This is a genomic window from Pseudomonas sp. PDM13, assembly GCF_025685765.1.
Lineage (GTDB): Bacteria > Pseudomonadota > Gammaproteobacteria > Pseudomonadales > Pseudomonadaceae > Metapseudomonas > Metapseudomonas solani.
Genome location: NZ_JAOTQU010000004.1, coordinates 54,458 through 165,594, shown reverse-complemented (window position 1 = coordinate 165,594; position 111,137 = coordinate 54,458). Strand labels below are relative to the sequence as shown.

The window sequence follows — 111,137 nt, the reverse complement described above, 5'->3', positions numbered from 1 at the left end:
CTGCCGCAAGCTGGCGGAGCACTTCAACCAGATGGCAGACCGCATCGAAAGCCTGATCAGCAACCAGCGCGAGCTGACCAACGCCGTCTCCCATGAGCTGCGCACCCCGATCGCCCGCCTCAGTTTCGAACTGGAACAGATGGCGCGCCGCTCGGACCACCCGGATCACCAGGCCCTGGTGGACGACATGCGCGCCGACCTGGGCGAGCTGGAGGGCATGGTTTCCGAACTGCTCACCTATGCCCGCCTGGAACACAGCGCCGTCGGCTCGCACCGCGAGACCATCGACGCCGCCAGCTGGCTGGAAAGCGTGGTGGCCGACGTGGCGCTGGAGGCAGAAGCCGCCGGCGTGCGCTGCGAGATCCGCGCCTGCGAAGTGGACAGCCTGCGCATGGAGCCGCGCTTCATGGCCCGCGCGGTGATCAACCTGCTGCGCAACGCCATCCGCCATGCCGAGCGGCGGGTGGATATCGCCCTCCTCCAGGTCGGCGATAGCTACCAGATCCAGGTCGATGACGACGGCCCCGGCATCCCCGAGGAATCCCGCCAGCGGGTCTTCGAGCCCTTCTCGCGCCTGGATGAAAGCCGCGATCGCCGCACCGGCGGCTTCGGCCTGGGCCTGGCCATCGTCCACCGGGTCGCCCAATGGCACGGTGGCCGCGCCGAAGTGCTGGACGCCCCCCAGGGCGGCGCCTCCTTCCGCCTCAGCTGGGCCCGCCAGGGCTGAGGCGGCGCTTCACAATCTTTCACAGACTGCAGACAAAGCCGGGCGGATTACCCCGTCCCGCCGCCCTAGCATCGGCTCCCTGATCATCCAGGGAGAACCCCATGTTCCATGCGCTGCGCCTGCCCCTGCTTGGCTGCCTGCTGGGCGGCACCGGCTGCCAGGCCCTGCCGGTCACCCCCGCACCGGATATCCGCCAGGGTGACTACAGCGAGCTGATCGTCTACCTGCAGGAACACATCCGCCAGCAAATGCAGGTCCATGACATTCCCGGCCTGGCCCTGGCGCTGGTGGACGACCAGCAGGTGATCTGGGCACGCGGCTTTGGTTACGCCGACCGCGAACGGCGCATCGCCGCCAGCGAATACACCGCTTTCCGCATCGGCTCGCTGTCCAAGCCGATCACCGCCAGCCTGGTCATGCAACTGCGCGAACGCGGCGCCCTGGACCTGGACGCCCCGCTGCAATCGAGCCTGCGCGAGTTCTACGTACGCTCACGCTTTCACAGCGACCAGGCGGCGGCTGATCGTGCCATTACCCTGCGCCGCCTGCTCAGCCACCAGTCCGGCCTGCCGACCGACCGCCTCGAAGGCCAGGTCGCCAAACACCCGCGCGCCCTCGGTGAGCTGCCCGCGCTGGCCAGCGGCACCTGGCTGAGCCACATGCCCGGCACCCAGGCCGCCTATTCCAACCTCGGCTACGCCCTGGTCGGCGCCGCCATCGAACGCACCAGCGGTTGCGACTTCGAGGAGTGCGCCCAACGCTCGCTGCTGCGCCCACTGGGCATGCGCCACGCCAGCTTCCTGGGCAACAGCCGCCAGCAGCCCTACCGCGCTCGCGGCTATATAAAGGGCAGGCCCTCGGCGGACCTCAACATCCGGGACCTCTCCGCCGGCAGCCTGTGGGCCAGCTCGGTGGACCTCAGCCACTTCGTGCAGATGGTCTTCGCCGACGGCCGCTACCAGGGCCGGCAGGTGCTGCAACCGGCCTCGATCCAGGAAATGCTGCACCCGCAGAATGTCGGCAACGCCCTGGACCTGGACTGCTCGGTCGGCCTCGGCTGGTTCCTCGGCACCTGTGGCGACGAACTGGCGACGCCCGGCCTGCGCGTCGTCGAGCACAGCGGCTCCACCGGTGACTTCAACGCGCAAATGACCCTGTTGCCGGAGCAGCGCCTGGGTGTAGTCATCCTCACCAACTCCGACAGCGCCGCAGCCGTTACCAACCAGCTCGCCAACCTGTCGCTGCGTTTGCTGCTGCAAGCTCGCGACGGCAAGCCTGCCAGCCAGAACCGCCCCGTCGCACCACACTGCAACGGCCCAGCCCACAGGACCGCCAGCGCCTGAGCGGCCGCTACGCCACCGGCAGCGGCTTGATCCATATCCGCAGCCAGGGTGAGCGGCTGTATGCAGAGCTTTCCGGCCTCCGCGTCGAACTGCTGCGCGACGATGAAGGCTGGCTCAGGGCACGCAAGAAACTGCTCGGATTGTGGCCACTGGACCTGGGTGAGCTGGGGCGCCTGCAACTGGACACGGTGGAGCTGCAGGGCCGCCAGATGCTGGTCGGCCGCCAACATGGCCAGACGCTGTTCATCGGCGAGCGCGTGGACGCCATGGCCATTCCCCGGGAATGGGCCGCCATGGTCGGCGACTACCGCATCGCCGGAGGCAAGGACGACGCCCTGAGCCTGAACCTGCGCCTGGAAGACGGCTTCCTCCTGGCACGCGGCCGCTCCGCTGGCGAGCCTATCGGCGACTACATCCTCCATCCCCAGGACAGCGCCCACGCCACCCTTGCCGGTAGCGGGCGCAGCCTCGGCGACACCCTCAGCCTGCGCCCAGACGGCTTCGAAGCCCTTGGCTACCGCTTCGTGCGCACCGACAAAAAGCCCTGATCACCCTTAACAAGGACGATTTCCATGCTTCGCCTGCATCCCACCCTGCTCTGCAGCGGCCTGCTGCTGACTTCCGCCCCGCTTCACGCCGAGGACTGGCAGTACCAGCTCAGCGCCGGCCTGGCCAACCTGCCGCGCTACAGCGGCAGCGACGAACGGGTCACCACGCCCCTGCTCGACGCCCGCCTGGAGACTCCCCAAGGATTCTTCCTCGGTATAAAGGACGGCCTCGGCTGGCAATACGCACAAGATGACTTCAGCTTCAGCTTGCACCTCGGCAGCAGTGATCGACGCAAGGACAGCCGCTCCCGCTTCCACGGATCCGACCGACTGGAGGGCATGGGCTCGATCAAGCAGCGCGGCCAACTCGGCATCGCCGCCAGCTATGACATCGGCCCGGTCACCCTGGGTGCCAGCCTCGAACATGCCCTGAAGAAAGACAGCGACCGCGACACCGGCTCGGCCTACAACCTGCTGGAACTGAGCCTGGGCGGCACCCTCGCCGAAGGCGCTTACGGGCGGCTGGACGCCAGCCTCAGCAGCCGCTTTGGCGACGATGACTACCTGCGCACCTGGTATGGCGTCAGCCGCGCCCAAGCATCCCGCAGCCGCTTCGCTGCCCACGACACCGATGCCGGACTGATTTCCAGCGGTGCCGCCCTGAGCTGGACCTACCCCCTCAGTGCGAACACGGACCTGGTCACCGCGCTGGATGTGCAGCGCCTGATGGGCGACGCCGCCGACAGCCCCCTGACCGAACGCCGCACCCAGGCCGCCCTCGCCACACAGATCGACTACCGGTTCTGAGCCCACGCGCACGCCTCCCGGGCGCCAGCGCCAAGAACAGCCTCTATAGAAAAGAAATCCGAAATGAACAGACCGCCCTACCCGGCCAGCATCCCTGCCCGATGCCTGCGGCCGGGCGGGCGGCGAGATTCGAGTAGAGCACAGCCCTCGGAGAACGACACTGCGGCGGGTTGGCGCACAACAGGCGCCCTGAAACGAAAAAAGGCAGCCCTGAAGGAGCTGCCTTTGAGCCGCGCATCGACCGAGCGCTAACCCCCAAGGGCCTGGATAACGTGCACAGGGTCATTGTGAATGGCGCGCAGCAGCGCTTTGGCGGGACCGGTGGGCTCACGTCGCCCCTGCTCCCAATTGCGCAGGGTACCCAACTGAACATCGATCATCGCGGCGAACCTGGCCTGTGTCAGGCCCGTCGCCTTGCGGATCGCCTTCACCTGCAGCGCATCCACGGTGAACTCACGCGAAGGCTTGCGCTCGCCACGGCGTATCTCGTCCATCTGCTGGACGCTTTCCATCAGGTCGTCGAAGAATTGGCTCATGGTCACCTCCAGCGCTCGATGATCTGCCTGAGCGCCTTGCACTCATCCGCGGTCAGGTCATCCTTCTCGTTCTTGGGGTAGATCAGCAACAAGGCAATCTGCGAGGCGGACGAGCGCTTGCCATGACCGCCACTGGCCACCCGCACCTTGCGGATGCCACCCGTGCCCCCGATCACATCCCCCATTTCCGGCCGCTGGGCCAGCAACCGCTGGAAGGCCGCGTAACTGTCATCGTCGAGCAACTCGCGAAGACGCCGGGTGAAGAGGGGTGTCTCGATGAAGATCATTACGCAAAGGTACGCCAATGGCGTACATCACACAAACCCGTCCACTTCATGCCCGCAGAAACGAAAAAAGGCAGCCCCCGAAGGAGCTGCCTTTTCTTGGTCGCTTCCAGATTCCCGCGAGGCTTGCCCCGCGCCACCTGGCTGCGCGTATTACATGGTGCGGACGGAGAGACTCGAACTCTCACACCTTGCGGCGCCAGAACCTAAATCTGGTGTGTCTACCAATTCCACCACGTCCGCTTGCAACGCTTGAAACGAAAACGCCAGGCACTAGGCCTGGCGTTTTCTCGAATATGGGGTGGACGATGGGAATCGAACCCACGACACCAGGAGCCACAATCCTGTGCTCTACCAACTGAGCTACGCCCACCATATTACGTTTTGCTTGAGCCAAACTTGCCAAATTGGCACGCCCGGCAGGACTCGAACCTGCGACCATCCGCTTAGAAGGCGGATGCTCTATCCAGCTGAGCTACGGGCGCTTATTCATCTGCGGAACAGATTACTAAAAGCTTCGGCTTCAGCAGAAGCCTGTAGACTTCTACGTTTGCCGTCTTACCCAGCTAGTTGCTGTGCTCGACAAGCGGGGCGCATGTTATAGAGGCACCCCTACCTCGTCAACAGGATTTTTAAAAAAATTTAGAAAGATAAAGGGGTTACGGGAAAATGCTGACCAGCCGCCTTTGCCCAAAAGCCACGCCATGCGAGAATATGCGCCCTTTTTCGCCCCTTCCGATGGTTAATCACGCGACATGACCGCACAACTGATCGACGGCAAAACGATCGCCGCCCGCCTCCGCCAACAGATAGCCAAGCGCGTCGACGAGCGTCGCCAGCAAGGCCTGCGCATTCCCGGCCTGGCCGTCATCCTGGTTGGCAGCGATCCGGCCTCTCAGGTCTATGTCGCGCACAAGCGCAAGGACTGCGAGGAAGTCGGCTTCATCTCCGAGGCCCACGACCTGCCGGCCAGCACCAGCCAGGAAGACCTGCTGACGCTGATCGACCGCCTCAATGTCGACCCGACCATCGACGGCATCCTCGTACAGCTGCCGCTGCCGGCGCACCTGGACGCGTCCCTGCTGCTGGAGCGCATCAGCCCCGACAAGGACGTGGACGGCTTCCATCCCTACAACATCGGCCGCCTGGCCCAGCGCATGCCGCTGCTGCGCCCCTGCACGCCGAAAGGGATCATGACCCTACTGGAAAGCACCGGTGCCGATCTCTACGGCATGGACGCAGTCGTCGTCGGCGCCTCCAACATCGTCGGCCGCCCCATGGCCCTCGAGCTGCTGCTGGCCGGCTGCACCGTCACCGTCACCCACCGCTTCACCAAGGACCTCGCCGGCCACGTCGGCCGTGCCGACCTGGTGGTGGTCGCCGCCGGCAAGCCGGGCCTGGTCAAGGGTGAGTGGATCAAGGAAGGTGCCATCGTCATCGACGTCGGCATCAACCGCCAGGAAGACGGCAAGCTGGTGGGCGACGTGGAATACGAACCGGCCCTGCAACGCGCCAGCTGGATCACCCCGGTCCCGGGCGGCGTCGGCCCCATGACCCGTGCCTGCCTGCTGGAGAACACCCTCCACGCGGCGGAAACCCTGCACGACTGAGCAGCGGCGGCTCCATGAAAAACGGCACCCTCGGGTGCCGTTTTTCGTTTCAGCGAACAGGCCCCCGGGAGTCCGCGGGCCTACCGTCCAGCGTCATTTCTTCTGCCAGGACTTCACCAGCTCCTCGTAGTTCACGGTCTCGCCCTTCGGCTTCTCGTTGGCCAGCTTCGGCTTCGGCGCGCCCGGCTGGTCGAACCAGTACTGGGCGTCCCGCTCCTCGTTGAGCTTCGGCCCGCACTCGCCCTGCACACCGGAGCGCTCGATGCGCGCCATCATGGTGTCCTGCGCTTTGGCCAGGCCATCCAGGGCTTCCTGCGGGGTCTTCTCGCCGCTGGCGGCCTCGGCGATGAACTGCCACCACAGCTGCGCCAGGCGCGGATAGTCCGGGACGTTGGTGCCGGTGGGCGACCACTGCAGGCGCGCCGGGCTGCGGTAGAACTCAACCAGCCCGCCGAGTTTCGGTGCCGCCTCGGTCATCGCCTGGGAGTTGATGTCCGATTCGCGGATCGGCGTCAGCCCCACCAGGGTCTTCTTCAGCGAAACCGTCTTGGCGGTGACGAACTGCGCGTAGAGCCAGGCCGCCAGGCGCTGCTTCTCGGGGGTGGACTTGAGGAAGGTCCAGGAACCGGTGTCCTGGTAGCCCAGCTTCATGCCCTCTTCCCAGTACGGGCCCTTGGGCGACGGCGCCATGCGCCACTTCGGCGTGCCATCGGCGTTGACCACCGGCAGGCCGGGCTTGGTCATGTCGGCGGTGAAGGCGGTGTACCAGAAGATCTGCTGGGCGATATTGCCCTGCGCAGGCACCGGGCCGGCCTCGGAGAAAGTCATGCCCTGGGCTTCCGGCGGCGCGTACTGGTGCAGCCAGTCGACGTACTTCTGGGTCGCATAGACCGCTGCCGGGCCGTTGGTGTCGCCACCGCGAGTGACGCTGGAACCCACCGGGCGGCAGCCGTCGACGCGAATGCCCCACTCGTCCACCGGCAGGCCGTTGGGCAGGCCCTTGTCGCCGCCGCCGGCCATGGAGAACCAGGCGTCGGTGAAGCGCCAGCCGAGGGACGGGTCCTTCTTGCCGTAGTCCATGTGGCCATAGACGCGCTTGCCGTCGATTTCCTTCACGTGCTTGCTGAAGAACTCGGCGATGTCCTCGTAGGCGGACCAGTTCACCGGCACGCCCAGCTCATAGCCGTAGATTTCCTTGAACTTGGCCTTCAGCTCGGGCTTCTCGAACCAGTCGGCGCGGAACCAGTAGAGGTTGGCGAACTGCTGGTCGGGCAGCTGGTAGATCTTCTTGTCCGGGCCGGTGGTGAAGGAAATGCCAATGAAGTCGTTGAGGTCCAGGGTCGGCGAGGTCACGTCCTTGCCTTCGTTGGCCATCATGTCGGTGATCGACACCGCCTTGCCGTAGCGGAAGTGGGTACCGATCAGGTCCGAGTCGTTGACCCAGCCGTCATAGATGTTCTTGCCCGACTGCATCTGCGTCTGCAGTTTTTCCACCACGTCGCCTTCCTGCATCAGGTCGTGCTTGAGCTTGATGCCGGTGATCTCGCTGAAGGCCTTGGCCAGCACCTTCGCCTCGTACTCGTGGGTGGCGATGGTTTCCGAAGCGACGTTGATCTCCATGCCACGGAACGGCTCGGCGGCCTTGATGAACCACTTCAGCTCGGCCAGCTGCTGCTCCTTGCTCAGGGTCGAGGGCTGGAACTCCGCGTCGATCCACTTCTTCGCCGCATCCTCGTAGGCATCGGCCCAGGCCGCGCCACTCAATCCGGACAACGCCAGCAGGGCCGCTATCGCCATGCTATGTCGGGTCTTGTAATTGTTTTCGAACATAGACACCTCCTTGGGGATTTTGAACGGTCGCAATTAGCCGAAGCGCATCACGACCAACAACCACACGACGGATAGCGCCGAGGCTACCCACAGGTTCCAACTGGTCGCGCCTATCACCAGCAGGTGCAGGTAGGCGCTCCCGAGAAGCCCGATGAACAACCGGTCGCCACGGGTGGTGACGATCGGCAAGAAGCCCTTGCGCTCGACGCAGGGCGAACGCAGTTCCCAGATGCCCATCAGCAGCAGCACCAGGCCGATGCTGCCGAAGAACACCGCGGTGGGCAGGGTCCAGGCCATCCATTCCATAAGTCACCTCATACCCGGCCAAGGGCAAAGCCCTTGGCCACGTGGTTGCGCACGAACCAGATCACCAGCACGCCCGGCAGGATGGTCAGCACCCCCGCCGCCGCCAGCACGCCCCAGTCGATGCCCGAAGCGGACACGGTGCGGGTCATCACCGCCACGATCGGCTTGGCGTCCACCGAGGTCAGGGTGCGCGCCAGCAGCAGCTCGACCCAGGAGAACATGAAGCAGAAGAACGCCGTCACACCGATGCCCGAACCGATCAGCGGAATGAAGATCTTGGCGAAGAAGCGCGGGAAGCTGTAACCGTCGATATAGGCCGTCTCGTCGATCTCCTTCGGCACCCCCGACATGAAACCTTCGAGGATCCACACCGCCAGCGGCACGTTGAACAGGCAATGGGCCAGGGCCACGGCGATATGGGTATCGAACAGGCCGATGGACGAATACAGCTGGAAGAACGGCAGCAGGAACACCGCCGGCGGCGCCATGCGGTTGGTCAGCAGCCAGAAGAACAGGTGCTTGTCCCCCAGGAAGCGGTAGCGCGAGAAGGCGTAGGCCGCCGGCAGCGCCACCGCCAGGGAGATCACCGTGTTCAGGCACACGTAGTAGAGCGAGTTGAGGTAGCCCTCGTACCAGCTCGGGTCGGTGAAGATCACCTGGTAGTTGCGCAGGGTGAACTCGTGGGGCCAGAGCGTCAGGCCGCCGAGTATCTCGGTGTTGCTCTTGAACGACATGTTCAGCAGCCAGTAGATGGGCACCAGCAGGAACAGGATGTAGGCGAGCAGCACCAGGGTTTTGCGTGGTGTCATGGGCGGCCTCAGCTCTTCGAGTCGTTATGGGTCATGGCCGTGTAGAACAGCCAGGACACCAGCAGGATGATGAGGAAGTACACCAGCGAGAACGCCGCCGCCGGCCCCAGGTCGAACTGCCCCACCGCCATCTTGGTCAGCGTCTGGCTGAGGAAGGTGGTGGCGTTGCCCGGCCCGCCGCCGGTGAGCACGAAGGGCTCGGTGTAGATCATGAAGCTGTCCATGAAGCGCAGCATCACGGCGATCAGCAGCACGCTCTTCATCTTCGGCAACTGGATGTGGCGGAACACCGCCCAGCCCGAGGCGCGGTCGATGCGCGCCGCCTGGTAGTAGGCATTGGGGATGGCGCGCAGGCCCGAGTAGCACAGCAGCGCCACCAGCGAGGTCCAGTGCCACACGTCCATCACCAGCACCGTCACCCAGGCGTCCATGGTGTTGGAGGCGTAGTTGTAGCTGATGCCCAGCTTGCTCAGGGTCCAGCCCAGCAGGCCGATATCAGCGCGGCCGAAGATCTGCCAGATGGTGCCGATCACGTTCCACGGGATCAGCAGCGGAATGGCCATGACGATCAGGCTCGCCGAGGCCCAGCGCCCTTTGGTCGGCATGCACAGGGCGATGCCGATGCCCAGCGGGATCTCGATCAGCAGCACGCAGGCGGAGAAGATGAACTGGCGCAGCAGCGAGTCGTGCAGGCGCGGGTCCTGCAGCACCTGCTTGTACCAATCGACACCGACGAAGGTGCGGGTGGAGGCATCGAAGATGTCCTGCACCGAATAGTTCACCACCGTCATCATCGGCAGGATGGCGCTGAAGGCCACCAGCAGGAACACCGGCAGCACCAGCCACCAGGCCTTGTTGTTGATCACCTTGTCGGTCATGGCGCCACCTCCACCAGCAGGTCATCGGCGTAGAGCATCAACCACTGCGAGGGGAAGCCGATCCACGCGGTGCCCCGAGGCACCGTCTCGTCTTCCTGCAGGCGCGCCTTGAGGCGTTGCCCGTCCAGGTTCAGGGTGAGGATCTTGTAGGTGCCCAGGTCCTCGACATGGGTCACCTCGCCGGCCAGGGCATCGACGAAGGGCTCGTCGCTGACGTGCACGAACTCCGGGCGGATGCCCAGCTTCAGGCTGCTCCAGCCGCCCTTGGCCAGGTGCGCCGCCATGGCCGGCGCCAGGGGCACGCGGGTGTTGCCGAACAGCAGCGCATCCCCCTCCGGGCGCACCTCGACCAGGTTCATCCCCGGGCTGCCGATGAAGAAGCCGACGAAGGTGTGCAGCGGCCGCTCGAACAGCTCGCGCGGGGTGCCGAACTGGACGATGCGGCCTTCGTACATCACCGCGATCTTGTCGGCGAAGGTCGAGGCCTCCAGCTGGTCGTGGGTCACGTAGATCATGGTGATGTTGAACTGCTCGTGGATCTGCTTGAGCTTGCGCCGCAGCTTCCACTTCAGGTGCGGGTCGATCACCGTCAGCGGCTCGTCGAAGAGGATCGCCGACACGTCGTCGCGCACCAGCCCGCGGCCCATGGAGACCTTCTGCTTCTCGTCCGCCGTCAGGTTGCGCGCCTTGCGCTTGAGCAGGTGATGCAGGTCGAGCACCTCGGCGATCTCGCTGACCTTGCTCAGCACCCGCGACTCCGGCAGGCCCTGGTTGCGCAGGGGGAAGGCCAGATTATCGAACACCGTCATGGTGTCGTAGACCACCGGGAACTGGAAAACCTGGGCGATGTTGCGCTCCTCCGGCGGCAGCAGGTTGACCTCGCGGGTGTCGAACAGCACCTGCCCTTCGGACGGGCTGAGCAGCCCGGAAATGATGTTCAGCAGGGTCGACTTGCCACAGCCCGAAGGCCCCAGCAGCGCATAGGCGCCGCCCTGCTCCCAGACGTGATCCATCGCCAGGATGGCGTAGTCTTCCGGGCCCTTCGGCTGGCTGGCGTAGCTGTGGGCCAGGCTCTGCAGGCGTATCTCGGCCATGGGCGGCTCCTCAGGTACGACGGCTCGGCGCCAGGACCAGGCGGTCCTGGGCGTCGAAGACGAAGAGTTTGTGGGTGGGGATGTAGATGCGGATCGGCGCATCCACGTCGTACTCGTGCACGCCCTGCAGGTGCAGCACCAGGGCGAAATGCTCGCTGCGCACATGGAGGAAGGTCTCGGAGCCGCTGATCTCGGCCAGCTCCACCTTCACCGCCAGCTCCAGGTCGTCGTCGTTGGAGGGCACCAGGCCGATGTGGCCGGGGCGCACGCCGAAGCGGTAGGCGCCCTCGCCCAGTTCGCGCAGCTCGGTGGTCAGCGGGAAGTGGACGAAATCACGGAAGCTCACCTCACCTTCGCTGATGCGCCCGTCCACCAGGTTGATCGGCGGCTCGGAGAACAGCTCGGCGGCCAGCACCTGCTGCGGCCGCTGGTACACCTCGGTGGTCGGCCCGCTCTGGATCACCCGGCCCTCGTGGAGAATGGTCACCGTACCGCCCAGGGCCAGCGCCTCGTTGGGCTCGGTGGTGGCGTACACGGCGATGCTGCGGCGGGTGCGGAACAGCTCGCGCATCTCCTGGCGCAGCTCCTCGCGCAGCTTGTAGTCGAGGTTCACCAGGGGCTCGTCGAACAGCACCAGGTCGGCGTCCTTGACCATCGCCCGGGCCATGGCCGTGCGCTGCTGCTGGCCGCCGGAAAGCTCCAGCGGGTGGCGTTGCAGGAACTTCTCGATGCGCAGCATCTGCGCCGTCTCGCGCACCTTGCGCTCGATCTCCTCACGGCCGACGCCGTTCTGCCGCAGCGGCGAAGCGATGTTCTCGAACACCGTGAGGTTGGGGTAGTTGATGAACTGCTGGTAGACCATCGACACGTTGCGGCGGCGCACCGGCACCCCGGTCACGTCGACGCCGTTGAGCAGGATGCGTCCGCTGCTGGGCTTGTCCAGCCCGGCCATCAGGCGCATCAGTGACGTCTTGCCGGCCAGGGTCCGGCCGACCAGCACGTTGAAGGAACCCGGCTCGAAGCTCAGGCAGGCATCGTCTATGTAGACCTGATGGTCGACGACGCGGCAGACATGCTCCAGCGTTAACGACATGGCGTGTCCTTGTGGTTGTTCTCAGCCATTCGCGGCTCTGGGCCGCGCTACCACAAGGCGACTTCCGTGCCAGGAACGCCAAAAACCCTCTATCCCATTGATTAAGCTGGTTTTTAGTGAAATTCAGCGCCGCGCACGAATGTTCACTTGAACAGTATTGAACATTCGAATGTGAACAACTGAACACTTCGAACGTTGACTTTGAACAGCCATGAACAACACTGCTCGGATCGCCGCAGAGCGAATGCCCCATAACAACAAGAACGCTGCGAGGCTCATATGGCCACCCCTGCCCAGGCGCCCGTACCGGCGCCGAACCACGATGCGATCGTCCGCGACTCGTGGAACCGCTGCCGCGACTTCGGCCTCACCCACCAGAGCCGACCGAGCTTCGGCGACGCCGCTGCGGGCGACGTCTCGGCGCTGCTGGAGAGCCGGCACTTCCTCGTGCAGACCACCCACCAGGAAGTCCTGCCCTACTACGAGAACATCCTCGCCAACTCCAATTGCCTGATCATGCTCGCCGACAACCAGGGCCAGCTGCTGCAGTCCTGGGGCGACCGCCGATTCGTCGAGCCCTCCCAGGCCGCCGGCTTCGTCGCCGGCGCCCTGTGGCAGGAGCGCACCACCGGCACCAACGCCATCGGCACCGCGCTGGCCTGCGGCCAGGCCGTGCACATCCAGCGCGACGAGCACTTCCTCAAGGCCAACCGCTTCATGACCGGCTCCGCCTCGCCGATCTTCGACGCCACTCGACAGATGATCGGCGTGCTCGACGTCTCCAGCGACAGCTACCTGCCGCCCTCGCACACCCTGGGCATGGTCAAGATGATGAGCCAGTCGGTGGAGAACCGGCTGATCCTCGGGCGCTTCAAGGACGACTACTTCCAGCTCAGCTTCAATACCAGCCTGGACAACCTCGACAGCCAGTGGGCCGGGCTGCTGGTGTTCGACGAGGCCGGCCAGGTGGTCTCGGCCAACCGCCGCGCCGACTCGCTGCTGGGCATCGGCCTGTCGTGGATGAACATCGAAAGCCTGTTCGACCTGAGCCTGCCGCAGCTGCTGGCGCAGCCCGACAACCTGCCCTTCCCGCTGCGGGCCGCCGGCCGCTACCGCTTCCACGGCCGCCTGCTGCGCCCGCGCAAGCCGCGCATCGAGGCCCGTGATTTCCGCCCCGCCCCCGCGACCCCGAGCGAAGCACCGACCGGCGAGCTGACCCTCGGCACCATCAGCCTGGGCGATGCCCGTGTCGATCGCGTGGTGCAGCAGGCGCAACGGCTGCTGGAAAAGGACATTCCCATCCTCATCCAGGGCGAAACCGGCGTCGGCAAGGAGGTGTTCGTCAAGGCCCTGCACCAGGCCAGCTCCCGCGCCGGCAAGGCGCTGGTGGCGGTGAACTGCGCGGCCATTCCGGCCGAGCTGGTGGAGTCGGAGCTGTTCGGTTACGAAAAGGGCGCCTTCACCGGCGCCAACCAGAAGGGCAGCGTCGGCCTGATCCGCAAGGCCGACAAGGGCACCCTGTTCCTCGACGAGATCGGCGACATGCCCCTCAACGTCCAGGCCCGGCTGCTGCGGGTGCTGCAGGAGCGCAGCGTGCAGCCCCTCGGCGGCGGCGAGCCCTACCCGGTGGACATCCGCCTGGTCTCGGCCACCAACCGCCCGCTGCGCCAGGATGTGGACGCCGGGCTGTTCCGCCAGGACCTCTACTACCGCGTCAGCGGCCTCAACCTCGAACTGCCGCCCCTGCGCGAACGCAGCGACCGTGGCGAGCTCTTCCGCCGCCTCTGGGAGCAGCACCGCGAGCCGCGCCAATGGGCCGGCTTCAGCAACGATGTGCACGAGCTCTTCATGGCCCACCCCTGGCCCGGCAACCTGCGCCAGGCCGGCAGCGTGATCCAGATCGCCCTGGCCATGGCCGAGGAGCAGCCCATCCGCCGCGAGCACCTGCCGGACGACTTCTTCGCCGACCTGGAAGAAGCCCCGCCGCCCAGCCACAGCACCACGCCAACCCAGCCGACGGACGCCAGCCTCGCCGCCCAGCTGCAGGCCTGCGGCGGCAACATCTCCGACCTCGCGCGCCGCCTCAACCTCAGCCGCAATACGCTGTACAAGCGCCTGCGCGAGCAGGGCCTGTACCCCGGCGGCTAACGCAAGCCGCCCAGCCCTGCTGCCTCAGGCGAAGCGCAGGGTCACGCGGCGGTTGTGGCGGCTCTTCTTCTCGATCTTGTCGCATACCACCCGGCCGATCTCGCGGGTGTTGCGCACATGGGTGCCGCCACAGGGCTGGATGTCCACCCCGGGGATGTCCACCACCCGCACCAGGCCCTGCAACACTGGCGGCGCCACCGCCTGGGTGCGGGTCATCTCCAGCACCGTGTTGTATTCGCTGGCCGGCAGCATGTGGGTGCGCACGTCCAGCGCGCCCTCGATCAGCTCGTTCAGCGCGTGGGTCAGGTGTTCCTTGTCCAGGGTCGATTCCGGCAGGTCGAAGTCCAGGCGGCCCTTGTCGGCGGCGATGCTGCAACCGGTGACGGGGGCGTCGATGATCGAGCACAGCAGGTGCAGGCAGGTGTGCATCTTCATGTGCTGGAAGCGCCGCTCCCAATCCAGGCAGCCCTGCAGTTCGAGGCCGGCAGTGACGGGCACGGCGCCCTCCTCCAACTGGTGCCAGATCATCGAGCGCAGCAGCGGGTCGCGCTGGGTGCCGACCACCGCCACCACCGAACCATCCGGCAACAGCAGGTGGCCCTGGTCGCCCGGCTGGCCGCCGCCGGTGGGGTAGAACAGCGTCTGGTCCAGCGCCACGCCCTGGTCACTCACCGCGAGTACGCGGGCCGTGAAGGTGCGCTGGTAAGGGGCTTCGTCGAACAGGGCGCGGGTGTGCATGGCGAATACGGACATTTCAGCCTCCGATGCTCAGGAAATAGGGTTGCAGCTGCGAGCGCACGAGTGCGCTGAGGCCAGGTGGGTCGAGCAGGGTGATGTCGTGGTCGGGACCGATGATCCGCAGGTGCAGCGGGTAACGGGGCGCCGGCAGGGCCAGGCCGATGCTGCGCAGCCGGTACTGGCGGTGGTTGCGCTCGTGCACCGTGCATTCCAGGGCCATGCAGCCGAAGCGCCGGTGCTCGGCGTCCAGCACCAGCACCTCGCCGCTGTCGGGCAGCTCGCCCACCAGGTGCACCCGCTCATTGAGGGCGAAGGCCCCCAGGTAGCCGCAGTTGGACGACATCGACGCGCGCTGCATCTGCAGCTGGTTGACGATGCTGACCTTGGTGTTGGCCGGTACGTCGCGGGTGATCACGCAGGCCGGGCTGATGAATACGTTGTCGCCGATACTGATGGGCCCTAGGATGCGCGCCCCCGCGCCCACTTCCACCTGGTTGCCCAGGCGCGGGTGGCGCTTGCCGCCGGGGTTGTCGGCGATACCCGAGGCACCGAGGGTCACACCGCTGAGCAGGTAGCAGTCGTCGCCGATCTCGCAGGTCTCGCCGATCACGGTGCCGAAGCCATGGTCGAGCACGAAGCGCTTGCCGATGCGCGCCGCCGGGTGGATCTCGGCGCCGGACAGCAGCTTGCCGGTGCTGGCCAGCTTGTGCGCCATGGCCTCGCGCCCCTCCACCACACCATGGGTCCAGACCTGGTGCGCCAGGCGATGGAACAGCACCGCCTTGAAGGAGGCATAGGAGCCGAGCACCAGGTCGATGCGCCCAGCCGTGGCGGGGTCGCGATGGGCGTAGGCCTGAAGGTCTTCGGCCACCTGCTGCACGGCCACGTCCATGATGCCGTCCAGGTGCGGCATGAGCTGATCCAGCTCCGCCGACTTGAGTGCGTGCACCAGCTGATCGAGCAGCTCGTCATAGAGCCGCAACCTGTCGAGATATCTCCACATCCTGTCGCCCTCCACAGGCTTGGTCATTCGAAATGCGGCAGGTAGCCGTCCACACCGTCGTAGATCAGGGTCAGCACCCGGCTGCCGCGGGGCAGCTCCCCCGCCAGGTTGGCGATGGCCACCAGATTGGCCGCCGAGGACAGCCCCAGGCTGATGGCGTCGCTGCCCATGGTGCGGCGCACCCGCGCCAGGCATTCCGCCTTGCCCACCTTGAGCATGCCGTCGAGCACGCCGAGGTTGAGGATGCTCGGCACCAGGCCGATGGACAGGCCCTGGATCTCGTGGGGCGCGTGGCGGTCGGCGAGCAGGTCGCACTGCTCCGGTTCGACGCCGAACACCCGCAACGAAGGCCAGCGCGCCTTCAGCGTCTCGCCCAGGCCGGTGATATGGCCGCCGGTGCCGATGCCCGCCACCAGGCAATCGAGGGGGCGGTCGGAGAAGTCGCGGAGGATCTCCTGCGCGGTGCTGCGCCTGTGGGTCTCGGGGTTGGCGGCGTTGCGCTGCTGGTTGAGCATCACGTAGCCGGGGTTCTCCAGCTGCAGCTCCATGGCTTTCTCGCCGTGGGAGTTGTTGCCGCGACGGCTGTCGGAGAGCACCACCTCGGCGCCATAGAGGCGCAACACCTTCTGCTTTTCGGGGCTGTAGTTGTCGGGGATCACCAGCACCACGCGGTAGCCGAGGATGTTGCCGGCGATGGCCAGGCCGATGCCGGTGTTGCCGCCGCTGGGTTCGATGATGGTCTGCCCACTGCCGGGCACGAGGATGCCCCTGGCCTCGGCGTCGCGGACCATGCCCAGGGCGATGCGCGCCTTGTGGCTGCCACCGGGGTTGAGAGACTCCAGCTTGGCGTACACCTCCAGCCCGGTTTCGGCGCTGAAGGCGGCCAGACGCACCACGGGCGTCTCGCCGATGGCCTGGAGCAGGGATTCATGGATCATCGCGCGCCCCCTCAGTACAGCGGCATGTCGGTGTCGACATCCCGCGCCCAGGCCTTGATGCCGCCCTGCAGCACCTGGATCTGGGTGAAGCCCGCCGCCAGCAGCAACAGCGCCGCGCGTTCGGCACGGGTGCCGCCGTAGCAGACGATGCACAGCGGGCGCTGGCGATCCAGCTCGTCGAGGCGTTCGTCCAGCTCGCCCAACGGCAGGTTGAGGCTGCCGGGCAGGCGGCACACTTCCAGCTCGTTGGTCTCGCGCACGTCCAGCAGTTGCAGGTCGGCGCCACGGGCCAGGAGCTGCTGCAGCTCCAGCGCGGTGATGCGGAAGTCGGCCGGTAGCGTGCTGGCCGCCGGAATGCTGGAAGAGCAGGCCGAAACCGCCTCTTCCAGGGGCTGCATGCAGGTGCGGCCGGGCGAGCAGGACGGGCAGTTGGCGCGGCGCTTGAAGCGCACTTCGTTGAATTTCATCGCCAGGGCGTCGAAGCGCATCAGCCGGCCCACCAGGGGCTCACCGATACCGAGAACCAGCTTCACCGCCTCGGTGGCCTGGAGCAGCCCGACCACGCCGGGGAGCACACCGATCACCCCGCCGGCGCTGCAGTTGGGCGCCAGCTCCGCCGGCGGGCTCTTGGGGAACAGGCAGCGATAGCAGGGGCCGTCCTGGTGGTTGAACACGCTGATCTGCCCATCGAAGCGGTGCAGTGCGCCATACACCAGCGGCCGGCCCAGCAGCACGCAGGCGTCGTTGACCAGGTAACGGGTGGCGAAGTTGTCGGTGCCGTCCACCACCAGGTCGTAGTCGCCCACCAGCTTCAGGGCGTTGTCCGGGGTCAGGGCGCAGTCGTGGGCATCGATGTGGATATCCGGGTTGAGGTCCAGCAGGCGGCGCCGTGCCGACTCGACCTTGGGCAGGCCCAGGGTGCTGGTGCCGTGCACCACCTGGCGCTGCAGGTTGCTGGTCTCGACGCGGTCGAAATCCACCAGGCCCAGTGTGCCGATGCCGGCGGCGGCGAGGTACAGGCTCACGGGCGAACCCAGGCCACCGGTGCCGATGATCAGCACCCGCGCCTTCTTCAGGCGCAGCTGGCCCTGGCGGCCGACGTCCGGCAGGGTGATGTGGCGCACGTAGCGGCGCACCTCGTCGTTGCTCAGCTCATCGCTGTCCAGGCCGCCGGAGGTGGCCAGCATGATGTCCAGCTCGGCGCCCGCCTCCAGGCTGCTGTCGCCGTCCACCAACTCGCCGTTGGCGCTGAGCAGGAAGTGCTCCTTGAACTGGTCGTTTCCATAGAACAGGTGGTCACGCAGCCCCGCATGGCGGCTGCAGATATCCTCGACCAGCTCGCGTACCGTCGCGCCCTGCCCTTGCAGGCGGGTCTCCGGCAATTTGGCGACGCGTGCCAGTACATCCGGGAAGATCACCGTATTCATAGCCAACTCCTTTTATGCAGGTTCGTTATGGGGTGCCGGGGTATTCCCGGCTGCAGAAGAAGGATTCCCCGCTCCACTCGAACAGCTTCGCGCCGTGGGCCCGGCCGGCCCGCACATCCACCACCAGGTGGGCGACGGGGTGGATCGGCTCGCCCATGAACAGCGCCTTGTCCTCGTCTTCACGGCTGAAGTAGGCGCCGACGTCGGGGTGCGAGTGGTAGATCACCCGCACCGGGTTGTCGCCGCGCAGGCTGCGGTTGAGCAGCAGGGTGTCGGCCACCGCGAAGGTGAAGCCGGTGCTGGCGTCGCGGCGGAACACGTCCGGACTGCGCTGGTTGAGCAGGTTCTGGATGTTGCTGCCCAGGTGCACCTCGCCATCGGCGAAGACGAAGCCACAGCACTCCTCGGGGTAGGTTTCGCAGGCGTGGCGGTAGATGGGCTGCAGGGTGTCGCGATCGATCACGTCCATGTGGTCCTCGTTGTCAGGGCTTGCGCGTCAGGAGTTTTTCCACGGGCAGCTTGGTGATGGCGAAACCGGCGAGCAGGATCGCCGAGTACAGCGCCAGGTCGCGGGAGATGGCCTGCCCCTCGTACCAGGAGCCGATGACCACGGCGAACACCGGGAAGATGATGAAGACGAAGGAGAGGATCACCGGGCTCAGGCGCTTGAGCAGGAAGAAGTAGACGATGAAGCCGCCCACCGACGCGCACAGGCCCAGGTAGGTGAGCGCCAGCCAGGAGCGCGAGGTGACCTGGCTGAAGTCCGGCTGTTCCACCACCAGGCCGGCGAGGAACAGCATCGCCCCGGCCAGGCCGATGGGCAGCGTGTTGTAGGTGATGACGCTGATGCCCTCGCCCTTCTGCTTGGTGATCACGTAGCACAGCGCATGCATCACCGCGGCGGCGAGGATCGCCAGCACACCGAGGAATTCGGCGTGGTCCAGGCGCAGGCCCTGGCTGCGCAGGATCATGTACAGGCTGCCGAAACCGATGCCGATGCCCACCACCTGGGACAGGTAGATGCGCTCACGCAGGAACAGCGACGAGAAGATCAGGATGAACACCGGCATGCAGCTGAACAGCAGCGCGGTGAGCCCCGAGGAGACATGCATCTCGCCGTAATTGAGCAGGTAGTAGGGAATGCTGAAGTAGCTGAGGGTGACGAAGGCGAAGAAGCCCAGGCGCTCGCGGGGGAACAGGATCGAGTCGCCACGGACCAGGGCGAAGCAGATGAACAGCGGGAAGGCGATGAGGAAGCGCAGGCCCGAGGAGGTCAGGGGCGGCACGCTCTCCACGGCGATCTTGATGCCCAGCCAGGTGGTGCCCCAGCTCAGGCACACCACGAGGAACAGCAGGCTGGTGATGAATCCGGCCAACCAGTGCTTTTGCGATTTTCCGGTGTTTTCAATTACGGCGGACATTGGCATGATGGCAATTCATCCTTGCTGCTAAATTGACCTCTAAAACCTGGGTATCAATCACTGATTGACACAGCTCAATCAGGCTATTAGGACGAAAAATGGCTGTCAAACCAATTATTGACACGGTGTCAATTCTGAAATCAGCACTGGATTCCGGCCAGGGCGCGAAGTACAAGCGCCTCGCCGGAGCCATGGAAATCAGGATTCTCGAGGGCACCCTGGAAGGCGGCGCCAAGCTGCCGCCGCACCGCAACCTGGCCGACCGCCTGGGGGTGACCATCGGCACCGTCAGCCGCGCCTACGCCGAACTGGAACGCATGGGGCTGGTGATAGCCCGCGTCGGCGACGGCACCTTCGTCCGCCGCCGGGGGCTGGAGCGCAAGCGCGACGAGGGCTTCCGCAACTTCATCGAAGAGGCGCCGGAGCTCTACGACATGAGCCGCAACATGCACATCCCCGGGCATGAAACGGCCTTCCTGGCGCAGAGCCTGCTGGACCTGGCCAACGACCCGCAGACCCTGCAGGACCTGACCCGCTACACGCCGGACATCGGCTTGCCGCGCTACCGCCAGGTGGGCGCGAACTGGCTGGCCCACGGCGACTTCCAGCCCCAGGCGGACCAGGTGCTGTGCGTCAACGGCGGCCAGCACGGGCTGCTCTGCACCCTGATGGGCCTGCTACGGGCGGGGGATATCCTGGTCACCGAGCAGCTCACCTACCCGGGGCTGATCACCCTGGCACGGATGCTCGGCATCAAGCTGCTCGGCGCGGACATGGACGAGGAAGGGCTGGTCCCCGCCTCCCTCGACGAGATCTGCCGCAACAACCGGGTCACCGCGCTCTACTGCACGCCGACCATCCAGAACCCCACCACCGGCGTGCTCTCGCACCAGCGCCGCGACGCCATCGCGCGCCTGTGCCGCGAGCACAACCTGCTGATCATCGAAGACGAGGCCCACGCGGTGCTGGTGGAGGACCGCCCGCCGCCCCTGAGCCTCTACGCCCCGGAGCGCACCATCCTCATCAGCAGCCTGAGCAAGGCGGTGGCCGCCGGCCTGCGGGTGGGCTACCTGCATGCACCGACGGCACTGGTCAGCCGCATCGCCGCGGCCCTGCGCGCCACCTGCTGGATGGCCACGCCCCTGGCGCTGGAGCTGTCGACGCTATGGATCGAGAACGGTACGGCGGAGAAGTTGCTGAGCCAGCAGATCCACGAGATCGGCCGGCGCAAGTCGCTGGTGGAACGGCTGCTGGACGGGCTCAACTACCGCACCCATCCGCAGAGCCCGCATTTCTGGATCGAAGTACCGGAAGCCTGGCGCGCCTCGGATATCGAGGCCGACCTGAAGCTGAAAAACTACCTGATCACCGCCGCCGAAGCCTTCGCCGTGGGCCGCGCCACGGTGCCGCAGTTCGTCCGCGCCAGCGTCAGCAACGCCTCCAGCAACGACCAGCTGCTCTACGACGGCTTCCTCACCCTGGCCAGCACCCTGCGCGAGGAGGCCGACCGCTTCGGGCTATGAGCCGTTACCCCGTGGGGAGCCCGATGCAGGGCGGGTGAAACCCGCGATAGTTCGTGCAACGGCATCGTCGAGTTGCACCCGACCTACCCACCAACGGGCTCAGCGCCAATGGCGCTGCTGCACCCGCTTGCCGTTGCCGCCGGCGAGCAGGGCGAGGCCGAGGAACAGGCTTTCCACCACCCAGGCCAGCAGCAGCGCGCAGACGATGCCCCAGGCCATCGCCTCGGGCACCAGCAGCACCTGATAGCTGTAGGCGTTGGCGGTTTCCAGCAACAGGTCGTGGTCGGCGCCCGTGACCACGTGCCAGGTGCGCGCGTACCAGGCGCCCTGCATGGCCTCCCACTCGCGCTGCAGCAGGGCGTCGCGGTTGACCAGGGTGGCCACGCTGTCGGCGTCGCTGCGCATCACCGGGTCGTTGCTGGCGCGGTAGTGGGCCACCAGCGCGGCGAGGTCGCCCTCGAAGAAGCGCTGGGCGGTCTCGCGGAAGCCCTTGAGCCCGGTCTCCGCTTCCAGGCGATGGGCCTCGACGCGCTTGGCGTAGTCATCGACGAACCCGGGCACCTGCACGCCGATGAGCAGGCCCAGGGCGAACAGCGCCAGTCGCAGGTAGCTTCGCAGCATCGATATCCCCTCTCGTTGGTCAGGTCTGCCCGGAGGCCAGGCACTCGCCCCGCCGCCACAGGCTCCAGGCGCCGGGCTGGTAGAGCGTCCAGGTTTCGTTGTCGGTCAGCGGCTCGGTGGCGATCACCGTCACCACGTCATTGGGCGTAGTCTCGGCCTGGAAGTCCACGGTCAGGTCCGCGTCTTTCAGTCGCGCCGGGCCGAAGGGCGCACGCCGGGTGATCTGTGCCAGCTTGGTGGTGCAGAAGCAGAACAGCCAGTCGCCATCGCTGAGCAGGCAATTGAACACGCCCCGGCTGCGGTACTCGGAGCAGGCCTGCACCAGCACCGGCAGCAGCACCTCCACCGGCACCGGCTCGGGGAAGCCCAGGCGCACGCGGTTGAGCAGGTCGCAGAAGGCCGCCTCGCTGTCGGTGTCGCCCACCGCCCGGTAGAAGCTGGCGGCAGGATGGAAGTCGGCGAGCTGGCCGTTATGGGCGAAGCACCAGTTGCGACCCCACAGCTCGCGGACGAAGGGATGGGTGTTGGCCAGGCTGACCTTGCCGACGTTGGCCTGACGGATGTGGCCGATCACCGTTTCGCTCTTGATCGGGTAGCGCTGCACCAGGCGCGCCACCTCGGAATCGACGCTGGCCGAGGGGTCCTGGAACAGCCGCAGCCCACGACCCTCGTAGAAGCCGATGCCCCAGCCGTCACGGTGCGGGCCGGTGCCGCCGCCGCGCTGCATCAGGCCGGTGAAGCTGAAGACGATATCGGTGGGCACATTGGCGCTCATGCCGAGCAATTCGCACATGGTTCAGGGCTCTCGTTTCAATGCCTGTCGCAGTTGTTCGGCTTCCCGCTCCAGGCGCGCCTGGATGCGGGCACGGCCAAAGGGCAGGAAGCGGGTGAGGATACGCCACAGCAGCGCGGCCAGGTCGCCCCGTTGCCGGGGAATCAGGTGCAGGTGCAGATGGGGCACGTGCTGGTTGGAATCCGGGCCGTCGTTGATCAGCAGGTTGATGCCTTGGCGACCATAGCCCGCACCGCGCAAGGCCTCGCCCACGCGCAGGGCCTGTTCCACCAGGCGCTGGCGCGCCGGGGTGCCGAGGTCGGCGAGGAAGGGCGCGTGCTCGCGGGCCACCACCAGCACATGGGCCGGGCGCAGGGGGAAGATGTCCAGCAGCACCAGGAAGTGTTCATCCTCGTGCAGCAGATGGGCCGGCAACCTGCCGGCGGCGATGGCGCAGAACACACAATCCATGGGTATTCCTCGTAACCGGCGCGGCGCGCTGCCTGGTGTCAGAGACGCGGTTCGATGCGCAGGCGGCGGTCGCCACGGTCGTCGAGACGGGTGTCCACGCGGCCGGTGGATTCACGTTCCATCAGTTGGCGCAGGGTCGGTTCCTCTTCTTCCTCGTCCGCGACCGCCGGTTTCTCGCGCTCGGCGCGACGGGCACGGATGGCACGCTCGATGGGCCAGCGGATGGCGACGAAGATGAGGTAGAGCACCAGGCCGATCATGCCGTACATGGCCAGGTCGGAAACCGCCTTCCAGGCGTTGTTGCCCACCTTGAACACGATGTCCAGCGCGGTCACCGCCACGGCTGGCGCGTAGAGGTCGCGGCCGGGGTCCACCGGGGTCGGGGTCAGCAGCAGCACGGCGACTATCAGGCGCAGGGGTTCGCGCAGCCAGCGCCACATCCAGCCGGTGGCGCGGAAGCTCACCAGCAGGCAGCCCAAGGCCGCGACGCCATAGGCGCCCCAGGCGAGGAGATAGTCGTGTTCGTTCATGGGCTTCCATGGCAAGGCGGGCAAAGGGGCGCTTATGATAGCGACTTTTCCGAAGCCCGGCGTCCCCGCCGTCGCCCGGCCCGCAACGCCTAGCCGTGAGAACCGCCATGTCCGAAGCCCCCATCGCCCGCATCCAGGCCGGAGCCGATCCCTACCGCTGGCTGGAGGAGCGCGACGCACCCGAGGTGCTCGACTACCTCAAGGCGGAGAACGCCTGGCTCGACCAGCACCTGGCCGCCGAAGCACCGCTGCGCGAGGCGCTGTTCGAGGAAATCCGCGGGCGCATCCGCGAGACCGACCTGTCCCTCGCCACGCCCTGGGGGCCCTACCTCTATTACCAGCGCACCACCGCCGGCGACGAATACCCGCGCCATTACCGCTGCGCACGCCCAGCCGAAGGCTTCGAGGTGGACGAGGCGACCGAGCAGCTGCTGCTGGACCCGAACGCCCTGGCCGAGGGCGGCTTCCTCTCCCTCGGCGCCTTCAGCGTCAGCCCCGACCACCGCCTGCTGGCCTACAGCCTGGACACCAGCGGCGACGAGATCTACCGCCTCTACGTCAAGAACCTGGTCGACGGCGCCATCAGCGCCCTGCCCTTCGACGACTGCGACGGCAGCATGACCTGGGCCAACGACAGCCGCACCCTGTTCTTCGGCGAGCTGGACGACACCCATCGCCCACACCGCCTCTACCGCCACCGCCTGGGCGAAGCCGACGCCGAGCGGGTGTTCGAGGAGGCCGACGGCCGCTTCTTCCTCGGCTGCCACCGCGCCAGCTCCGAGCGCCAGCTGGTGCTGATGCTCGGCAGCAAGACCACCAGCGAAAGCTGGGTGCTGGACGCCGACACCCCCGACGGCGACTTCCGCTGCCTGGCCCCGCGCGAGGAAGGCCACGAGTACTACGCCGACCACGGCCAGGTGGACGGCCAGTGGTGCTGGCTGATCCGCAGCAACCAGACCGGTATCAACTTCGCCCTCTACCAGGCCCCCGAAGCAACGCCCGAGCGCGACCACTGGCACGAACTGATCGCCCACGACCCCGACTGCATGCTCGAAGGCGTGGGCATGAACGCCGAAGCCTTCACCCTCAGCCTGCGCGAGGGCGGCCTGCCGATCATCCAGGTGCACCCCCGTGGCGCCGAGCCCTACCGCGTGCAACTGCCGGACGCTGCCTACAGCCTCTATGTGCAGGACAGCATGGAGTTCGACAGCCCGACCATCCGCCTGCGCTACGAAGCCCTGTCCCGCCCGGCCCAGGTCCGCGAACTGCGCCTGGCCGACGGCGAGCAGCGGGTGCTCAAGCAAACCCCGGTGGAAGGCCCCTTCGACGCCGATGCCTATATCAGCCAGCGCCTCTGGGCCACCGCCGCCGACGGCACCCGCGTGCCCATCAGCCTGGTCGCCCGCCGCGACGTGCTGGGCCAGCCCGCGCCGCTCTACCTCTATGGCTATGGTGCCTACGGCGAAAGCCTCGACCCCTGGTTCTCCCACGCCCGCCTGAGCCTGCTGGAGCGCGGCTTCGTCTTCGCCATCGCCCATGTGCGCGGCGGCGGCGAGCTGGGCGAGGCCTGGTACCGCGCCGGCAAGCTGGAGCACAAGGCCAACAGCTTCAGCGACTTCATCGCCTGCGCCGAACACCTGATCGGCGAAGGCCTGACGAGCCGCGAGCAACTGGTGATCAGCGGTGGCAGCGCCGGTGGCCTGCTCATGGGCGCCGTGCTCAACCAGCGCCCCGACCTGTTCGCCGCCGCCATCGCCGAAGTGCCCTTCGTCGACGTGCTCAACACCATGCAGAACCCCGACCTGCCGCTGACCGTCACCGAGTACGACGAGTGGGGCGACCCGAACGAGCCCGAGGTGTTCGAGCGCATCCGCAGCTACGCGCCCTACGAAAACGTGCGCGCCCAGGCCTATCCGGCGCTGCTGGTGGTGGCCGGCTACAACGACTCGCGGGTGCAGTACTGGGAGGCCGCCAAGTGGGTGGCCAAGCTGCGCGCCACCCGCACCGACGACAACCTGCTGCTGCTCAAGACCGACCTCGGCGCCGGCCACGGCGGCATGAGCGGGCGTTACCAGGCGCTGCGCGACGTCGCCCTGGAGTACGCCTTCCTGCTCAAGGTGCTGGGGCTCACCGGCTGATGAAGGTGCAGCGCCTGCTGTTCATCTGTGGGCAGAACCGCCTGCGCAGCCCCACTGCCGAGCAGCTGTTCGCCAGCTGGCCGGGGATCGAAACCGACTCGGCCGGCCTCAAGGCCGAGGCGGAGACCCCGGTGACGCCCGAAGCCCTGGCCTGGGCCGACCTGATCCTGGTGATGGAGGGCAGCCACCGGCGCAAGCTCGCCGCACGCTTCCCCGCCGCCCTCAAGGGCAAGCGCGTGGTCAGCCTCGATATCCCCGACGACTACGAATACATGGACCCGGCCCTGGTGGACCTGCTTCAGGCCCGCGTGCCGCCACTGCTGCGCTAGGGCGCCGGCTTCTTCTCGCTGCCGCCCAACCCCTTGCTGTTGCGATCCAGCTGCTCCTGCAGGGCCGGAATGCGCTCGTCACGCGGGTTCGCCTGGCGTGTGGTCGGCGGGTTGACCAGCAGCGGCGGGCTGCCCGAACGCGGCGCAGCGGCCGGCAGGCTCGGTGGGCTGGCCTGGGGATAGGGTTGTGGCGTGGCCGTACCGGGCGAACCTGGTGCCGGCGTGCCGGGGGAACGCAGCAACGGCGGCTGTTGCGCCTGGATGCCACAACTGACCGCGACCAGCGCCGCGAATGCGAGCACAATGGCGCCCTTCATATGGACCTCCCGCCTTTCGGCGTCGACGTCCTCAGTCTAGTTGCCGGCACCCTGCCGGCCGCCACTCCCGACGGAACACCCCATGACCAACAACGATGTACTGCGCAGCCTGCGCTACCTGCTGGATATCAGCGACGCCCGGGTGGTGGAAATCATCGGCCTGGCCGACCAGGAAGTCAGCCGCCAGGAAGTGGCCTCCTGGCTGGTCCGAGACGACGAAGAGGGCTACCACTCCTGCAGCGACAAACGCCTCGCCGGTTTCCTCGACGGCCTGGTGTACACCCTGCGCGGCAAGGACGAGAGCCGCCCGCCCCTGCCCCTGGAACTGCCGATGAGCAACAACCAGATCCTGAAGAAGCTGCGGGTGGCCTTCGAGCTGCGCGAGGACGACATCCTCGCCATCCTCCAGGAAGCCGACCTGCCCATGACCCGGGCGGAAATCGGCGCGCTGTTCCGCAAGAAGGACCACAAGAACTATCGCGCCTGCGGCGACCAGATCCTGCGCAACTTCCTCCGTGGGCTCACCGCGCGCAGGCGTCCGCCGCAGGACTGAGAACAGCTTCCAGGACGCGTCTAGAATTCATCGGCCGGCGACCGGAACCTTGCCGGAGGAGCGCCAGTCACACCCCTCGATAACCTCAAGGAGTTGCCGATGAAAATCCTCATGGTGCTGACCTCGCACGACCGCTTGGGCGATACCGGCAAGCCGACCGGCTTCTGGCTCGAAGAGTTCGCCGCCCCCTACTTCGCCTTCCGCGATGCCGGCGCCGAGGTGATCCTGGCCTCCCCCCGGGGCGGCCAGCCACCGCTGGACCCGAAGAGCGACGAGCCCGACGCACAGACCGAAGCCACCCACCGCTTCCGTGCCGACGAACAGGCCCGCCAGGCCCTGGCCAACACCCTGCCGCTGTCCGGGCTGGTGTCGGCCGACTACGACGCGCTGTTCTACCCCGGTGGCCACGGCCCACTCTGGGACCTGGTGGACGACCCCTTCTCCATCCGCCTGATCGAAGACCTGCACAACGCCGGCAAACCTGTGGCCGCGGTCTGCCACGCCCCCGGCGTACTGCGCAACGCCCGCGCCGCCGACGGCAGCCCGCTGGTGCAGGGCTGCGCGGTGACCGGCTTCTCCAACAGCGAGGAAGACGCCGTCGGCCTCACCGCCGTGGTGCCCTTCCTGGTGGAAGACGTGCTGCGCGAACAGGGCGGCCAGTACTCCAAGGTCGCCGACTGGCAACCCCATGTGGTCACCGACGGCAACCTCATCACCGGCCAGAACCCCGCCTCCTCCGAACCCACCGCCGCCGCGCTATTGCAGCGGCTTGGCGGCTGAGCCGAAGCGCACATTCGCGGGTTTCACCCGTCCTACGGTGCCAATGCGGCTGTAGGTCAGGTGCAACCCGACATCCCGCTTCAGCCCACCGCTCCCGTGCACGGGCCAGCGCTTCGCGAGCAGAGCTCGCTCCTACGGGCTGTGCATACGAGGGGTCTGTGCAGTGATGGGGGCGCGCAGGTCGGGTGCAACTCGAAGCACCGAAGGGAGGGGGGCATCCCCACGAACGCGGGGATGCCCTGGAAGGCGCCTCAGAAGAATTGCGAGACGCTGAACTTGATGTTGCGGCCGACGCCGGAAACGGACTCGCCGAGGTAGGGGTAGTACTCGCGATTGAACAGGTTATCCACCGCCAGCCGCGCCTCGAAGCCCTTGATGTACTTGGGTTGCCAGGTCGCGAACAGGCCGTGCAGAGCGTAACCCTGGGTTTCGGGAAGGCTCCAGCCAGACGCCAGGGGATCATCGTCAGTTGGGGAGCGGTCCTGCTTACGCACGAAGTTGCCGGTCCACCCCATGGCCATGTCGATCTCAGGAACCTTCACGCCCAAGGTCGCTACCGCCTTGCGCGGAGGAATCTCGGCAATCCAGGTTTCTGGCCCCCAAGGGTTGCGCGGCGAAGCATCGCGTTGGCCACGGATATAGGAAATCGAAAGGCTGCCAAACACACGGGAGCTGTCATAAAAGGTTTCGAGTTCGATGCCTTCGATCGTGTAGCCAGGCAGGTTGCGATTGTTGGCCAGCGGCCCCTGACAAACACTGTTGCCGCCGGTCACGCTGCCCGCACAGTAAACGCCGGTGCGCTTGAAGATTTCGTCCTTGCCACGGTTGCGGAACAGCGTTGTGCGGATCTGCAGGTTATCGCTATCCACCAGCAGCTTGTCGACATTGAAGATGCTGCCCAGGCGGACCCCGGTGATGCGCTCCGGGTCCAGGTTACGGCTGGTACCCGGCACGCTGCTCGCAGCGCTTTGTACCTCATACAGCTCGTCGATCAGAGGGGCGCGCCAGGTCTTGCTGTAGTCGGCGAAGAACGCCAGGTTGTCGGTGGCCGTCCAGAACAGGCCCAGGCGCGGCGACCAGCCACTGTAGGTGACGCTGCTGTAGTCGTGCCCTACCGCCGGATCGGGGTTGTTGTAGCGCGAAGCCAGGCTGGGCTCGCCCCTGCTGTACACGTGGTCATAGCGCAATGCCGGGGTAATGGTCACCGAGCCGATGGTGATGGCGTCCTGCAGATAACCACTGCGGGTTTCCTGCTCGCCGGACGGCATGTAGTAGGGCTGGTAGAGGCCGTAGTTGTAGGTCCTGTCTGTGGTCTTGCTGAGGTCTTTCATCAATGTGTCGCGTTCATGGCCATGCCATTGCACCCCGACGGTGGCGACATGGGATAACAACCCCGTGTCGAAGCGGCTTTCGTTTTTCAGCTCTGCCAGCCGGTCGGTGTAATTGACCCAGCTTTCGCTGCCAAGCGAAGACGCGAAGCCTGTCGAAGCATTGTCCGGCCGCTTGTCATGCTGATCTGTCTTGGAATAGGCATAGCTGGCGGTGACATTGACCAGCGGGTTGTCCAGCGGCGTGTAGTTCCATTTCAACGAGTAGTTCTCGTCGTCCTGGTCACGGTTCACCAGCTTGCGCTTCCAGGCGCCGTCCAGTCCGTAGCGGGCGATTTCCGCCGCAGTGGGCGCGGCCATGTCGTCGCGCTTGGCGGCGAAGGGCTCCCAGGCCTCGCTGCCGGACTGCATGGCCGACAGGGTGAAGACATGCTCGTCGTTGGGGCGGAAGTTACTCTTGAACAGGAAGGCATCGAGGCTGTTTTCGGAGTAGACGAAGCGTGTGCCATCCGGGCGCTTGATGTTGTCGCCGTCACGCCCGGTGAGGAACAGCAGGCCGTCGAACATCTTGTCGGTGGTCTGGCCGTACACCGCGCCGCTGTAGATCTCCTGGCGGTCGTTGGTGTGGTAGCCGTACTTGAGGAAGGCGCCGACGTTCTCGCCTTCCTGCAGCAGGTCGGCCGGGTCCTTGGTATCCACCTTGATCACGCCGCCGAAGCCGCCGTTGCCGTACAGGGCGCTGTGGGGGCCCTTGTCCACCTCGACGTTCTTGATCAGTTCCGGCTCGATGAACACCGAGCCCTGGCGATACTTCTCGAAGCCCTTGGGCGCGCCGTCGAGGATGACCTTGACGTCCTCCACATCGCCCATACCCCAGATGTTCAGGGTCTGGCCACCGGGACGGGGTGAACCGCTGGAGCTCACGCCCGGCAGGGTGTCGAGCAGTTCGGCGATATTGTCCGCCTGCTTGCGGTTGATGTCTTCCTGACTCAGGACCGAGCGACCCACCGAGCTGGAGTCGATGGCGCTGCCCATGATGTTGGTACTGCCCAGCTCCAGCACGTTGTCATCGGCGGCGGCATGGCCGGCACTGGCCACACGACGAATCACGAACCCATCCCCCGCCTCCACCAGCTCCAGCCCGGACCCGACCAGCAGGCGCTCGAGGGCACTGCGGGCGCTGTAGCGGCCGGCCAGGGCCGGTGCACGCAGGTCGCGCAGTTGCGACTCGTCGAAAAGGATCTGCAGCTGGCTCTGCTGGGCCAGGGCGGTCAGGGCGCTGGCCATGGACTGGGCCGGCAGGTTGAAGTCGTGATCCTGGGCCAGGGCGCTGCCGCTGAGCAGGAGGGTGGCCAGCGCGCCGCCGGCGACGAGGCGGCGCAGCGCGAAACGGGTGCTACGGGTGTTCATCCAAATCTCCCCAAGTACTGCAAAACCGCCCTTGCATGAGGCGGACATCAGGAAGACGCAGCGCTCGGCAAAACCCGCATATGCAAATGAAAAATATTTTCACTTGCATCGAAAAGCCCGCGCGACGGGGCCCCGGAGCAGCTCCGAGGGGGTCAGCGCGGATGGATCAGGGCCGTTCCGTTGGCCAGGTATTCGACGCGTACCGGCAGCAGTTGCGGTAACGCGGCGAGGAAGGCATCCGGCTTGCCGATGTTCAGGCTGCCGGAAACACGGCGCTCGGCGAGGCTGGCATCGGCCAGGCCCACGGGCGCGGTTCGGTAGTGGGAAAGCTCGTCCACCAACTGGGCCAGTGGGCGATCACGGAAGATCAGTTGCCCACGCCGCCAGCTGGCGATTTCCTCGGGGCTGCGGTGGCCGAGCTCCAGGTGACGGGTGCGGTAATCGAAATCGGCGCTGTCGCCGGCACCCAGTTCGGCGTGGTGGGTGCCGCCGGCCTCGGGGTCCACCGCGACCTTGCCGCTCTCCACCGCCACATCCAGGCGCTCGCCGCCACGGCGGACGCTGAAGCGAGTACCGAGCACACGCACGCTGCCCTCCCCGGCCATCACCACGAACGGGCGTTGCTCGTCACGGGCGACGGCGAAGAAGGCTTCGCCCTGGAGCAGTTCGACTTCGCGGTGATCGTCATAGAGGCGCACATGCAGGCGGGTGTCGACGTTGAGGTCGATGCGCGAGCCGTCGGCCAGTTCCACCTGGCGTTGTTCGCCCTGGGCGCTGCTCAGTTGCAGGTCGACGCTGGGCGCGCGGGCGAACCAGTTCTGCGAGGTGGCCAGGGCGGCGCAGAGCAGCACGAACGAAGCGGCCATGGCGCGCGGCAGGGTCCGTCGGCTGCGAGGCTTGAGCATGACCACCGGCGTGGCGAGCACGGGCCGTGGCACGCGATCGAAGTCGGCCCAGATCAATTGCATGTCGGCGAAAGCCTTGGCGTGCGCCGGGCTGGTGGCCAGCCAGGCCTGCAGCTCGGCCTCCTGCTCGGCGGTGAACTGCCCGCTGGTACGGCGGGCGTACCAGGTGGCGGCCTGTTCGTCGATCGAGGGTCGGGAATCCATCCAGGTGCTCGTGTTCATTGTCCGTCCGCCTGGACGTCACCCTGCACGCGTTGCTTGCAGTGCAGCAGGGCACAGGCGATGTGCTTTTCCACCATGCTCAGGGAAATCCCCATGCGCGCGGCCACTTCCGCCTGGGACAGGCCATCGAACTTGTGCAGGACGAAGGCCTCGCGCCGGCGCGGCGACAGATCATCCAGTGCCGATGCCAGGAGGCGCAAGCGCTGATGTTGCTCGACCTGCTCCAAGGGGCTCGCTCCTTGTTCATCGACCATGGTTTCCAGCGCTTGTTCGCCCTCGCCGTCGGCCGCACCGCGCACCTGCTGGCGGCGCCAGTGGTCACGCAACAGGTTGCGGGCGATCTGGAAAAGGAAGGCGCGGGGCTGGCGGACCTGGTCGCGGTCGCGCCAGTCCAGCCATTGGGTGAAGGCATCCTGGGCGAGGTCGGCGGCGTCGGCGGAACTGCCCAGGCGCTTGCCGAGGAACTTCAGCAGCTCGGCATGGAAGGCGCGGTAGGCGCCGGAGACGGAGCCCCGGAACTGCTCATCCACGGGGCTGCCTCCCGTCTGCTCGACTCACTACCTGCACGCACGCCCCCGACAACAGGCAACCCGGCGACGCTGCCGAATGCGGCGTGCCAGGGACACCAAATGAGAATGCATATCATTAGATAGCAAGCGCGACGGGGCGGTCAAGATGCCCGGCATCACGATGGTCGGATACCGGGCGGGAGATGGCTCAAAGACCTGACTTGAGCTTGCTGAAGGCGCGCGTCAGGGCGCGGTTGAAGGCCTTGGTGTTGTCGTTCTTGGTGTAGAGCTTGGCGCGCACGTCCGCCGGCGGGTAGGTGCCCGGGTCGGCGAGGATGGCGGGGTCGACGCTGGCGGCCGCCGCCGGCACCGCATTGGCGTAGTGGATGCTGTTGGTGATGGCGCCGATGGTCTCGGGGCTCATCAGATGGTCCATCAGCGCCAGGGCGGCTTCGGGGTGCGGCGCATCCTTGGGCACCACCATGGCGTCGAACCAGATCAGGGTGCCTTCCCGCGGGATGCGGTAGCGCAGCCTGAAGGGCTTCTGCGCCTGCTCGGCCTGGGCGGCGGCGATGGCCACGTTGCCGTTCCAGGACATCGCCAGGCAGGTGTTGCCGTTGGCCAGGTCGTTGATGTTGCGGTCGTTGTCGAAGTAGCGGATCGACGGGCGGATCTTCGCCAGGTGCGCCTCGGCGAGCTTGAGGTCGTCGAGGCTCTGGCGGTTGATGTCCAGCCCCAGGTAGCGGAAGGCGGCGGCGAACACCTCGTTGGGGTCATTGAGGAAACTCACCCCGCAATCGGCGAAGCGTGCGACCACCGCCGGGTCCATCAGCATCGCCCAGCTGTCGGTGGGGGCGTCGGCCATGCGTGTGCGAATGGCCTCCTCCTGGTAGCCGAAGCCGGTGGTGCCCCAGACATAGAGCCCGGCGTAGCGGTTGCCCGGGTCGAAGCTGGCCATGTGTGCGGTGAACTCCGGGTCCAGCCCCTGGAAGTGCGGCAACCTGGCCTTGTCCAGCGGCTGCAATGCGCCGCTGGCGATGGCCCGCTGCAGGTGCTGGCCGGCGGTCAGCACCAGGTCGTAGCCGCTGCGGCCGGTGAGCAGCTTGGTCTCCACCGTTTCCAGGGAGTCGAAGTGGTCGGCCACCACCTTGATGCCGGTCCTGGCCTCGAAGCGGGAGAGCGTATCCGGCGCCAGGTACTCGCTCCAGATGTACAGGTTGACCTTGGGCGGCTCGCTCGCCGCCTGGGCCATGCAGCTGCCGAGGGCCAGGCCCAGGGCTATCGCCAGTGTGCGCATGTGCATCGAAGGCTCCCTAGCCAGCCCGGCTGGCGGCGTATTGCGGCATGGTGATGCAGGCGACGTTGCCGCCCCCAAGGAGGATTTCCCGCGAGTTCTCGATGCCGATGATGCGGTGTTTGGGGAACAGCTCCGCGAGCACCGCGCCGGCCGCCTGGTCGTGGGCGTCGCCGAACAGCGGCAGGACGATGGCGGAGTTGCCGGCGTAGTAGTTGATGTAGGAGGCGCAGATGCGCGTGCCCTCCTCGCGCAGGTGGGTGCCGTCCACCTGGTCCAGGCCGGCGGCCTCCTCCGCCGTCCAGGTGAGCACGCGGGGCTGCGGCAGCTTGTGCACCTCCAGCGCGCGGCCGCGGGCGTCACGGGTACTGCGCAGGATGTCGTAGGCCTCCTGGTAGATCTCCCACTGCGGGTCGTCGCGGTCGTCGGTCCACTGCATCACCACCACACCGGGGCGGACGAAGCAGGCCAGGTCGTCGATGTGGCCGTCGGTTTCGTCGAATTTGCAGCCGCGCGGCAGCCAGATCACCTGCTCGGCGCCGAGGTAGTCGGAGAGCCGCCGGGTCACCTCCTCCTTGCCCAGGTGGGCGTTGCGGTTGCGGTTGAGCAGGCATTGCTCGGTGGTCAGCAGGGTGCGCTGGCCGTCGGTCTGGATGCCGCCCATCTCGGCGATGAAGGGCGCGCGGTAGCGGTCGAAGCTCTCGATCTCGAGGATCTTCTGGGCGATCTGGTCGTCCTTGTCCCAGGGGTAGTAGAGGCCGCCATCGAGGCCGCCGTAGGCGTTGAATTCGAAGTCCACGCCGCGCACCTCGCCGCTCTGGTCGTTGACCAGGAAGGCCGGGCCGCTGTCGCGGAACCAGGTGTCGTTGCAGGTCATCTCCACCACCCGCACCTGGGCCGGCAGCATGCGCCGGGCATTGGCGTACTGGGTGGCGGAGGCGCAGACGGTGACCGGCTCGCTGCTGGCGATGGCGCTGACGATCTCCACCCAGACCTTCTGCGCGGGCTTGGCGCCGTTGCGCCAGACGTCGGTGCGCTCGGGCCAGCCGAGCCAGCAACCGGCCTTGGGTTCGAATTCGCCGGGCAGGCGGAAGCCGTCGGCCTTGGGAAGGGAAGTCAGGGAACGCGCCATGGGAAACCTCGGAGTGGGGTTGGAAGTGCCCTGACGGTAAGCGCGCCGGTGCCCCGGCGACCAATGATGAATATCGCGGAATTCTTGAATTGGATTCAGCTATCGGTCAGCTGATCGCTGAACCATTCGACGAACTGGGCCACCGCCGGCTTGTCCAGGCGCAGCCGTTCGCACACCAGCGCGTACTGCCCCAGGGACGCCACGCTGGCGGCGAAGGGGCGCACCAGGCGGCCGCTGGCGAGGTCCTCGGCGCTGGTGAGGTTGTCGCCCATGGCCACGCCCTGCCCTTGCGCGGCAGCCTCCAGGGTCAGCCCGGCGTGACCCAGGTAGAGGTGCCGCAGCGGCTGCAGGTCGCCGGCGTGAACGCTGAGCCAGGCGTTCCAGGTCTTGCCGTCCTGGTCGTCATGCAGCAGGCAGTGGCGGGCCAGGTCGCGCGGGTGCTTGAGCGGCAGCTGGTTGAACAGGCCGGGGCTGCACACCGGGAAGAACTGCAGGGTCGGCAGCGGCCGCACGAAGTAGGCACTGGCATCCCCCGGGCCGGTGCCGTAGGTGATGGCGAGGTCGATCTCCTCGCCGGGCAGCGCCGACTCCAGCGGCTGGTCGTAGAGGTGCAGGGTGATGTGCGGATGGCGCTCGCCGAAGTCCGCCAGCCGGCCCACCAGCCACTTCTGCGCCAGCTCGGCGGTCACGGCGATGCGCAGCTGCGCCTGGGAGCCGGGATCACGCAGCTCGTCGCAGGCATCGAGGATCAGCTCGAAGGCCTGTTGCAGGCTGTGCAGCAGGCGCCGTGCCTGGGGCGTCGGGCGCACCTGGCGGCCGGCACGGACGAACAGCTCGGTACCGAGCTGCTCCTCCAGCTGGCGGATCTGGTGGCTCACCGCGCTGTCGGTGACGCACAGCTCGGCGGCGGCACGGCCGAAATGCGCATGGCGGGCGGCCGATTCGAAGGTGCGCAGGGCGGTGAGGGACGGCAGGCGGCGCATGGGCGGGCTTCCGGGCAAAGCCGGCATCGTTGCGCAGGTGGGTCGGTGGCGTCCAGCGTGGCGTAGCCCGGGCTTCAGCCCGGGACCCGCGCCGGGAGTCAGGCCCCCTTGGGCAGCTTCAGCAGCGACGTGTCGAGCACGTCGGATTCGCCACCGAGCACGTTCTCGGCGATCTCGACGAAGTCGCGGGTGCTGACCTTGTCCAGGCGCATCAGGCCTCGGGTGACGTCATCGAGGGAGCGCTCGCCGTTGCTGGCCTTGCGGATCTCCTCGTCGAGGTCCTGCAGCAACAGCACCGCGCGGGCGGTGACCGGGCCGGACGATTGCTCGCCACGCAGGTTCTCGACCTTGCGGCTCCAGCGCTGCAGGTTGGCGCGGACCTTGTGGTAGCGGTCCTCGCTGAGGCCGCCGGCGCGGCGCATCAGCTCGATGGCGTAGAACTCGGCGATGCCTTCGCTGATCCAGTCGCTCTGGTCGGTGTCCTTGATGCGGCTGAACACGTGCACCAGCTCGTGCACCAGGGAACTGGTGCCGTTCTCGCTGACCAGGGGACGGTCGGCGTGCATGAAGAAGGAGTTGGGCGCGGACAGGCCGCCGCGCCACATCGGGTCGCCGGCACCGACGATCAGCAGCTTGCCGGGGTCGCGGGGGAACACCGCCTGGGCATGGGGCCAGACGAAGGTCAGCAGGGTGAGGATGTCCATGCGGCGCATGCCCTCGCCCATGGGCGCGGCGACCGTGACGTCGGTGTTGCCGAGTTCGGCGCGGCGGCTGCCGAGCTTGCCGGCGATGATCCAGCCGGTGGGGCGGTCGAACAGGCGCTCGGCGTTGTCGACGCGGAAACGGTTCTTGCCCACGCGGGACCAGCCGGTCTCCACCGTGCTCCAGCCCTTGGGCAGTTCGAACTGGATGCGCGACACCAACTCGGTGCCGTCCACCAGGTCGATGCGTGCGGGGGGCACCAGGTCGTCGCCGCGCAGCAGCGCCCAGTCCGGTGTCATCCGCGCGTCGAACTTGCCATCGCCACGGGGGTGGGTGATGCGCACCTTGTAGCTGAGGGTCGCCTTGCCCTCCGCCGGGGTCCAGGTGCCACGCTCGGCGCTGGCCTGCTGCCATTGGCCGTCGGCCTTGAAGTCGCTGTAGTAGCCCTTGTCGCCCAGGTCGAAACCGAGGCTGCGGACCTTCTCGCTGTTCTCCAGCACCACGCGCACCTCGGCCTGGTCGCTGTCCGGCAGGAAGCGCACCAGGTAGTCGACATCGGTGCGCTTGGCGGCCAGCAGCGGCGCGCAGAACAGCAGGGTGGCGGTGGACAGCAGCAGGGTGGCGCGGTTGGACATGTCGGGCTTCCTCGGAGCGATTTCCCTATGACTCGGCAAGCGGTGATTCTATCCGTCTAGCCCGCACGAAAGATCATGTAGTCCTCCCAGTCGTCCTCGGCCACCTGGGTCTCGCTGACCATGCGCCCGGACTGGGAGATACCGGCGTTGTGCACCGCCTCGGTGTCACCGCAGATCAGCGGGTGCCAGGGCGGCAGGTCCTTGCCCTCGGCCACCAGGCGGTAGCCGCAGGTGGGCGGCAGCCAGCGGAACTCGTCGGCCTGGGCCGGGGTGAGCTGGATGCAATCGGGCACGAAATCGCGACGCTTGGGGTAGTTGGTGCAGCGGCAGGTGTTCAGGTCCAGCAGCTTGCAGGCGATGCGCGTGTAGTACACGGCGCCGTCGTCCTCGTCTTCCAGCTTCTGCAGGCAGCACAGGCCGCAGCCGTCGCAGAGGGATTCCCACTCCTCCTGATCGAGCTGTGCGAGGGTCTTGCGCTTCCAGAAGGGTTCGACTTTGGCGGCCATGGTGGTCTGACTGGGTAACGGGGCGCGGTAGTCTAGTCCCGTCGAAGGTGCCGGCCAAGCGCTGCCGACGACGGGACGACCGGTAGCCCGGTGTAAGGAAAATCATTCGCAGGACGGCTGTCCAGCGGGCTCTCACGCAACCAGCAAACGCTGGGGAGATGATCCACCCGCCGTGCTGCCGGGAAGCACGAAAGGTGGACCGGTGAAGCGTGGTCCACCCTACGCAAGCCATCACAGTACCGGGATGTCACACCGCGAATGCGGAACCCACTGTGTCGGCCTCAATACCCGCGCTGGAACTCCACCTCGCCGCGCAGCGGCTGGCCAGCCTGGAAGCGCGCCAGGTTGTCGAGGAACAGCCCCACCAGCAGTTCCGGCAGGGTGGGCGCCGAGCTGTGGCCGGTGAGCAGCAGCCGGGGCGCGGTCCAGAACGGGTGCGCGGAGGGCAGCGGCTCTTCGCGGCAGACGTCGATCACCGCACCGGCCAGGTGCCCGGCCTGCAGGCTGGCGACCAGGTCGGCATCCACCACCGCCACGCCACGCCCAGCATTGATGAACAGCGCCTCCGGCTGCATGCGCGCGAACAGCGCAGCGTCATACACGTCATGGGTGGCCGGGGTGTCGGGCAGCAGGTTGATCAGGTAATCGGCCCAAGCCGCCTGCTCCGCCAGGGCGTCCATTCCCAGCACCTGGCTGAACGGTTCCAGGGCGCGTGGCTCACGGGCGATGCCGCGCAGCTCGACCCCGAACGGCGCGAGGAAGCGCGCAACGCTCTGGCCGATATCACCGGCACCAACGACCAGCACCCGCCGTCCGGCCAGGCTGCTGGGCATGCGTGCATCCCACTGGCGCTCCACCTGGCTGGCCAGGCGCGAGAGCAGCTGGCGCTCGTGGGCGAGGATGTAGGTCAGCATGTACTCGGCCATCACCTGGCCGAAGATGCCCACGGCGCGGGTCAGGCGGTAGTTGCGCGGCAGGCCTGCCGCCAGCAACGGGGTGATGCCGGCCCAGCTGGACTGCACCCAGCGCGGGGCGAACCCGGCCTGCAGCAGTTCCACCACCCGCTCCGGGCTGCCCAGCCAGATGGGGCGGTCCGCCGCCAGGGCGCGCAGCTCGTCCGGGTCGTCGCTGCCGGCCACATCCAGCGAGGGGATGGCGGCGAGCAGCAGTTCGGCGTGGCGGAGGTGTTTCTCGTCAGCGAGGAGGACTTTCATCAGATGGGGTCGTTCATCCGCAGCAGTTCTTCGGGCAGGTGCTCGATGTATTCCTCTTCACCCGGTGGCATCTGCAGGTGGTAACCCTGCTTTTCGAGGTTCTCCAGCACCTTGCCGATGTCCTCGCGGGCCAGTTGGCGCTCGGGGCTGAGCACCAGGTCGAAGGCATGCTGCGGCGTGCCGAAGGCCGCCAGTAGCGCCTCGGGTACACGGGCCAGGGCATCGCGCTTGTCGACGTAGAGGTACATCTCGTTCTTGCGCGGGCTCTTGTAGATGGAGCAGATGCGTTTCATGGGGCGTTGTCTCCGGCCAGGGCATCGAGCAGCGCCTGGCCCATCAGTTCGCGGCGCCAGCCCTTGAAGCCGTCGGGCAGGCTGTAGGGGCCGTTGGGGTAGCCCGTCTTGAGCAGGGCTTCCAGGTGCTTCTTGCGCAGCATGAGTTCGGGCGCCATGCCCAGGCGCTCGGCCTCGGCCTGGCCGATGGCGCGCAGCTTCTTCAACAGCGTGGTGGCTTCCGACGGCAGCGGCTCGGGCAGCGGCTCGGGCCATTCGGTCGGGGGCAGCTCGGCCGCTTCGCGAATCATCTTCAGCAGGGTGTTGCCGTCCTGGCGCACGGTGCGCGGGTGCATGTCCTCGACACGGGCCAGGGCGACGAGGTTGTCCGGCTGGAACTTGGCCAGCGGCCACAGGGCGTGCTCGCGGACGATGCGGTTGCGCGGCTGGTTGCGGCGGCGCGCCTCGAGGTCGCGCCAGGCGTAGAGGTCACGCAGCACGGCCAGCTGCTGGCGGGACAGCTTCCAGCCCAGCTTGGCGTCGCGATAGAGCTCGTACGGGTCCACTTCACGGCGCAGGTTGGCCACCAGCTCGGCGCCGTCCTCCAGCACCCAGGCGCGCTTGGTGGCGTCCAGGCGCTCGTCGATGATGCGGTAGATCTCGGCCAGGTGGATGGCGTCCTCGGCGGCGTAGCGCTCCTGCATCTCGGTGAGCGGGCGCTGCAGCCAGTCGGAGCGGGTCTCGTCCTTGGGCAGGTCGATGCCGAGCACCGCCTGCACCAGGCGCGAATAGCCCATGGAGTAGCCGATGCCCAGGTAGCCGGCGGCCAGCTGGGTATCCAGCAGCGGCAGCGGCAGGCTGCCGGTGAGGCGCAGGAAGACTTCGAGGTCCTCGCTGCAGGCGTGCAGCACCTTGGTCACCGCCGGGTCTTCGAGCAGCTCGGCGAAGGGGCGCCAGTCCTTGATCAGCAGGGGGTCGATGAGCCAGGCGCTCTCGCCGTCGCCCACCTGCACCAGGCCGGCCTTCGGATAGAAGGTGTCGACCCGCATGAACTCGGTGTCCAGGGCCACGAAGCTGAGGTCGCGCCAGCGGGCGCAATGGGAGGCCAGTTCGGCGTCGTCGCGAATCCAGTGAAAGTCGATGGCCACAAGGCTCTCCTCGGTTCAGAGGCGCGAAGTATATATCGCAACCCCATCCCCGCCCCACCCGTCATTCCGCGTGGGGCGGCACAGGTCAGCCCAGCTCGCTGCGCAGGCGTTGCACCAGGGCCGGCGAGCTGGCCTGCATGGGCGCGCGCAACTCGTCGCGGATCAGCCCGCGCAGGGCCAGCAGGCTCTTCACCGGCGCCGGGTTGGGCTCGACGAAGGCCAGGCGGATCAGCGGCTGCAGCTCGCGGAAGATCGCCCGTGCGCCTTCCAGGTCGGCCGCTGCCACGCGCTCGGCCATGGCCACGAAGCGCTGGGGGTGGATGTGCGCCGAGGCGGCGATGGCGCCCGTGCCGCCGTGGCAGAGGGTGGCGAAGATCTGCGCGTCCTCCCCCGCCAGCACGTCGAGCTGGCCGTCGGCGATCAGCGCCTGGGTCTTGTCGATCTCGCCGCCGCAATCCTTGATCGCCACGATGCGCGGGTGCCGGGCCAGCTCGCGCAGGGTCTCCAGCTCCAGGCGCGAGCCGGTGCGGTAGGGGATGTCGTAGAGGATCACCGGCACCGCGGCGGCATCGGCGATGGCGCCGAACCAGGCCAGCAGCCCCGACTGCGACGGGCGGATGTAATAAGGCGCGGGCACCAGCAGGCCGGCCACCGGGCGCTGCTGCACCTCGTGCTGCATGGCCAGGACGTCCGCCAGGTTGTTGCCGGCCAGGCCCATCACCAAGTGCTCGCCGGGCACGGTTTCGAGCAGGGCATCGAGCACCGCGAGCTGCTCGCTCTTGCTCAGCGCCGCCGCCTCGCCGGTGCTGCCACACACCACCAGCCCGGCGACGCCGGCCTCCAGCAGGTGCGCGGACAGGCGACGCAGGGAGGGGAAATCGATGGCGCCATCGGCGAAGGGGGTTACCAGGGCGACCCAGATTCCAGAAAACACAGGCATAGCGAAAACTCCTTCAGGCTGACCGTAAAAGTCACCGTCGGAGGCTGGCGGGGAGTGTTCGTGCAAGAGAGGTTTCGACCTTCGCGTCCACTGTCCTGTCAGCCCATCTGACGGGACAGCACGCCCCGGTCAAATGAGCGACTGTTTCTTCGATTTACCCGCGGCAACGCCATGCACCAGTGCCGGCAGGGCCGGAACGGAAGCGAGTGAGGCGAAGATGGCGGGCATGGTGTAGCTCGGTGCAGGAATGCGAGACGGGGATACTGCGAAAATCCCTACAGGGCTGTCAACTGCGGCGTAGTCGCACCCGGGCCATTCACCCTGGCCGGGTCTCTGGCGCTGGCCGGCCATGGCTGCTAAAAAGCCCTTCCAACAATAACCAGGCCCATGACGGGCCCACCGCCAGGGAATTCGGACATGAAGAAGCTTCTGGGCCTGCTGGTCCTGCTCATCGCCGCTGCGGGCATCTACCTCGCCATCACCAAGAGCCCCATCGACCCCGTCGCCTGGGACGCCCCCAAGGCGCCGCCCATGACCGGCGTGATGGAGCCCAACGACACCCTGATGAAGGCCGAGCTGCTGGCCAAGGGACAGATCCACGGCCCCGAGGACACGGCGGTGGACGCCCAGGGCCGCGTCTATGCCGGCCTGCATGACGGCCGCGTGGTGCGCATCGACGCCGACGGCAAGGTCGAGACCTTCGCCACCACCGGCGGCCGGCCGCTGGGCATGGACTTCGACGCCCAGGGCAACCTGATCGTCGGCGACGCCTACAAGGGCCTGCTGAGCATCGACCCGCAAGGCCAGATCAAGGTCCTCGCCACCGAGGCCGAAGGCGGCCCCTTCCGCTTCACCGACGACCTCGACATCGCCAGCGACGGGCGCATCTACTTCACCGACGCCTCCGCCAAGTTCGAGCAGCCGGACTACCTGCTGGACCTGCTCGAAGGCCGCCCCCACGGCCGCCTGATGCGCTATGACCCGGCCACCGGCAAGGTCGAGGTGCTGCTCAAGGACCTGTACTTCGGCAACGGCGTGGCGCTCTCGGCCAAGGAAGACTTCGTGCTGGTCAACGAAACCTACCGCTACCGCATCACCCGCTACTGGCTGAGTGGCGAGAAGGCCGGCACCCACGACGTGTTCATCGACAACCTGCCGGGCCTGCCGGACAACCTGCAAGGCGACCGCAAGGGCACCTTCTGGGTCGCCCTGCCCTCCCCGCGCAAGGCCGACGCCGACTTCCTCCACACCCAGCCCTGGCTCAAGGCGCAGATCGCCAAGCTGCCCCGCGCCCTGTGGCCCAAGGCGGAGAAATACGGCCTGGTGATCGCCCTCGACGAGAACGGCCAGATCATCCGCAGCCTGCACGACACCAGCGGCACCCACCTGCGCATGATCACCTCGGTGAAACCGGTGGGCGACTACCTCTACTTCGGCAGCCTGGACAACGACCGCATCGGCAAGCTGAAGATCCACTGAGAACCGCAAGAACCGCACCCCGCTACCGGATACGAAAAGCCCGCCAATCGGCGGGCTTCTTCATTTCAGGGAGCGGTAACGTCGGCACTCAGGCCGGCACCGTCTCGCGCACGCCCTGAACCACCCGTGCCGGCTGCGGGTGCAGCAGCGCCTGCATCTGCCCGTGGGTCCGTGCCATCAGCTCTTCCAGGTGCTCCACATCGAACTGCGCGGCATCGATGGGTTCGCCCACGTGCAGCGACACCGGCAGGCCGAGGTTGAACCGCCAGGTACGCGCCGGCAGTACCTGGTGGATGCCCCGGATGGCCACCGGGACTATCACCGCATCGGTATCCAGCGCCAGGTGGAAGCAACCCTTCTTGAAGCGCTGCAACTGGCCATCCTTCGAGCGCGTGCCCTCCGGCGCCGCCCACAGCACGATGCCGCTCTCCATCATCTGCCGCGCCTTGTGCAGGTCGGCCAGGGCCCGCTCGCGGTTGTGCCGGTCGATGAAGGGGAACTCACTGGCCTTCATCGCCGCACCGAGAAACGGCAGGCGCGACAGCTCCTGCTTGGCCAGCATGCGGATCGACCCCGGCAGGGCGACGAAGCTGGCGGGGATGTCGTAGTGACTGGAATGGTTGCAGAGGATCAGGTAGCGGCGGCCGTCATTGAAATCCGGCAGGCTGCCGTGCACCGACAGGCGCACCCGCACCAGGCGCAGCAGGCCCCGGGACCAAGCGCGGGTGTAGGCGTCGACCCGCGCGCGGTCGAGGCGCCCGCAGGCTCCCCGTCCGAGTATCAACAGGCAATAGAACAGGGTCAGCGACAGTGACCCGAGCACCACGCCGATGCGGCGGGCAAGGTTGGCGCTCTGGGCAAAGGATTGCAGGCTGGGCATGGACGGCTCCCCATCACTCATCGATCAGCGCGACGCAGCGCGCGGCTGTCCTTATGATGCCCACTGTCATCGATTGGACACAGGACACCGCCATGCCCCTCGCGCAACTGATCAGCCCCCGGCAACTGGAAGCCCGCCTGAACGAACCGGGCGTGATCGTGCTGGATTGCCGCTTCGCCCTCGACGACCCTGCCTACGGCCAGCGCAGCTACGCCGAAGGGCATATCCCCGGCGCCCGCTTCGCCGACCTGGAGCACGACCTTTCCGGCCTGGTGCAGAAGGGCGTCACCGGCCGCCACCCGCTGCCCGCCCCCGAGCGCCTGGTGGAACGCCTGCGCGGTTGGGGCATCGACAACGGCAGCACCCTGGTGCTCCACGACGATGGCCCCGGCGCCTTTGCCGCTCGCGCCTGGTGGCTGCTGGCCTGGCTGGGCAAGCGCGACGGCGTCTACCTGCTGGACGGCGGCCTCAAGGCCTGGCGCGACGAAGGCCTGCCCCTGGAAGTCGCGGTGCCCGAAGTGCCCCGAGGCCACTTCAGCGGCCAGACCGATCCGACCCTGCTGCGCAGCGCCGACGAATTGCAGGGCCGCCTGGGCAACGCCGACCTGACCCTGCTCGACGCCCGCGCCCTGCCCCGCTTCAAGGGCGAGGTGGAGCCCATCGACCCCGTGGCCGGCCATATCCCCGGCGCGCAGTGCGCAGTGTTCACCGACAACCTCGGCACCGACGGTCGCTTCCTCCCCGCCGAAACCCTGCGCCAGCGTTTCGCCGCCTTCCTCGGCGAACGTCCGGTGGATGGCCTGGTGGCCTACTGCGGCTCCGGCGTCACCGCCTGCCACAACCTGTTCGCCCTGAGCCTGGCCGGCTACCCGCTGGCACCGCTCTACGCCGGCTCCTGGAGCGAATGGATCAATGACCCTGCGCGCCCGCTGGCCAAGGGCGACTGAAACCGGGCACGCCCCACCGGCCCAGCGCCAGCCGGGCACTGGGCCGGTTGCCAGCGATCATTTTTTAATCACCCTGGGATATATGCCGCCGCCGTCACGGCCTCAAACAGTTTAAAAACAGGCCTTTACAGCGATTTCATCGCACTACACTTCAAATCGAGCGGCTAACCCCGCTTCCGGCGGGGCCCTTTCCGAGAACGAGAAGCTGCCAGATGCCCCCGGTCCCGCCGGCACCTTTCTCGCGAGGGCACCATGGGAATAGCCGCCAGCGACCTCTGTGAACACGTCATCCGCCCCACCCTGCTCTACCTGCAGCGACCGTCACCGATGGCGGAAACGCTGTTGCTAGGCGCCGCCGCCTGCCAGTCGGCACTGGGCTCCGCCCTGGGCGACCAGGCGGGCTACGGCCTCTACCACATCAGCGAAGAGCACCACCGCTGCCTCTGGGACCTGCACCTGGCACGCGACCCGGAACTCGCCAGCCTGGTGCGCGGCCTGGCCAGCCAGCACGCCTTCCTCGCCGCGCCGCACATCGAGCTGACGGTGAACCTGCGCTACGCCACCGCCATCGCCTGGCTGCTGATCGAAACCGAGGTGCTGGTGATGCCCGCCGCCGACGACTGGGCGGGCATGGCCGCCATCTGGCGCCAGGTGTTCAACCCTCAGGGAACACCCGGTGACTACCTGGATGCCTGGCAACGCTGGGTAGGCCCCTCAGCCAAGGTCGCGTAGGACAAAACCGCTCACTGACCAACCAGTCAGGAACGAGCGTCCAATGCAATATGCCCGATCGGCGAAATTGCAGGCATTTTGATGCCATAAAGCGAGAGAAAACGCTCTATTCCGGGAACTCCCGGAAGCTGGCAGGGGTCTGGAAATCCTGATAGTTTCCGCCACCTGCCTCAAAGTCCCCAGGAGTCACCCGTGATCAAAAGAGTCTTCAAGACCAGCCTCGCAATCGCCATCAGCGCTGCATCCAGCTACAGCCTTGCCGGCGGCTTCGCCATCAACGAACAAAGCGTCAGTGGCATGGGCACCGCCTTCGCCGGTCGCTCCTCGTCCGCTGATGACGCCACCACCGTGTTCGGCAACCCGGCCGGCATGTCGCGCCTCAAGCGCGAACAGGTCAGCGGTGGCCTCGCCCTGCTGGACGCCAAGACCGACATCGACGACCACAGCAGCACCTTCGGCGGCAGCAACGACGGCGACATGGTCCCCTTCATGGGCGTGCCCATGGGCTACTACGTCAAGCCGATCGATGACAAATGGACCTTCGGCCTCGGCATGTACGTGCCCTTCGGCCTGATCACCGACTACGAGTCCGGCTTCGAAGGCCGCTACTACGGCGATCGCAGCGAAGTCCGCGTGATCACCCTGCAGCCGACCATCAGCTACAAGATCAACGACCAGCTCTCCGTCGGCTTCGGCCCGACCATCAACCGTATCGATGGTGAACTGACCTCCGCGACGCTCAACGCCGGCAGCCCGGGCCGTAACGACGGCAAGGTCAAGGTCAAGGGCGACGACACCGCACTGGGCTACAACGTCGGCGTGCTGTTTGAAGCCACCCAGAGCACCCGCTTCGGCCTGACCTACCACTCCATGGTCAACTACAAGCTGAAAGGCGATACCCAGGTTTCCGGCACCGGGTTCGGTCCCTTCTCCGGCAACGAATACGACGCCTCGCTGAAACTGAAGACGCCCGAATCCGTCGACTTCTCGGTCACCCATGACCTGAACGCCGACTGGACCCTCTATGCCGGTAGCACCTGGACCCGCTGGAGCCGCCTGAAGGACATCACCGTCAACAACAAGGGCGTTCCGGCACTGCTGGGCGGCTCGGCCGGCCCCATCGGCACCATCTCCGAAGAGCAGGACTGGCGCGACACCTGGTCCTACGCCGTGGGCGCCTCCTACAAGCTGAACCCGCAGTGGACCCTGCGCGCCGGCCTGGCCTACGACCAGACCCCGACCCGCAACGAGCACCGCTCGCCGCGCATCCCCACCGACGACCGCAAGATCCTCAGCCTGGGTGCCGCCTGGAGCCCGAGCGACGACTGGACCGTCGACGTCGCCTACTCCTACCTGAAGGAAGACGATGCCGAAGTGAACCAGACCAGCGCCAGTAAGGGCCGCTACAGCTCCACCTACAAGAACAGCGCCCACGGCCTGGGTGCTCAGGTGACCTACCGCTTCTGATTCCCTGGTGCGGTAACGCGAAAAGCCCGGGCCTGACCCGGGCTTTTTCCTATCCGCCATCCGAAGGCTTCAGCCCAGGACGCAGGCAGAAAGGCGGAGCCCCTGAAAACCGTGTCTAGCACTGAAATAGGTCTACACCTGTTTCGCTCTCGAAGCGCCCGGTGCACTGATCGAGTGTTTAGCGAATGGAGGCACCTCGCCCCAGTCTCACCGACCGTACTTCTGCAACCCCACCAATACAGTCGACCCACCCGGATGCCACACCGGGCCTGGGCTTGCCTATCACCTGACGCGCCTGTTTCCATCTGGTCTGCCACAGACGATTCAAAGCCAACGAATAATCGCGCTGACCTCTTCTCACGCGTTGAGCCATGAGCGCCTTCTGAAAAACAAGATCCGGAGTACAGACCTTATTCAGGGCAGGGCAACATCAACAAAAAGGCCGATCAGCAAAACTGATCGGCCTTTTCTGCAACCAATAGACTCAAGCTGTTATGCAGTCACTTCCTGGCGAATGGAGGTGCTGGCATGCAAAATCATGACGCGAACAGTTGCAACCCCCGCCCCTAGTATCAGCCCGAGCACCAACCCACCCAGGAGGATCAAAAACCTCTGAGGCTTCACGGGCTCCTGGGGAGGCGAAGCCAATTGGTCGATATGGACCAGACGCAGTTTAGAGAAATCGAGAAGCGCAAACTCCACCTTCAAGGACTCCAACTTCGCGCGCTCGCCACTGAGCTTCACAATGTCCTTGAAATAAACTTCCTCGTCACCTCGCTTCTTGAGCACCTCAACCTGTCGGTTGTGCTCCAGAAGGCTCAATTTTGCTTGCAACTCTGCCACACGAGGCTCTACAAAATCATCAGAAACACGAGAACGAAGAGCGGCGCGCTCAGCCATTAATGCGTCCGTACCCATGAAATAGAGGGGAGTTTCCTTATTATTAACTTCTGTGCGAATAAAATTCCCTTGCCCAGCCTTTCCACTTTCCGCCATAACCGAAGGCGTCGTCGGTTTGACAATGCCCAGCTTCTCAGCAATCAGAATCGCCTCGTCCAGTGTCTTAATACGGTTTTGTCGTGCGGCCAACAGTTGTTGTCGCAACGCTTTGAGTTCATCTTGAAAGCTCGCCTTGGCCAACTGATCGCCTTCGAGCAACTCTGCGATCCGAGCTGACTTGCCGGCATCATAGCGCGCCTTCTCCGTACTGACTTTTGCCTGCAGCATTGAGAGACGGTTATTTACAAGAACCTCCATGTCCTCCTGCAGTCTCTTCCGCTCTTGATCAACAGCTGCCGAAACCAAACCATTAGTAATAGCAACGCCGTCGACACCTTCCGGGTAGGTGAAGCTGATCCCTTGATAGGTGACAGGCTCACCTGGCTTCCTGGCTTCAGAAGCCACCAAGGAAAAACCTTCATGGTTGAGTCGATCCAGCAGTTGCCCCAGGGGCTCGTCTGCTTTACGAATACTCTGTACGAGCTCAGGATTAGCCTCGAGAAACGCCAGGCGTAAGCTATAAGATCCCAGCGAACCTATTACACGCCCCAAAGACTCCTCGGGCGTCAAGGAATAAACGCCGGACTCGTTGAGCTGGTCCAGGTCCTTGAGCGATGCCGGCCTGAGCACGCTTTGAACCTTGTATTGAGGCGTAGCCACAAGCGCATAAATTGCTGCCAACGCCACCGAGATGAAAGCAATAACAACAATTAAATTGCGCTGCTTCCACAGCCCTTTCAATAAAGCGAGGAACTCTATTTCATCAGGACTTCTATACGGCCGAATCAGCGGAGCATTCATATAACTTCTTCCATGACAATCCGAAACATCTAAGTTCTAAAAATTTATCAGCAGGTCACTTCAAGAGCACACATAACTAATCAGGGATCATGTTGCTTCAATCATTTCGTCAACATGTGCTTTCAATAGAAGGCCGAAACAGGTTTGCGGCTACCGCCTATACCCACCCGGTGAGCGGAAGGAACGCAAAATAGCACAATCCGGGAGGTGACCTGTAGCTCTTCCGTGAACCAAGCCCCTCACCTGCTGGCACCACAACATCACAACAGATCAGCCGGGAACAAATAAAAAGCCCGGACAGGTCCGGGCTTTGTCATTCACTCAGCTTGATTCACTCGACGATCTTGGGCTTGTCGTCCTTGTTCATGTCCATCACCGTCCGGGCCGGCTCGCTCACCACCACCGGCTGCGGCTCGGGGGCGGGTTGCGGCTGGGCCTCGGCGGGCGCTTCCTTCTTCTTGCCGCGGATGCGGTTGATGATCCAGGCGCCAATGGCCAGGGGCACGAAGAAGAACTTCTTCAGGAACACCAGCAGGATGGCGAACAGGCCGGCCTTGGCGGCGACCTTGCCGGCGATCAGGGCGCCCAGGCCGTAGGCCGCGACCTTGTCCAGCTCGGGGTTGAAATCGGCGTAGCGGTTGCCCGGGTTGAACTCGGTCATGGCCAGCACCGCCGGCAGGTTCTGCTCGATGGTCGGCAGCTGGTCCATGTTGGCGATGAAGTTCAGCACCAGCACGCCCTTACGGCCCAGCACGCGGATGTTGTAGTTCAGGGTGTGGGTCTCGGCATCACCGAACTTCAGCTCCTTGGCCCAGTGCAGCTTGCGGCCTTCGGCGTCGTAGCGCGGCTGGGCGGCCCAACCGATCAGTTGCACCGGCTCGTAGCCGTTCTCGGCGCGCCACTTGTTGTCGGCCTTGGCCTCTTCCTTCATGTCCTTGAGCATGTCGCCGTAGTCGATATCGGCAGCGTCTTCGTCGGAGACGTAGCCGTTCTCTTCGTACTCCACCGTCACCGCCCAGGACTCGTCGGCCAGCGGCGAGATGCCCTTGGGCAGGATCATGCCCAGCGGCAGGACTTCATCCGGCGGGTTGCCCCAGGCGTCGGTCAGCACGCGCTCGGCGTCTTCACCGGCAAGGAAGACGAACTGCTCGGGGACGTCGAGGGTGGCGAGGTTGTCGCCGATCACCACCTTGCCCTGCTGGAAGTTCAGGCTGGCGAGGAACTCTTCCTCGGACATCGTCTGGCCATCTTCCTCGATGGTGGCCTCGCCCTCCTCTTCCGCCTGGGTGGCGGCAACGGGTTCTTCGGCGGGGGCTTCGGGTTTGGCGGCGAATGCGGAAGGAATGGCGGCGGCGATGAGGCCGGCCAGGATCAGTTCCTTGATCGACATGGGTAACTCCATGGATGGGCAAAAAGACAGGCGCGAGACGTTATCACGGGCCGGACCGGGAAAACGGAACCAGCCGAAATATTCGGAAATATTTATCCCGCGCTACGGAACTTTTTGCAACACATGGGCCGAGGCGGTCAGGGGGTACTGGCCAGGGCCTGCTCCACCGCCTTCACCAGGTCCTCGTCATCAGGCTTGGTGAGGCTGGAGAAGTGCGCGATCACCTTGCCCTGGCGATCCACCACGTACTTGTAGAAGTTCCAGCGCGGGCTCTGCCCCGACTGAGCGATGAGGTCGCGGTAGAGCGGCGTCGCCTCGTCCCCGGTGACGTGCTGCGGCTGGGTCATGGCGAAGGTCACGCCATAGTTCACGTAGCAGACCTTGGCGGTCTCGGCGTTGTCGTCGGCTTCCTGCTTGAAGTCGTCGGAGGGCACGCCCAGCACTTCCAGCCCCTGGTCCTTGTAGCGCTGGTAGAGCGCCTCCAGGCCCTTGAACTGGGGGGGTGAAGCCGCAGTGGCTGGCAGTGTTGACCACCACCAGCGGCTTGCCGGCGAAGCGCTGGCAGAGGTCGATGGTTTCCTTGGAACGCAGCTGCTGCATCGAGTGCTGCAGCAACGGCACGCACTCGCTCGCCAGGACGGGGCCGGCGACAGAGACCAGCAGGGGGAGAAGGAAGAGGCGTTTCATCGGGCGCTCCACGCGGCAGGGGCAATGCTCGAAGGCTACCCTCGCCCTGCTGAAGCGGCAATCAGCACAGGCTCATGTTCAGCTGCAGCAACGCCAGGCCGCCGCGCTGCCAGCCCCACCAGGCCAGCGCCAGCAGCAGGGTCGCCCCCACGCCGAGCGCCAGCCCCAGGCGCAGGCTCATGCCAGTGCCTGCAGGCGCGCCACAGGCCGCTCGCGCACCGGCCAGTTCAGCGCCGCCGCCATCAGGCTGAGGAGGATGGAAATCTGCCAGACCATATCGTAGCTGCCCGTGTGGTCATAGAGGTAGCCGCCCAGCCAGCCGCCGAGGAAGGCGCCGAGCTGGTGGAAGAGGAAGACGATACCACCGAGCATCGACAGGTTGCGCACGCCGAACAGGGTGGCCACGGTGCCGTTGGTCAAAGGCACGGTGGAGAGCCACAGCAGCCCCATGGCGATGCCGAAGGCGTAGGCGCTCCAGATGCTCAGGGGCGAGTAGACGAAGGCGACGATCACCACCGCGCGCAGCAGGTAGAGCACCGTGAGCAGGCGCGGCTTGGACAGGCGCCCGCCGAGCCAGCCGGCTATATAGGTGCCGAACACGTTGAACAGCCCCACCAGCGCCAGCACCGTGGTGCCCACCTGGGCCGGCAGGTGCTGGTCCACCAGGTAGGCCGGCAAGTGCACGCCGATGAACACCACCTGGAAGCCGCAGACGAAGAAGCCCAGCGCCAGCAGCCAGAAGCCGGAATGGCCGCACGCCTCGCGCAGCGCCTCGCCCAGCGTCTGCTCATGGGCGGCCACCGGCAGCGGCCGGTCCTTGAGCATTCCCGCCAGGGGAACGATCAGCGCCACCAGCAGCCCCAGTGCCAGCAACGCCGACGACCAACCCAGCCAGCCGATCAGCCCGAGGGTGCCGGGCAGCATGGCGAACTGGCCGAAGGAGCCGGCGGCAGCGGCGATACCCATGGCCATGCTGCGCTTCTCCATCGGCACCGCGCGGCCGACCACGCCGAGGATCACCGAGAACGAGGTGCCCGACAGGCCGATGCCGATCAGCAGCCCCGCGCTCAGCGACAGCCCCAGGGGCGAGTGGGAATACCCCATCAGCACCAGGCCGACGGCGTAGAGCACGCCGCCGATCACCATCGTCTTCATCGCCCCGAAGCGGTCGGCGATGGCCCCGGTCACCGGCTGCGCCAGGCCCCAGATCAGGTTCTGCAGGGCAATGGCGAAGGCGAACACCTCGCGCCCCCAGCCGAACTCGGCACTCATGGGGGCGAGGAACAGGCCGAAGCCGTGGCGGATGCCCAGGGACAGGGCCAGGATCAGCGACGCCCCCAGAAGGATCCAGCCACTCGTGCGCCATACGGAAGTCATAGAAGGTCCTCTACGGGTATATACCCGCGTTATCGCGAAAAAATCAGTCCAGGGTTTCCAGCTCACCCAGCAGCGACATCAGCGCATCGCGCCGCTCGTTACCCATGTGCTCGACCATCCGCTCCTGCACGCTTTCCCAGGCCTGCAGCGCCTGCTCGACACAGGCCTTGCCGCTGGCGGTCAGGGCCACCAGGCGGTTGCGCTGGTCCTCGCCCTCGCCCATCCGCACCAGGCCCCTGCCCTCCAGCACCCGCAGGTTGCGGCCCAGGGTGCTGCGGTCCAGCCCCAGGGCCTCGGCCAGGTCGGTGATGCTCGGCTGGTCGAGGCGCTGCAGGTTCTTCAACAGCGAATACTGGGCGACGTTGATCCCGACGTGCTCCAGGGCGTCGTCGTAGATGCGGGTCAGGTTGCGGCTGGCGCGGCGCAGCCGCGTGCACAGGCATTGGGTGGTGATCATGGATGCGTGTATATACCCGCATCCAATCATCGTCAATGGAAATCAGCCTGGTGGCCGGCATTGTCCGAACTGCCAGAGGCCTCCGTTACCGCTGCCAAGGCCGCGCCGGCACGGGCGCCGTATAAATCGGCACGTCTGCCACCTGCGTTCCGAGGTTCACCGATGCCCAGCTACAAGGCGCCCCTGCGCGATACCCGTTTCCTGCTCAACGAGGTCTTCGACTTCCCCGCCCACTACCGCGCCCTGGCCAATGGCGACGAAGCCACGCCGGACATGGTCGAGGCCATCCTCGGCGAATGCGCCCGGCTCTGCGAGGAAGTGATCGCCCCGCTCTACCACAGCGGCGACGAAGAAGGCTGCCACCTGGAGAACGGCGAGGTGCGCACGCCCAAGGGCTACAAGGAAGCCTACGACGCCTACGTCGCCGGCGGCTGGCAGGGGCTCTCTCACCCGGTCGAGTACGGCGGCCAGGGCCTGCCCATGAGCCTGGGCGCCCTCAAGCAGGAGATGCTCGGCACCGCCAACTGGCCCTTCTCCATGTACCCGGGCCTGTCCCTCGGTGCCATGAACACCCTGATGCAGCACGGCACCGAGGAGCAGAAACACACCTACCTGACGCCCCTCACCGAGGGCCGCTGGGCCGGCACCATGTGCCTCACCGAACCTCAGTGCGGCACCGACCTGGGCCAGGTGAAGACCCGCGCCGACGCCAATGCCGACGGCAGCTACGCCCTCACCGGCACCAAGATCTTCATCTCCTCCGGCGAGCACGACCTCACCGAGAACATCATCCACATCGTCCTCGCCCGCCTGCCCGACGCGCCCAAGGGCACCCGCGGCATCTCCCTGTTCATCGTGCCCAAGTTCCTCCCGGGGGATGCCGGCGGCCTCGGCCCGCGCAACGGCGTGAGCTGCGGCGCGCTGGAGAAGAAGATGGGAATCAAGGCCTCCAGCACCTGCGTGATGAACTTCGACAGCGCCACCGGTTACCTCATCGGCCCGCCGAACAAGGGCCTGGAATGCATGTTCACCTTCATGAACAGCGCACGTATCGGCACCGCCATCCAGGGCGTGGCCACCGCCGAGCTGGCCTACCAGGGCGCCCTGGCCTATGCCCGCGAACGCCGCTCCATGCGCGCCCTCTCCGGCACCAAGGAGCCGGGCGAAGTGGCCGACGTGCTGATGCACCATGGCGACGTGCGCCGCATGCTGCTGACCCAGAAGGCCGTGGCCGAGGGCGGCCGCGCGCTGGTCTACCTGGCCACCCAGTACGCCGACCGCATGATCGAGGGCATCCTGCAGAACGACACCGCCAAGTACGAGCACTGGGACGACAAGCTCGGCTTCCTCACCCCCATCCTCAAGGGCTGCCTCACCGAGCTGGGCCTGGAAAGCGCCAACCTCGGCATGCAGGTGTTCGGCGGCCATGGCTACATCCGCGAACACGGCATGGAGCAGATCGTCCGCGACGCGCGCATCGCCACCCTCTACGAGGGCACCACCGGCATCCAGGCCCTCGACCTGCTCGGCCGCAAGGTGCTGCTGATGACCCAGGGCAAGGCGGTGCGCGACTTCAGCGGCCAGGTGGCGCGCTTTGCCCTCGACCTGCTGAAGACCGAGCCGGCCATGCGTGGCCGCGCCCTGACCCTGCTGAAGATCGCCGGCCAGTGGAACGTCCTGACCCTGCGCATCGCCCTGCGCGCGCGCAAGGACCGCGACCTGGTGGGCACCGCCAGCCACGACTTCCTCATGTACTCCGGCTACGCCGCCCTCGCCTACTCCTGGGCCCTGCAGGAAGCCGCCGCGCGCCGCCTGCTGCGTGATGGCGGCACCGAGTCGGAGGACTTCTACCGCGCCAAGCTGGCCACCAGCGCCTTCTACTTCGACCGCCTACTGCCCCGCGCCAAGGGCCACGCCAGCGCGATGCTCAAGCCGACGAAATCGGTGATGGGCCTGCAGAGCGAGCACTTCCTCTTCGAGTGATTCAGCCGCTGGAACGGGCCTCCCGCACAGGAGGCCCGCCGTGACACACCGCTGTAAAACAGCTGAGGTCTTCTACAAGGAAATTATGGACAGAGCAGTAATGGGTCCGCCATTGGGTGGTGGCCTCTCACCGCCCTCAGCATCCACTCATCTCGGACATGCAGATGACAATGACCACTCGCATCACCTGGACGATGCTCACCCTTTTCGCCCTCCTCACCGCCACCCAAACCCCGGCCGCGCCCGACCCCAGGCCTGATGCCTACAACCTGCTGACCCACAACGCCTTCTTCCTCACGCCCCTGCCATTCAAGTTCAGCTGGAACAACCAGGAGCGCGCGCGCCTGATGACCCGCGCCGCCTACCTGGAGGATCGCGACCTGGTGATCTTCAACGAGCTGTTCGACAACGCCGCCTCCGACATCCTGCTGAACGGCCTGAAGGACCGCTACCCGCACCAGACCCCGGTATTGGGCCGCTCCACCAGCGGCTGGGACGAGAGCACCGGCAACCCCGCCGCCAAGCTCGAGGACGGTGGCATCGCCATCGTCAGCCGCTGGCCCATCGTGCGCCGGGCCCAATACATCTACCGCGACGCCTGTGGCGCCGACGGGCTGGCCAACAAGGGCTTCGTCTACGTCAAGGTGCTGCGCGGCGAGCGCCCCTTCCACGTCATCGCCACCCACACCCAGGCCGCCGACGCCGCCTGCCCCGATGGTGGGCAAGCGGTACGTGAAAGCCAGTTCCGGGAAATGCGCGCCTTCATCGACCGGCAGAACATCCCGGCGAACGAAGTGCTGTTCGTCGGTGGCGACCTCAACGTCGTGCGCGGCAGCGCCGAGTACCCGCGCGTGCTGGCCCAGCTGGACCTGCGCGCGCCCGACAGCTACGCCGGCGCCCCCGCCACCTGGGACACCCGGCGCAACGGCGTGACCGGCTACCAGTCCCCCTACAAGGACAACGGCCCTGGCAAGGCGCCGACCAACCCGCCGGAATACCTCGACTACATCCTGGTTTCCAACCGCCACGGCCAGGTGTCCTACTGGCACAACCAGGCGCTGGACATGCCCTCCCCGCGCTGGAGCGCCAGCGACGGCGTCAACACCTGGCACTACCAGGACTACTCCGACCACTACCCGGTCGCCGCCTTCACCTACGCCGACCCGCAGCGCACGCCGCAGCAAGCCTTCAAGCCCACCGACAACCGCTACGCCCGCGTGGTGCTGCGCAGTGTCGACAACGGCAATGCCCTGCGCACCGGGGACAAGGCCACCAACTGGGTCACCGTCACCGGCAACGGCCGCGACGACGCCAGCAGCTTCAGCCTCAATGACTGGGATCACTTCGCCAGCTTCTGCGTGCGCAATGGCGACTACGTGACCCTGGAATCCCGCGCCTACCCGGGCTACTTCCTCACCTGGTACGAACACGGCGCCGGCAAGTACGGCTACTACCCGGCGGCCGGAAAGCCCTCGCGGCACCTGCGCGTGCAGATCGACAACGACCAGGGGCAATGCCTGAAGGACGGCGACCAGGTGGCGTTCATCGACTACAGCGGCCAGCGCCCGCTGCCCGGCCGCGACTACTATCTGAAGATCTGGCCCGACGGCGCCTGGAAGGACCACCTGTTCCTCTGGGGCGAGAGTTACAACGCCAGCCGCTTCCGCGTGGAAGTGGCGCCGACCGCGGTCTACGAGAACTGGTACGACAGGCTGCGCTTCTGAGCCCTGACTGCGCCGGGGCCTTGCGCCCCGGCACTTACCCCAGCAGCGCCAGCACCACCAGCACGGCCACCTCGGCCAGCTCCACCAGCGCCCCGGCCGTGTCGCCGGTGGTGCCGCCCAGCCGCTGCAGCAAGCCACGGCGCCACCAGGCGAATACGGCCAGGGCGGCCGCCAGGGACACCAGCGCCACCCAGCCGAACACCAGCCCGAGCAACACATGGGCGCCCAGTACCCAGGGCAGCTCCCGGCGTGGCAGGTGCTCGGCCAGGGCCTGTCCCAGCCCACCTGCACGAACGTAAGGCGTGGTCATGAACAGCAGCGGCAGCAGCCCACGCGCCAGCCAGGGCGCCAGCAACAGCGCGGCGATGGGGCCCTGCTCCAGCAGGGCGACCAGGGCAGAAAACTTCAGCAGCAGGACCAGCACCAATACGACCACTGCGATGGGGCCGCTGCGCGGGTCCTTCATGATGGTCAGGGTGCGTTCGCGGTCGCCGTAGCCGCCCACCCAGGCGTCGGCCGTATCGGCCAGCCCGTCCAGGTGCAGGCCGCCGCTCAAAGCCACCCAGGCGGCGAGCAGCAGCGCGGCCTTGAGCAGCACCGAGGTGTCGCCCAGCAGCCACTCCAGCGCCAGCAGCGCCAGGCCGAGCAGCAACCCCACCAGTGGGTAGAACAGCAGCGAGCGCCCCACCTGCGCCGGCTCGGGCATGCCCGGCAGGCGCACCGGCAGGCGGGTGAGGAATTGCAGGGCGATCAGCAGCGGGATCATGGCAAAACGATCCGGTGCAGCGTGGCGTGGGGCACCTCCACCTGCATCAGTTGGGCCCGGGGCAGGCCCCGCGCACGGGCCAGCAGCAGACGGATCACCCCGCCGTGGCTGACCACCAGCAGGCGCTGGCCGGCGAAGCCTTCCTGCAGCCGCGCAGCCGCTCCGTGGACGCGGGCCTCGAAGTCCAGCAGCGTTTCGCCCCCGGGCGGGGTGAAGCTGTAGGGGTCGTTCCAGAACAGGCCCAGGCCGGCTTCGTCGGTGACCATCAGTTGGGCGGCGGTGTGGCCCTCCCAGCTGCCGAAGTGCAGCTCGCGCAGGTCGGCATCGAAGCTCAGCGGCAGGTCCAGGCGCCCGGCCAGCTCTTCGGCGAAGCGCGCGCAGCGTTGCAGTGGCGAGGCGACGATGGCGTCCCAGGGGCCCGCCCCTTCCACGGCGCCGCGCATCTGCGCCCAGCCGGTTTCGGTCAGGGTGTCGTCCAGGCTGCCACGGAAGCCGGCGCCCAGCTCGGTCTCGCCATGGCGCAGCAGGTCGATGACCAGGCTCATGCCGGGCGATCCGAGACCGCGGCTTCGGCGAAGGTGGCCATGCCGTTGTGCAGGTCGCAGGCCAGGCGCAGCAGCGGCAAGGCGATGGCGGCACCGCTGCCCTCGCCCAGGCGCAGGCCGAGGTCGAGCAGGGTTTCCGCCTGCAGCTCGGCCAGCACGGCCTGGTGGCCCGGCTCGGCGGAGCGGTGGGAGAACAGCAGCCAGTCGCGGCAGGCCGGGTTCATGCGCACCGCGCACAGGGCGGCCACGCTGCAAATGAAGCCATCCACCAGCGCCGGGATGCCGCGCTGGGCGCAGCCGAGGTAGGCGCCGGCCAGGGCAGCGACCTCGAAACCGCCGAGGTGGCGCAGGCTCTCCAACGGACCGTGGCAATGGGGCCTGTGCAGCGCCAGTGCGCGTTCGATCACCTCGGCCTTGTGCTGCACGCCCTTGTCGTCCAGCCCGGTGCCGGGGCCCACCAGCTGCGCCGCCGGGGTGCCCAGCAGTGCGCAAGCCAGAGCGCTGGCGGCCGTGGTGTTGCCGATGCCCATCTCGCCGCCGAGGTAGATGTCCGCGCCCGACTCCACTGCGCGCTCGGCGCTGGCGCGGCCGGCCTCCAGGGCCGCCAGGCACTGGGCATCGCTCATGGCCGGCTCGCGGGCGAAGTTGGCGGTGCCGGCACCCAGGCCCAGGTGCAGCACGCCGGGCAGTTTTTCCAGGGGCACGGCGGTGCCCAGGTCGATCAGCTCCAGGGTGGCGCCGAGGCTGTGGGCCAGCACGCTGATGGCTGCGCCGCCGCGCACGAAGTTACGCAGCATCTCGCCGGTCACCGCCTGCGGGTATGCGGAAACGCCCTCTGCCACCACGCCATGGTCGCCGGCGAACACGGCGAACCAGGGCCGCGCCACCTCGGGACGGTCGCTGCCCTGCATCGCCGCGAGGGTGATGGCCAGGCCTTCCAGTTGGCCCAGGGCGCCGCGCGGCTTGGTCAGTTGGTCCTGGCGGGCCTGGGCCTTGGTGCGGGCGACATGGTCCTGGGGCTGGCACTCGGCCAACCACCACGCGAGGGTGTTCATAGGGGCTCTCCCTTCAACAGCATGGGCAGGCCGGCGACGGTGAAGGTCACGCGGGTGCAGTGCTCGGCCAGGGCCTGGTGCAGCCAACCGGCTTCATCGACATAGCGGCGGGTCAGTTCGCCCAGGGGCACGACCCCGAGGCCGGTTTCGTTGCTCACCAGCAGCACCCGCCCCGGCAACTCGCCGATGCAGGCCAGCAGGGCGTCGCGCTCGGCGACGAGGCGCGCCTCGTCCTCCAGCATCAGCAGGTTGGTCAGCCACAGGGTCAGGCAATCCACCAGCAGGCAGGTGCCGGGGGCGGCATGCTCGCGCAGCACCCGGGCCAGTTCGACGGGCTCTTCCACCAGGCCCCAGTGGTCGGGGCGGCGGGCGCGGTGGCTGGCCACGCGCTGGCTCATCTCGCCGTCCAGGGGCTGGCTGGTGGCGATGTAGGTGACGACCAGGCCGGACTCAGTGGCGAGGCGTTCGGCCAGGCGGCTCTTGCCCGAGCGGGCGCCGCCGAGGATGAGTTCAGCCATGGGCGGGCTCCAGGCCGCAGAGGCGGCGCAGCAGGTCGGTATCCAGGTGGCGCTCGACCTGATCGGCCAGGCGCTCGATGTCGCGCTCGCGCAGCGCCGGGTAGTCCACCGCCTGCACCTCGGCGAGGCCGGCCCAGCGCAGCAGCGCATCGCGGGCCTCGGCGCCTTCGAACAGGCCGTGCAGGTAGGTGCCGAGCACCTGGCCGTCGGCGCTCATGGCACCGTCGGCGCGGCCATCGTCCAGCCGCACCGCCGGTTGCTCCAGGGCAGCGCCGCGGCTGACCCCGGCGTGGATCTCGTAACCGGTCACCGGCGCGCTCTCCAGGCCCAGGTGGCCGCGCACGTTACGCAGCTGCTTCTCCGGCTCCAGCACCGTGTCGAAGGCCAGCAGGCCGAGGCCGGCGCTGCTGCCGGCAGGCCCTTCCAGGCCGTGGGGGTCGTCGATGCGCTCACCGAGCATCTGCAGCCCGCCGCAGATGCCCAGCAGCTTGCCGCCGTAGCGCAGGTGGCGGGCAACCGCCACATCCCAGCCCTGCTGGCGGAGGAAGGCCAGGTCGGCGCGTACGCTCTTGGAGCCGGGTAGCACGATCAGGTCAGCCGGCGGTATCGCCTGGCCCGGGCCGACCAGGGTCAGCTGCACCTGAGGGTGCAGGCGCAACGGGTCGAAATCGGTGTGGTTGCTGATGCGCGGCAGCACCGGCACCACCACCTTCAGCGCCTCGCGGGGCTTGGCGTCCTGGCGGCGGTCGATGGCGTCCTCGGCCTCCAGGTGGAAGTCGGTGAGGTACGGCAGCACGCCGAGCACGGGTTTGCCGGTGCGTTGCTCCAGCCAGTCGAGGCCCGGCTGCAGCAAGGCGATATCGCCACGGAAGCGGTTGATCACGAAGCCTTTCACCCGGGCCTGCTCGCTTTCCGAAAGCAGCGCCAGGGTGCCCACCAGGTGGGCGAAGACGCCGCCCCGGTCGATATCGGCGATGAGGATCACCGGGCAGTCCACCGCCTCGGCGAAGCCCATGTTGGCGATGTCGTTGGCGCGCAGGTTGATCTCCGCCGGCGAGCCCGCACCTTCCACCATCACCACCTGGTAACCGGCTTCGAGGCGCTGGTGGGAGGCCAGCACCGCCTGCATCGCGACCTTCTTGTAGTCGTGGTAGGCGACGGCGTTCATCGAGGTGATGGCGCGGCCGTGGATGATCACCTGGGCGCCGGTGTCGGTATTGGGCTTGAGCAGCACCGGGTTCATGTCGGTGTGCGGCGCCAGCCCGCAGGCCTGGGCCTGCACCGCCTGGGCGCGGCCGATCTCGCCGCCGTCGGCGGTCACCGCGCTGTTCAGCGCCATGTTCTGCGGCTTGAACGGCACCACCGCCACGCCCTGGCGCTTGAGCCAGCGGCACAGCGCGGTCACCAGGGTGCTCTTGCCGGCGTCGGAGGTGGTGCCCTGCACCATCAGCGTGGTCATGCGAGCTCCCGGGCGAAGCCGCTCAGGGCCTGGTCCAGGCGCCGCCAGCCGGCTTCGTCCGGTGGCAGGCCGAAGCGCAGGCTCGACGGCGTGAGGAACAGGCGGGTGAGGATGCCGTGGGCGGCGAGGTATTCGTGCATCACCCCGGCATGGGGCATGGCCACCCACTGGAACAGGGCGCAGCCACCGGTGGGCTGCAGGCCGTTGTCGGTGAGCAGGCGCGCCAGGCGCTGGCCGTCCACCAGCAGGCGCTCACGCTGCCGGGCCTGGCCGTCGGCGTCCTGCAACAGGGTCTTGGCGATGAAACGCGCGGGGCCGCTCACGGCCCAGGGGCCGAGCAGCTCCTCCATCTCGTCGAGCAGCTCCTGGGCGGCGCAGACGAAACCCAGGCGCAACCCGGCGAGGCCGAAGAACTTGCCGAAGGAGCGCAGCACGATGAGCCCCGGCAGGTGGCTGATGCGCGCCAGGCTCTGGTCCGGGGTGCAATCCATGAAGGCTTCGTCCACCACCAACCAGCCGCCGCGCTCGGCCAGACGCGAATGCCAGTCCAGCAGCAGCTCCGGCGAGTAGCGCTGGCCGGTGGGGTTGTTGGGGTTGACCACCACCAGCACGTCGAGGCGGTCGATGGCGCGACGGGCACCGGCCTCGCTGATCTCCTCCAGGCGATGGCCGACCCGGCGCCAGGCGGCGGCGTGCTCGGCGTAACAGGGCGAGAGGATGCCCACCTGGGAGGTGCGCCGGATGCGCGGCAGTGCCTGGATGGCGGCCTGGGAGCCGGCCACCGGCAACAGGGTCGGGGCCTTGTAATAGCGGCGGGCGGCCTCTTCCAGGCCGTCGTCCTGCTCGGGCAGGCGGGCCCAGGCAGTGCCGGGCACCTCCGGCAGGGTCCAGCCGTAGGGCGCCAGGCCGGTGGAGAGGTCGAGCCAGTCGGCCTCGGGGATGCGATAACGCTGCGCGGCGGCGCGCAGCCTGCCTCCATGCTCAAGCAAAGAGCCACCCTCCGATGATCAGCACGCCCACCCAGAGCATCACGCCCTGGCGCACCAGGTCCATGCCGCGGTCGATGTCTTCAGCCCGCGCGGGCTCGCCTAGCCCCAGGTGCGGGCGCTCATGCAGCTCGCCGTGATAGACGGCCGGGCCGCCCAGTTGCACGCCCAGCGCGCCGGCGCCGGCGGCCATCACCGGCCCCGCGTTGGGGCTGTCCCAGAGCGGCGCCTGCTTGCGCCAGCAGTGCAGCGCCGCGGCCGTCTTGCCGAGCAGCGCATAGGTCAGCGCCACCAGGCGCGCGGGAATGTAGTTGAGGACATCGTCGATGCGCGCGGCAGCCCAGCCGAAGCGCTCGAAGCGCGCGTTGCGGTAGCCCCACATGGCGTCGAGGGTGTTGCTCAGGCGGTAGAGCACCACGCCCGGGGCACCGGCCACGGCGAACCAGAACAGCGCGGCGAACACCGCGTCGCTGCCGTTCTCCAGCACCGACTCGGTGGCGGCACGGGCCACGGCGCCTTCGTCCAGCTCGCGGGTTTCGCGGCTGACCATGTAGCCGACCCGCTGGCGTGCCTGCTCCAGGTCATCGGCCTCGAGGGCACGGGCCACCGGCTCGGCGTGTTCATTGAGGCTGCGCAGGCCGATGGCGGCGTAGAGGGCGATGACGCCCACCAGGGTGCCGACCCAGGGCAGCTCGGCCAGCCACCAGGCGGCCAGGGTCAGCGGCAGCACGGCGATCACCCAGGCGCTGACGCCATGGCTGCGCCAGCCACGGCCACCGGGGTTGAAGCGTTGCTCGAGGCGCTTGGCCCAGTTGCCGAAGGCCACCAGCGGGTGCCAACGGCGTGGCTCGCCAAAGACGGCATCCAGCACCACGGCGGCCAATGTCAGCATGCCCAGGCTCATTCCTTGTTTCCCCACTGGTTCTCGAACAGTAATTCGGACAACGGGCGCGACTGCGCCCAGCCCTCCAGCGCCAGCATCGGCGCCGGGTAAAAGGCCTCCACCGGGCCCAGGCAGAGCACCGCCAGGGGCTTGCTGCCGGGTGGCATGCCCAGCAGTTCGGCCAGGGCCTGCGGGTCGAACAGCGAGACCCAGCCCAGGCCCAGCCCTTCGGCACGGGCGGCGAGCCAGAGATTCTGAATCGCGCAGGCCAGGGACGCCATATCCATTTCCGGCAGGGTGCGTCGGCCGAAGACATGGGCCTCGCGCCCGTCCATCAGCGCGGCCACCAGCAGCTCGGCGCAATCGCGGATGCCTTCGACCTTGAGCCGCATGAATTCGTCGGAGCGCTCGCCCAGGGCCTCGGCGGTGCGCACCCGCTCCGCCTCCACCAGGCCGTGGATGTCCTCGCGCAGCGCCAGCTCGGTGACGCGGATGAAGCGCCAGGGCTGCATCAGGCCGACGCTGGGCGCCTGGTGCGCCGCCTCCAGCAACCGTGCGAGCAGCTCGGGTGCCACTTCGCCGCCGCTGAAGTGGCGCATGTCGCGACGCTCGGCGATGGCGCGGTAGACGGCGGCGCGTTCCTCGGGGCTGAAGGCGTTGTCGGTCATGGGCGCAGGAGCTCCGCCGCCGCAGCGGGATTGGAAGGCAGGTAGAAGTGGATATAGGACGCGGTGAGGCGCCCGATGCGGAACACCGCCTCGGCCACCGGCTTGTCGTTCGGGCAGGTGCCGCGGGCCAGGGGCTGCAGCGACGAGTCGAGACGCGAATGGTGGTAGGTGTGGCCACGCAACGTGCCGCCGGGCAGCTCGACTTCCTGCAGGGCCAGGGCCACCAGGCGCTTCTGCATCACCGCGCTGCCGGGCAGCAGGCCCACCAGCTCGGCACGCTCGCCTTCGGCGTCGGTCAGCGCGTCCAGCAGATAAAGCATGCCGCCGCACTCGGCGAGGGTCGGTTTGCCGGCGTCGCAGTGGGCACGGATCGCCGCCGCCATGGCGCGGTTCTCCGCCAGCGGCGCCAGGTGCAGCTCGGGGTAGCCGCCGGGCAGGTAGAGGCTGTCCACCTCGGGCAGCGCGGCGTCGGTCAGCGGCGAGAAGAACTGCAGCTCGGCACCCAGGGCGCGCAGCAGGTCGAGGTTGGCCTGGTAGGTGAAGGCGAAGGAGGTGTCGCGGGCGACGCCGATGCGCACGCCTTCGAGCAGCGGTTGCAGCTCATGGGCGGGCGGCGCCTCGAAGGCCACCGCCGGAGGCAGCTCCACCGAGGCGCTGGCGGCCAGGGCATCGGCGGCGGCGTCCAGGCGCGCGTCCAGGTCGGCCAGTTCCTCGGCCTGTACCAGCCCGAGGTGGCGGCTGGGCAGCTCGACATCGGCGCTGCGCGGCAGGGAGCCGTACCAGCGGATCCAGTCCGGCAGGCTGTCGCGGATCAGGTCGCTGTGGCGCTGGCTGCCGACGCGGTTGCCGAGCACGCCGGAGAACGGCAGGCCCGGTTGATAGGTGGCCAGGCCCACGGCCAGGGCGCCGAAGGTCTGGGCCATGGCGGCGCCGTTGATCACCGCCATCACCGGCACGCCGAAGCAGCGCGCCAGGTCGGCAGCCGAGGGCGAGCCGTCGAACAGGCCCATCACCCCTTCGATAAGGATCAGGTCCGCCTCGGCAGCGGCCTCCCAGAGCAGGCGGCGGCTTTCCGCCTCGCCGATCATCCACAGGTCCAGCTGGTACACCGGTGCGCCGGAGGCACGGGCGAGGATCATCGGGTCGAGGAAATCCGGCCCGCACTTGAACACCCGCACGCGCTTGCCCTGGCGGGTGTGCAGGCGCGCCAGGGCGGCGGTGACGGTGGTCTTGCCCTGGCCGGACGCCGGGGCGGCGATCAGCAGGGCCGGGCAATGGCGCGTGGAGGTGCTCAGAATTCCACCCCTTTCTGCGCCTTCACCCCGGACTTGAAGGCATGCTTGACCAGGCTCATCTCGGTGACGGTGTCGGCGGCGTCGATCAGGCCCTGGGGCGCGCCACGGCCGGTGGCGACCACGTGCTGCAGCTCGGGGCGCGATTCGATGTCGCGGAGCACGGTCTCCAGGTCCAGGTAGCCGTGCTTGAGGGCGATGTTCAGCTCGTCCAGCACCACCAGGCCCACCTGCGGGTCGTTGAGCAGCTGCACCGCAACGGCCCAGGCCTGCTGCGCCTTGTCGATGTCGCGCTGGCGGTCCTGGGTGTCCCAGGTGTAGCCCTCGCCCATCACGTGGTAGGCGACCTCGTCGGGGAAGCGGCGGAAGAAGGCTTCCTCGCCGGTGGACATGCCGCCCTTGATGAACTGCACCACACCCACCTTCACGCCATGCCCGAGGGCGCGGGCGACCATGCCGAAGGCCGAGCTGCTCTTGCCCTTGCCGTTGCCGGTGTGCACCAGCAACAGGCCGTACTCGTCCTGGGCCTGGGCGATCTTCTCGTCGATCAGGGCCTTCTTGCGCTGCATGCGCGCCTTGTGGCGGGCGTCGCGTTCGATGGATTCGGTCATGGGGGCTCCTGTCAGAGGGCTTGGTAGCGGACGCTGAAGAACACTGCCTGGCCAGGCTGGTTGTAGTCCAGCGCGGTTTCGTAGTCGGCATCCAGCAGGTTGGTGACCTTGGCCTGCAGGCGCCACTCCTCGCTCAACCAGTACTCGCCGCGCAGGTCGACGGTGGCATAGCCGGCCGCCTTGTTGCGGTTGGCCAGGTCGTCGAAGCTGCGGCCTTCGGCGTGCAGCGTGGCGCCCAGGCCGAAGCGGCCGATGCGCCGGTCCAGGTCGAGGTTGAAGCTCTGTTGCGGGCGGCGCGGCAGCTCGTTACCGGCGTTGCTGCCGTGGTCGCGGTTCTCGGCGTCGAGGAAGGTGGCGTTGGCGTTCCAGTCCCAGCCCAGCCACTGGCTGCCGAGCACCAGCTCGAGGCCGTCGATGCGGGCCTTGCCGATGTTACTCGGACCCTGGATCACGCTGTCATAGGCAATAAGGTCATCGACATGACTGCGAAACAGATTGGCAGACCAATGACCCCAGCCGTGCTGCCCGAAAAGGCCCATCTCGAAACTCTCCGAGGTCTCTGCATCGAGATTGGGATTCCCGTAGTTGGGGTAGTAAAGCTCATTGAAGCTGGGCGCTTTGAATGCGGTGCCGTAGCTCAGGCTGAAGCGCAGCTCATCGGTGAACGCGTAGCCCCAGGCGGCGCTGCCGGTGTCGTGGGTGCCGAACTGCTCGTTGTCATCGCGGCGCAGCGAGAGCTGCCAGTCCTGCTGGCCATATTCGCCCATGTACTGAGCGAACCACCCCTTGTTCAGGCGAGAATCCCCGCCAAATTCCTTATTGCTGCTGACCTGCTCATGTTGCCAGTCAACTCCAGCAGTCAAGGTATGGCCATCTGCGAGAGCGAGATCGTTCAGCCACGCTGCACTGTCACGGCGGGTATCGATTCGGGTATCGAACACACCATCTCGATAATCACTTGTCTTGTCGTCGCTCCTGCCTATCTGCAACGTTACGGTCCAGGGATCCAGCGGTGAGTACCGGGCACGCCCCCCCAACACCGTCTGGTTCACATCCGCATTGGAACGAAAGCCCACCCGGCTGCCGGAATTCCAGTCGTCATAGATCCCGTCATAGTCATTGTGCCCCTTGGTCCTCAGTACAGAGCCGTCCAGCTCCAGGCCACTGTCGAACTTGTAGCCTGCTCGGAAGTGGCCAGAGATATTCCGATAACCATCACTGTCCGGTTCGTAGATCGACGAATCAAACCGGTCCGGCTTCTTGGCATTGATGCCGTCGGTGTCCTGGCTGCTGACGCCGAGGTTGTACCAGGCCTGGTCGTCACCGCCGGCCACCCCGGCGCTGCCCTGGTAGCTGTCATGGGTACCGTAGCCGGCGGAGAACCAGGGCTTGGCCGCGCCATCGCCGTGCCCCTTGCGGGTGAAGATCTGGATCACCCCGCCTATGGCTTCGGAGCCGTAGAGGCTGGAGCGCGGGCCACGGACCACTTCGATGCGCTCGATCAGCTCCACCGGCAGGTCCTGGAAGGCCGTGAGCCCGGCGCTGACGGAGCCGACCTTGACGCCGTCGATCAGCACCAGCACATGGTCGGATTCGCTGCCGCGCATGAACAGCGTGGTGTTCTTGCCGGGGCCGCCGTTGTTGCTGAGGGTCACGCCCGGCACCTTGCGCAGCAGCTCGGGCACGGAGCTCGCCTGGCTGCGCTCGATGGCCGCACGGTCGATCACGGTGGTGGCGGCCAGGCTGGCGCGCACGGGCTGCTCGCTGCGGGTGGCGGTGACCACCTGCTCGTCGAGTTCGAGGGGCGCGGCGGCCAGCGGGGAAATGCACGAAATGCCGAGAACAGCCAGCAGCGCCGGCCTCGGGGAAGCGTATCGACTCAAGATTCGATCTCCGTCGCGCCACCCGCGCGACCTTCTGGGGTGATGCATGGGCGATCCCATGCGCGGTCACACCAGGCCGGTCTCCGGGCTTGCGAGTGGAACCGTCGGTTCCCCGTCCGCGCCTTCCCATGCCGGGGCACAGTGGCTGTTGCGGAGGTTGATTCGCCTACCGTTGCGGGGGCAGCGCCGGATTATTCGGGAGAATGGACCGGCTTCCCTGTTTCACCCCGGCGGCAAAACCGCGGGGCACCTGGTGCAAGGCGCGCAGCTTAGTGGCCGGGGTGGCCAGGGTCAATCAGCGGGCGGCGGGCGGGAAATAGGTCGAACTGGCAGGCGCCAGCCGCGTCCACTCAACAGGACCCACTCCTTGAGGAGACGCCCATGATCCGCGAACGCTATGCCTCCTGCATCCAGGCCTGCAACGCCTGCGCCATCGCCTGTGAACACTGCGCCGCCTCCTGCCTGCGCGAGCAAGACGCCGGGCGCATGGCACTGTGCATCCGCACCGACCGCGACTGCGCCGACCTGTGCCGCCTCGCCGCCCTGCTGATGGCCCGCGACAGCCCGCTGGCCGACGAGATCTGCCGCCTCTGCGCCATCGCCTGCCAGGCCTGCGCCGAAGAATGCGCCAAGCATGAGCACGACCACTGCCAGGAATGCGCGCAGGCCTGCCAGCGCTGCGTGGTGGAATGCGAGGCGATGGCGAAGGCGGCTTGAATCAGGATTCGCCTGGGCTGATCAGCTGCAACCCGGGAAAGTAACTGCGATAACGCCGCACATCGCGCGTCAGCAAGGCGCAGCCCTCCACCGACGCATGGGCGCCGATGAAGAAGTCGGCCAGCACGCCCTCCTTCACGCCTCCCGCCCGGCGATAGCGGGCAAAGGCCTTTCCCGCGAGGAAGAGCGCCGGACGTGGGATTTCCAGCAGCTGTAGCTGCAATTGCTCGATCGTCTCGTCGAGGGCTTCGAAGCGATCGAAAGTGAGCGCCAACTCGGCGTAGACCACTGCGTTGATCGCCAATGCGTGCACCCGGGACTGGGCGCGCAACTGGTGGATCGACCAGTCGGCCCAACGGGGATCATCGGCCAGGACGTCGATCAGCACATTGGTATCGACCAGCACCATCAGTCTTCGCCACGCAGCAGGGCCATCAGCTCGTCAGTGCGCCACTGGCGCCCGGCCTTGCCGCGCGCGGCCTCGAAACGGTCCGCCGCCTGGGGCTCGGGGTCGACGCGGTTGAGCACCACTTCGCCCTGCTGGTTGACGCTGAATTCCACGGACATGCCCGGGTGCAGACCGAGCGCATCGCGGATCGGCTTGGGGATCGTAACCTGGCCCTTGCTGGTGACTGTGGTCGGCATGGCGGCATCCTCGGTATTACCAGAGTGATGACGGTAATACCTGGGCACGGGCGAGGCAACCGTGTGCCTTCAATGCCGCGGCTCGAACCCCGCCGGCTTGCCCGCCAACCAGCCGACGAAGGTGCGCAGGCGCTCGTCGGCCATCAGCGCTTCGCGGCTGTTGTAGGTCAGCGCCAGCTCCTTTTCGCTGAACAGGCGGTGGATCTGGTTGTGGCAGGGGCGGCAGACCCAGAGGGTGGCGGTGATGCGCTCGCTGCGGGCGAAGCGCTTCTGCACGTAGGTCTTGCCGTGCAGTGCCTTGGGGATCAGGTGGTGGCGGGTCAGGGGCGCGGCGCGCTTGCAGAGCTCGCAGGCGTCCGGTTGGGGCGGCAGACGGATGGGCTCGGCCACGGGCTCAGCGCTTGCGGCAGAGGGTCAGCCCGTCGCCGATGGGCAGCAGCGAGAGATCGACACGGGCATCGGTCTTGAGCGCACGGTTCAAGGCCTTGATGGCGCGGGTGTCGGCGCTCTCGGGATTGGCCTCCAGCACGCGGCCGCTCCACAGCACGTTATCGAACAGCACCAGGCCACCGCTGCGCACCAGGGCCAGGGCGTGTTCCAGGTAGGCGGGGTAGTTGGCCTTGTCGGCGTCGATGAAGATCAGGTCGAAGCTGCCGGCCTGCCCTTCCCGCTCCAGGCGCCCGAGGGTTTCCAGGGCCGGGGCCAGTTGCAGGTCGATGCAGGCTTCGACGCCGGCTTCCTGCCAGTAGCGACGGGCGACGGCGTTGTAGTCGCCGGGCAGGTCACAGCAGAGGATGCGGCCGTCCGCCGGCATGGCCTCGGCCATCACCAGGGCGCTGTAGCCGGTGAAGGTGCCGATCTCGAGGATGCGTCGCGCGCCGGTGAGGCGAACCAGCATGGCCATGAACTGGCCCTGCTCGGGGGCGATCTGCCAGCGCGCCGTGGGCAGTTGCGCGGTCTCCTCGCGCAGGCGCGCCAGCAGCGGCGTCTCGCGCAGGGAAACGTCGATCAGGTAGCGGTAGAGGTCGTCGTCGAGGTTGAGCGTCCGGGTGGTCATGCAGCTTCTCAGGGCGTGCTAGCCAGATGCGAGTCGAGCAGCACGCGCTTGGCGTTCAGGTAGCTTTTCTGCCAGTAGCTGTTGGACAGGCTGTCGAGGCGCACCGTTCCGCCGCTGGAAGGCGCATGGACGAAGCGCCCCTCGCCGACGTAGATGCCGGCGTGGCTGACCTGGCCGCCGCCGTTGGTGGCGAAGAACACCAGGTCGCCGCTCTGCAGGGCGTTCATGCCGATGGTCGGCACGCGCATGGCGATGAGTTCACGGGTGGAGCGCGGCAGGCTGATGCCGGCGGCGTCGCGGTACACGTAGCCGATCAGGCCGCTGCAATCGAAGCCGCTGTCCGGCGTGTTGCCACCGTAGCGGTAGGGCGTACCCACCAGGCCAAGGGCGCGGAACAACACGTCATCGGCCGCCGGCGAGGACGGTGCCTGGACCACGGGCGGGGTGTAGACCGGAGCGGGAGCCGGCGCATTGCTGGAGCAGGCACCGAGCAGGGCGAGCAGCGCGATGAGGGTGAGACGGTGCAATGCGGGCATGGCAAGTCAGTCCTGACTTGAGGTTTGCACGCTAATGTGCTGATCCCGCTCGAATAATGCAAGCAAAAAGCCATCGCCGCTGCGCTTGGGCGGCAACCCGTACCTATATAAAGGAAGGCGGAAACGAATCAGCCCGGAACAGAGTCCGGGCCGATGGGTGCATCTGGATCACGATCAGCGATGCATCGAACCCTGCGCCGAGGCGTTCATCGACGGGGAGACCTGCGCCAGGACGCGCTTGGCTTCCATGTAGCTGGCGTTCCAGTAGCGGTCATCCAGGCTGTCGACCCGCACACCGCCGCTGCGGTGGCTGGAGGAATGGATGAACTGATCGTCGCCGATGTAGATGCCGGCGTGGCTGACGCGACCACGACCCCGGTTGTTGAAGAAGACGATATCGCCCGGCTTCAGTTCGCTGCGCGCAATGACCGGCGCATCGAGGTTGATCATTTCACGGGTGGAGCGCGGCAGCTGGATGCCCGCCTCTTCCTTGAACAGGTAGCCGACGAAGCCACTGCAATCGAAGCCGGTCTTCAGCGAACGACCACCGAAGCGGTAGGGAGTCCCCACCAGCTCGAAGCCACGCTCGAGAACGTTGTCAGCGAGGGACGGCAGCTGGTAGGGCTCGTCGTCCATCATGTCCGCCATGTCCTGGACGCTCGGCTCTTCGATGACGGCCTGAGGTTCCGGAGTGACGGCTACTTGCGGCTTTGGCGAGACGCCGGCGCAAGCGGTAAGAAACAGTGCAAACGCAATGGGCACGAGGGGTGCGAAGCGACTGAGCATGGGCACGACCGTGTCGAAAATTATAAGAAGGCGCGAATATGCCCTCTATCGATCTAATTTGCAAATTTAATCGATCGAAATGTGACCCAGTAGTTTCTGCAAAACATCTAAGGCTTTTCCCTTCAGATGTACGTCGACTGAGCGTGCGAGGTCGGTGCTGGCGGGATTGATTTCCGCCGTGAAGCCGCCTTGTTGGCGGGTGCGCATCACCGGTTCGATGATGTAGGGGAAGCTCGCCGTGGTGCCTACAGCCAGCACCGCATCGAAGCCCTGGCGCAATTGCGCGTAGAGGGTGTCGATGGCCTTTTCGGGGAGCATTTCCTCGAACAGGACGACGGGAGGCCGGAGGATACCACCGCACACAGTGCATTTGGGAGGCAAAGGCCGTTCCAGGTGCTGCGACAGTTGGTCACTCTCGGCACCGCACGACTGGCAGAACAGCGGCGACAACTCGCCGTGGATCTCGATCAACCGCTCCGGCGGCGACCCCGCCTGGCGGTGATAGCCGTCGATGTTCTGCGTCAGCACCCAGCATTCCGGCTTCAGCCGCTGCAATTGCGCGATGGCTTCGTGCCCGGCATTGGGGCGCGCGGCCAGGCAGGCGCTGCCGAGTTGGGCGAGGTACTTCCAGCACATGGCCGGGTCGCGCTGCAGCATGGGCCCGGAGATGGCCTCCTCGATCGGGATGCCCTCCTCCGTCATGCCGTTATAGAGGCCGCCGAGCCCCCGGTAGGTGGGCAGGCCGGAATCCGCCGAAAGCCCGGCACCGGTGATGACCAGGATGCGCTCAGCGCGCTTGAGCTCCCCAGCGACGCGGGCGATAGCCGACGAATGATCCATGCAAGCCTCCTGCTCGATGAAACGGGTCAGTGATTGACGGTGTACGCCAGCATCGCCGACAGGTGGCACAGCGGCCGGCCGCTTTCCTCATGCCACCGGTTGAAGGCGGCCTGCACCAACGCCAGGTCGCGCAGGCTGGTGGGCACCTTGTCGATGATGTCCTGGGCCTTGAGCGCAGCAACCATGTCGTTGGAAGGGACGAAGGTGTCCTTGCCGACCATGCGCAGGAAACGCGGCGCCGAAAGCCCGCCCATCTGGCTGCCGTGCTTGGCCAGGTATTTCCACAGCCCGACGATGTCGGACGTCGGCCAATCGGCGATCAGCGCACCGAAGCTGCCCTTCTCGCGACGCACATCGAGGATGAACTGGGCGTTGCGCGGCACACTCTTGAGCTTGCCCAGGTGGCGGATCAGCCGCGCATCCTGCATCAGCCGCTCCAGGTGCTCGGCCCCCATCAGCACCACCTTCTCCGGGTCGAAACCGAAGAACACCTCCTCGAAGGCCGGCCACTTGGCGTCCACCAGGCTGTGCTTGAGCCCGGCACGGAACACCCGCAGGGCCAGCAGCGACAGGTAGCGGTCATCGCTCAGCTCGCGCAGCTCGGCATCGCTGCGCGGCTGCGGCAGGCGCGCTTCCAGGGCCTCGGCCGAACCGAAGCGGTTGAGGCAGTACTCGTGAAGCCAGCGGTAATCACGCATAAAAAGGGCCTTGGCTAGAAAGCTTGAAGCTTGAAGCTTGAAACCTTCCAGCTTCAGGCTCTCGGCTTCCAGCTTCACTTCAGATATTGACGACGTCCAGGGTGCGCGGCGCGGCGCTTTCGTCGATGCGCAGGTTGGTGAAGTCGAACAGGTTGCGGTCGGCCAGCTGCGAAGGCACCACGTTCTGCAGGGCGCGGAACATGATCTCGGTGCGGCCCGGCGACTTGCGCTCCCAGTCCTGGAGCATCTCCTTGACCACCTGGCGCTGCAGGTTCTCCTGGGAGCCACAGAGGTTGCACGGGATGATCGGGAACTCCTTGAGCTGCGAGTAGGCCTCGATATCGGCCTCGTTGCAGTACGCCAGCGGGCGGATCACCACGTTGCGGCCGTCGTCGGCGCGCAGCTTCGGCGGCATGGCCTTGAGGGTGCCGCCGTAGAACATGTTGAGGAAGAAGGTTTCCAGGATGTCGTCGCGGTGGTGACCGAGGGCCATCTTGGTCGCGCCGATCTCGTCGGCGAAGGTGTAGAGCGTGCCCCGGCGCAGGCGCGAGCACAGCGAGCAGGTGGTCTTGCCTTCCGGGATCTTCTCCTTGACCACCGAATAGGTGTCCTTCTCGACGATGTGGTACTCGACGCCGATGGAGTCCAGGTAGGCCGGCAGCACGTGCTCGGGGAAGCCGGGCTGCTTCTGGTCCATGTTCACCGCCACGATCTCGAACTTGATCGGCGCGACCTTCTGCAGGTACAGCAGGACGTCGAGCATGGTGTAGCTGTCCTTGCCGCCGGACAGGCAGACCATGACCTTGTCGCCCTCCTCGATCATGTTGAAGTCGGCAATGGCTTCGCCAGCGAGGCGACGGATGCGTTTCTGCAGTTTGTTCTGGTTGACCGAAAGGGTGCCCATGGTGCTCTGGAATCCGGGGAGGGGTGCGAAAAGCTGGCTATTTTACGCACAAAGCGCGCGCCGCCCCAGCCCTCTGTTTCGCTGTGCTAGCCTGCGCCCGATGAACGACGAACTAGACCCCTCCCTCGACCTCGCCGGCCAGCTCCTGGTGCTGCTCCGCCAGCAACCGGACGGCATCGGCGAGTTCGACCTGATCCAGCGCCTGAAGGCCGGCCACTCCACCCACATCCCCAACCTGGGCCTCGGTGATCGCCTGGTGCTGTTCCGCACCCACTTCCTGCTGTTCAACGCCCTCTATCTATTACGCGACCGGCTCTGGGCCGAGGGCAGCGCCTTCCTCGCCATCAGCCCGCTGAGCATCCAGCTGCTGCCCTACGAGGCGGGCAGCGACGCCCTTACCGAACACGACCCGCTGCGCACCTACTACCTGGACGTTCGTCACCTGCGCGATACCACCGAGCGGGATGTCGAGAAACTGCTCTCGAGTTTCTGGACGCGCATGCAGGGCGGTGACGAGAAGCTCGCCGCCCTCGAGCTGTTCGAACTGGTGAACAGCGACGAGGCGCTCAACCTCGGGGTGATCAAGCATCGCTACCGCCAACTGGTGAGCCAGCATCACCCCGATCGCGGCGGCAGCACCGAGCGCATCCAGTCGATCAACAAGGCGATGGAAATACTTCAGCGCTATTACAGCTGAGCACTAAGTCTGATTTGCTCTAAAGCCACGGCAGACGCGGGCTCCAGCCTGTACCTATACTGCGACACAAGGTCGCATGCGTCGGCCGGGCACCGGGCGGCGCTGGCTATGCGTCCCAGGCGCTTCGCTGGGGGGCGACCTCATAATAATGAGGAGGTGTTCAGAATGATCCACCACGTTTGGGGGCTCTTCACCCATCCCGATCAGGAATGGCAGGAAATCCGTGGCGAAGAAGAAAGCATCAGCCACATGTACCTCACCCATATCCTGGTACTCGCAGCCATACCCGTTGTCTCTGCCTATATAGGAACCACCCAGGTCGGCTGGGCCATCGGCAAGGGCGATCCGGTCATGCTCACGCAGTCCAGCGCGATGCAGATGACCATATTGTCCTACCTCGCCATGCTCGCCGGTGTCGCCGTCATGGGCGCCTTCATCCACTGGATGGCGCGCACCTACGACGCCTCGCCAAGCTTCACCGAATGCGTCGTGTTCGCCGCGTATTGCGCCACACCGCTGTTCATCGGCGGGCTCGCGGCGCTCTACCCGCACCTGTGGCTGGGCATGATGATCGGCACCGCCGCCATCTGCTACACGGTCTACCTGCTCTACGTGGGCATACCGACCTTCATGAACATTCCATCCGACGAGGGCTTCCTGTTCTCCAGCTCGGTGCTGGCCGTGGGCCTGGTGGTGCTGGTGGCGATGATCGCCGCCTCCGTCATCTTCTGGGGCATGGGCGTAGGCCCGGTCTACATTCGCTGACCCCTTTCACCCGTAGCACGGAGGCCGCCCATGGGCGGCCTCTTCGTTTGCCGCCCGCTCGGCCAAAAAGTTGAAACCCTCTTCCCTGCCGTTCTCTAACGCCTTGAGTCCTGCGCCCTCATCGCGCCCAAGGAGAACAGACATGGCCCCTCATCTACTCACGCTCTTTACCCGGCCGGAACGCGCCTGGCAGGAAATCCGCCAGGAAGAGACGCACAACAGCCTGCATTACCTCGCCCACCTGCTGCTGCTCTCGCTGATCCCGGCGGTCAGCCTCTATATAGGCACCACCGTGGTCGGCTGGAGCCTGGCGGAGAACGAAGTGGTCCGCCTCGCCTCCGGCAGCGCCCTGCAGCTGAGCGTCGCGCTCTACATCGCCACCGTGGCCGGCGTGCTGGTCATGGGCGCCTTCGTGCGCTGGATGTCCCGCGTGTTCGAAACCCGCCCCGGGTTCAACGAGTGCGTGGGCTTCGTCGCCTACACCGCCACCCCGCTGTTCATCGCCGGGATCGCCGGCCTCTACCCCAGCCGCTGGCTGGCCGTGGCGGTGCTGGCACTGGCGGGTACCTACTCCAGCTTCCTGCTGTTCGTCGGCATCCCGGTGTTCATGCGCCTGAGGCAGGAGCAAAGCTTCCTCTACGCCTCGTCCATCTGGGCCGTGGGGCTGCTGGTGATGGTCAACGTGCTGGTCTCGGTGATCCTGCACTGGCACCTCTACCTGATGCCGGAATACGTCTAGAACGGCGCACCACGACCGCTCGGCAGGAGAACGATTCGGCCGGTAGCGGCTTTGCGGCATAATCGCGGGCTCTGGAGAGCCCCTTTTATGCCCGAGCTGCTACACGCCCGCGTCGAAGCCTGCTACCAGCAGGCGGAAGCTTTTTTCCAACGCCGGTTCACCCGCCCCGAAGTGAGCTTCAAGCTGCGGGGCCAGAAGGCCGGTGTCGCTCACCTGGATGAGAACAAGCTGCGCTTCAACCCCCAGCTGTATCGCGAGAACCAGGACGATTTCCTCAAGCAGACCGTTGCCCACGAAGTGGCGCACCTGGTCGCCCACCAACTGTTCGGCCACCGCATCCAGCCCCATGGCGAGGAATGGCAGCTGATCATGCGGGGCGTCTACGAGCTGCCGCCCAACCGCTGTCACAGCTATGACGTCAAACGGCGCAAGGTCACCCGCTACCTGTACCGCTGCGCCTGCCCGGACGGCGACTACCCCTTCTCCTCCCAGCGCCACGCCCTGGTGGCACGCGGGCGTCGCTACTACTGCCGGCGCTGCAAGGTGACCCTGGTGTTCAGCGGGGAACAGCGGCAAGAGTAAGGGCGGAACCTCGGGCAGGAGCCCGTAGGGCGGGTGCAACCCGCCGAGGCACAGGTCCGCTTGAAGCTTGAAGCTTGAAGCTTGAAGCTTGAAGCTTGAAGCAACGAGCGTGGGAGCGAATTTATTCGCGAAGCTGGGGCCCGATTGGTGAGCTGAAGCCCACCCTACGCCTGTCTCTATCCACATCCGCCGAACGCACGCCTATCCCGTCACCTTGCCGGCTTTCAGCGAGGCGATCTGCTCGGTGGTGTAGCCCAGCTCGGCCAGCACCTCGGCGGTGTGGGCGCCCACGGCTGCGCCAACGTGGCGCGGTGCGGGCAGGCCGCTGGAGAACTTGATCGGGCAGGCGATCTGCCGTTGCGCCGGCAGCCCGTCGCGGGGCACTTCGGTGATCAGGCCGCGCGCCTCGATCTGCGGGTGCCGCACCGCTTCGGAGAGCGGCAGCATCGGCTCGACGCAGGCATCCAGCGCGGCGAACACCTCGCTCCATTCGGCGAAGTCGCGCTTCTCGAACTCGATCTCGATGGCGCGCTTGAGCTCGCGCTGGTCCTCCGGCTTGGGCGATAGCCCGCGTGCGGCCAGGTCCGGCCGGCCGATGGCGGCGCAGAACTGCTGCATGAACTGCGGTTCCAGGCTGCCCACCGAGAACCAGCGGCCGTCGCGGGTGCGGTAGTAGTCGTAGAAGCTGCCGCCGTTCAGCGCCTGGTTCTCCATGTCCGGCTCCACGCCGGCACCGAGATAGCCCGCACCGGCCATGCCGTGCAGGCTGAAGGCGCAGTCGGTCATGCTCACGTCCACGTGTTGCCCCTCCCCCGTCACCTGGCGCTGGATCACCGCCGCCAGCAGGCCCATCACCCCGTGCAACGAGCCGCCGGCGATATCCGCCAGCTGCACGCCCAGGGGCAGCGGGCCGCTTTCCTGGCGCCCGGTGTAGCTGGCGATGCCGGCCACGGCCAGGTAGTTGATGTCATGGCCGGCACGGTCACGGAAGGGGCCGCTCTGGCCGTAGCCGGTGATGGAGACGTAGATCAGCCTGGGGTTGATCGCCTTCAGCGCCTCGTAGCCCACGCCCAGCTTGTCCATCACCCCGGGGCGGAACTGCTCCAGCACGATGTCGTACTCGGCCACCAGCTGGCGCACCACCTCCACCGCCTCGGGGCGCTTGAGGTCGAGGGCGATGCTGCGCTTGTTGCGGTTCAGGTAGGCGTGGCTGGTGGAGGTGCCGCCGTCATGGGGCGGCAGCACGCGCACCAGGTCCATGCGGCTGGGGGATTCGACGCGCAGCACCTCGGCGCCCATGTCGCCCAGCAGCAGCGAGGCGAAGGGCCCCGGCAGCAGGGTGGAGAAATCGAGGATCTTCAGCGAAGCGAGCGGGCCTGTCATGGCGACTCCATAGCGGTTCGGTTCATTCCCAATGCAGCGGCTGGTGCCTGTCCAGGCACGCGGCTACTGCGGCGAAGCGTTGTTCCAGCACGTTGCGGCGGATCTTCATGGTCGGCGTCATGCAGCCGTTATCCACCGTCCAGGGCTCGCGCACCAGCACGAAATGGCTGATGCGCTCATGGGCCAGGAGGCGCTCGTTGAGGGCCTGCAGGCTGGCCGCCAGCTCGGCCTCGATCTGCCCGCGCGCCTGCGCCCGGGCCGCCGGGCTGAGTTCGATCAGCGCCAGCGGCTGGTCCAGGCCGTTGCCCATCAGGCACACCTGCTCCACCCAGAGGTTCTTGGCGATCTCGCCCTCGATGGGGGCCGGCGCCACGTACTTGCCCTTGCTGGTCTTGAAGATGTCCTTCACCCGCCCGGTGATGCGCAGGTAGCCGTCGGCGTCGATCTCGCCCTTGTCGCCGGTGTGCAGCCAGCCCACCTGCAGCGTATCGGCGGTCTTCTCCGGCTCCAGGTAGTAGCCGACCATCAGTGCGCGACTGCGGTAGAGGATCTCGCCGTTCTCGGCGATGCGCACCTCGTTGTCCGGCATCACCCGGCCGACGCTGCCGAAGCGCACCTGGCCCGGGCGGTTGAAGTTGCCATAGGCGAAGTTCTCGGTCATGCCGTAACCCTCGCAGATGGTCAGGCCGATGCGCCGGTACCACTCCAGCAGCGCCACCGGGATCGGTGCCGCGCCACTGACCAGCACCCGCGCACGGTCCAGCCCCAGCCCCTGGCGCACCTTGCGTGCCACCAGCGCCCCCAGCAGCGGGATGCGCAGCAGGCGGTCCAGCTTGGCCTGGGGCAGCTTCTCCAGCACGCCCTGCTGGAAGCGCGTCCACAACCGCGGCACGGAGAAGAACACCGTCGGCCGCACCCGTTTGAGGTCGGCGGCGAAGGTCTCCAGGGATTCGACGAAGGCGATGGCGCCCCCGCAATACAGGCTGTTGGTCTCCACCAGGAAGCGCTCCGCCGCGTGGGACAGCGGCAGGTAGGAGAAGAACTGCTCGCGCTCGTTCAGGCCCATCTCCGCCACCGAGCGGCTGGAGGCGAAAGCGAAGGCTTCGGCCCGCTGCATCACGCCCTTGGGCTGGCCGGTGGTGCCGGAGGTGTAGAGGATGCTGAGCAGGTCATCGGGGCGCTGCACATGCCCATCGCGCAGCGGCTCATGGGCGGCGAGCAGCGCGTGCCACTGGTGCTGCGCGTTCAGGGTCGGGTACGGCATGGCGACGCGGATGACCTCGGCGGGGATGCCGGCCGCGAACTTCTCCGCCTCGTCCAGCTTGCCGAGGATGATCACCTTGCACGCCGAGTGGCGCAGCACGTAGTCGATGCTCTCGGCGGATTGCAGCGGGTAGAGCGGCACGCTGACCAGCCCGGCGAGCATGATCGCCAGGTCGCTGATGATCCACTCGGCGCAGTTCTTCGCCAGGATCGCCACCCGATCGCCCGGCACGCAGCCCAGCGCCTGCAGCGCACTGGCCAGGCGCCGTGCCTGGTCGTCGGCCTGGCGCCAGGTCAGGTCATGCCACTGGCGCTCCACCGGCTGGCTGAGCCAGACGCGGTCCGGCGTGGTGCCCACCCAATGGGCGAGCCGTTGCAACGGCAGTTGATCGGTCATTGCTGAACCCTCCTTGTTGTTCTTGTAATGGTCGGAGCCTGTCACGTTATTCGCCGCCTATCCGCCCTCCTCCCCGGCACGGCGGCTCGCCGGATAGCCTCACAGCCGGAACACCTGGCGGGCGTTGCCCTGGAGGAAGTTCGCCTCGATCTCCGCCGGCAGCGCCAGCTCCTTCACCTGGGTCATGCAACGCTCCAGGGACAGCTGCGGGAAGTTGCTGCCGAACAGCACCTTGTCCTGGCCGTAGCTGCGCATGAACTGCAGCAGCGCCTGGGGGTAGTAGCGCGGCAGGTAGGCGGAGGTGTCGATGTAGATGTTGTCGTGCTTCCAGGCCAGGCCGATCATTTCCTCGGTCCAGGGATGGCCGATGTGCCCGGCGACGATGCGCAGTTCGGGGAAGTCCAGCGCCACCTCGTCCAGGTAAGGCACCGGGCGGCCGGTCTCCGAGGGCATCAGCGGGCCGGTGTGGCCCACCTGGGTGCAGAAGGGAATATCCAGCTCGATGCACTTCACGTAGAGCGGGTAGTAGAGCCGGTGGTTGGGCGGCAGCTTCCACAGCCAGGGCACCACGCGCAGCGCCTTGCAGCCCAGCTCCAGCACCGCCCGCTCCAGCTCGCGCACCGCCGCCAGGGGCTTGCCCAGGTCGACGGTGGCGACCCCGACGAAGCGGTCCGGAAAAGCATGGGTGTACTCGGCCACCAGGTCGTTGTCGAACACCCAGCGCTCCGGCCTGCACCAGGCGGCGAGCATGAGCTTATCCACGCCCGCACGGTCCATCTCCGCCACCGTCTGCTCGGGTGTCAGCGGCTGGTCGAGCAAGTGCGCGGAACCGGATTTCTCGAACAACCGGACCACCTCCGGCAACAGCTCGCGGGCGCGGCCGTTGGCAGGTTGGGCCCAGGCGTCGATGGCGCCCAGCGGTGCATTCATGGCGATGGCCTCCTGGCGTCTACACAGTGGCTGAACTCTAGCCCGGCCCGGGACGCCGGGCTGGGGGTCAGAGCTTCATGCCGCGGCTGATGATCTCCTTCATGATCTCCGAGGTGCCGGCGAAGATGCGCTGGATGCGCGCGTTCGCGTACATCTTGCAGATCGGGTACTCCCACATGTAGCCCCAGCCGCCGTGCAGCTGCACGCCCTCGTCCACCACCTTGCACAGCAACTCGGTGGTGAACAGCTTGGCCTCGGCGGCCACCTCGGGGGTCAGCTTGCGCTGGTTGTGGTCCATCACGCAGCGGTCGGTGAAGACCTGGGCGACGTCTATCTGGGTGCGCATCTCGGCCAGCTTGAAGCGGGTGTTCTGGAAGTGAGAGACGGGCCGGTCGAAGGCCTTGCGCTCCTTCACGTAGTCGATGGTGGTCTGCAGCGCCGCCTCGGCACCGGCCACCGCGCCGCAGGCGTTGGTCAGGCGTTCCTGGGCGAGCATGTTCATCAGGTAGAAGAAACCACCCTTGGCATCGCCCAGCAGGTTCTCCTTGGGCACCTTGACGTTGTTGAAGAACAGCTCGGCGGTGTCCTGGCTCTTCATGCCCAGCTTCTTCAGGTTGCGCCCGCGCTCGAAGCCGATCATGTCGCGCTCCACCAGGAACAGGCCCATGGCGTGCTTGTTGGCCGGGTCGGTCTTGGCCGCGACTATCACCACATCGGCCAGCAGGCCGTTGGAGATGAACACCTTGGAACCGTTCAGCTCGTAGTGGTCGCCCTTGTCCACCGCGGTGGTGCGCATGCCGGCCAGGTCGGAACCGGCCGAGGGCTCGGTCATCGCCACCGCGAGGATGATCTCGCCGCTGATGATCCCCGGCAGGAGACGAGCCTTCTGCTCGGCGTTGCCGTACTCGGCGATGTAGGGGCCGCACAGCGCCGAGTGCAGCGGGATCATGAAGCCCGGCTCGTTGATGTGGGCCAACTCCTCGCACATGATCTGCTCGTAGCGGAAGTCCTTAAGCCCGGCGCCGCCGTACTCCTCGTCCGCCCAGGGCAGCAGGAAGCCCATCTCGCCAGCCTTGCGCCACACCGCACGATCCACCACGCCCGCCTCTTCCCAGGCCTCCTGGTGCGGCACCACTTCCTTCTGCAGGAAGGCACGGAACGAGTCGCGGAACATGTTGTGTTCGGTTTCGAAATGGATGCGCTGCATGCGAAGGGTCTCCCTGGAAAAAATCGTTCCGCAGGGTAGGCGGCGCCCGCCCACGCGCTCAATGACACAAGCGCTCAGGGTCGATTGACCCAATCGGCCATCCCCCAGAGCGACGGGAGCGCGTTGACGACCGTAGCCCAAAGGCTACAATCGCCCGCATGATCGAGGTCCTCCAGAGCAGGGCGTTCGCCACCTGGCTGAACAACCTGAGCGATGGCAAGGCCAGAGCCCGGATACTGGCACGCATCGACCGCATGGCCGACGGCCATCTGGGGGACGTCGCCCCGATCGGCGAGGGGCTCAGCGAAGCCCGGCTCCACTTCGGCCCGGGCTACCGGCTCTACTTCCTGCAACGCGGCCAGGTCCTAATCGTCCTGCTCTGCGGCGGCGACAAGGGCAGCCAGGACCGTGATATCAGACACGCCAGGCGCATCGCTGCAGCCTGGAAGGAGCAGCACCATGACTGACGAATTCTCCCGCTGGGACTCCGCCGACTACCTGCGCAGCGAGGAAGACATGGCCAACTACCTGGATGCCTGCATCGAGGAAGCCGGCGACGACCCCGCCTTCATCGCCAAGGCCCTCGGCACCCTCGCCCGCGCCAAGGGCATGACCCAGGTCGCCCGTGACACCGGCCTTTCGCGCGAGAGCCTGTACCGTGCCCTGTCCGGCGAAGGCAATCCCGAGTTCGGCACCATCCTCAAGGTACTCAGGGCACTCGGCCTGCAACTGCACGCCAGCCCCGCCCGCCACTGACGCGGGTTTCCTGCGCCCATAAAAAAGCCCGTCACGAGACGGGCCTGGAAAATCTCCTCCCCGTGGGGAGGGAGGAGAGAATTACGCGGTTCAGGCGCGCTGGGCTTCCACCGGAGCGGTACCGTTGCCGGCCAGTTCGCGGTCCAGCGTGTCGGTGTCCAGCTGCTTGCACCATTTGGCGACGACGAGGGTCGCCACGCCGTTGCCCACCAGGTTGGTCAGGGCGCGGGCTTCGGACATGAAGCGGTCGATGCCGAGGATCAGCGCCAGACCCGCAACCGGCAGGTGGCCGACGGCGGAGATGGTGGCGGCGAGGACGATGAAGCCGCTACCGGTGACGCCAGCGGCGCCCTTGGAAGCGATCAGCAGCACCAGCAGCAGGGTGATCTGGTGGGTGATGTCCATCGGCGTGTCAGTGGCCTGGGCGATGAACACCGCAGCCATGGTCAGGTAGATGGAGGTGCCATCGAGGTTGAAGGAGTAACCGGTGGGGATCACCAGGCCGACGACCGACTTGTTGGCGCCGAGTTTTTCCATCTTGGCGATCATGCGCGGCAGGGCCGACTCGGAGGACGAGGTGCCCAGCACGATCAGCAGTTCTTCGCGGATGTACTTGATGAACTTGAGGATGCTGAAGCCGTGGGCACGGGCGATGCTGCCCAGGACCACCAGCACGAACAGCAGGCAGGTGATGTAGAAGCACAGCATCAGCTGGCCGAGCTGCACCAGCGAACCCACGCCGTACTGGCCGATGGTGAACGCCATGGCACCGAAGGCACCGATGGGTGCGACCTTCATGATCACGTTGATGATGTTGAACATCACCTGGGAGATGCGCTCGATGAACTCGAACACCGGGCGGCCGTAGTCGCCCATGCGGTGCAGCGCATAACCGAACAGCACGGAGAAGAACAGCACCTGGAGGATGTCGCCGTTGGCGAAGGCGCCGACCACGGTCCCGGGGATGACGTTCATCAGGAAGTCGATGGTGGACTGCTTCTCACCGGCAGCGGCGTAGGCCGCGATGCCCTTGATATCCAGGGTGGTCGGGTCGACGTGCATGCCGGCGCCGGGCTGGAATACGTTCACCACGATCAGGCCGATCACCAGCGCCAGGGTGGAAACGATCTCGAAATACAGCAGTGCGTAGCCGCCGGTCTTGCCGACGGCCTTCATGCTTTGCATGCCGGCGATGCCGGTCACCACGGTGCAGAAGATGATCGGCGCGATGGCCATTTTGATCAGCTTGACGAAGCTGTCGCCCAGGGGCTTCAGGGCAACGCCGGTCTGCGGGTAGAAGTGGCCGATCAGGATGCCGATGGCGATGGCCACCAGAACCTGGAAATAAAGGCTTTTATAGAGGGGTTGACGGGTCATGGCAGATCCTCTCGGGTGGTGCGGGGCCTGATTCCGTACAGGGGCGCACCACCGGTCTCAATCACCTCCCTTGCTGGGAGACTTTGTTGTTCTGCGATCCAAACCAATGGATGGCTCAGCTCCTATCGCAAGGGCTGTGCCAACCCGTCTTTCCGGCGGAATGCCTAGTGCGCCGTGGCCTACAGAAAATGGCCGGGCGCTGTAGGACAATCCCTAGGGCGGATTCCCGCCAGCGAAGCAGGGGGATTCCCGCCACATCCACCCCTTGTCGCCTGCTTCTGCCGCGACCTACCATCGGCCACCCCGAGCCAGGAAGCCGCCCATGCGCGAGCGCACCATCGCCAGCCACTTCGTCCGAGCCGCCCTGCGCGGCCCCGCACGCCAGGGCGTGGATTGCACCGCCATCCTGCGCAACGCCGGCATCCAGGCTGCGCTGCTGGACGAGCCACGGGCACGCATCGCCCCCGAGCAGTTCAGCCGCTTGATGCAGTTGTTGTGGGAGGCGCTGGACGACGAGTACATGGGCTTCGGCCGTCAGCGCAGCAAGCGCGGCACCTTCGCCATGATGTGCCACGCCATCATCCACTGCCGCAGCCTGGACAAGGCCCTGGGCCGGGGCACCCTGTTCTACAGCCTGTTCCCCGAGGCGCCGCGCATCCTGCTGGAGCGCGAAGGCGAATCGGTGCGCCTGACGGTGGACGACTCCACGCTCTGGGACCCGGACCACTTCCTGGTGGAAAGCCTGCTGGTGATCTGGCACCGCCTCGGCAGCTGGCTGATCGGCCAGCGCATCCGCCTGGAGGAAGCCACCTTCGCCTACGCCGAGCCCGAGCACGTGGGCGAATACGAGCTGCTGTTCCCCACCACCCGCCGCTTCGACGCGCCCTGCACCAGCCTGCTGTTCCAGGCGCGCTACCTGGCCATGCCGCTGCTGCAGGACGAGCGCACCCTCAAGCACTTCCTCGAACACTCGCCGGCCGACCTGCTGGCCCGCCCCGATGGCGGCGACAGCCTGAACAGCCAGATCCGCCGCCTGCTGGGCCGCGACTGCCGCGACTGGCCGGACCTGGAGAAGGTCGCCCAGCACCTGCACATCAGCCCGCAGACCCTGCGCCGCCACCTGCGCGAGGAAGGCACCAGCTTCCAGGAACTGAAGGACCACCTGCGCCGCGACCTGGCCATCTACCACCTGGGCCGCGACGAGCTGGCCATCCAGGACATCGCCGAACAGCTCGGCTTCTCCGAACCCTCGGCCTTCCACCGCGCGTTCAAGAAATGGACCGGCCTCACCCCCGGCGCCTACCGCGCCCAGGAAGCCTGATCGCCCCGGCACAGCCCGAGTTGTAACCTGGGCTGTAGCCTGGGCTTCAGCCCAGGGGATACCCGGAACACCCGATGAACGACGCGGCTCACTCTGTCTTCACCATCGCCGCCGCACTGAGCATCTCGATCTCGCGAATCTCGAAATCCCGCACCAGGAACTCCATGCGCCGCTCGTGGAAGGCCTGCATGTGCGGCAGGGCCGAATGGCGCTCCAGGTCCGCCCGCGAACGCCACACCTCGAAGAAGATGAACAGCGTCGGGTCCCGGGCATCACGCAGCATGTGGTACTCGATGCAGCCCGCCTCCGCGCGGCTCGGCTCGACATAGGCGCGGAACAGCGCCTCGAACGCGTCGGCGCGCTCCGGGCGCAACTGGGCATGGAGGATGAAGGCACAGGTATCGCTCATGGGATGAAGCTCCGCTGACTGAAAGGCGCCGCAGCCTATCGCAACAGTTCCCCAATCATTCGTGCTTTTCACGCAAAGGCGATTTGTCTGGAAGGCGGTTTTTCCGGGCCGCTTCACTGGGTAGTCTGCCGGCCATCGAGAACCTCACGAGGCCACCAGCCATGAAAAAGATCCTCCTGCTCAACGGCGGCAAGCAGTTCGCCCACTCCGACGGCCGCTACAACCGCACCCTGCACGAAGCCGCTCTGGCCTTCCTCGACCGCTCGGGCTTCGACGTGAAGGAGACCTTCATCGACGGCGGCTACGACACCGCCGAAGAAGTGCAGAAATTCCTCTGGGCCGACGTCATCGTCTGGCAGATGCCCGGCTGGTGGATGGGCGCGCCCTGGACCGTGAAAAAGTACATCGACGAAGTCTTCACCGCCGGCCACGGCAGCCTCTACGCCAACGATGGCCGCACCCGTTCCGACGCCTCGCAGAAGTACGGCAGCGGCGGCCTGCTGCATGGCAAGCAGTACATGATCTCCGCCACCTGGAACGCTCCGCAGCAAGCCTTCGACGACCCCACCGACTTCTTCGAGGCCAAGGGCGTGGACGCGGTCTACTTCCCCTTCCACAAGGCCAACCAGTTTCTCGGCATGACCGGCCTGCCCACCTTCCTCGCCGTCGACGTGATGAAGCGCCCGGATATCGCAGGCGACATCGCCCGCTACGAAGCCCACCTGGCCAAGGTATTCGGCGCCTGATGACGTTGCATGGATCGACGATTACGGCACTCGGGCAATGCCTCGTCCGCCGAACGTAGGAGCGAGCTCTGCTCGCGAATGACACCCGACGCGACGATCTGTCAGGCCAGCCGATGGGTTTCGCAGGGCTCTACCCATCCTACGACCGACCCTCAGGCCAGCAGTGCCACCGACTTGATCTGCGCCCACAACTGCTGGCCCGGGTGCAGGCCGAGCTGGTCGCGGGAATAGCGGGTGATGCGGGCCAGCATCGCCGTGCCGTCCACATCCAGGCGCACCAGCACATGAGCGGCGTTGTCCGCGGGAATCTCCTCGCGCACCGTCGCCGGCAGCAGGTTGAGGATGCTGCTGTCCGCCTGGCGCTGCAGGCTCAGGCTCACATCCCGGGCGCGCACCTTGAAGCGCACGCGCCGGCCACGCTCCGCCGGGGCGTGGGCCACGCGCATACTCAGGCCGCTATCCGGCAGGCCGAGGCTGAGCAGGTCGTACTCCGGGTCATGGCCGATCACCCTTCCCTCCACCACCACGCCAGCGTCATCGTCCAGCGCCGTGGGCAGGTCCAGCCGCGCCAGGGTCTCGCCCAGGGGCCCGCTGGCCAGCACGCGGCCTTCGTCCATCAGCACCAGGTGATCGGCCAGCCGCGCCACCTCGTCCGGCGAGTGGCTGACATAGAGCACCGGGATATCCAGTTCGTCATGCAGGCGCTCCAGGTACGGCAGGATCTCCGCCTTGCGCTTGCCATCCAGCGCCGCCAGGGGCTCGTCCATCAGCAGCAGGCGCGGGCTGGTCAGCAGCGCCCGGGCCATGCCCACGCGCTGGCGCTCGCCACCGGACAGGCGCGCCGGCATGCGCTCCAGCAAATGGCCGATGCCCAGCAGCTCCACCGCCTGCTCCAGCTTCACCCGCCGCTCGGCGACGGGGATGCGCTTCTCGCCGTAGGCCAGGTTGCGCCGCACCGACAGGTGCTCGAACAGGCTCGCCTCCTGGAACACGTAGCCCAGGGCGCGCTTGTGGGTGGGCACGAAGAGCCCGCGCTCGCTGTCCTGCCAGGTCTCGCCGTTGATCTCCAGGCGCCCGCGGGCGTTGCGCTCGAGCCCGGCGATGCAACGCAGCAGGCTGGTCTTGCCGGAGCCGGAATGGCCGAACAGTGCGGTGACGCCACGCCCGGGCAGGGCGAGGTCGACATCCAGCTCGAAGCCGGGCCAGGCCAGGTAGAGGCGCGCACGTATTTCGTGACTCATGCCGCGAGGGTCCTTGGGGTCAGGTCCAGCCCGGCTTCATGCGCCGGCTGGAATACAGGGCCAGCAGTATGAGGAAGGAGAACACCACCATGCCACCGGCCAGCCAGTGGGCCTGGGCGTATTCCATGGCCTCGACGTGATCGAAGATCTGCACCGACACCACCCGGGTCTTCTCCGGGATGTTGCCGCCGATCATCAGCACCACGCCGAACTCCCCCACCGTGTGGGCGAAGCCGAGGATGGACGCGGTGACGAAGCCCGGCCGGGCCAGCGGCAGCACCACGGTGACGAAGCTGTCCCAGGGGCTGGCGCGCAGGGTGGCCGCCACTTCCAGCGGGCGCGGGCCCATGGCCTCGAAGGCGTTCTGCAGCGGCTGCACCACGAAGGGCAGCGAATAGAAGACCGAACCCACCACCAGGCCTGCGAAGGTGAAGGGCAAGGTGCCCAGCCCGATGGACTGGGTGAACTGGCCGATGAAACCGTGGGGCCCCATGCTCACCAGCAGGTAGAAGCCGATCACCGTGGGCGGCAGCACCAGCGGCAATGCCACCACTGCGCCCACGGGACCTTTCAGCCAGGAATCGGTGCGTGCCAGCCACCAGGCGATGGGCGTTCCCAACAGCAGCAGCAGGGCCGTGGTCAGGGTCGCCAGCTCCAGGGTCAGCCAGATCGCCGCCCAGTCGTCACCACTCAGTGGCATCGCACCGCTCCATCATTCAACTCAAAGCTCGTAGCCGTAGGACTTGATCACCGCGGCGGCCTTGTCGCCCTTCAGGTAGTCGATCAGCGCCTTGGCGGCGGCGTTGTCCTTGCCCTTGGCGAGGATCACCGCATCCTGCTTGATCGGATCATGCAGCTCGGCCGGAACGATCCAGGCGGAGCCGCCGGTCACCTTGCCATCCTTGTAGATCTGCGACAACGCGACGAAGCCCAGCTCGGCGTTGCCGCTGGAGATGAACTGCTGCGCCTGGGTGATGTTCTGGCCTTCCACCAGCTTGCCCTTGAGCTGGGCGGTCAGGCCCAGCTTCTCCAGCACCTGGGTAGCGGCCAGGCCGTAGGGCGCGGCTTTCGGGTTGGCGATGGACAGGTGCTTGTACTCGTTCTTCTTCAGCACCTCGCCCTTGGCGTCGACGTAACCGTCCTTGGCCGACCACAGGGCCAGGGTGCCGACGGCGTAGGTGAAGCGGGTGCCGGAAACGGTGTCGCCTTCCTTCTCCAGCTTGGCCGGGGTGGTGCCGTCGGCGGCGAGGAAGACTTCGAACGGGGCGCCGTTCTTGATCTGCGCATAGAACTGGCCGGTGGCACCGGTGGAGATCACCAGCTTGTGGCCGGTGTCCTTCTCGAAGTCCTTGGCGATGGCCTGGATCGGCGCGGTGAAGTTGGCGGCGACCGCGACCTGGACGTCCTGGGCCAGTGCCAGGTTGGCGGTGGTGCAGGCGGCAAGCGCGATCAACAGACGGGACATGTGGCCCATGGAGCACTCCTTTGTTTTTGTGTGAGGTTGAGGCAGAGCGTGAAGCGGGAGCCGACTCTACCTCTTCGCTATGTATAAAACTATACAGCGAAGAAAATTTTCTTCAGCGCCCGTCACAGGCCTGCAACACGGGCCGGCGACACTGGCTATGGCTGAGGGACCAGCCCCCATCTGACGCCGCACACGGCTCACATGGCCATGACGGAAAAGTCCGGCGCCGCCCCGCCCTCCCCGCGCCGCTACCGCCTCCGCCTCCCCTGCCGCGGAAACCTCATGGCCGCCCCTTGCGGCCATTTTTGTACCCACACCCCGTCGCAAACACCATCGTAGGAGCGAGCTCTGCTCGCGAAGCTCCCCGGCACCGACGACCGTCACCCTGCCCCCGCACAGGCCCCGTTCATCCAACTCCCCTACCCCGTTCCTGACCGGGTTCTCAAGTTCACCCGAGGAGCAGAGACGGCGCTTTGCCATCATGCTAGAAATGCGCTCGCCAGCGGACGGCCACAGGGGCCTGACTACACTTCCCTGGCGCCTGCCCGGAAAAGAGCCACCATGTCACCGATCAAGACCATCGCCTCGACCCTCGCCTGCTTCCTCGCCCTTCAGGTCCAGGCAGCCGAGCCCGCGAAGCTGGTGTTCTGCTACGAGGATCAGGACTCCTGGCCCTGGGTGATGCTCGACGACAAAGGCCTCAACCAGGCGCTGTTCGACCGCGTGCAAAGCGCCCTGGCGCTGACCATCGAACGCCAGCCGATGCCCTGGAAGCGTTGCCTCGACGGCCTCGCCCGGGGCCAGTACGACGGCGCCTTCGCCGCCGCCTTCAAGGCCGAGCGCCAGGTCATGGGCCACTACCCGTACCGCGCTGATGGTTCGCTGGATACCGACAAGCGCCTGCACAGCGCCTCCTACTCGCTGTACCGCCTGCGTGGCAGCCAGGCCGACTGGGACGGCAACACCTTCACGGGCATCCAGGGCCGCGTCGCCTCCCTCAGCGGCTTCTCCATCGTCGACTTCCTCAAGGCCCACGGCCTGGAGGTGGAGGAAACCAGCCGCGACCCACTGGCCCTGCTGCGCATGCTCCACGGCCGCCGCTTCGAAGCCGCCGCCATGCAAACCCTGCGCGCCGACCAGCTTCTGGCCAGCCACCCGGACCTCGGCGAAGGCATCGAGAAACGCCCCGTGCCCCTGGAGCAGAAGGACTACTACCTGATGCTGTCCAACCGCCTGATGGACATGAACCCCATCCTCGCCCACGCCATCTGGGACGAGGTTGCCCGCCAGCGCGAATCGACCGACTACCAGGCCCAGCTCAAGCAGGTACTGGCCTCCACCCCGCACGGCAACTGACCCCGTTCGGGATCAGAGCAGCAACTGGCTCAACACCGCCCGCAGCTTGCCCGGCTTCACCGGCTTGTTCAGCAGCGGCGCGCCGAGGGCCTGCAGGTTGCGCCGGCACTCGTCGCTGCGGTCAGCGGTGATCATCACCGCCGGAATGGCCCGGCCGAACTGCCCGCGCAGTGCCTGCACCACCTCGCAACCGGTCACGCCGTGGTCCAGGTGGTAGTCGGCGAGAATCGCCTCCGGCGCGACGCCACCCAGGTTGCCCAGGGCACTCTCCAGGTCGGGCGCCGTCACCACCTCGCAACCCCACTGGTCTAGCAGCGCGGCCATGCTGTGGAGGATGCTCGCCTCGTTATCCAGCACCAGCAGACGCCGGCCCGGCAGCGGGTCGCCGGTCTGCGGGCGCACGGGGGCATCCTCGCGGCGCGCCGGCAGCACCTCCGCCAGCGGCACCTCGATGGAAAACACCGAACCCCGCCCCGGCTGCGAACGCACCGCAATGGGGTAACCGAGGATGCCGGCGATACGATCGACGATGGCCAGCCCCAGGCCCACGCCCTTGCGCTCGGCGGCGCGACCACGGTCCAGCTGGTTGAACTCGAGGAAGATCGCCTGCAGCTGGTCCGCCGGAATGCCCCGGCCGCTGTCCCACACCTCCAGCCGCACCCGGTCGCCCCAGCGGCGGCAGCCCAGCAGCACGCGGCCGCGCTCGGTGTAGCGGCAGGCATTGCTGAGGAAGTTGCGCAGGATGCGCGTCAGCAGGCGGATATCGGTGCTCACCGCCAGCCCCTTGGGAATGCGCGCGCGCAGCTGCAACCCGGCGGACTGGGCAACGCTCTGGAACTCCGAGGCCAGCGGCGCCAGCAGCTCGTCCAGGCGATAGGCATCGATGTCCGGGCGGATCGCGCTCTGGTCCAGCTTGGAGATTTCCAGCAGGTCGGTGAGCAGGTCCTCGGCGCCTTCCAGGGCCAGGTGGGTGCGCTCCACCAGCAGCTGCTCGGCACCGGGCAGGCTGCGCTCGCGCAGGGTCGAAACCAGCAGCCGCGCGGCGTTCAGCGGCTGCAGCAGGTCGTGGCTGGCAGCAGCGAGGTACTTGTCCTTGCTCTGGTTGGCGGTTTCGGCGGCGTCCCGCGCCTCGCGCAGCTGGCCGTTGAGGGTCTGCAGCTCCAGGGTGCGCGCCGCCACCCGCTGCTCCAGCTCGTCGTTGAGGGTCTGCAGGCGCTGCTGGGCGAGGATGCGTTCGGTGATGTCGGCGACGAAGCCTTCGAACAGCCCCTCCTCGTCCGGCTTCAGCAGCAGGTTCATCAGCACGTCCACATGGCTGCCATCCTGGCGACGCAGGCGCGTCTCGTAGCCGATCAACCCCTGCTGGCGCTGCAGCTCGGCACGGATGTGCACCAGCTCCGCCTCGCCGCCAACGAACAGGTGGCTGGCCAGGTCGGTCAGCGACCACAGCAGCTGCTCCGGCGAGTCGTAGCCGAGCATCCGTGCCAGCGCCGGGTTGGCCGCGCGCAGGCCCTCCTGCAGGCTGGCCTGGAAGATGCCGTGCACCGCGTGCTCGAACAGCCACTTGTAGCGGTTGCGCTCGGTCTCCAGCTCCTCCAGGCGGCTCAGCAGCTCGGGGTAATGGCTCTTGCGCGCCGAATGGCTGCCCAGCCCGAGCAGCGCCTGGCGCTGCTCCTCAGAGGGCCTCGGCATACACCACCTCGACATCCCGCTGGCTCGACTCGCGCGGGTTGGTGAGGATGCAGGGGTCCTCCATCGCATGGCGCGACAGGAAGGGGATATCGGAAGTGGAAACGCCGTGCAGCTTCAGCGTCTCGTGGAAGCCCACCGACTGCTTGAAGGCGATCAGGTGCTCCACCAGGCGCTGGCGGATCTGGTTGTGGTTGAGCCCGCGCGGGTCGATGCCCAGGGTCTCGGCCACCATGCGGAAGCGCTCCGGCGCGGCGCTGTAGTTGAAGGCCACCACATGCTCCACCAGCGCCGCGTTGCACATGCCGTGGGGCAGGTCGAGGAAGCCGCCGAGGCTGTGGGACATGGCGTGCACCGCCCCGAGGATGGCGTTGGAGAAGGCCAGCCCCGCCTGCATGCTGCCGAGCATGATCTTCTCGCGCAGGGCGATGTCGTTTGGCGTGGCGATCATCTGCACCAGGTTGCCGTTGATCAGGCGCATGGCTTCCAGCGCGTGGGTGTCGGTGAGCGGCCCGCTGCCGGTGGAAACGAAGGCCTCGATGGCATGCACCAGCGCGTCGATGCCGGTACAGGCGGAGAGGAAGGGGTCCATGCTCAGGGTGGTTTCCGGGTCGATCAGCGACACGTCCGGCACCACCGCCTTGCTGACGATGGAGAACTTCATGCGCTCGGCCTGGTTGGAGATGATCACGAACTGCGACACGTCCGCCGAGGTGCCGGCGGTGGTGGGGATGAGGATCAGCGGCGGGCTCGGCACGCGGATGGTGTCCACCCCCTCGAACTCGAGGATGCAGCGGTTGTGGGCGACCATGATGCCGATGCCCTTGGCGCAATCCATCGGGCTGCCGCCGCCCACCGCGACTATCACGTTGCAGCCCTCGCTGCGGTAGAAATCCGCGCCCAGGCGCACCTCCTCCACACGCGGGTTGGGCGAAACCTGGGTGAACAGGCAATAGTCGATGCCCTGGGCCTGCAGGCTGGCCTCCACATCGGCGACCCAGCCGGCGGCCAGCACGCCGGGGTCGGACACCACCAGCACCTTGCGCGCCCCGAAGGTGCTCGCATAGTTGCCGACGTTATGCCGGCAACCGGCGCCGAAGATGATCTCGGGGGACACGAATTTTCGCAGTTGGCTGATGTCGTGGCGCATGAATCCGCCTGATTGTTCTTGTTATGGGGTGAGTGCGATCAGACTACTGGAATCGAAGCCGTTTTCAATCCGACCAATGGGTGCCGGTCGGCAATAACGGTACCCATGCCGCAACCGCTGAACCCGGCCACGCAGCAGCCCTGAACGGCCTTACAGCAACCGCCGATAGAACCCGTATTCCGCCTCCAGCCCATGGGCCAGGTTGGCGGCCTGGCGGAAGCCGTGGCCTTCGTCGGGGTAGAGGTGCATCTCCACCTCGCGGCCCCGCTGGCGCAGGGCGTCGACCATGGAATAGGTCTGCGCGGGGACGACCACGGCGTCGCGGCCGCCCTGGAAGAAGATCAGCGGCGCCTCGATGTCGTCCAGGCGCTGCAGCGGGGTGCGCTGGCGGTAGCGCTCGGCATCGAGGTCGGGGTCGCCGATCAGCCAGTCGAGGTAGTCGGCCTCGAACTTGTGGGTGACCCGGCGGAGGGCCAGCGGGTCGCTGACCCCGTAGAGGCTGGCGCCGCCACGGAAGGCACGGCTGTCGGCCAGGGCCAGCAGGGCGCTGTAGCCACCGGCGCTGCCGCCGCGGATAAAGGCCCGCGCGCCGTCGATGCGCCCGTCGGCGGCCAGATGAGCGACCGCCGCGCAGGCGTCCTCCACCTCGAGGCGCCCCCACTCGCCGCGCAAGCGCTGGCGGTAGGCGCGGCCGTAGCCGCTGCTGCCCCGGTAGTTGAGGTCGAGCACGGCGAAGCCACGCTGGGTCCAGAACTGGATGCGCGGGTCGAACTGCGGGTAGCAGGCGGATGTCGGCCCACCGTGCATGAACACCAGTAACGGCGGGCGCTCGTCAGCCGGGGCCTGTACCTCGGCATGGCGTGGCGGGTAGAAGAAGCCATGGGCGCGCTCGCCCTGGCCGCTGTCGAAGCCCAGGGGCTCGGGGCGTGACAGCTGCGCCTCGCCCAATGGTTGCTCGCCGCCGGCCAGTACCTCCACGTGCCCGTCCGTGCGATCGATGGCGATGACTGCGGGCAAGCGGTCCGGCGCCGTGGCGATGGCATAGAAATGTGCCTCGTCGACTGCCAGGGCGCGGAAGCGGCTGAAGGCTGCGGCCAGGCGTCGCTCCCCCGCCCCGCCCTGATCCGCCAGCACGCCGAAGCCCTGCTCGAAGCGGCTCGACAGCAACCCACCCGCCTCCAGCGGCAGCCAGGTGCAGGCGCCCAGTTGCCAGGGCGCGGCGGCGTGGTCGGCCTCGGCACACCCCGCCACCGGGCGCCAGCCCCGGGTGGATTCCTCCCAGGGTTGCCACCCGCCGTTACGGTCGCTCAGGCACAGCAAGCGACCATCGGCAGCGAAGCGCGGCTGCTGCAGGGATTCCCCGCCTGCGGCACCGACCAGCACGCGGTGCCCTTGCCAGGCGCCCTGGTCGTCGCGTCGCGCCTCGCACAGGCGGGTCTCGGTCCAGGGTTGCTCGGGGCGGTCCCATTCGATCCAGGCCAGGCGTTGGCCGGTTCCGTCCAGCACCGGGGCGGCGTAGAAGTCGGCGCCCTCGGCAATCACCGAGCGTGCGCCATCGGCCAGGGCGATGCTCACCAGACGGTTGCGCACCGCCTCACCGCCGTGACGCTCTTCCACCGCCAGCAACGCCTCGCCCCTGGCGTCGAATTGCAGGTCACCGAAGCGGCTGCCGGGCTGCCGCGTCAGTGGCCGAGGCGCGCCGTCGACGCGCTGGAGATAAAGCTGCTGGTCCGCCTCATTGACGAAGGCGACACCCTCGGCGGTGGGGCAGAAGGCACCGCCACCGTATTCGTGCACCCGGCTGCGCAGGGAGACGTCCGCCGGCGTCAGGCAGCGCGCCTCACCGTCGCGCCACAACCACAACGTGGTGCGCGCGTCCGTCGGGTCGAACTGGCTCCACAGCAGGCCGTGGGCGCAGCGTTTCAGCTCGGCGAAATCGCGGCTGGCCGCTGCCGCATCGAGGGCGCTGAAGGCGCTGGGCCAGGTGCCGTAGGGGGCGATGGGCATCGGGATTCCTCGTGCGGCGAAGGCTCAGGCCTTGGCGATCAGCTGCGCATTGCCCGGGTTGCGGAACACCAGTTCGCCCATCCCCCGTGGCGCCTCCTCGGCCTGGCGGCGGGCGTCGAGGATGATGCCGTGGTGCGCCGACTTGCTGCACACCGGGTCAGCGTTGGCGGCATCCCCGGTGAGCATGAAGGCCTGGCAGCGGCAGCCGCCGAAGTCGCGGTCCTTCTCGTCGCAGGAGCGGCACGGCTCGGGCATCCAGGCATCGCCACGGAAGCGGTTGAAGCCGAAGGAGTCCTGCCAGATATGGCGAATGCTGTGCTCGCGCACGCTGGGGAACTGCACCGGCAGCTGCCGTGCGCTGTGGCAGGGCAAGGCGGTGCCGTCCGGGGTGATGTCGAGGAACAGGTTGCCCCAGCCGTTCATGCAGGCCTTGGGGCGCTCCTCGTAGTAGTCCGGGGTGACGAAGATCAGCTTGCAGGGGTGGTTCTGGGCCGCCAGCTTGTCCCGGTAGGCGTTGGTGATGGCCTCGGCGCGCTCCAGCTGCTCGCGGGTCGGCAGCAGGCCGGCGCGGTTGAGCTCGGCCCAGCCGTAGAACTGGCAGGTGGCGAGTTCGACGAAGTCCGCCTCCAGCTCCAGGCACAGGTCGATGATGCGCTCGATGTTGTCGATGTTGTGCCGGTGGGTGACGAAGTTGAGCACCATCGGGTAGCCCGCCGCCTTCACCGCCCGGGCCATGGCCAGCTTCTGGGCGAAGGCCTTGCGCGAGCCGGCCAGCAGGTTGTTCACCTCCTCGTCGGCAGCCTGGAAGCTGATCTGGATATGGTCCAGCCCCGCCTCGGCGAACTCGGCGATACGCGCCTCGGTGAGGCCGATGCCGGAGGTGATCAGGTTGGTGTAATAGCCCATCCCGCGTGCCGCGCGGATCAGTTCGGCCAGGTCCTGGCGCACCAGCGGCTCGCCACCGGAAAATCCCAACTGCGCCGCCCCCAGCTCACGGGCCTGGCGGAACACCTCGATCCACTCGGCGGTGGACAGCTCCGCGCCCTGGCGGTCGAAATCCAGGGGGTTGGAACAGTACGGGCACTGCAGCGGGCAGCGATAGGTCAGTTCGGCCAGCAGCCACAGCGGCGGCCCCGGCTGGCTCGCTGTACGGAGCGGTTCAACGCAACTCGATCCAGAACTGAGCACTGGCCACCTCCATGAACGCGAGGATGTCCTCGTCCACCCCCGGCACATCGGGGAAGCGTCCGGTGAGATCATCGATGATGGCGGCGACGCTGCGTTGGCCGTCGATCAGCTTGAGGATCTCGCTGGCGCTCTCGTTGAGCTTGATCATGCCTTCCGGGTAGAGCAGCACGTGGCAGCCCTGGGCCGGTTCGAACTGGAAGCGGAAGCCCCGGCGCAGTTGCGGGGTCTTCGATTGCAGCACCTCGCTCATTGCCCCAGCCCCCGGTGCCAGACCCGCTCGCGGGTCACCGTGTGGTAGGGCGGGCGCTCCAGCTCGTAGGCCATGCTCATGGCGTCGAGCATGCTCCACAGCACGTCGAGCTTGAACTGCAGGATCTCCAGCATGCGCGCCTGCTGCTCCACCGTGCGGTAGTGCGCCAGGGTGATGCGCAGGCCGTGCTCCACATCGCGTCGGGCCTGGGACAGGCGCGAGCGGAAGTAGTCGTAGCCGGCCGGGTCGATCCAGGGGTAGTGGCTGGGCCAGGCGTCCAGCCGCGACTGGTGGATCTGCGGCGCGAAAAGTTCGGTCAGCGAGCTGCTCGCCGCCTCCTGCCAGCTGGCCCGGCGGGCGAAGTTGACGTAGGCGTCCACGGCGAAGCGCACCCCCGGCAACACCAGCTCCTGGGACAGCACCTGCTCGCGGTCCAGCCCCACCGCCTCGGCCAGGCGCAGCCAGGCCTCGATGCCGCCCGCCTCGCCCGGCGCGCCGTCGTGGTCCTGGATGCGCTGGATCCACTCGCGGCGAGTGTCGCGGTCCGGGCAGTTGGCGAGGATCGCCGCATCCTTCAGCGGGATGCACACCTGGTAGTAGAAGCGGTTGGCCACCCAGCCCTGGATCTGCTCGCGGCTGGCGCGGCCCTGGTACATGGCCACATGGAAGGGGTGGTGGATGTGGTAGTAGGCGCCCTTGGCGCGCAGTGCCTGTTCGAATTGCTCGGGACTCATGGCGGTCTGTTGCATGGACAGCTCCTTGTTATGCGCCACCGGCTCAGAGGCGGATGGCCATGCCATCGCGGGCCACTTCGATGCCGCGCGCGTCCAGTTCGGCGCGCTCGGCGGAATCGGCATCGAGGATGGGGTTGGTGTTGTTGATGTGGATGAGCACCCGGCGCTTGTCCGGCAGGCCGTCGAGCACCTCGAGCATGCCGCCGCGGCCGCTCTGCGGCAGGTGGCCCATCTCGCTGCCGAGCTTGTCGCCCACCTCGCACACCCGCATCTCGTCGTCGCGCCAGAGGGTGCCGTCCACCAGCAGGCAGTCGGCGCGGCGCATCCAGCCCAGCAGCGCCTCGTCCACCTGGCCCAGGCCCGGCGCATAGAACAGCGAGCCGCCGGTGCGCAGATCCTCGACGAACAGGCCGATGTTGTCGCCCGGGTGCGGGTTGCCCCGGTGCGGCGAGTACGGCGGCGCGCTGCTGCGCAGAGCGATGGCGGTGAAGCGCAGCCCCGGGCACGCGGGGATGGTGAAGGGCTCGCCGTCCAGGGCGATGGGGTTCCAGGCCAGGCCGCCGTTCCAGTGCTGCAGCATGGTGAACAGCGGGAATCCGCTGGTCAGGTCCTGGTGGACCATCTCCGTGCACCACACCGAATGCGGGCAGCCCTCGCGCAGGGTCAGCAGGCCGGTGACGTGGTCGATCTGGCTGTCCATCAGCAGCACGGCGGCGATGGCCGTGTCGCGCAGGCGCCGGGCCGGCTGCAACGCCGGTAAGGCCTCGATCTGCGCGCGGATGTCGGGGGAGGCGTTGCACAGCACCCAGTTGACCCCGTCATCGCTCAGGGCGATGGAGGACTGGGTGCGCGCCTCGGCGTTGAGGGTGCCGGCGCGCAGGCCGGCGCAGTTGCGGCAGTTGCAGTTCCACTGCGGAAAGCCCCCGCCGGCGGCGGAGCCGAGAATCTGGATATGCATGGGGACCCCTGGCGGGAAGCCCCGGCGGACCGGGGCAAGGACGATCAGCGGTTGGCGAAGTACATGGTCACTTCGAAGCCGATGCGCAGGTCGGTATAGGCGGGTTTAGTCCACATGGGTCGTTCCTCTTCTTATGGCGCCGGAGAATTCCGGCAGGTTTGAGTTAACCACCAGGCCCGACGCCCCCGAATGCTACTTTCGAACGAGTTCCGGTCCTGATTTGGTAGCGTGCGTGCGACAGCTGTGCGCCCGCCCGCTACAGCTGTCGCATTTCTGCGACGGCTGCCCACGCGCCCCGCACGGCACGGCCTGGCGACGAAGCGCCCTGCACCGGGCCTTGCGGCGGCGACTGAAGCTTTAGGCATGTGCCTTGCTGTATCCGTGCCATCTCCGACGGATGGATAACTGCAGGCAACTGCTCTGCGGTCTATGGTTGGAGCGTCCGACCGGGCTGCCGGTTCGACCAAAACAACAAGACGCCGAGGCGCGCCCCCAGGGACCACCATCGGCCAACGGGAGTGCCTATGACCTTGCATGCCTCGGAGACCAGCGCCAGCGAACTCGCGGCCTTCGTCGACCACCATTTCTCCGGGCGCGGCATCCGCCCCGACGGGCTGATCGCCCAGTCCTGGTACCGCAGCGTCACCCAGCACCGCCTCAACCCGCGCGGGCGCGGCGAGAAGAGCATCCTCACCGCCGCAGAGATCCGCCAGCACCAGGCCCAGCACCAGGAATACCTGGCCATCGCCAGCCAGGGCGTCACCGGCCTCGCCCGCCGCGTGGTGCAGGCCGGCTTCGCGGTGCTGCTCAGCGACGAGGACGGCATCACCCTGGATGCGCGCCTGCCCGCGCAACGCGACCTCTATACTCAGTCCGGCCTGATCGTCGGCGCCCGCTGGGACGAATCCGTGGCCGGCACCAATGGCATCGGCACCGCCCTGGCGGCCGGCCAGGCGCTGACCATCCACCGCCAGGAACACTTCCTCACCTCCAACGCGCGGCTGAGCTGCTCGGTGTCGCCGATCTTCGATGCCCAGGGCCACCTGCGCGGCTGCCTCAACGCCACCTGCCTGAACAGCGACGGCCCCAAGGAGGCGCAGTACCTGACCCTGCAACTGGTGATCATGTACGCCCGATTGATCGAGAACGCCCACTTCCGCCAGAGCTACCGCGACCGCCTGACCCTGGCCATCAAGCCCCGCGACGACATCACCGACCTGGCCAACGAACAGCTGCTGGCCCTCGACGAGCAGGGCCGGGTGATCGGCGCCAACCGTGCCGCCTTCGTCGCCTACGAAGAGGCCCAGGGCAGCGCCCTGCTCGGCCGGCGCATCGACAGCCTGCTGCCGGCCGACGTCGACGAACTGCTCAGCCTCACCAGCGGCGGCGCCCGCGGCGTGCGCCTGCGTGCCCTGCAGGGCGAGGCGCTGGTGGACGTCGGCCTGCGCATTCCCGCCGGGCACCCGCGTCCGGCGGCGCCTGCCCCGCAGGTGCGCACACCGGCCAGCGAGCACCCCGGCCTGGATCGCCTGGGCGGCAGCGACCTGCAACTGCAGCAAGGCGTGCGGCGCATCCGCAAGGTGATCGACAAGGGTATCCCCATCCTCGTCACCGGCGAGACCGGCACCGGCAAGGAAGCCTTCGCCCGTGCCATCCACCAGGCCAGCGCCCGCCGGGCCGGGCCCTTCGTGGCGCTGAACTGCGCGGCGATCCCGGAGACGCTGATCGAGAGCGAACTGTTCGGCTACCGTGGCGGCAGCTTCACCGGCGCCAGCAAGAAGGGCATGAAGGGCAAGCTGGAGCTGGCCAACGGCGGCACCCTGTTCCTCGACGAGATCGGCGACATGCCCGCCCACCTGCAGACGCGCCTGCTGCGCGTGCTGGCCGAGCGCGAGATCTTCCCCCTGGGCGCCGAAGCACCGGTGCCGCTGGATGTGCAGGTGGTCTCCGCCACCCACCAGGACCTGGCCGGGATGATCCAGGCCAAGCTGTTCCGCGAGGACCTGTTCTACCGCCTCAGCGGCATGACCCTTTCCCTGCCGGCCCTGCGCGAACGCAGCGACCGTGCCGAACTGATCGAGGCCCTGCTCGCCGCCCAGCCCGGCGCCGAGGGGCTGCGCCTGGACGAAGCGGCCCGCCAGCGCCTGCTCACCCATCCCTGGCCGGGCAATATCCGCCAGTTGCTCAATGCCCTGCGTTACGCGGTGGCCCTGGCCGAGGGCGGCGTGATCGACTGCGATTGCCTGCCCGCCGAACTGCATCAGGCCGCCCTCCCCGCCACGCTCGCGCCCCGCGCCGAAGCGCCCACCAGCCTCGCCGGCCAGCTGGGCGACGACGAGGCCCGGCACCTGCTGGCCACCCTGCGCCAGCACCGCTGGAACATCAGCGCCGCGGCCGAGGCCTCGGGCATTTCCCGCTCCACGCTGTACCGCAAGATGAAGAAACACGGCATCGTCCAGCCCAATGAGATGTTCTGACCCGTAGGGGCGAATTCATTCGCGATCAGGCGTGGCGGCGAACACCGCCGCCACGCCCGCCCCTCACTCCTGGATGTACACCACGTGGGTGTGGGTGAACTCGTACAGCCCGTGCTTGCCGTCCGCGCCACCGATGCCGGATTTGCGCGTGCCGGCGTGGTAGCCCTGCATGGCCTCGAAGTTCTCGCGGTTGACGTAGGTCTCGCCGAAGTCGATCTCGCGGCTGGCCTTCAGCGCCGCGCCGAGGCTGCGGGTGTAGATGGATGAGGTCAGGCCGTACTCGCTGTCGTTGGCCAGGCCGATGGCTTCGTCGAGGTCGTCGACGATCTGGATCGGTAGCACCGGGCCAAAGATCTCCTTGCGCATGATCTCCATGTCCGCCTTGCAGCCGGTCAGCACCGTGGGCTGGTAGTGGAAGCCCTTGCCCTTGTCGGCCACGGCGCCGCCGGTGACCACCTGGGCACCCTGGCCCTGGGCGGTGCGCACCATCTGCGCAACCTTGTCGAGGCCGGCCTGGTTGATCAGCGGGCCCATGTCCAGCTCGGCATTTTCGGAGGGGTCGCCGTAGCGGGTGGCGGCCATGGCCGAGGCGATCTTGTCGATGAAGGCGTCCGCCACCTTGCGCTCGACGTAGACGCGCTCGGCGCAGTTGCACACCTGCCCGGTGTTGATCACCCGCGAGGCGGTGATGGCGGTCACCGCCAGGTCCAGGTCGGCGTCGGCGAGGACGATGGCCGGGGCCTTGCCGCCCAGCTCCAGGTTGAGTTTGGTGATGTTCGGCGCGGCGGCGGCCATGATCCGCGCGCCGGTGCCGACGCTGCCGGTGAAGCTGATCAGGTCCACGCCCGCGTGGCTGGTGAGGCTGTGGCCAACGCTGGCGCCACGCCCGCCGACGACGTTGAACACGCCGCTGGGCAGGTCCGTCTCGGCCACCAGGCGGGCGAATTCGTAGCAGTTGATCGGCGTCTCTTCGCTGGGCTTGATGACGATGGTGTTGCCGGTCAGCAGGGCCGGCGCCATCTTCCGGGCGATGAGGAAGAAGGGGAAGTTCCACGGCAGGATGCCGGCCACCACGCCCAGCGGCTTGCGCAGCAGGAACACGTGTTCGTTGACCCGGTCGCTGGTCAGCACTTCGCCTTCCAGGCGGCGCGCCCACTCGGCCATGTAGTCCAGGTAGTCGGCGGTGAAGTTGACCTCCACCAGCGCCAGCGCCGGCACCTTGCCCTGCTCGCGGGTGATGATCCGCGCCAGGCGCTCGGCATTGGCGCGCACCTTGGTGGCGATCTGGCGCAGGTAGCCGGCGCGCTCGATGGCCGGCTTGGCGGCCCAGGCCTTCTGCGCGCCACGGGCGGCAGCGATGGCGCGCTCCACCTGCTCGATGGGGGATTCCGGCACCCGCGCCAGCAGCTCGGCGTTGGCCGGGTTGTGCACCTCGATGTGCTGGTCGCTGCCGACGAAGGCGTTGGCGATGTAGTTCTGGTAGAGGGGGGTCTCGGTCATGGTCGCTCTCGCTTGCTTTCAGGGAGTGGAACGGGCGGGCATCCGGCCCGCCCGGCGGATCACTTGGCGCTGAAGCGCTTCCAGGCGTCGCCTTCCTGCTTGAGGTCATGGGCGCGCTTGATCAGGTACTGGTGGATCTGCTCGACCTCGGCGGCGTTGAACGCCTCGGCGAAGGACGGCATGCCGTCGGGCACACGGCCGCCGTAGAGGATGCCGAGGAACATCTGGTGCTTCTCGGTCGTCAGCTTGCGCAGGTCCGGCAGCACGCCGCCGCTCACCGCGTGGATGCCGTGGCACTGGGAGCAGTGGCCGTCGTAGAGCTTGGCGCCGGCCTCGACGTCCGCGGCGCTGGCAGTCAGTGGCGGCGGCTGCGGGGCGTCGGCCGGCGGTGCCGGCTCCTGCAGCTTGGCGGTGCCGCCGAGCTTGTAGGTCAGCACCTGGGAGAAGGGCTGCACGCCGGCACGCAGGGACAGGGCCCCGGCGAAGGTGGAGAAGGCCCCGCCCCAGCCCGCCATGAAGGTCACGTACTGCTCGCCGTCGACGCTGTAGGTCACAGGTGCGGCCATCACGCCACTGGCGGCGGGTTGCTCCCAGAGCTTCTTGCCGCTGTCGGCGGCGTAGGCGATCACCCGGCCATCGGCGCTGCCCTCGAACACCAGGTTGCCCGCGGTGCTCAGGGTGCCGCCGTTGAAGATGGTGACGTAGGGCACCTCCCAGACCGGCTCCTGCTTCACCGGGTCCCAGGCGATCAGCTTGCCGGACCAGGTCTTGGCCATTTCCAGCAGGCCGTCCGGGCCCTCGGGCATCATCCCGGTCTTCAGGCCCAGCTGGTACATGCTCTTGAACGGGTTGCGCTTGGGCGCATCCGGGATGTGCTCGTAGTAGGCCGACATGATGTGCGCCGGGATGTACACCAGCCCGGTGTTGGGGTTGTAGGACATCGGGTGCCAGTCATGGGCGCCCCAGAAGGCCGGGGTCACCAGGTTGCGCTTGCCGTTCTTCCAGTAGGCGGCGTTCTCCTCGTCGACGATGGGCCGGCCGGTCTTCATGTCCATGCCCTTGGTCCAGTTCTGCGGCACGATGCCCTTGGCCGAGAGCAGCTCGCCGGTGGCGCGGTCGATGACGTAGAAGAAGCCGTTCTTCGGCGCCTGCATCAGCACCTTGCGCTGCTTACCCTCGATGGGCAGCTCGGCGAGGATCATGTGCTGGGTGGCGGTGAAGTCCCAGGCGTCGCCGGGGGTGGTCTGGTAGTGCCAGGCGTATTCGCCGGTGCCGGCATTGACCGCGACGATGGAGGACAGGAACAGGTTGTCGCCCTTGGCCTGGCTGCGCCATTTCGGGTCCCACAGCGAACCGTTGCCGACGCCGATGTAGAGCAGGTTCAGCTCCGGGTCGAAGGCGAAGGAGTCCCAGGCGGTGCCACCGCCACCCTGCTCGACGAAAGCGTCGCCGAACCAGGTCTTCTGGGCGATCTCCATGGCCTTGTCTTCCGGCGGCAGCTTGGGGTCGCCCGGTACGGTGAAGAAGCGCCAGGCCTGCTTGCCGGTCTCGGCGTCGTAGGCGGTGACATAGCCGCGCACGCCGAACTCGGCGCCGCCGTTGCCGATGATCACCTTGCCGTTCACCACGCGCGGCGCACCGGTGATGGTGTAGCTGCGCTTCTTGTCGTTGCGCGTGTCCACCGACCAGACGCGCTTGCCGGTCTTGGCGTCGATGGCTTCCAGGCGGCCGTCGAGCACGCCGACGTAGATCTTGTCCTTCCACACCGCCACGCCACGGTTCACCGCGTCGCAGCAGGCCTCGCCGGCGCGGTTGCGGTCCGATTGCGGGTCGTACTTCCACAGCAGCTTGCCGTTGCGCGCATCCAGCGCGTAGACCACCGAGAAGGGGCCGGTGGTGTACATCACCCCGTCGACCACGATGGGCGTGGCTTCCACGCCACGGTCCAGGTCGAGCTTGTAGCTCCAGGCCAGGCCGAGCTTGCCGACGTTGTTGTCGTTGATGGTCTTCAGCGGGCTGTAGCGCTGCTCGTCGTAGGTGCGCCCGTGGCTCATCCAGTTACCGGGCTCCTGGTCGGCGGCGATGATGCGTTTGCCGTCCACGTCGGCCGCCCATGCGGCCGAGGAACAGGCCACGCCCAAGGTGAGGGCGGCGATCAGGTGCTTGAAGGTCGAGGCGGCGGGCGGCGGCTCCGAGCCTCCGCTGCATTGCAGGCCAATGTGCTTCATCAGTGGGTCTCCGATTCTTATTAGGGCCGCAGCCTCGCGCCACGGTCCCAGCCCTATCGCAATGGCTGTGCCAGCGTTGCGCTGGATGGCCGCAGGGCCCGTGGCAGAAGGGTTTGGCGAGGGAAACGGCGCCAGCGTGATGAAGTGGAGGCGCGGGCAACTGTCGCAGTGGCGGGACAGGCGCAACGAGAGGTGGAACAGCTGTGTCAGGGCCTGGATGACGCGACGGGAGCATTGCGAAACGGGCTCGCCAAGCGTCCCCGGCGAGTCCGCTTGGTGGATGGAAAAGCGCCATCCACCCTACGAATTACCACGCCCGAACCAACCTCGGCGGTAGGCCGGAACCTAGGGTGGATGACGCCTCACCCATCCACCATTGCGGCGTCCAGCCCCACATAGTGATTGCCGGCCTGCACGCAACCGTAGGTTGGCGCCGAGCGCAGCGAGGCCCAACGGAGCGATGCCCGGCCAAGCCGCAAATGCCGACCTGTGGGAGCGGCTTCAGCCGCGAAAGACCCGCCGCCAGCACGGGGCTTCGAGTGGCCGGATGCGCCATCGCGAATGAATTCCCACAAAGTGGATAACCGATGAGCAAAAAAACGGCCCCGAAGGGCCGTGGCTCGACACTCATCCGCCCGCCGGAGTGTGCAGCTTGCGCGGGGGTTGGTGGTCGACAAGGGGATTCGGCCCGCAGGCGGCGGGCCGGTCCAGGCTCGGGGATCAGAAGAAGCCCAGGGGGTTGATGTCGTAGCTGATCAGCAGGTTCTTGGTCTGCTGGTAGTGGTCGAGCATCATCTTGTGGGTCTCGCGGCCGACACCGGACTTCTTGTAACCACCGAACGCGGCGTGGGCCGGGTACAGGTGGTAGCAGTTGGTCCAGACGCGGCCAGCCTTGATGCCACGGCCCATGCGGTAGGCGCGGTTGATGTCGCGGGTCCAGAGGCCGGCGCCCAGGCCGAACTCGGTGTCGTTGGCGATGGCCAGGGCTTCCGCTTCGTCCTTGAAGGTGGTGACGCCCACCACCGGGCCGAAGATCTCCTCCTGGAACACGCGCATCTTGTTGTTGCCCTTCAGCAGCGTCGGCTGGATGTAGTAGCCGGTGGACAGGTTGCCTTCGAGCTTCTCGACGCCGCCGCCGGTGAGGATTTCAGCACCTTCCTGCTGGGCGATATCGAGGTAGCTGAGGATCTTGTCGTACTGCTGCTCGGAGGCCTGGGCGCCGACCATGGTGTCAGTGTCCAGCGGGTCGCCGCGCTTGATGGCCTTCACCTTCTTCATCACCTCGGCCATGAATGCCGGGTAGATGGATTCCTGCACCAGGGCGCGGGACGGGCAGGTGCACACCTCGCCCTGGTTGAAGAAGGCCAGCACCAGGCCTTCGGCGGCCTTCTCGATGAAGGCCGGCTCGGCCTGCATGATGTCTTCGAAGAAGATGTTCGGGCTCTTGCCACCCAGCTCGACGGTGGACGGAATGATGTTCTCCGCCGCGCAATGCATGATGTGCGCGCCCACCGGGGTGGAGCCGGTGAAGGCGATCTTGGCGATGCGCTTGCTGGTGGCCAGCGCTTCGCCCGCTTCCTTGCCGAAGCCTTGCACCACGTTGAGCACGCCGGGCGGCAGCAGGTCGCCGATCAGCTCCAGCAGCACGCTGATGCCCAGCGGGGTTTGTTCGGCGGGCTTGAGCACCACGCAGTTGCCGGCGGCCAGGGCCGGGGCCAGCTTCCAGGCGGCCATCAGCAGCGGGAAGTTCCACGGGATGATCTGCCCGACCACGCCCAGGGGTTCGTGGATGTGGTAGGCAACGGTGTTCTCGTTGATCTCGGCGGCGCCGCCTTCCTGGGCGCGGATGCAGCCGGCGAAGTAGCGGAAGTGGTCGGCGGCCAGGGGCACGTCGGCGTTCAGCGTCTCGCGCACGGCCTTGCCGTTGTCCCAGGTTTCGGTGACGGCGAGCACTTCCAGGTTGGCTTCGATACGGTCGGCGATCTTCAGCAGGATCAGCGCGCGGTCCTGCACCGAGGTCTTGCCCCAGGCGTCGGCGGCGGCGTGGGCGGCGTCCAGCGCGCGGTCGATGTCGGCGGCGTCGGAGCGGGGGAATTCGGCGATCACCTCGCCATTCACAGGCGAGGTGTTGGTGAAGTACTGCCCGGCCAGCGGCGCGACGAACTCGCCGTTGATGAAGTTGCCGTAGCGCGGCTTGAAGGTGACGACGGCGCCAGGGGTGCCCGGTTGCGCATAGATCATGACGATGGCCTCTCTTGTCGGAGCCTGGCGCTGGGGTGGCCAGGTGATGGGCCGATCTTAGTCAGCGCCCCGGAGCCCCCGGAATGCCCCCATGGAAGCGATGCCTTACTCATTTGGTAGTAGAGCCGCGGAGGGGGCCGAGGCCTCTGCCATCGGCCTTGCGGCGGGTTCACGGAGAACGGGACGCGTAGGTCGGGTGCAACCCGATACCCCCGCGCACGGGCCAGCGCAGGTTTCACCCGCCCTGCATCAAGGCTCAGCCCTGCTCCGGTCGGTAGCCCAGGCGCAGGCCGCCCCAGTGGCGGCCACGGATGAAGATCGGCACCGAGAGGTCGTGCATCAGCTCGCCGGTGTCGCGGGTGTAGGTCTGCAGCAGCAGCGGCTTCTGGTGGCTGCCGCAGCGGATGCCGGTGCGGTCGCCGAACTTGCGCTTGCTGCGGCTGCGCAGCATGTCCACCTGCGGATCGCCGGTGGGCGCATGGGCGAAGGCCTGGTTATGGGTGGGCACGTAGCCTTCGGCGGTACAGGCGATGGCGAAGACCAGGCCCTCGTGGCGCTTGAGCAGCGGCTCCTGGATGGCCGGCAGCACCTGGTCGGCGTAGCCGTCGAAGCGGGTGCGGAACTTGGCCGGCACCGTGTTGGGCACCGCCTGGTAGTGGCGGTCGAAGAGGTCCTCCAGCCCCACCCTGCCCTGCTCGATATCCGCCTCGAAGCGCCGGGCGATCTGCTCGGCGCCTTCGCGCGCCAGGTCGTAGACGCGCTGGTGGTAGTCGTCCAGGCCCACCTCGGCGAGGCGCTCGCTGATGGTTTCCGCCTGGCCCTCCAGCTGCACCGCCGCCTGGGCCAGGCGCTGGGTCTGCTGGTCGCTGATGCCCAGGTCGCTGCGCACCTGGTCGACGGCGGCGAACAGGCTGGTGAGCTGCTCGCGGTTGGTGTCGGCGCCGCTGGCGATGGCGCCGATCTGCGCCTCCACGCCCACCGCCAGGCCGGCGATGCTTTCCAGGTGCTGGCCGGTGAGTTCCACCTGGGCCACGCCCTCGTCCAGCTCGGTGGAGAGGTGTTCGATCTGCGCCACCACCTCGGCGGTCTGGCGCTGGATGTCGGCGACCATCTGCCCCACTTCCTCAGTAGCACTGGCGGTGCGCCCGGCCAGGCCACGCACCTCGTCGGCGACCACGGCGAAACCGCGCCCGTGCTCCCCGGCCCGCGCTGCCTCGATGGCTGCGTTGAGCGCCAGCAGGTTGGTCTGGCTGGCAACCGACTGGATCACCAGGGTCACCCGCTGGATTTCCTCGCTGCGCTGGCTGAGGGTGGCGATCAGCTCGCGGCTGTCACGGGCGCGGGTATTGAGGGCGTGCATGCGCGTTATGGCGCTGCGCAGCACTTCGCGACCGGCCTCGCTGCTCTGCCGCGCCTCGCGGGCGGAAGCCTGGGCCTCGTGGCTGAGGCGGGTGGTGGTCTCTTCGGTGTCGATCATCACCTCGGCACTGGCGACGATGCGCGCAGCGGCGTCCAGCTGCGACTCCAGGCGCTCGCCCAGCTGCTTCACCGAATAGGCCACGCCGGCAGCGGACAGCGCGTTGTGGCTGGTGGTGAAGGACAGCTCGCGGGTCAGCCGGGCGATATCGGTGCCCACCTGCTGTGGCGCCTCGACGGGCGCGCGGCGCCCCAGCAACGGCAGCCAGAACGCGGCGACCAGGCCCGCGAGCGCGACGGGCCAGGGCAACCCGCCCAGGTGGACGGCCAGCAGCAGGACGGCGGCGAGCAGGGAGTGTACGCAGGCGAGCGCAATGGGCAGGCGGGACGGCGACATCGGAGCACCTCGTGCAGCACTGGCCGATCGCGCCTCCCCGGCAGGGATGGAAGCCGGCAGTGTCTTTTGATTGTTGCCCGCATTAAATCCCCCCGCCGGCAGGCTGCCCATGATTCCTTAGTTGTATGGGCGGTGGGTCGGAAGGTGTATGGAGCGAGGCGCGCGGGGATCGCCTGGACGCCCGATCGCGAATGAATTCGCCCACGGGAGCGGCGACGCTTGGCGACTGAAGTCGCCCCTACAGAGAGCGTTGTGCCGCTGATGGACATAACCGCATCGGGGCGCGGCGGCCAAAGCCGCCGCGCCCTTCCCATCAGTGCTTGGCCACCAGGTCCTTGGGCAGCTTGAAGGTCCAGATCATCCCGCCCTGGTCCAGGTCCTTGATGCGCTTGGCCACCTCGCCACCCCACAGCGGCACGGCGCCGCCCCAGCCGGAGACCACGGTGACGTACTGCTCGCCGTCCATTTCCCAGGTGACCGGGGAGGCGATCACGCCGGAGCCGGTGTTGAACTCGTAGAGTTTCTTGCCGGTCCTGGCGTCGAAGGCCATGAGGAAGCCTTCCGGGTTGCCGGTGAACACCAGGTTGCCCTTGGTGGCCAGCACGCCGCCCCAGAGCGGCGCGTAGTTTTCATAGCGCCAGACTTGCTTGCCGGTCTTCGGGTCGATGGCGCGCAGCACGCCGATGTAGCCCTCGTTCAGCGGCTTGATGGTGAAGCCCGCGCCCAGGTAGGCCGCGCCCTTCTTGTAGGTCACGCCCTCGTTCCACATGTCCATGCCCCACTCGTTGGAGGGAACGTAGAACAGGCCGGTGTCCTGGCTGTAGGCCATGGGCATCCAGTTCTTGCCACCGAGGAAGGACGGCGCGACGAACACCGAGGTGCCCTTCTTCGCATCCCCTGGGGCACCGGGGCGGTGGGCGTCGTCGTAGATGGGCCGGCCGTTCTTGTCCAGGCCCTTGGCCCAGGTGACCTTGTCGACGAAGGGGAAGCCGCGGATGAATTTGCCGTTGGTGCGGTCGAGCACATAGAAGAAGCCGTTGCGATCGGCGGTGCCGGCGGCCTTGATGGTCTTGCCGCCGTCCTGGTAGTCGAAGGACACCAGCTCGTTGACGCCGTCGTAGTCCCAGCCGTCGTGCGGGGTGGTCTGGAAGTGCCACTTGATCGAGCCGTCCTCCGGGTTCAGCGCCAGGCGCGAGGAGGAGAACAGGTTGTCGCCGGGGCGCAGGTGGGAGTTCCACGGCGAGGGGTTGCCGGTGCCGATGAACAGCGAGTCGGTGCTCGGGTCGTAGTAGCCGCCCAGCCAGGGCGCGGCGCCGCCGGTCTTCCACAGGTCGCCCGGCCAGGTCTTGCCCGCTTCGCCGCCGGAGATGCCGTTCTCGATCGCCTTGCCGTCCTTGAAGACATAGCCCATGTGGCCTTCCACGGTGGGGCGACTCCACAGCAGGTTGCCGGTGGTGGGGTCATAGGCCTCGATCTTGCCGACCACGCCGAACTCGCCGCCGGCGACGCCGGTGATCAGCTTGCCCTTGGCGATCAGCGGCGCGGCGGAGATGGAGTAGCCGGCCTTGTAGTCGGCCACGGTCTTCTTCCACACCACCTTGCCGGTGTCCTTGTTCAGCGCCACCAGCTTGGCGTCGAGGGTGCCGAAGATCACCAGGTCGCCGTACAGGGCCACGCCCCGGTTGATCACGTCGCAGCAGGGCATGATGCCGTCGGGCAGGCGCGCGTCGTACTGCCAGAGCTTCTTGCCGGTGCGCGCGTCGGCGGCGAACACCCGCGAGTAGGAAGCGGTGACGTACATCACGCCGTCCTTGATCAGCGGCTGCGCCTGCTGGCCGCGCTGCTTCTCGCCGCCGAAGGACAGCGCCCAGACCGGGCGCAGTTCCTTGACATTGTCGGTGTTCAGCGTGTCCAGCGTGCTGTAGCGCTGGCCCTGCTGGTTGAGGCCGTTGACCACGATCTGGTCGTTGCGCTTGCCGGCATCGCTGATGTCCTGATCGGTGACGCCCGCCCAGGCCGACAGGCTGGCAAGGGTCATGGCGGCGAACAGCGCCGTGCGGACGAAAGGCTGGGTGAAACCGGTGGGGTTCATTGCGGCTACCTCTGCGGGCTTGTTGTTGTCATCCGGGAAAATTTCCCGGTCTGCCGCGAATTCTTGGTGCGCCCGCCCTCCCCGCCAATTCACCTCAGTGCGGAGATTCGTAGTTCCTTGGTAGCAATACCGGCCCGCCCGGTTCCAGGGGCGCAGGATCGGCGTGGGCGGGCTTGGGCGTGGGTCGGCGGGCTGGCGGGTGTGGGCGGGCGGGGTGGGCGTAGGGTGGGCTTCAGCCCACCGCTCCCGCTCCCAGTCCCGCACCCAGTCCCAGCCCCCGGGCCCAGGCACCGAACGATCAGGCACAACGACGTGCCCCACCCGACCCCGCCCGGTGGAGGTAAAGAGCGTCCTCCACCGCAGCGGTCGAGTCCGCATTTGAGCCCCGCTTTTGTGGGCGAATTCATTCGCGAAATGGTTTCCGGCGAATGAGTCACTCCGCCCGGGGCAGGCGCTCGCGCTCGTAGCGCGGGTAGAGGTGGCTGACGCTGCGCACCAGCTCGTAGCGGGTCAGGCTGATGCCGGCGAAGCGATCGGGGATGGGCGCGCGGATCAGTTCGTTCATTTCCGCGCCACGTTTGGCGCCGTCACGCAACAGGCCGTCGAGCCAGCCGAGGTAGTTGCGCATCTGGGTGAAGATCGCGTCATCGCGGGCCACCGGGCCGTGGCCGGGCACCAGCAGTTTCCAGGGCAGCGCCTGGAGCTGGTCGAGGTCGGCGAGCCAGGCGTCCAGCCCCGGGCTGTTCGGGGTGGTGAGGGCGCGCTGGTAGAACAGCAAATCGCCGCCGAAGAGCACGCCAGTGCGCTCGTCGAGGATCGCCAGGTCCGCCCCGGTGTGGCCGCGCAGGGCCAGTAGGCGCAGCGGGTGGCCACCGATGCTGAAGGTGCCGGGGGTGACCGCCTCGGTGGGCAGCAGCACCTCGGTGCCGCGCATCCAGTCGCCCACCAGGCGGTACATGTTCTCGGCCATGGCGTCGCCCTGCTGGCGCAGCAGTTCGGTGGTGCCGGGCAAGGCGGCAATGGGCGCGTCGGCGAAGGCCTGGTTGCCCAGCGCGTGGTCCGGGTGGTGGTGGGTGATCAGCAGCCGCTTCACCGGTTGCGAAGTGATCGTGGTGATGGCCCGGCGCAGGGCCTCGCCGTAGCGTTTGGAGGGGCCGCTGTCGATCACCACCACGCCGTCATCGGTGACGATGAAGGCGGTGTTGACCACGTTGCCGCCATTGCCCGCCGCGAAGTTGTCGGTGCTGCCTTCCAGCAGCCAGGTGCCTTCGGCGATCTGCCGGGGTTGCAGGGTGTAGTCCAGCTCGGCGCGGGACAGCAGCGGCAGCACGACGAGGAACACCAGCACAAGCAGGCGCATGACTAGAGCCCCCCTTCGAATTCGTTGCCGTTGTTGTCGCGCAGCCACAGGCGCGCGCCTGCGTGGCCTTTCACGTCCAGGCTGATGGTGGGGTTCTCGGCCACGGCCGGGAACAGCTCCAGGGTCGCCAGGGGCTTGCCGGCGGCGTCGCGCAGTTCGGCCTGGTTGAGGAAGAACTCGGGGATGCCGCCCACCAGGCCGTTGTCCATCGGGTGGTCGACGCGCAGGCGCAGGCGTTCGTCGCCCCCCAGGGGGAAGCGTGCGGCGTGG

104 protein-coding genes, 3 tRNA genes, 3 pseudogenes and 1 riboswitch (2 of these 111 running past the window's edge) are annotated in these 111,137 nt (G+C 67.0%); of the genes and pseudogenes, 27 read left to right on the top strand and 83 right to left on the bottom strand.

Annotated features, from left to right (window positions below; genetic code table 11):
- The 3 genes and pseudogenes from OEJ36_RS06225 to OEJ36_RS06215 all read left to right on the top strand — a co-directional run.
- Positions 1-727, top strand: partial view of an ATP-binding protein gene (locus OEJ36_RS06225; protein WP_263400784.1) — the 3' portion only. It extends 560 nt beyond the left edge of the window; 727 of the gene's 1,287 nt are visible here — the last part of the coding sequence; its start codon lies beyond the left edge, outside the window; its stop codon occupies positions 725-727.
- 101 nt (positions 728-828) lie between these two features.
- A pseudogene (locus OEJ36_RS06220) lies at positions 829-2,618 on the top strand (serine hydrolase domain-containing protein).
- Positions 2,619-2,642: 24 nt separating this feature from the next.
- Positions 2,643-3,425 (top strand): MipA/OmpV family protein, encoded by a 783-nt coding sequence (locus OEJ36_RS06215; protein WP_263400783.1) that lies wholly within the window; start codon positions 2,643-2,645, stop codon positions 3,423-3,425.
- A gap of 248 nt (positions 3,426-3,673) precedes the next feature.
- Here the strand turns inward: OEJ36_RS06215 and nadS are convergent, their stop codons facing one another.
- From nadS to OEJ36_RS06190, 5 genes are all read right to left on the bottom strand, one after another.
- On the bottom strand, positions 3,674-3,961 hold the full coding sequence (gene nadS / locus OEJ36_RS06210) for a NadS family protein (RefSeq protein WP_043243334.1): 288 nt from the start codon (positions 3,959-3,961) through the stop codon (positions 3,674-3,676).
- 2 nt (positions 3,962-3,963) lie between these two features.
- Positions 3,964-4,248, bottom strand: coding sequence for a type II toxin-antitoxin system RelE/ParE family toxin (locus OEJ36_RS06205; RefSeq protein WP_263400782.1), 285 nt, complete (start codon positions 4,246-4,248; stop codon positions 3,964-3,966).
- A 155-nt stretch (positions 4,249-4,403) separates the two neighbouring features.
- Positions 4,404-4,488 (bottom strand) — tRNA-Leu (locus tag OEJ36_RS06200).
- A gap of 54 nt (positions 4,489-4,542) precedes the next feature.
- Positions 4,543-4,618: transfer RNA gene (locus tag OEJ36_RS06195), tRNA-His, on the bottom strand.
- Positions 4,619-4,653: 35 nt separating this feature from the next.
- Positions 4,654-4,730 (bottom strand) — tRNA-Arg (locus OEJ36_RS06190).
- 270 nt (positions 4,731-5,000) lie between these two features.
- Here OEJ36_RS06190 and folD point away from each other — a divergent pair.
- Complete coding sequence (gene folD, locus OEJ36_RS06185; RefSeq protein ID WP_263400781.1) at positions 5,001-5,855, top strand: bifunctional methylenetetrahydrofolate dehydrogenase/methenyltetrahydrofolate cyclohydrolase FolD; 855 nt, start codon at positions 5,001-5,003, stop codon at positions 5,853-5,855.
- A gap of 93 nt (positions 5,856-5,948) precedes the next feature.
- Here the strand turns inward: folD and OEJ36_RS06180 are convergent, their stop codons facing one another.
- Genes OEJ36_RS06180 through OEJ36_RS06155 form a run of 6 tightly spaced genes read right to left on the bottom strand, consistent with a single transcriptional unit; the run spans position 5,949 to position 11,865 of the window.
- The gene (locus OEJ36_RS06180; protein ID WP_021220496.1) at positions 5,949-7,685 is read right to left on the bottom strand and encodes an extracellular solute-binding protein; all 1,737 of its coding nucleotides are present in this window, start codon (positions 7,683-7,685) and stop codon (positions 5,949-5,951) included.
- A gap of 33 nt (positions 7,686-7,718) precedes the next feature.
- Entirely contained in the window at positions 7,719-7,991 is a 273-nt protein-coding gene (locus OEJ36_RS06175) for a DUF2160 domain-containing protein (protein ID WP_021220495.1), read from the bottom strand.
- 8 nt (positions 7,992-7,999) lie between these two features.
- On the bottom strand, positions 8,000-8,800 hold the full coding sequence (locus OEJ36_RS06170; RefSeq protein ID WP_043243335.1) for a carbohydrate ABC transporter permease: 801 nt from the start codon (positions 8,798-8,800) through the stop codon (positions 8,000-8,002).
- Between the two features lie 8 nt (positions 8,801-8,808).
- On the bottom strand, positions 8,809-9,678 hold the full coding sequence (locus OEJ36_RS06165) for a carbohydrate ABC transporter permease (protein WP_263400780.1): 870 nt from the start codon (positions 9,676-9,678) through the stop codon (positions 8,809-8,811).
- Positions 9,675-10,772 carry an ABC transporter ATP-binding protein gene (locus OEJ36_RS06160; RefSeq protein ID WP_263400779.1) on the bottom strand — a complete coding sequence of 366 codons (1,098 nt, stop codon included), beginning with the start codon at positions 10,770-10,772 and terminating at the stop codon, positions 9,675-9,677. Before OEJ36_RS06160 ends, OEJ36_RS06165 begins: the two co-directional genes overlap by 4 nt.
- A gap of 10 nt (positions 10,773-10,782) precedes the next feature.
- Positions 10,783-11,865 carry an ABC transporter ATP-binding protein gene (locus tag OEJ36_RS06155; RefSeq protein WP_021220491.1) on the bottom strand — a complete coding sequence of 361 codons (1,083 nt, stop codon included), beginning with the start codon at positions 11,863-11,865 and terminating at the stop codon, positions 10,783-10,785.
- 279 nt (positions 11,866-12,144) lie between these two features.
- Here OEJ36_RS06155 and OEJ36_RS06150 point away from each other — a divergent pair, with 279 nt between their 5' ends.
- Positions 12,145-14,013, top strand: a complete 1,869-nt coding sequence (locus OEJ36_RS06150) for a sigma-54-dependent Fis family transcriptional regulator (RefSeq protein ID WP_263400778.1) — start codon at positions 12,145-12,147, stop codon at positions 14,011-14,013.
- A gap of 24 nt (positions 14,014-14,037) precedes the next feature.
- Here the strand turns inward: OEJ36_RS06150 and OEJ36_RS06145 are convergent, their stop codons facing one another.
- The 5 genes and pseudogenes from OEJ36_RS06145 to OEJ36_RS06125 form a co-directional block, all read right to left on the bottom strand.
- On the bottom strand, positions 14,038-14,766 hold the full coding sequence (locus OEJ36_RS06145) for an alanyl-tRNA editing protein (protein ID WP_021220489.1): 729 nt from the start codon (positions 14,764-14,766) through the stop codon (positions 14,038-14,040).
- 1 nt (position 14,767) lies between these two features.
- On the bottom strand, positions 14,768-15,754 hold the full coding sequence (locus tag OEJ36_RS06140; RefSeq protein WP_263400777.1) for a serine O-acetyltransferase: 987 nt from the start codon (positions 15,752-15,754) through the stop codon (positions 14,768-14,770).
- A 23-nt stretch (positions 15,755-15,777) separates the two neighbouring features.
- Positions 15,778-16,692, bottom strand: a complete 915-nt coding sequence (locus OEJ36_RS06135) for a PLP-dependent cysteine synthase family protein (RefSeq protein ID WP_263400776.1) — start codon at positions 16,690-16,692, stop codon at positions 15,778-15,780.
- Positions 16,693-16,703: 11 nt separating this feature from the next.
- A pseudogene (moeB, locus tag OEJ36_RS06130) lies at positions 16,704-18,588 on the bottom strand (molybdopterin-synthase adenylyltransferase MoeB).
- A gap of 13 nt (positions 18,589-18,601) precedes the next feature.
- Positions 18,602-19,540, bottom strand: a complete 939-nt coding sequence (locus OEJ36_RS06125; RefSeq protein WP_411860974.1) for a DMT family transporter — start codon at positions 19,538-19,540, stop codon at positions 18,602-18,604.
- A gap of 98 nt (positions 19,541-19,638) precedes the next feature.
- Here OEJ36_RS06125 and OEJ36_RS06120 point away from each other — a divergent pair, with 98 nt between their 5' ends.
- Complete coding sequence (locus tag OEJ36_RS06120) at positions 19,639-21,063, top strand: PLP-dependent aminotransferase family protein (RefSeq protein WP_263400774.1); 1,425 nt, start codon at positions 19,639-19,641, stop codon at positions 21,061-21,063.
- A gap of 99 nt (positions 21,064-21,162) precedes the next feature.
- Here OEJ36_RS06120 and OEJ36_RS06115 read toward each other — a convergent pair whose 3' ends face one another.
- Genes OEJ36_RS06115 through OEJ36_RS06100 form a run of 4 tightly spaced genes read right to left on the bottom strand, consistent with a single transcriptional unit; the run spans position 21,163 to position 23,457 of the window.
- On the bottom strand, positions 21,163-21,684 hold the full coding sequence (locus OEJ36_RS06115; protein WP_263400773.1) for a DUF2937 family protein: 522 nt from the start codon (positions 21,682-21,684) through the stop codon (positions 21,163-21,165).
- 19 nt (positions 21,685-21,703) lie between these two features.
- The gene (locus OEJ36_RS06110; protein ID WP_184487995.1) at positions 21,704-22,477 is read right to left on the bottom strand and encodes a class II glutamine amidotransferase; all 774 of its coding nucleotides are present in this window, start codon (positions 22,475-22,477) and stop codon (positions 21,704-21,706) included.
- A 3-nt stretch (positions 22,478-22,480) separates the two neighbouring features.
- Entirely contained in the window at positions 22,481-22,927 is a 447-nt protein-coding gene (locus tag OEJ36_RS06105) for an HIT family protein (RefSeq protein ID WP_263400772.1), read from the bottom strand.
- A gap of 38 nt (positions 22,928-22,965) precedes the next feature.
- Positions 22,966-23,457, bottom strand: a complete 492-nt coding sequence (locus OEJ36_RS06100; protein WP_263400771.1) for an MFS transporter — start codon at positions 23,455-23,457, stop codon at positions 22,966-22,968.
- Positions 23,458-23,564: 107 nt separating this feature from the next.
- On the opposite strand from OEJ36_RS06100, the gene OEJ36_RS06095 reads away from it, so the two are divergent.
- Together OEJ36_RS06095 and OEJ36_RS06090 are read left to right on the top strand one after the other, a co-directional pair.
- Positions 23,565-25,595, top strand: a complete 2,031-nt coding sequence (locus tag OEJ36_RS06095) for a S9 family peptidase (RefSeq protein WP_263400770.1) — start codon at positions 23,565-23,567, stop codon at positions 25,593-25,595.
- 5 nt (positions 25,596-25,600) lie between these two features.
- Positions 25,601-25,924, top strand: coding sequence for a low molecular weight protein tyrosine phosphatase family protein (locus tag OEJ36_RS06090; protein ID WP_201769787.1), 324 nt, complete (start codon positions 25,601-25,603; stop codon positions 25,922-25,924).
- Here OEJ36_RS06090 and OEJ36_RS06085 read toward each other — a convergent pair.
- On the bottom strand, positions 25,921-26,241 hold the full coding sequence (locus tag OEJ36_RS06085) for a hypothetical protein (RefSeq protein ID WP_263400769.1): 321 nt from the start codon (positions 26,239-26,241) through the stop codon (positions 25,921-25,923). The two genes, OEJ36_RS06090 and OEJ36_RS06085, sit on opposite strands and share 4 nt — an antisense overlap.
- A gap of 82 nt (positions 26,242-26,323) precedes the next feature.
- Between OEJ36_RS06085 and OEJ36_RS06080 the strand changes: the two genes are divergently transcribed.
- Complete coding sequence (locus OEJ36_RS06080; RefSeq protein ID WP_263400768.1) at positions 26,324-26,794, top strand: DUF1456 family protein; 471 nt, start codon at positions 26,324-26,326, stop codon at positions 26,792-26,794.
- A gap of 99 nt (positions 26,795-26,893) precedes the next feature.
- Entirely contained in the window at positions 26,894-27,574 is a 681-nt protein-coding gene (locus OEJ36_RS06075) for a type 1 glutamine amidotransferase domain-containing protein (RefSeq protein WP_263400767.1), read from the top strand.
- 251 nt (positions 27,575-27,825) lie between these two features.
- Here the strand turns inward: OEJ36_RS06075 and OEJ36_RS06070 are convergent, their stop codons facing one another.
- From OEJ36_RS06070 to dapA, 12 genes are all read right to left on the bottom strand, one after another.
- A complete protein-coding gene (locus tag OEJ36_RS06070) occupies positions 27,826-30,312 on the bottom strand; it encodes a TonB-dependent receptor (protein ID WP_263400766.1) in 2,487 nt (828 codons plus the stop codon).
- Between the two features lie 152 nt (positions 30,313-30,464).
- A complete protein-coding gene (locus OEJ36_RS06065) occupies positions 30,465-31,421 on the bottom strand; it encodes a FecR family protein (RefSeq protein WP_263400765.1) in 957 nt (318 codons plus the stop codon).
- Positions 31,422-31,435: 14 nt separating this feature from the next.
- Entirely contained in the window at positions 31,436-31,969 is a 534-nt protein-coding gene (locus tag OEJ36_RS06060; RefSeq protein WP_263400764.1) for a sigma-70 family RNA polymerase sigma factor, read from the bottom strand.
- A 187-nt stretch (positions 31,970-32,156) separates the two neighbouring features.
- Positions 32,157-33,251, bottom strand: coding sequence for an extracellular solute-binding protein (locus OEJ36_RS06055; protein WP_411860971.1), 1,095 nt, complete (start codon positions 33,249-33,251; stop codon positions 32,157-32,159).
- Positions 33,252-33,261: 10 nt separating this feature from the next.
- Complete coding sequence (aguA, locus tag OEJ36_RS06050) at positions 33,262-34,374, bottom strand: agmatine deiminase (RefSeq protein WP_263400763.1); 1,113 nt, start codon at positions 34,372-34,374, stop codon at positions 33,262-33,264.
- A gap of 95 nt (positions 34,375-34,469) precedes the next feature.
- A complete protein-coding gene (locus tag OEJ36_RS06045; RefSeq protein ID WP_263400762.1) occupies positions 34,470-35,357 on the bottom strand; it encodes a LysR substrate-binding domain-containing protein in 888 nt (295 codons plus the stop codon).
- Between the two features lie 98 nt (positions 35,358-35,455).
- On the bottom strand, positions 35,456-36,694 hold the full coding sequence (locus tag OEJ36_RS06040) for a hypothetical protein (RefSeq protein ID WP_263400761.1): 1,239 nt from the start codon (positions 36,692-36,694) through the stop codon (positions 35,456-35,458).
- 56 nt (positions 36,695-36,750) lie between these two features.
- A complete protein-coding gene (locus OEJ36_RS06035; RefSeq protein WP_021220466.1) occupies positions 36,751-37,200 on the bottom strand; it encodes a YcgN family cysteine cluster protein in 450 nt (149 codons plus the stop codon).
- A 281-nt stretch (positions 37,201-37,481) separates the two neighbouring features.
- Positions 37,482-38,414 (bottom strand): D-2-hydroxyacid dehydrogenase, encoded by a 933-nt coding sequence (locus OEJ36_RS06030; protein WP_263400760.1) that lies wholly within the window; start codon positions 38,412-38,414, stop codon positions 37,482-37,484.
- Positions 38,414-38,707: a YcgL domain-containing protein gene (locus OEJ36_RS06025; protein WP_263400759.1), complete on the bottom strand. Its 294-nt coding sequence runs from the start codon at positions 38,705-38,707 to the stop codon at positions 38,414-38,416. The genes OEJ36_RS06030 and OEJ36_RS06025 overlap by 1 nt, the downstream gene beginning before the upstream one ends.
- A complete protein-coding gene (gene rnd, locus OEJ36_RS06020; RefSeq protein ID WP_263400758.1) occupies positions 38,704-39,834 on the bottom strand; it encodes a ribonuclease D in 1,131 nt (376 codons plus the stop codon). Before rnd ends, OEJ36_RS06025 begins: the two co-directional genes overlap by 4 nt.
- Positions 39,835-39,919: 85 nt before the next feature.
- Complete coding sequence (gene dapA / locus OEJ36_RS06015; RefSeq protein ID WP_263400757.1) at positions 39,920-40,774, bottom strand: 4-hydroxy-tetrahydrodipicolinate synthase; 855 nt, start codon at positions 40,772-40,774, stop codon at positions 39,920-39,922.
- A 417-nt stretch (positions 40,775-41,191) separates the two neighbouring features.
- On the opposite strand from dapA, the gene OEJ36_RS06010 reads away from it, so the two are divergent.
- A complete protein-coding gene (locus OEJ36_RS06010; protein WP_263400756.1) occupies positions 41,192-42,253 on the top strand; it encodes an SMP-30/gluconolactonase/LRE family protein in 1,062 nt (353 codons plus the stop codon).
- Between the two features lie 88 nt (positions 42,254-42,341).
- On the opposite strand, the gene OEJ36_RS06005 is transcribed toward OEJ36_RS06010, so the two are convergent.
- Positions 42,342-43,133 (bottom strand): lysophospholipid acyltransferase family protein, encoded by a 792-nt coding sequence (locus OEJ36_RS06005; RefSeq protein ID WP_263400755.1) that lies wholly within the window; start codon positions 43,131-43,133, stop codon positions 42,342-42,344.
- 92 nt (positions 43,134-43,225) lie between these two features.
- Here OEJ36_RS06005 and OEJ36_RS06000 point away from each other — a divergent pair, with 92 nt between their 5' ends.
- From OEJ36_RS06000 to OEJ36_RS05990, 3 genes are all read left to right on the top strand, one after another.
- A complete protein-coding gene (locus tag OEJ36_RS06000) occupies positions 43,226-44,080 on the top strand; it encodes a sulfurtransferase (RefSeq protein WP_263400754.1) in 855 nt (284 codons plus the stop codon).
- A 252-nt stretch (positions 44,081-44,332) separates the two neighbouring features.
- Positions 44,333-44,812, top strand: a complete 480-nt coding sequence (locus OEJ36_RS05995; protein WP_263400753.1) for a hypothetical protein — start codon at positions 44,333-44,335, stop codon at positions 44,810-44,812.
- A gap of 192 nt (positions 44,813-45,004) precedes the next feature.
- The gene (locus OEJ36_RS05990; RefSeq protein WP_263400752.1) at positions 45,005-46,279 is read left to right on the top strand and encodes an OmpP1/FadL family transporter; all 1,275 of its coding nucleotides are present in this window, start codon (positions 45,005-45,007) and stop codon (positions 46,277-46,279) included.
- Positions 46,280-46,771: 492 nt separating this feature from the next.
- On the opposite strand, the gene OEJ36_RS05985 is transcribed toward OEJ36_RS05990, so the two are convergent.
- The 5 genes and pseudogenes from OEJ36_RS05985 to OEJ36_RS05965 form a co-directional block, all read right to left on the bottom strand.
- Positions 46,772-48,079, bottom strand: coding sequence for a Wzz/FepE/Etk N-terminal domain-containing protein (locus OEJ36_RS05985; RefSeq protein ID WP_263400751.1), 1,308 nt, complete (start codon positions 48,077-48,079; stop codon positions 46,772-46,774).
- A gap of 331 nt (positions 48,080-48,410) precedes the next feature.
- A complete protein-coding gene (locus tag OEJ36_RS05980; RefSeq protein ID WP_263400750.1) occupies positions 48,411-49,469 on the bottom strand; it encodes a DUF2167 domain-containing protein in 1,059 nt (352 codons plus the stop codon).
- A gap of 137 nt (positions 49,470-49,606) precedes the next feature.
- Positions 49,607-50,156, bottom strand: a pseudogene (locus tag OEJ36_RS05975) (glutathione peroxidase).
- Between the two features lie 177 nt (positions 50,157-50,333).
- Positions 50,334-51,533 carry an MFS transporter gene (locus OEJ36_RS05970; protein ID WP_263400749.1) on the bottom strand — a complete coding sequence of 400 codons (1,200 nt, stop codon included), beginning with the start codon at positions 51,531-51,533 and terminating at the stop codon, positions 50,334-50,336.
- Positions 51,534-51,576: 43 nt separating this feature from the next.
- A complete protein-coding gene (locus OEJ36_RS05965) occupies positions 51,577-51,990 on the bottom strand; it encodes a MarR family winged helix-turn-helix transcriptional regulator (RefSeq protein ID WP_263400748.1) in 414 nt (137 codons plus the stop codon).
- Between the two features lie 162 nt (positions 51,991-52,152).
- Between OEJ36_RS05965 and OEJ36_RS05960 the strand changes: the two genes are divergently transcribed.
- Complete coding sequence (locus tag OEJ36_RS05960; protein WP_263400747.1) at positions 52,153-53,973, top strand: acyl-CoA dehydrogenase C-terminal domain-containing protein; 1,821 nt, start codon at positions 52,153-52,155, stop codon at positions 53,971-53,973.
- Positions 53,974-54,143: 170 nt separating this feature from the next.
- Entirely contained in the window at positions 54,144-55,697 is a 1,554-nt protein-coding gene (gene sph, locus OEJ36_RS05955; protein WP_263400746.1) for a sphingomyelin phosphodiesterase, read from the top strand.
- A 34-nt stretch (positions 55,698-55,731) separates the two neighbouring features.
- Here the strand turns inward: sph and OEJ36_RS05950 are convergent, their stop codons facing one another.
- The 11 genes from OEJ36_RS05950 to btuB are packed head-to-tail and all read right to left on the bottom strand — an operon-like array spanning position 55,732 to position 66,363.
- Entirely contained in the window at positions 55,732-56,463 is a 732-nt protein-coding gene (locus tag OEJ36_RS05950; RefSeq protein WP_263400745.1) for an adenosylcobinamide-GDP ribazoletransferase, read from the bottom strand.
- Positions 56,460-57,008, bottom strand: a complete 549-nt coding sequence (gene cobC, locus OEJ36_RS05945; RefSeq protein ID WP_263400744.1) for an alpha-ribazole phosphatase family protein — start codon at positions 57,006-57,008, stop codon at positions 56,460-56,462. Before cobC ends, OEJ36_RS05950 begins: the two co-directional genes overlap by 4 nt.
- The gene (gene cobT, locus OEJ36_RS05940) at positions 57,005-58,063 is read right to left on the bottom strand and encodes a nicotinate-nucleotide--dimethylbenzimidazole phosphoribosyltransferase (protein ID WP_263400743.1); all 1,059 of its coding nucleotides are present in this window, start codon (positions 58,061-58,063) and stop codon (positions 57,005-57,007) included. The genes cobC and cobT overlap by 4 nt, the downstream gene beginning before the upstream one ends.
- A complete protein-coding gene (gene cobU, locus OEJ36_RS05935) occupies positions 58,060-58,581 on the bottom strand; it encodes a bifunctional adenosylcobinamide kinase/adenosylcobinamide-phosphate guanylyltransferase (protein WP_263400742.1) in 522 nt (173 codons plus the stop codon). Before cobU ends, cobT begins: the two co-directional genes overlap by 4 nt.
- Positions 58,574-60,040, bottom strand: a complete 1,467-nt coding sequence (locus OEJ36_RS05930; RefSeq protein WP_263400741.1) for a cobyric acid synthase — start codon at positions 60,038-60,040, stop codon at positions 58,574-58,576. Before OEJ36_RS05930 ends, cobU begins: the two co-directional genes overlap by 8 nt.
- Positions 60,037-61,029 carry a threonine-phosphate decarboxylase CobD gene (gene cobD / locus OEJ36_RS05925; protein ID WP_263400740.1) on the bottom strand — a complete coding sequence of 331 codons (993 nt, stop codon included), beginning with the start codon at positions 61,027-61,029 and terminating at the stop codon, positions 60,037-60,039. The genes OEJ36_RS05930 and cobD overlap by 4 nt, the downstream gene beginning before the upstream one ends.
- Positions 61,022-61,930 (bottom strand): adenosylcobinamide-phosphate synthase CbiB, encoded by a 909-nt coding sequence (cbiB, locus tag OEJ36_RS05920; protein WP_263400739.1) that lies wholly within the window; start codon positions 61,928-61,930, stop codon positions 61,022-61,024. The genes cobD and cbiB overlap by 8 nt, the downstream gene beginning before the upstream one ends.
- The gene (gene bluB / locus OEJ36_RS05915) at positions 61,927-62,577 is read right to left on the bottom strand and encodes a 5,6-dimethylbenzimidazole synthase (RefSeq protein ID WP_263400738.1); all 651 of its coding nucleotides are present in this window, start codon (positions 62,575-62,577) and stop codon (positions 61,927-61,929) included. Before bluB ends, cbiB begins: the two co-directional genes overlap by 4 nt.
- The gene (locus OEJ36_RS05910) at positions 62,574-63,872 is read right to left on the bottom strand and encodes a cobyrinate a,c-diamide synthase (protein WP_263400870.1); all 1,299 of its coding nucleotides are present in this window, start codon (positions 63,870-63,872) and stop codon (positions 62,574-62,576) included. The genes bluB and OEJ36_RS05910 overlap by 4 nt, the downstream gene beginning before the upstream one ends.
- Positions 63,869-64,480, bottom strand: a complete 612-nt coding sequence (cobO, locus tag OEJ36_RS05905; RefSeq protein ID WP_263400737.1) for a cob(I)yrinic acid a,c-diamide adenosyltransferase — start codon at positions 64,478-64,480, stop codon at positions 63,869-63,871. The genes OEJ36_RS05910 and cobO overlap by 4 nt, the downstream gene beginning before the upstream one ends.
- 11 nt (positions 64,481-64,491) lie before the next feature.
- Positions 64,492-66,363: a TonB-dependent vitamin B12 receptor gene (gene btuB, locus OEJ36_RS05900; protein WP_411860970.1), complete on the bottom strand. Its 1,872-nt coding sequence runs from the start codon at positions 66,361-66,363 to the stop codon at positions 64,492-64,494.
- Positions 66,364-66,419: 56 nt separating this feature from the next.
- Positions 66,420-66,632, bottom strand: a riboswitch (cobalamin riboswitch).
- A gap of 112 nt (positions 66,633-66,744) precedes the next feature.
- Here btuB and OEJ36_RS05895 point away from each other — a divergent pair.
- On the top strand, positions 66,745-67,080 hold the full coding sequence (locus tag OEJ36_RS05895) for a four-helix bundle copper-binding protein (RefSeq protein ID WP_263400736.1): 336 nt from the start codon (positions 66,745-66,747) through the stop codon (positions 67,078-67,080).
- Between the two features lies 1 nt (position 67,081).
- On the opposite strand, the gene OEJ36_RS05890 is transcribed toward OEJ36_RS05895, so the two are convergent.
- The 9 genes from OEJ36_RS05890 to ttcA all read right to left on the bottom strand — a co-directional run bounded on the left by OEJ36_RS05890 (position 67,082) and on the right by ttcA (position 72,546).
- Entirely contained in the window at positions 67,082-67,489 is a 408-nt protein-coding gene (locus OEJ36_RS05890; RefSeq protein ID WP_263400735.1) for a type II toxin-antitoxin system VapC family toxin, read from the bottom strand.
- Positions 67,489-67,725, bottom strand: a complete 237-nt coding sequence (locus OEJ36_RS05885) for an AbrB/MazE/SpoVT family DNA-binding domain-containing protein (RefSeq protein WP_263400734.1) — start codon at positions 67,723-67,725, stop codon at positions 67,489-67,491. The genes OEJ36_RS05890 and OEJ36_RS05885 overlap by 1 nt, the downstream gene beginning before the upstream one ends.
- Before the next feature lie 69 nt (positions 67,726-67,794).
- Positions 67,795-68,115, bottom strand: a complete 321-nt coding sequence (locus OEJ36_RS05880) for an HNH endonuclease (protein WP_263400733.1) — start codon at positions 68,113-68,115, stop codon at positions 67,795-67,797.
- A gap of 4 nt (positions 68,116-68,119) precedes the next feature.
- The gene (locus OEJ36_RS05875; RefSeq protein ID WP_263400732.1) at positions 68,120-68,782 is read right to left on the bottom strand and encodes a class I SAM-dependent methyltransferase; all 663 of its coding nucleotides are present in this window, start codon (positions 68,780-68,782) and stop codon (positions 68,120-68,122) included.
- A gap of 8 nt (positions 68,783-68,790) precedes the next feature.
- Positions 68,791-69,318 (bottom strand): C40 family peptidase, encoded by a 528-nt coding sequence (locus tag OEJ36_RS05870; RefSeq protein ID WP_263400731.1) that lies wholly within the window; start codon positions 69,316-69,318, stop codon positions 68,791-68,793.
- A 174-nt stretch (positions 69,319-69,492) separates the two neighbouring features.
- Complete coding sequence (locus OEJ36_RS05865; RefSeq protein WP_031289040.1) at positions 69,493-70,104, bottom strand: C40 family peptidase; 612 nt, start codon at positions 70,102-70,104, stop codon at positions 69,493-69,495.
- Between the two features lie 66 nt (positions 70,105-70,170).
- Positions 70,171-70,944 (bottom strand): NAD-dependent deacylase, encoded by a 774-nt coding sequence (locus OEJ36_RS05860; protein ID WP_263400730.1) that lies wholly within the window; start codon positions 70,942-70,944, stop codon positions 70,171-70,173.
- Between the two features lie 26 nt (positions 70,945-70,970).
- Positions 70,971-71,642: a DNA-3-methyladenine glycosylase I gene (locus OEJ36_RS05855; protein ID WP_021222690.1), complete on the bottom strand. Its 672-nt coding sequence runs from the start codon at positions 71,640-71,642 to the stop codon at positions 70,971-70,973.
- 79 nt (positions 71,643-71,721) lie between these two features.
- The gene (gene ttcA, locus OEJ36_RS05850) at positions 71,722-72,546 is read right to left on the bottom strand and encodes a tRNA 2-thiocytidine(32) synthetase TtcA (protein WP_021222637.1); all 825 of its coding nucleotides are present in this window, start codon (positions 72,544-72,546) and stop codon (positions 71,722-71,724) included.
- Between the two features lie 100 nt (positions 72,547-72,646).
- Here ttcA and OEJ36_RS05845 point away from each other — a divergent pair, with 100 nt between their 5' ends.
- From OEJ36_RS05845 to OEJ36_RS05830, 4 genes are all read left to right on the top strand, one after another.
- On the top strand, positions 72,647-73,243 hold the full coding sequence (locus OEJ36_RS05845; protein WP_263400729.1) for a DNA-J related domain-containing protein: 597 nt from the start codon (positions 72,647-72,649) through the stop codon (positions 73,241-73,243).
- A gap of 165 nt (positions 73,244-73,408) precedes the next feature.
- Positions 73,409-74,008, top strand: a complete 600-nt coding sequence (locus tag OEJ36_RS05840; protein ID WP_021222635.1) for a Yip1 family protein — start codon at positions 73,409-73,411, stop codon at positions 74,006-74,008.
- Positions 74,009-74,150: 142 nt separating this feature from the next.
- Positions 74,151-74,747 carry a Yip1 family protein gene (locus OEJ36_RS05835; RefSeq protein WP_263400728.1) on the top strand — a complete coding sequence of 199 codons (597 nt, stop codon included), beginning with the start codon at positions 74,151-74,153 and terminating at the stop codon, positions 74,745-74,747.
- Positions 74,748-74,834: 87 nt separating this feature from the next.
- On the top strand, positions 74,835-75,329 hold the full coding sequence (locus OEJ36_RS05830; RefSeq protein ID WP_021222634.1) for a SprT family zinc-dependent metalloprotease: 495 nt from the start codon (positions 74,835-74,837) through the stop codon (positions 75,327-75,329).
- 201 nt (positions 75,330-75,530) lie between these two features.
- Here OEJ36_RS05830 and OEJ36_RS05825 read toward each other — a convergent pair whose 3' ends face one another.
- From OEJ36_RS05825 to OEJ36_RS05810, 4 genes are all read right to left on the bottom strand, one after another.
- Positions 75,531-76,712, bottom strand: a complete 1,182-nt coding sequence (locus tag OEJ36_RS05825; RefSeq protein ID WP_263400727.1) for a CaiB/BaiF CoA transferase family protein — start codon at positions 76,710-76,712, stop codon at positions 75,531-75,533.
- Between the two features lie 22 nt (positions 76,713-76,734).
- The gene (locus OEJ36_RS05820; protein WP_263400726.1) at positions 76,735-78,372 is read right to left on the bottom strand and encodes an AMP-binding protein; all 1,638 of its coding nucleotides are present in this window, start codon (positions 78,370-78,372) and stop codon (positions 76,735-76,737) included.
- 99 nt (positions 78,373-78,471) lie between these two features.
- Entirely contained in the window at positions 78,472-79,302 is an 831-nt protein-coding gene (locus tag OEJ36_RS05815; protein WP_263400725.1) for an amidohydrolase family protein, read from the bottom strand.
- Positions 79,303-79,369: 67 nt separating this feature from the next.
- Positions 79,370-80,509, bottom strand: coding sequence for an acyl-CoA dehydrogenase family protein (locus OEJ36_RS05810; protein WP_263400724.1), 1,140 nt, complete (start codon positions 80,507-80,509; stop codon positions 79,370-79,372).
- Between the two features lie 158 nt (positions 80,510-80,667).
- Here OEJ36_RS05810 and OEJ36_RS05805 point away from each other — a divergent pair, with 158 nt between their 5' ends.
- Both OEJ36_RS05805 and OEJ36_RS05800 read left to right on the top strand, forming a co-directional pair.
- Complete coding sequence (locus OEJ36_RS05805) at positions 80,668-80,976, top strand: type II toxin-antitoxin system RelE/ParE family toxin (protein WP_236208490.1); 309 nt, start codon at positions 80,668-80,670, stop codon at positions 80,974-80,976.
- Positions 80,969-81,265: an addiction module antidote protein gene (locus tag OEJ36_RS05800; protein WP_263400723.1), complete on the top strand. Its 297-nt coding sequence runs from the start codon at positions 80,969-80,971 to the stop codon at positions 81,263-81,265. The genes OEJ36_RS05805 and OEJ36_RS05800 overlap by 8 nt, the downstream gene beginning before the upstream one ends.
- Positions 81,266-81,355: 90 nt before the next feature.
- Here the strand turns inward: OEJ36_RS05800 and OEJ36_RS05795 are convergent, their stop codons facing one another.
- Positions 81,356-82,642: a dicarboxylate/amino acid:cation symporter gene (locus OEJ36_RS05795; protein ID WP_263400722.1), complete on the bottom strand. Its 1,287-nt coding sequence runs from the start codon at positions 82,640-82,642 to the stop codon at positions 81,356-81,358.
- A gap of 322 nt (positions 82,643-82,964) precedes the next feature.
- Between OEJ36_RS05795 and OEJ36_RS05790 the strand changes: the two genes are divergently transcribed.
- Positions 82,965-83,963 (top strand): AraC family transcriptional regulator, encoded by a 999-nt coding sequence (locus OEJ36_RS05790; protein ID WP_263400721.1) that lies wholly within the window; start codon positions 82,965-82,967, stop codon positions 83,961-83,963.
- A gap of 88 nt (positions 83,964-84,051) precedes the next feature.
- Here OEJ36_RS05790 and OEJ36_RS05785 read toward each other — a convergent pair whose 3' ends face one another.
- Positions 84,052-84,372 (bottom strand): putative quinol monooxygenase, encoded by a 321-nt coding sequence (locus OEJ36_RS05785; protein WP_263400720.1) that lies wholly within the window; start codon positions 84,370-84,372, stop codon positions 84,052-84,054.
- A gap of 161 nt (positions 84,373-84,533) precedes the next feature.
- Here OEJ36_RS05785 and OEJ36_RS05780 point away from each other — a divergent pair, with 161 nt between their 5' ends.
- Entirely contained in the window at positions 84,534-85,118 is a 585-nt protein-coding gene (locus OEJ36_RS05780) for an NAD(P)H-dependent oxidoreductase (RefSeq protein WP_263400719.1), read from the top strand.
- A 152-nt stretch (positions 85,119-85,270) separates the two neighbouring features.
- Here the strand turns inward: OEJ36_RS05780 and modC are convergent, their stop codons facing one another.
- The 3 genes from modC to modA are packed head-to-tail and all read right to left on the bottom strand — an operon-like array spanning position 85,271 to position 87,824.
- Complete coding sequence (gene modC, locus OEJ36_RS05775; RefSeq protein WP_263400718.1) at positions 85,271-86,359, bottom strand: molybdenum ABC transporter ATP-binding protein; 1,089 nt, start codon at positions 86,357-86,359, stop codon at positions 85,271-85,273.
- A gap of 19 nt (positions 86,360-86,378) precedes the next feature.
- Positions 86,379-87,059, bottom strand: a complete 681-nt coding sequence (gene modB / locus OEJ36_RS05770; RefSeq protein WP_263400717.1) for a molybdate ABC transporter permease subunit — start codon at positions 87,057-87,059, stop codon at positions 86,379-86,381.
- A gap of 21 nt (positions 87,060-87,080) precedes the next feature.
- Positions 87,081-87,824, bottom strand: coding sequence for a molybdate ABC transporter substrate-binding protein (modA, locus tag OEJ36_RS05765; RefSeq protein ID WP_263400868.1), 744 nt, complete (start codon positions 87,822-87,824; stop codon positions 87,081-87,083).
- A gap of 561 nt (positions 87,825-88,385) precedes the next feature.
- Between modA and OEJ36_RS05760 the strand changes: the two genes are divergently transcribed.
- Complete coding sequence (locus tag OEJ36_RS05760) at positions 88,386-89,180, top strand: substrate-binding periplasmic protein (RefSeq protein ID WP_263400716.1); 795 nt, start codon at positions 88,386-88,388, stop codon at positions 89,178-89,180.
- Positions 89,181-89,192: 12 nt separating this feature from the next.
- Here OEJ36_RS05760 and OEJ36_RS05755 read toward each other — a convergent pair whose 3' ends face one another.
- The 8 genes from OEJ36_RS05755 to pqqA form a co-directional block, all read right to left on the bottom strand.
- On the bottom strand, positions 89,193-90,872 hold the full coding sequence (locus OEJ36_RS05755) for a NahK/ErcS family hybrid sensor histidine kinase/response regulator (protein WP_263400715.1): 1,680 nt from the start codon (positions 90,870-90,872) through the stop codon (positions 89,193-89,195).
- The gene (gene ercA / locus OEJ36_RS05750; RefSeq protein ID WP_184487939.1) at positions 90,856-92,019 is read right to left on the bottom strand and encodes an alcohol dehydrogenase-like regulatory protein ErcA; all 1,164 of its coding nucleotides are present in this window, start codon (positions 92,017-92,019) and stop codon (positions 90,856-90,858) included. Before ercA ends, OEJ36_RS05755 begins: the two co-directional genes overlap by 17 nt.
- A gap of 150 nt (positions 92,020-92,169) precedes the next feature.
- Complete coding sequence (locus OEJ36_RS05745) at positions 92,170-94,026, bottom strand: alpha/beta hydrolase family protein (RefSeq protein ID WP_263400714.1); 1,857 nt, start codon at positions 94,024-94,026, stop codon at positions 92,170-92,172.
- A 24-nt stretch (positions 94,027-94,050) separates the two neighbouring features.
- Entirely contained in the window at positions 94,051-95,214 is a 1,164-nt protein-coding gene (gene pqqE, locus OEJ36_RS05740; protein ID WP_263400713.1) for a pyrroloquinoline quinone biosynthesis protein PqqE, read from the bottom strand.
- Entirely contained in the window at positions 95,186-95,464 is a 279-nt protein-coding gene (pqqD, locus tag OEJ36_RS05735) for a pyrroloquinoline quinone biosynthesis peptide chaperone PqqD (protein ID WP_043241947.1), read from the bottom strand. Before pqqD ends, pqqE begins: the two co-directional genes overlap by 29 nt.
- Positions 95,461-96,213, bottom strand: a complete 753-nt coding sequence (gene pqqC / locus OEJ36_RS05730; RefSeq protein ID WP_043241948.1) for a pyrroloquinoline-quinone synthase PqqC — start codon at positions 96,211-96,213, stop codon at positions 95,461-95,463. The genes pqqD and pqqC overlap by 4 nt, the downstream gene beginning before the upstream one ends.
- A gap of 28 nt (positions 96,214-96,241) precedes the next feature.
- The gene (gene pqqB, locus OEJ36_RS05725) at positions 96,242-97,156 is read right to left on the bottom strand and encodes a pyrroloquinoline quinone biosynthesis protein PqqB (RefSeq protein WP_263400712.1); all 915 of its coding nucleotides are present in this window, start codon (positions 97,154-97,156) and stop codon (positions 96,242-96,244) included.
- A 44-nt stretch (positions 97,157-97,200) separates the two neighbouring features.
- Positions 97,201-97,272 carry a pyrroloquinoline quinone precursor peptide PqqA gene (pqqA, locus tag OEJ36_RS05720; RefSeq protein ID WP_003243383.1) on the bottom strand — a complete coding sequence of 24 codons (72 nt, stop codon included), beginning with the start codon at positions 97,270-97,272 and terminating at the stop codon, positions 97,201-97,203.
- Positions 97,273-97,680: 408 nt separating this feature from the next.
- Between pqqA and OEJ36_RS05715 the strand changes: the two genes are divergently transcribed.
- Positions 97,681-99,633, top strand: a complete 1,953-nt coding sequence (locus OEJ36_RS05715; RefSeq protein ID WP_263400711.1) for a sigma-54-dependent Fis family transcriptional regulator — start codon at positions 97,681-97,683, stop codon at positions 99,631-99,633.
- A gap of 63 nt (positions 99,634-99,696) precedes the next feature.
- On the opposite strand, the gene aldA is transcribed toward OEJ36_RS05715, so the two are convergent.
- From aldA to OEJ36_RS05680, 7 genes are all read right to left on the bottom strand, one after another.
- Positions 99,697-101,133, bottom strand: a complete 1,437-nt coding sequence (aldA, locus tag OEJ36_RS05710; protein ID WP_263400710.1) for an aldehyde dehydrogenase — start codon at positions 101,131-101,133, stop codon at positions 99,697-99,699.
- A 59-nt stretch (positions 101,134-101,192) separates the two neighbouring features.
- Positions 101,193-103,361: a PQQ-dependent dehydrogenase, methanol/ethanol family gene (locus OEJ36_RS05705; RefSeq protein WP_263400709.1), complete on the bottom strand. Its 2,169-nt coding sequence runs from the start codon at positions 103,359-103,361 to the stop codon at positions 101,193-101,195.
- A 720-nt stretch (positions 103,362-104,081) separates the two neighbouring features.
- The gene (locus OEJ36_RS05700) at positions 104,082-105,602 is read right to left on the bottom strand and encodes an aldehyde dehydrogenase family protein (protein WP_263400708.1); all 1,521 of its coding nucleotides are present in this window, start codon (positions 105,600-105,602) and stop codon (positions 104,082-104,084) included.
- 256 nt (positions 105,603-105,858) lie between these two features.
- Positions 105,859-107,079 (bottom strand): methyl-accepting chemotaxis protein, encoded by a 1,221-nt coding sequence (locus OEJ36_RS05695; protein WP_411860973.1) that lies wholly within the window; start codon positions 107,077-107,079, stop codon positions 105,859-105,861.
- A 649-nt stretch (positions 107,080-107,728) separates the two neighbouring features.
- Entirely contained in the window at positions 107,729-109,507 is a 1,779-nt protein-coding gene (locus OEJ36_RS05690) for a methanol/ethanol family PQQ-dependent dehydrogenase (RefSeq protein WP_263400706.1), read from the bottom strand.
- 433 nt (positions 109,508-109,940) lie between these two features.
- Entirely contained in the window at positions 109,941-110,867 is a 927-nt protein-coding gene (locus OEJ36_RS05685) for a quinoprotein relay system zinc metallohydrolase 1 (protein ID WP_263400705.1), read from the bottom strand.
- Positions 110,868-110,869: 2 nt separating this feature from the next.
- Positions 110,870-111,137 carry the 3' end of a quinoprotein dehydrogenase-associated SoxYZ-like carrier gene (locus OEJ36_RS05680; RefSeq protein WP_263400704.1) on the bottom strand. It continues 488 nt past the right edge of the window, so 268 of the gene's 756 nt are visible here — the last part of the coding sequence; its start codon lies beyond the right edge, outside the window; it ends in the stop codon at positions 110,870-110,872.

What these genes read in the sequence shown, in the direction of transcription:
- OEJ36_RS06010 (WP_263400756.1), top strand. Translation starts at nt 41,192, where the DNA reads ATGAAGAAGCTTCTGGGCCTGCTGGTCCTGCTCATCGCCGCTGCGGGC.
- OEJ36_RS06000 (WP_263400754.1), top strand. Translation starts at nt 43,226, where the DNA reads ATGCCCCTCGCGCAACTGATCAGCCCCCGGCAACTGGAAGCCCGCCTG.
- aldA (WP_263400710.1), bottom strand. Translation starts at nt 101,133, where the DNA reads ATGACCGAGACCCCCCTCTACCAGAACTACATCGCCAACGCCTTCGTC.
- modC (WP_263400718.1), bottom strand. Translation starts at nt 86,359, where the DNA reads ATGAGTCACGAAATACGTGCGCGCCTCTACCTGGCCTGGCCCGGCTTC.
- OEJ36_RS05890 (WP_263400735.1), bottom strand. Translation starts at nt 67,489, where the DNA reads ATGGTGCTGGTCGATACCAATGTGCTGATCGACGTCCTGGCCGATGAT.
- OEJ36_RS06165 (WP_263400780.1), bottom strand. Translation starts at nt 9,678, where the DNA reads ATGACCGACAAGGTGATCAACAACAAGGCCTGGTGGCTGGTGCTGCCG.
- OEJ36_RS05810 (WP_263400724.1), bottom strand. Translation starts at nt 80,509, where the DNA reads ATGCAGCGCATCCATTTCGAAACCGAACACAACATGTTCCGCGACTCG.
- OEJ36_RS06150 (WP_263400778.1), top strand. Translation starts at nt 12,145, where the DNA reads ATGGCCACCCCTGCCCAGGCGCCCGTACCGGCGCCGAACCACGATGCG.
- OEJ36_RS05690 (WP_263400706.1), bottom strand. Translation starts at nt 109,507, where the DNA reads ATGAACCCCACCGGTTTCACCCAGCCTTTCGTCCGCACGGCGCTGTTC.
- OEJ36_RS05685 (WP_263400705.1), bottom strand. Translation starts at nt 110,867, where the DNA reads ATGCGCCTGCTTGTGCTGGTGTTCCTCGTCGTGCTGCCGCTGCTGTCC.
- aguA (WP_263400763.1), bottom strand. Translation starts at nt 34,374, where the DNA reads ATGGCGCGTTCCCTGACTTCCCTTCCCAAGGCCGACGGCTTCCGCCTG.
- OEJ36_RS06215 (WP_263400783.1), top strand. Translation starts at nt 2,643, where the DNA reads ATGCTTCGCCTGCATCCCACCCTGCTCTGCAGCGGCCTGCTGCTGACT.
- OEJ36_RS05815 (WP_263400725.1), bottom strand. Translation starts at nt 79,302, where the DNA reads ATGAATGCACCGCTGGGCGCCATCGACGCCTGGGCCCAACCTGCCAAC.
- OEJ36_RS06025 (WP_263400759.1), bottom strand. Translation starts at nt 38,707, where the DNA reads ATGAAACGCATCTGCTCCATCTACAAGAGCCCGCGCAAGAACGAGATG.
- OEJ36_RS06105 (WP_263400772.1), bottom strand. Translation starts at nt 22,927, where the DNA reads ATGGATTGTGTGTTCTGCGCCATCGCCGCCGGCAGGTTGCCGGCCCAT.
- OEJ36_RS05715 (WP_263400711.1), top strand. Translation starts at nt 97,681, where the DNA reads ATGACCTTGCATGCCTCGGAGACCAGCGCCAGCGAACTCGCGGCCTTC.
- OEJ36_RS05860 (WP_263400730.1), bottom strand. Translation starts at nt 70,944, where the DNA reads ATGGATCATTCGTCGGCTATCGCCCGCGTCGCTGGGGAGCTCAAGCGC.
- OEJ36_RS05875 (WP_263400732.1), bottom strand. Translation starts at nt 68,782, where the DNA reads ATGACCACCCGGACGCTCAACCTCGACGACGACCTCTACCGCTACCTG.
- OEJ36_RS05965 (WP_263400748.1), bottom strand. Translation starts at nt 51,990, where the DNA reads ATGATCACCACCCAATGCCTGTGCACGCGGCTGCGCCGCGCCAGCCGC.
- OEJ36_RS05995 (WP_263400753.1), top strand. Translation starts at nt 44,333, where the DNA reads ATGGGAATAGCCGCCAGCGACCTCTGTGAACACGTCATCCGCCCCACC.
- OEJ36_RS05825 (WP_263400727.1), bottom strand. Translation starts at nt 76,712, where the DNA reads ATGACAGGCCCGCTCGCTTCGCTGAAGATCCTCGATTTCTCCACCCTG.
- modA (WP_263400868.1), bottom strand. Translation starts at nt 87,824, where the DNA reads ATGTCCCGTCTGTTGATCGCGCTTGCCGCCTGCACCACCGCCAACCTG.
- OEJ36_RS05695 (WP_411860973.1), bottom strand. Translation starts at nt 107,079, where the DNA reads ATGATCGACACCGAAGAGACCACCACCCGCCTCAGCCACGAGGCCCAG.
- cobC (WP_263400744.1), bottom strand. Translation starts at nt 57,008, where the DNA reads ATGAGCCTGGTCATCGACCTGCTGCGCCATGGCGAGACCGAGCTGGGC.
- cobO (WP_263400737.1), bottom strand. Translation starts at nt 64,480, where the DNA reads ATGACCGAATCCATCGAACGCGACGCCCGCCACAAGGCGCGCATGCAG.
- OEJ36_RS05960 (WP_263400747.1), top strand. Translation starts at nt 52,153, where the DNA reads ATGCCCAGCTACAAGGCGCCCCTGCGCGATACCCGTTTCCTGCTCAAC.
- OEJ36_RS06080 (WP_263400768.1), top strand. Translation starts at nt 26,324, where the DNA reads ATGACCAACAACGATGTACTGCGCAGCCTGCGCTACCTGCTGGATATC.
- cbiB (WP_263400739.1), bottom strand. Translation starts at nt 61,930, where the DNA reads ATGAGCCTGGGCATGCTGACATTGGCCGCCGTGGTGCTGGATGCCGTC.
- OEJ36_RS05800 (WP_263400723.1), top strand. Translation starts at nt 80,969, where the DNA reads ATGACTGACGAATTCTCCCGCTGGGACTCCGCCGACTACCTGCGCAGC.
- folD (WP_263400781.1), top strand. Translation starts at nt 5,001, where the DNA reads ATGACCGCACAACTGATCGACGGCAAAACGATCGCCGCCCGCCTCCGC.
- OEJ36_RS05930 (WP_263400741.1), bottom strand. Translation starts at nt 60,040, where the DNA reads ATGACCACGCTGATGGTGCAGGGCACCACCTCCGACGCCGGCAAGAGC.
- OEJ36_RS05895 (WP_263400736.1), top strand. Translation starts at nt 66,745, where the DNA reads ATGATCCGCGAACGCTATGCCTCCTGCATCCAGGCCTGCAACGCCTGC.
- pqqD (WP_043241947.1), bottom strand. Translation starts at nt 95,464, where the DNA reads ATGAGCGAGGTGCTGCAATCGAAGACCCCGCAACTGCGCCGGGGCTTC.
- OEJ36_RS05780 (WP_263400719.1), top strand. Translation starts at nt 84,534, where the DNA reads ATGAAAAAGATCCTCCTGCTCAACGGCGGCAAGCAGTTCGCCCACTCC.
- OEJ36_RS06100 (WP_263400771.1), bottom strand. Translation starts at nt 23,457, where the DNA reads ATGAACGAACACGACTATCTCCTCGCCTGGGGCGCCTATGGCGTCGCG.
- OEJ36_RS06155 (WP_021220491.1), bottom strand. Translation starts at nt 11,865, where the DNA reads ATGTCGTTAACGCTGGAGCATGTCTGCCGCGTCGTCGACCATCAGGTC.
- OEJ36_RS05760 (WP_263400716.1), top strand. Translation starts at nt 88,386, where the DNA reads ATGTCACCGATCAAGACCATCGCCTCGACCCTCGCCTGCTTCCTCGCC.
- OEJ36_RS06115 (WP_263400773.1), bottom strand. Translation starts at nt 21,684, where the DNA reads ATGCTGCGAAGCTACCTGCGACTGGCGCTGTTCGCCCTGGGCCTGCTC.
- OEJ36_RS06040 (WP_263400761.1), bottom strand. Translation starts at nt 36,694, where the DNA reads ATGTCCAACCGCGCCACCCTGCTGCTGTCCACCGCCACCCTGCTGTTC.
- OEJ36_RS05790 (WP_263400721.1), top strand. Translation starts at nt 82,965, where the DNA reads ATGCGCGAGCGCACCATCGCCAGCCACTTCGTCCGAGCCGCCCTGCGC.
- bluB (WP_263400738.1), bottom strand. Translation starts at nt 62,577, where the DNA reads ATGACCGACAACGCCTTCAGCCCCGAGGAACGCGCCGCCGTCTACCGC.
- OEJ36_RS06095 (WP_263400770.1), top strand. Translation starts at nt 23,565, where the DNA reads ATGTCCGAAGCCCCCATCGCCCGCATCCAGGCCGGAGCCGATCCCTAC.
- OEJ36_RS06140 (WP_263400777.1), bottom strand. Translation starts at nt 15,754, where the DNA reads ATGTGGAGATATCTCGACAGGTTGCGGCTCTATGACGAGCTGCTCGAT.
- OEJ36_RS06145 (WP_021220489.1), bottom strand. Translation starts at nt 14,766, where the DNA reads ATGTCCGTATTCGCCATGCACACCCGCGCCCTGTTCGACGAAGCCCCT.
- OEJ36_RS05865 (WP_031289040.1), bottom strand. Translation starts at nt 70,104, where the DNA reads ATGCTCAGTCGCTTCGCACCCCTCGTGCCCATTGCGTTTGCACTGTTT.
- OEJ36_RS05820 (WP_263400726.1), bottom strand. Translation starts at nt 78,372, where the DNA reads ATGACCGATCAACTGCCGTTGCAACGGCTCGCCCATTGGGTGGGCACC.
- OEJ36_RS06085 (WP_263400769.1), bottom strand. Translation starts at nt 26,241, where the DNA reads ATGAAGGGCGCCATTGTGCTCGCATTCGCGGCGCTGGTCGCGGTCAGT.
- OEJ36_RS06005 (WP_263400755.1), bottom strand. Translation starts at nt 43,133, where the DNA reads ATGCCCAGCCTGCAATCCTTTGCCCAGAGCGCCAACCTTGCCCGCCGC.
- ercA (WP_184487939.1), bottom strand. Translation starts at nt 92,019, where the DNA reads ATGCGCCACGACATCAGCCAACTGCGAAAATTCGTGTCCCCCGAGATC.
- OEJ36_RS06180 (WP_021220496.1), bottom strand. Translation starts at nt 7,685, where the DNA reads ATGTTCGAAAACAATTACAAGACCCGACATAGCATGGCGATAGCGGCC.
- OEJ36_RS06045 (WP_263400762.1), bottom strand. Translation starts at nt 35,357, where the DNA reads ATGCGCCGCCTGCCGTCCCTCACCGCCCTGCGCACCTTCGAATCGGCC.
- OEJ36_RS06035 (WP_021220466.1), bottom strand. Translation starts at nt 37,200, where the DNA reads ATGGCCGCCAAAGTCGAACCCTTCTGGAAGCGCAAGACCCTCGCACAG.
- OEJ36_RS06175 (WP_021220495.1), bottom strand. Translation starts at nt 7,991, where the DNA reads ATGGAATGGATGGCCTGGACCCTGCCCACCGCGGTGTTCTTCGGCAGC.
- OEJ36_RS05700 (WP_263400708.1), bottom strand. Translation starts at nt 105,602, where the DNA reads ATGATCTATGCGCAACCGGGCACCCCTGGCGCCGTCGTCACCTTCAAG.
- ttcA (WP_021222637.1), bottom strand. Translation starts at nt 72,546, where the DNA reads ATGGGCACCCTTTCGGTCAACCAGAACAAACTGCAGAAACGCATCCGT.
- pqqC (WP_043241948.1), bottom strand. Translation starts at nt 96,213, where the DNA reads ATGCAACAGACCGCCATGAGTCCCGAGCAATTCGAACAGGCACTGCGC.
- OEJ36_RS05785 (WP_263400720.1), bottom strand. Translation starts at nt 84,372, where the DNA reads ATGAGCGATACCTGTGCCTTCATCCTCCATGCCCAGTTGCGCCCGGAG.
- OEJ36_RS06075 (WP_263400767.1), top strand. Translation starts at nt 26,894, where the DNA reads ATGAAAATCCTCATGGTGCTGACCTCGCACGACCGCTTGGGCGATACC.
- OEJ36_RS06110 (WP_184487995.1), bottom strand. Translation starts at nt 22,477, where the DNA reads ATGTGCGAATTGCTCGGCATGAGCGCCAATGTGCCCACCGATATCGTC.
- OEJ36_RS05840 (WP_021222635.1), top strand. Translation starts at nt 73,409, where the DNA reads ATGATCCACCACGTTTGGGGGCTCTTCACCCATCCCGATCAGGAATGG.
- OEJ36_RS05970 (WP_263400749.1), bottom strand. Translation starts at nt 51,533, where the DNA reads ATGACTTCCGTATGGCGCACGAGTGGCTGGATCCTTCTGGGGGCGTCG.
- cobU (WP_263400742.1), bottom strand. Translation starts at nt 58,581, where the DNA reads ATGGCTGAACTCATCCTCGGCGGCGCCCGCTCGGGCAAGAGCCGCCTG.
- OEJ36_RS06030 (WP_263400760.1), bottom strand. Translation starts at nt 38,414, where the DNA reads ATGAAAGTCCTCCTCGCTGACGAGAAACACCTCCGCCACGCCGAACTG.
- OEJ36_RS05870 (WP_263400731.1), bottom strand. Translation starts at nt 69,318, where the DNA reads ATGCCCGCATTGCACCGTCTCACCCTCATCGCGCTGCTCGCCCTGCTC.
- OEJ36_RS06170 (WP_043243335.1), bottom strand. Translation starts at nt 8,800, where the DNA reads ATGACACCACGCAAAACCCTGGTGCTGCTCGCCTACATCCTGTTCCTG.
- OEJ36_RS05755 (WP_263400715.1), bottom strand. Translation starts at nt 90,872, where the DNA reads ATGCCGAGGCCCTCTGAGGAGCAGCGCCAGGCGCTGCTCGGGCTGGGC.
- OEJ36_RS06055 (WP_411860971.1), bottom strand. Translation starts at nt 33,251, where the DNA reads ATGCACATGCGCACACTGGCGATAGCCCTGGGCCTGGCCCTCGGCAGC.
- OEJ36_RS06205 (WP_263400782.1), bottom strand. Translation starts at nt 4,248, where the DNA reads ATGATCTTCATCGAGACACCCCTCTTCACCCGGCGTCTTCGCGAGTTG.
- OEJ36_RS05830 (WP_021222634.1), top strand. Translation starts at nt 74,835, where the DNA reads ATGCCCGAGCTGCTACACGCCCGCGTCGAAGCCTGCTACCAGCAGGCG.
- OEJ36_RS05985 (WP_263400751.1), bottom strand. Translation starts at nt 48,079, where the DNA reads ATGAATGCTCCGCTGATTCGGCCGTATAGAAGTCCTGATGAAATAGAG.
- OEJ36_RS05745 (WP_263400714.1), bottom strand. Translation starts at nt 94,026, where the DNA reads ATGCCCATCGCCCCCTACGGCACCTGGCCCAGCGCCTTCAGCGCCCTC.
- OEJ36_RS06135 (WP_263400776.1), bottom strand. Translation starts at nt 16,692, where the DNA reads ATGATCCATGAATCCCTGCTCCAGGCCATCGGCGAGACGCCCGTGGTG.
- OEJ36_RS06065 (WP_263400765.1), bottom strand. Translation starts at nt 31,421, where the DNA reads ATGGATTCCCGACCCTCGATCGACGAACAGGCCGCCACCTGGTACGCC.
- OEJ36_RS06120 (WP_263400774.1), top strand. Translation starts at nt 19,639, where the DNA reads ATGGCTGTCAAACCAATTATTGACACGGTGTCAATTCTGAAATCAGCA.
- OEJ36_RS05885 (WP_263400734.1), bottom strand. Translation starts at nt 67,725, where the DNA reads ATGCCGACCACAGTCACCAGCAAGGGCCAGGTTACGATCCCCAAGCCG.
- cobT (WP_263400743.1), bottom strand. Translation starts at nt 58,063, where the DNA reads ATGAACACCCTCGCGTGGTGGTTGGCCGAGTGCCAGCCCCAGGACCAT.
- nadS (WP_043243334.1), bottom strand. Translation starts at nt 3,961, where the DNA reads ATGAGCCAATTCTTCGACGACCTGATGGAAAGCGTCCAGCAGATGGAC.
- pqqB (WP_263400712.1), bottom strand. Translation starts at nt 97,156, where the DNA reads ATGCATATCCAGATTCTCGGCTCCGCCGCCGGCGGGGGCTTTCCGCAG.
- OEJ36_RS05855 (WP_021222690.1), bottom strand. Translation starts at nt 71,642, where the DNA reads ATGCGTGATTACCGCTGGCTTCACGAGTACTGCCTCAACCGCTTCGGT.
- OEJ36_RS05705 (WP_263400709.1), bottom strand. Translation starts at nt 103,361, where the DNA reads ATGAAGCACATTGGCCTGCAATGCAGCGGAGGCTCGGAGCCGCCGCCC.
- OEJ36_RS05835 (WP_263400728.1), top strand. Translation starts at nt 74,151, where the DNA reads ATGGCCCCTCATCTACTCACGCTCTTTACCCGGCCGGAACGCGCCTGG.
- OEJ36_RS06070 (WP_263400766.1), bottom strand. Translation starts at nt 30,312, where the DNA reads ATGAACACCCGTAGCACCCGTTTCGCGCTGCGCCGCCTCGTCGCCGGC.
- OEJ36_RS06125 (WP_411860974.1), bottom strand. Translation starts at nt 19,540, where the DNA reads ATGTCCGCCGTAATTGAAAACACCGGAAAATCGCAAAAGCACTGGTTG.
- OEJ36_RS05805 (WP_236208490.1), top strand. Translation starts at nt 80,668, where the DNA reads ATGATCGAGGTCCTCCAGAGCAGGGCGTTCGCCACCTGGCTGAACAAC.
- OEJ36_RS06160 (WP_263400779.1), bottom strand. Translation starts at nt 10,772, where the DNA reads ATGGCCGAGATACGCCTGCAGAGCCTGGCCCACAGCTACGCCAGCCAG.
- OEJ36_RS05845 (WP_263400729.1), top strand. Translation starts at nt 72,647, where the DNA reads ATGAACGACGAACTAGACCCCTCCCTCGACCTCGCCGGCCAGCTCCTG.
- OEJ36_RS05980 (WP_263400750.1), bottom strand. Translation starts at nt 49,469, where the DNA reads ATGTCGATCAAGGAACTGATCCTGGCCGGCCTCATCGCCGCCGCCATT.
- dapA (WP_263400757.1), bottom strand. Translation starts at nt 40,774, where the DNA reads ATGCCTGTGTTTTCTGGAATCTGGGTCGCCCTGGTAACCCCCTTCGCC.
- OEJ36_RS05950 (WP_263400745.1), bottom strand. Translation starts at nt 56,463, where the DNA reads ATGATCCCGCTGCTGATCGCCCTGCAATTCCTCACCCGCCTGCCGGTG.
- modB (WP_263400717.1), bottom strand. Translation starts at nt 87,059, where the DNA reads ATGCCACTGAGTGGTGACGACTGGGCGGCGATCTGGCTGACCCTGGAG.
- OEJ36_RS05795 (WP_263400722.1), bottom strand. Translation starts at nt 82,642, where the DNA reads ATGACCCGTCAACCCCTCTATAAAAGCCTTTATTTCCAGGTTCTGGTG.
- sph (WP_263400746.1), top strand. Translation starts at nt 54,144, where the DNA reads ATGACCACTCGCATCACCTGGACGATGCTCACCCTTTTCGCCCTCCTC.